Source organism: Flagellimonas myxillae, assembly GCF_023502235.1.
Classification (GTDB): Bacteria; Bacteroidota; Bacteroidia; order Flavobacteriales; family Flavobacteriaceae; genus Flagellimonas; species Flagellimonas myxillae.
The window spans coordinates 115,344-228,405 of sequence record NZ_JAMFLY010000004.1 but is presented as its reverse complement, the minus strand read 5'-3'; the positions used below and the strand labels follow the sequence as shown (position 1 = coordinate 228,405).

The window sequence follows — 113,062 nt, the reverse complement described above, 5'->3', positions numbered from 1 at the left end:
TTGTCATCAAGGATGGCTACGGTGACGTTGTGGGCCTCCCCGGCGTTCCCTGCAAAGGCAATGTTCCCTGTGGCCGAGGTCACGGTATAGTCACTGCCAGCGATTGCAGTTCCATCACTGATGTCAAAGTCCAGGTCAAAACCTCCCTGTACGTTTGCGTTCAGGCTGATGGTAAAGTCAGCGGTACCGGCGTCCTCGTCCACGTTGAAACCTGAAACCGATACACCGTTCCCGGCCCCACCTTCGTTATCGTTGATTGTTATCTCTCCAGAGTTGTCATTAATAGCGGGTGTATTGCTACCATTCGACAATTGGACGGTGAAAGCTTCTGTTGCTTCAATAATGTTGTCATCATTTATTGGAACTGAAATTGAAACCAATTCCCCATGCGTTCCATTAAAATTCAATGTGCCAGAGGTTAGGCTGTAATCCAAGGATTCTACAGCTGTTCCATCAGCAGTAGTATGATTTACTGTAAAACCACCAATTACTTCACCTACATGAAATACTTCCAAGGTGGCATTTCCAGCATCTTCATTTACCGCAATATCATTGATATATAAACCAATAGGGTCTCCATTTTCAGTAACAAAAATTTGTTGGGTATGATCAACGGAATTCCCTGTACAATCGGACGCAGTCCATGTTCTAACTATGGTATAGGTGGTACTTGTATTATCTCCAATATAAGTTTCAGAAAAACTTACACCAGCATTTGTATCACAATTGTCATTTGCAGTAAGTGTTTCTGCACTTGGAATCGCATTATAAGCGGCAACCGTATCCGAAGGAAGTGTTTCCACAAAGGTTGGAGCCGTGTTATCCTCCACGGTAATGGTCTGTACATGCTCGGCGGTATTCCCGGCACAGTCCTCTATGGACCATGTTCTGGTGATGATATAATCTGAAGGGCAGGAATCACCATCGGTAATCTGCTCATCAAAGGTCACGGAAACTGTTGCATCACAATTATCCGTAGCGGTCAATACGTCGGCTACCGGTACGCTGTCACAGGAAACTGTAGTATCTACCGGCAATGTCTCCACAAAGGTTGGAGCCGTGTTATCTTCTACAGTGATGGTTTGGGTAAAAGTTTCACTGGTTCTTCCACAAGCATCAGTAAACGTCCATGTATTGGTGTACGTTCCTTCTTCTGGGCAACTTGGGTTGGCAACAAAACTACCTGAAACCTTGTTCAAGGTGAAATTGCAAAACTCTGTTGCTGGCTCCAAGTTTTGGGCAGCATCTAGAGCATCTGAATCATCACAGGAAACCGTAGTGTCCAATGCGTTGTCCGCGGTGGACCAATTTACTTGATTGGGTTCGTTGATATCAACAACCGTAGGGTCAAAATTCCCGATTCCACAGCTATCCAAGGTTCCAGAACTTTGGGCAACTACGGGATTGGTATTGGTTACCCCACTAAAAGTAGCCGTAGCCTGCATAGCAAAGTTTGCTGAACAAGCTGTTTCCAAGAAATGGCATTGGTCCTTGACCTGAACATTGAAATCCAAAGTGTACATTGGATCTCCCACGTCAGTATTGCCGTTTGGAACAAAGAAACGCAGCTCTCTTGTAGACGTATTGAAATTGTAGGTCACCCCAGCCGGCAAAGACTCTGTATCTACAAAATCCACCTCTTGTGGAAGGGTGGTAAATATTTCCAAGTTCTGGATATCGTCGTTTCCGGAGTTTTCAACACTAAGTGTCATTTGAACGTTATCTCCAGGGTTAAAACCAGTACCCGAAGTTGAAGAGGTAAAGTTCAAAGCTCCAAGGCTGGGTTCATAAACCTCCACGCTCAATCCAAGTAAATAAAGACCATAACTTTCTTGATCGGAAGTAATTTTAAGCGTTGCGGACGTTTGGTTGTTGTCGATAAACTTGTTGCCCGTGTTCTGTAAATCAAAAACGGCAGCATCAAAACCTAAGGTGTTTGTACTTGCCGGATTTCTATTGGTAAAATCAGCGCCATCTATGGTGATTCGGCTGTTAAAGAAGTTATTGCTATCCCTAATAGGAGTGGAAATATTGGACCACGTACTGTTGGTGTCAAAGATTTGCAACTGGTCTCCTGAGATATCCCTGTCCCCCTCAAAAGAACCAAGAATGATATCTGCATTTACGTTTCCAGTTGGAACGGTTTGAAATCCATTAAAATCGAACTCAACCTCTCCTTCTGTTTTTGTGATATGTACGTAACCATCAAAAAGCGTAACGTTTTTTCCCGTCATGCTTGGATTTTCATACACGAAGACAATTTGCCATCCGCCGGAAGTACCTGTATGGGATCCAGAGTGTGAATATAAATCCCCTTCTGTAGCCTTTACGTTGGCCACCTGGAAATCTCCATAAGGGTTAGCCAAACCTTCTACATCCGATGTGATGTCCTTAACACAGATATAGGGATCGTTTACAAAGTGCTCGTCCCTACCTCTATAGATTACCTCATCGGCCGTTACCGTGGTATAGGAAGACTGCCCTGGTAACATCAGTTTCACCTGATTGTAGTTCCAAACAGGTTCAGAACCTCCGTTACCTGTATTGTCATCTACGGAATATTCCTTGTCCGCAGCTGCCCAATACAACAAGACCTTTTTGAAATTTAAACAGCTAAGGCTTGGTTCTGGATTTGAGAAATTGGCACTACTGGAATTAAAGGTGGAGTTGTCGGAATCGATATCCACAAACACGTTGTTGGAAAAATCGTGGTTACCATCTGTTCCGGTGTAGGCATTTGTCGCATGGCGTGAAAGCACATTATTTGCGATAATGGTAACATCACCTTTAATGGTTTCCGAATACCTTGGAGTAAAAGCCTTTTTAACTTGTCCTGTTAACGAAAAAGAGAACAACAATAAAAGAGAAACAATTACCGGGTTGAATGTAGAAGTAGTTTTGCTCTTCATAGGTTTAGATTTGAGGTGATCTGTAATTGGATCATCCAAACGTTATGAAAGCTTAACCTGCTAGGATTGGGTCACTAAAAATTTAATGGGAAATAAATCGCTGTAGGTTAAGGTTTTCATTGCTGGATTTGAATTATAGATTTGGGTTGATAATTCACTTCAAAGAAATGTAGGATAGGACGGATTTGAAAAGTTAGACGATATAGTAGTGGGTTAAATCGATGTATGACCCAATTTCCGATAAGGTGATAAAATCATAGATAACTGTCAGTCAATGACTTATATCAATGAAAATACCGTTAAACGTCATGGAATCCTCGATAAAATGCTGTTTAGGGGACTTTTCTTGAGCAGATGAAACGATTCTTTTCTTACAGGACTTTTCCGAAGATCTAGGGAATTTGGTTGATATAATTTGATTAATTTTGAAACTTTCAATAACTAAAGAATGAGTTCAAAAAAAGGAAAGGTAAACGAACAGATCCAGGAGAAATTATTGGACGAGCGTAAAGTGTTTTTATGGGGAATGGTGGATGATGATTCGGCAAAACACGTCATTGATCGCTTGTTGTACCTAGATTTGCAAAGCAACGACGAGATTCAATTGATTATCAATAGCCCCGGTGGTTATGTAACCTCTGGTTTTGCTATCTATGACACTATAAAACAAATTAAAAGTCCGGTTTCCACGGTATGCTCCGGTTTGGCGGCTTCCATGGGTTCCATTCTACTTTCGGTAGGGGAGAAGGGAAGACGTTTTATCCAGCCGCATGCCAGGGTTATGATCCATCAACCTAGCGGCGGTGCCCAAGGCCAAGCCTCTAATATTGAGATTCAAGCCAAGGAAATCATTAAAACCAAAGAATTGGGTGCCAAAATCCTTGCCGATAACTGTGGACAGGATTTCAATAAGGTTATGAAAGATTTTGATCGGGATTATTGGATGGATGCCGAAGAATCTGTGGAATACGGCATAGTAGACGGTATTTTGGAATAAAAGCCTTCTTAAAAGGGAAAAAGTCCTTCGCAATAAATTGTGAAGGACTTTTTATATATATGGACGCCGAAGCGGAATATTTAAACTATATACGTCAATTTTGGTGCCAAAAGTTTATCAGGCCCGAAAAAAAGGAAATACCCTTGCTATTCAGCATAGATGTTGACAGGAATTACAGCCTATTTTCCGTACTTTTATCAACTAACCTGAACGTGCCCACGGGCCTATGACACAGACTCCAAAAAATATTGCCATCATCGGTTCTGGATTGGTGGGTTCCCTGTTAGCAATTTATTTACGAAAAAAAGGACACCAGGTTACGGTTTTTGACCGTAGACCCGATATCCGCACAATAGAGTTTTCTGGGAGATCCATCAACCTGGCCATGAGCAATAGGGGATGGCGATCACTGCGAAAGGTGGGCTTGGAAGAAAGTATCAAGGAAATTGCGATTCCGATGGACAAACGGGCCATGCATGTGCAGGATAAGCCTGTTTATTATCAACCTTATGGGAAGGAAGGAGAAGCTATTTGGTCCATTTCAAGGGGAATTCTTAACCGAAAAATGATTGATCTGGCCGAAGAGGCCGGAACCCAATTTCGGTTTGATGAAAAAGTTTGGGATGTGGACCTCCCAGAAGCTAAGATATACACCGGAGAAACCGTTAAAAGTGCTTGGAAGGAGTACCAATTTGACTTGATATTTGGATGTGATGGAGCCTTTTCCCGGGTTCGGCACAAAATGCAACGCCGAAGTAGATTCGATTATTCCCAGAATTTTATTGATGTGGGATATAAGGAGCTTACCATCCCGCCCAATGCAGATGGTACCCATAAATTGGGTAAAAACTCATTTCATATTTGGCCCAGAGGCCAATTTATGCTGATTGCATTGCCCAATATGGATGGTAGTTTCACCTGTACATTGTTCTTGCCTTTTGAGGGCGAGGTTTCCTTTGAAAATATTACCACTGAGCAAGAAGCCAAGACTTTTTTCAAAACGTATTTTCCCAATGTCCGCAAGGAGATTGAGAATCTTACCCAAGATTTCTTCAAGAACCCAACGAGCGCCATGGTCACTATGAAATGCTACCCATGGACCTATTGGAACAAGGTGGCACTTGTAGGGGATTCGGCCCATGCCATTGTACCTTTTTATGGGCAGGGGATGAACGCCGGATTTGAGGACATTTACCAATTGGATGAGTTAATGGACCAGTATGGGGATGACTGGGACCGAATTTTTGAGGAGTACCAAAAATTGCGAAAACCCAATGCAGATGCCATTGCCGAGCTTAGCTACCGAAATTTTATCGAAATGAGCAGCAAAACGGCCGATCCCAAATTTCTGTTGCAAAAGAAGATTGAAAAGCATTTTGCAGCAAAGTATCCAGACAAATGGATTCCGGTTTATAGTAGGGTTACCTTTTCGGAAAGGCCGTATGCAGAAGCTTTGGCCATAGGGGACGAGCAGGAGATGATCATGAAAGAGGTAATGCAACTTCCCGAAATAGAGTCCAAGTGGGATTCTAAAGAAGTGGAGAACAAGATTTTAGAACTTCTTGAAAATAAAAAAGCCACCTAAAAGGTGGCTTACTTTATAATATTCTGAAAGCTTAGATTTTAGCAAAAAGCTCTTGCATCCTAGCTTGTTCTTCTTCCGCCAATAATGGATCTACCAAAATTCTTCCACTGTGTTCATCGGTAATGATTTTCTTTCTGGAAGCAATCTCTACCTGCACTTGTGGGGGAATTGTAAAGAAAGAACCTCCAGAGGCACCTCTTTCCACAGGAACCACTGCCAATCCGTTTTTTACATTGTGTCGGATTCGCTTGTAGGCCTGAACCAAACGCTCTTCTATTTTATCCTCGAATTCCTCGGATTTTTTCAAAAGCGCCTTTTCTTCTTTTTCGGTCTCGGCCAAAATCGCATCCAACTCACCTTTTTTGTGTTTTAGATGACCTTCCCTTTCGGATAGTTTTTCCTTGGTAGCGGCGACAACTTCTTTTTTCTGCTCAATTTGAGCCTTGAATTCCTTAATGTTCTTCTCTGCCAATTGGATTTCCAATTCCTGGAACTCTATTTCCTTGCTCAAGGAGCTGAATTCCCGGCTGTTTCGAACATTTTTTTGTTGTTCCGTATATTTTTTGATGAGGGTCTTGGATTCCTCAATCAGGTTTTTCTTGGCCGCAATCTCAAAATTCACGGTTTCAACGTCAGTCTTAAGCTTGTCCATTCTGGTCTTTAGCCCCAGTACCTCGTCTTCCAAGTCCTGTACTTCCAATGGAAGCTCGCCCCTAACATTGCGTATTTCATCAACCCTGGAATCGATAAGTTGAAGGTCATAAAGCGCTCTCAACTTTTCTTCCACGGTGTTTTCACTTTTTTTCGCCATAAATTATAAATACTTGATGGGATTTGTATTGCTCTCCGATAAAGAGATTGCAAAATTAGGAATTTTTTTGATAAGATAATCAACCAATAAATCTTTTGTAAACTGCTCAGTTTCAAAGTGCCCAATATCGGCTATGACCAGTTGCTTTTCGGCTTGGTAAAACTCGTGATATTTAATGTCGGAGGTAATAAATACGTCGGCTCCGGCCCTTTTTGCGGCACCAATGGCAAAAGCCCCGCTCCCTCCTAAAACTGCCACTTTTTTTACTTTATTACCGAGCAACTCGGAGTGTCGCACTACCGAAGCATACATTTTTTTCTTTACGGACATTAGAAAATCGGCTTCCTCCATCTCGTTTTCCAAAACGCCTACCATGCCCATGCCAATGTCTTGATTGACATTTTGAAGTGTTGTAATTTCATAAGCGACCTCCTCATACGGGTGGGAATCGAACAAGGTTTTTAAGATGTGTCTTTCCTTCTCGAACGAAAATATCATGTGGATTTGCTCTTCCTTTTCGAAATGGACCTTTCCTGTTTTTCCCAAAGTAGGGTTGGTTCCTTCTCCAGGTTTAAAGCTGCCCACACCTGCTGCGCTAAAGCTACAATCGCTGTAATTTCCAATTTCCCCGGCCCCGGCCTCAAATAAGGCTGATTTTAAAGTATCCACGGCTTCCAATGGGGCATAGGTGGTTAGTTTTTTGATGGTGCCTTGCTTGGGAATAAGGATTTTAGGGCTTTGGATGCCCAGCACCTCGCAGATTTTGGCATTGACTCCCATTTTGCTGTTGTCCAATGCAGTATGCATGCTGTAGATGGCAATATTGTTGGTGATTGCCTTGAGGACCACCCGCTCCACATAGGTACTTCCCGTTATTTTCTTTAATCCCTTAAATATGATGGGGTGGAAACTCACAATGAGGTTGCAATTTTTGGCAATGGCTTCATCCACCACGGTCTCCAGGGTGTCCAAAGTTACCAGCACGCCTTGGACTTTTTGGTTGGGATTTCCCACCAATAGTCCCACATTATCAAAATCCTCTGCATGCGAGAGGGGGGCAAGTTCCTCGAGAACGGTTGTGATTTCCTGTACGGTCATATGGTCCATGTTAACAGGCTAAAGATAAAATATTATATTTTCGCCCTATGCTTCAAATTCTTCGGAAAATAGCGTTTCCATTTTCCTTGATCTATGCCCTGGTCATCCATATTCGGAATTTTTTGTTCGATATTGGTGTTTTTAAGTCCAAATCCTATAATACCCCAACCATTTGCATTGGGAATTTAAGTGTTGGTGGTACGGGAAAAACGCCTATGATCGAATGTTTGGTTCGTATGTTGGAAGGTCATAAAGTTGCAGTGCTCAGTCGTGGGTATAGGCGTAAAACCAAAGGGTTCTTATTGGCTGACCAAACTTCCTCGGTTTCCGATTTGGGCGATGAACCCTTTCAAATCCATAAAAAATTCCCAAGTATCTATGTGGCAGTGGATGCCGATAGAAGAAATGGAATTGAACAGTTGGAGAAATTGGTCCACCCTGATGTCATTCTCTTGGATGATGCTTTCCAGCATCGGAAGGTGAAACCCACATTTTCCATTTTGTTGACATCGTATGGGAAGCTGTATTCCAAGGATTGGTACCTACCCACCGGAAATTTAAGGGATTCGAAAAGAGAAGCAAGACGGGCGAATTTGATTATTGTGACCAAATGCCCAATCATGCTTTCCCAGGCCGAAAAGTCCAAAACTATCCTTAGTTTGAAGCCAGCTGTGGGTCAAAAGGTGCTCTTTTCCAGTCTGGCCTATGCAAAACACTTCAAAAATACCGAAGGCAAGGAGGTTACTGCTTCAGAATTCAATGGGAAACAAATTGCTTTGGTCACGGGCATTGCCTCTCCAGCTCCATTGGTAAGCCATCTTAAGGATGAGAACTTCGAGTTTCAGCACTTACAATTTGGGGATCACCACGATTTTTCTCCAGAGGAAATCAACAGAATGAAGCAGTTTGATGTGGTGTTGACCACTGAAAAGGACTTTGTCCGGTTGCAAGGTAAATTGGAACAGTTGTACTACTTGGAGATAGCCCATGCCTTTGGGACGGAAGATCAGGCTTTATTGGAAAAAGCGGTGAAGGATCAGATTTAAACCAATCCCTCCATTTTTTTACGGAAAATATTCTCCCCAATTTTTTGGTAGAATACCTCAGGCTTAAAGGGTTTGGTGACCACATCGTTACATCCGGCTTCGTAGAAGCTATCCAAACTATCATCCAAAGAAATGGCTGTTAAGGCAATAATTGGAATATCCTGGTCAAATTTTCTAATCTGTCTGGTTGCCTCCTCACCACTGATACCCGGCATGTGAATGTCCATTAAAATGGCATTGTAGGTATTAGTCTTGGCCAGGTCAATCGCTTCGTTACCGTTATTGGCAATATCGCAGGTGATTTCCTTTTTGGTAAGCATCTTTTTGGTAATGACCTGGTTGATTTTGTTGTCCTCAACAATAAGCAGGTGCAGCCCTTTGAAATCAAACTCATCCGAATTGAGCTCAAAAGCAACGTCATCAATGGCGTTGGTATCACATTTAAGGTCCAGTTCAAAGAAAAAAGAGCTACCGTGACCTAGTTCACTTTCCAAATGAATCTTGCTGCCAAATAGACCCAAAAGACTTTTTACAATAGTCAAACCAAGGCCTGTACCACCATACTCCCTGTTTATTTGGATGGATCCTTGCTCAAAACTATCGAAGATGTTCTTTTGTTGGTCTTCGGAAATACCAATACCGTTGTCTTTGACTTCAAAGTAGAGCTTGACCTCGTCCTCTTCTTTGCGTAACATCTTGGCAATTACTTCAACCTTTCCTTCTTTGGTGAACTTGAGGGCATTACCCACCAAATTCATAAATATCTGGGATATTTTAATGGGGTCTCCCAGCAACTGAAGCGGGATGTTAGGATCGTAGTCCAGTACTAGGGTCGTATTGTTCTCGTTGGCATTTTGTTGTAGGGAGTCCACCACATCGGCCAGAACTTTTTGAAGTTTGAATTCAATATTGAGGGGCTCCAGCTTGTCGGCATCAATTTTATTGATCTGAAGAATATCGTTGATGAAGTTCAGCAGATAGTCCCCAGAAAACTTCAAGGATTTTAAATGTTCCTTTTGATGGTCGGCCGGATTTTCCTCTAATAACAGGTGGGTCAATCCCGTAACAGCGTATAATGGAGTTCTAAGTTCGTGTGTTACGGTTGACAAGAAATTGGTCTTGGCTTCCATGGCAGATACCGCAGAATCACGGGCAAGCTCCAATTCCCGGTTTTTTGTGTACAGCAGGTCGTTGGTCTTCAGCTTTATTTGATTGTTTCGGAATAGGGATACCGCCAACAGCGAGATAATGGTCAAAAATGCGGAGGTCAATATCAAGGTGATTTCCGAACGGCTTTTGGACTCACTCAGTTCTTCGTTTTTGGCAGTGAGCTTATTGATTTCGTTCATTTGGTGCTCGAACCGAATTTTGTCGGCGGTCTTCGTCTCCAGCTGTACTTTTTCGATATTGAAAATTGAATCCCGGATTTTTTCAAGCTCCTTTGTATATTTTAAGGCCTGGTCGTATTCGCCCGTTATTTCATAAATTTTGGAAAGACTTAGGTTGGAGGCCTTTACCTCTTTGAAAAAACCATGTTTTAGGGCGAGCTCAAGAGCAGCTTGTGAATGGATGATTCCTTCTTCAAGATCATTGAGCTCCATGCTTATTTTAGACAGCTGAAGGTTGGCCTTGGTAGCCAAATAGGCCCTTTCCTTGTCATCGGAGTTCACAATAAGGGCATGTAGATTTTTAATGGCATCTTCATACTTTTCGATATTGGTGAAGATGTAGGCCTCCAGCAATAGGATATTATTTCCTAGATTCCTGTTATTGCTGAGTTTTCTGGATTCTTCCAAGAGTTTGAGGGATTGGAAGTTGTTTCCCTCATCGAATCGGAGGGCTGCATCCAAATAGTTGTGGAAGGCCTGCCCATAGGAATAGGCTAGATCCTTTAGCAAAATACTTGCCCTGTCCCAATAAAATATTGTGGTTTCACGGTCACCTTCTTCCAAGAACAATCGTGCGTATTGGTGGTAAGTATCCAAGAGCAGCTTGGCGTCTTCATTGTTTTCCGCAATTTCTGCCGCCTGATCTAAGGTTTCCAAGGCTTTTTCCATCTTGTTTTGATGGCGGTAAACCATAAATTCATCAAAAATCTCCTGAACTTTGGCCGTGGAGCTAACATCACTTTGACCAAACGACACCTCAATGCAAAGGAACATGCATAAGGCAAAGCATCTTACAACGCCAAGATGTTTGTATAGAAGATTCGAGGTCAAACGTAACTTTTCTTTATATATAAAGCTATTAAATCAATTATTCTGGAGCAATATCCAGTTTCATTGTCGTACCATCCGATAATTTTCACCATTTTTCCAATAACGGAGGTCATCAAAGAATCAAACGTACAAGAATAATAACTATTGTTTATATCGATGGAAACAATGGGGTCTTCGGTGAAATGCAGTACGTTTTTTAGGTCGTTATTGGCGTAATACTTAAAAGTACTGTTTATTTCTTCAATTGAGGTATCTTTTTTGACATTGAAGGTTATATCGGTCAAAGAACCATTCGGTACAGGTACTCTTATACCACATCCCCCTATTACTTCGGATAAATCAGGAAAAATCCGGGTCAGCGCTTTTGCTGCTCCGGTAGTGGTTGGTATGATGGATTGACCAGCTGCCCGTGACCTCCGAAGATCGCGGTGTGGCCTGTCGTGCAAGCTTTGGTCGGATGTATAAGAATGCACGGTGGTAATATAGGCCTGTTCAATCCCACAAAGCTCTTTGACCACCTTGATCATTGGTGCAGCATTGTTAGTGGTGCACGATGCATTGGAGACAATCGTATCGTCTGGCCCAAGAATGTCCTCGTTGACCCCCAAAACCACCATTTTTATGCTCTCATCTGTGGGAGGAACGCATAAAATAACCTTCTTTGCGCCGTTTTTAACATGATAATCAAGGTCTAAGCGGGTCTTAAACTTCCCAGAGGCCTCTACAACAAGGTCAACATTATGGGCTGCCCAATTGATATGCTGCGGATGTCCATAGTTTAACACTACGGTACTTTGGCCATTGACACTGATGGAATTCCCGTTCGCAATAACCGCAGTCCCCAAGGTGCCATGTATACTGTCGTATTTTAAAAGATGGGCAAGAGTTTTGGCATCGGTAAGGTCGTTAATGGCCACCACATTGATATTGGGGTGGTTTTGGAGCAATCTAAAAAGTGTTCTCCCGATACGTCCAAAGCCGTTAATGCCAATGTTGATACTTTTCATTGTGGTAAAATATGTGGGGGTTGGTATTAATGGATATGTTTGTGGGCCTTGTACGAGGATCTTACCAAAGCACCACTCTCCACATGTCTAAAGCCCATTTTTAAACCAATTTCCTCATATTTTTTAAACTGTTCCGGTAATATAAACTCCTTAACGGGAAGGTGTTTCTTGGAGGGTTGAAGATATTGTCCAATGGTAACCACATCCACATCAACCTTGCGAAGATCTTCCATGGTCTGTATTACTTCCTCCTCCATTTCCCCAAGGCCTAGCATAATGCCCGATTTGGTCCTGTTAGCCCCATTTTTCTTGAGATAGTCCAATACGGCAAGACTTCTGTCGTACTTGGCCTGGATGCGTACCTCCCGGGTGAGCCTTTTTACGGTCTCCATATTATGGGAAATTACTTCAGGGGCCGCTTCAAGAATACGATCCAAATGGGTCTCGATACCTTGAAAATCGGGGATAAGGGTTTCCAGGGTGGTTTCCGCGTTCATTCTTCGGATGGCCTTGACGGTTTCAGCCCAGATAATGGACCCCATATCCTTAAGGTCGTCACGGTCCACTGATGTAACCACAGCATGTTTAATGTTCATGATCTTGATGGATCGAGCCACTTTTTCGGGCTCCGCCCAGTCCACACTCTCAGGTCGACCGGTCTTAACCCCACAAAAACCACAGGAACGGGTGCATATATTGCCCAGAATCATAAAGGTTGCCGTACCCTCGCCCCAGCATTCACCCATATTGGGACAACTTCCCGATGTGCAAATGGTGTGTAGGTCGTATTTGTCCACCAAACCCCTTAACTGGGTGTATTTTTTCCCGGTAGGAAGCTTTACCCTAAGCCATTTTGGCTTTCCTTTCGGAGGGAGAACGTTTTGTTCAGTGACTGTGCTCATACAAGAAATTTGAAGTGCAAAGATACGAAACTGGGTATGAAACCTATGCTTTGGATTGTTGGCTAATGCTTTTGGATAATCTCCGCCAAAAGTTTCTTTGCGCGCAGCAGTTTTACCTTAATATTATTGACAGGTTCGTTGAGTTCTTTGGCGATTTCCGCGTAACTCAATTCGTTAAAATAGCGCAGGTTAATGACTTTTTGATAGTGCGGCTTTAGCTTTTTTATGTCGCGAAGGAGGTTGGTCAGGTTTTGTTCGGTGATCAACTGGTCTTCCACGGAGGGGGATTCGTCAAGCACCTTTCTTACTTCGTCCCCATGGTTGTCCATTTCGTCCAAAAGGCTCCTTTTCCGCTTACGAATGAGGTCTACATGGAGGTTTTTGGAAATGGTGATGAGCCAGGTCTTGAATTCATAGGATTCGTCATAGGAATCAATTTTATCGAAGGCCTTGGAAAAAGTGCGAATGGTAATGTCCTCGGCATCGTTCTCATTCTTTGTGCGCGCCAACTGGAAGGCATACACTTCGTTCCAAAAGGAATCCAATAGCAGGCTAAAGGCCATTTGATTGCCGTTTTTGGCTTTTTGAATGTTCTCCTTGATGGATTGCTCCGTTTTGTTCAAAAAATCGAGATATTACCGAGGTGGTTAAATGCGCTATTGCAGCTCAGGAACGGAATCTTTTTTGCATTCCTGTTCGCTGGGAAGTTTACCACAATAACCACAGGCTTCACCTTCATTGTTCAAATACGGGTTTTGGCTTGCGCAGGTACCGGCGAATTTACCGTCCTTTTTGGACCAAATCTTTATGGCTATGCCTGCAAAGGCAAGCCCTAAGAGACCGATGGTCAGTAGTGCTAACTTCATATTCCAGCTTTTGTGCAAAGGTACAAAATACCCTGTTAAAGCGGTGGAAGGCTAGGCTATTTTAAACAAAATCTTAATAGTTGATGTTTGCCACTATATTCTTGACGGTTGGCGAAGTGTTCCCACCTTCAGGCTCAATAGTAATATAACCAATGGCATTATCTGCATAAGGAAGGGCCAAAAGCTTGTCCTTGTCCTCAAACTGTTTGATAACACCAAGGTTGACCAATTCCCCATTGACTTCGGCCCACATCTGGAAGCATTTGTTTTCCGGGAGTTCCGGTACGTTGCTCACATTGATATAGGACAGCTTTTTTACAGGATTGATATAAGCAATGGCCTTAAGTTCCTTGGCTTCCTTTTTTCCTTTTAAGGTATACCTTTTGGTAGCGGGGTTGTTCAGTACAATAAATTGGTTACGAACATCCTCCAATTGGTTTTTCATGTTTTCCTCCAGATATTTTATCTGATTGGTCACCAAGGTATTTTCCTTTTGTAGGTTTTGGTTTTGGTTCCAGAAGAAGTACGAAGCACCAGCTAGGATCAAAATGGCAACGCTGGCCGCAATCCCATAGCTGAAAAACCTTCGGCTTACCGCCTTTTCCTTTTTGGCACTGTGCAAAATGATTTCTTTTAGACCTTCAGGGGTATTTCGGGCATACATTTTAGCAAAGGCCTCTAAATTGTCTTGCAGATGATTATAGGTTTCCCGGACTTCCGGGTACATAGCAATATACCTTTCAGCTTGAAGGGCCTCTTCTTTAGAGATATCCCCAATAAGGTATTTTTCCAATATATCGGAATCCAGAAATCGTTGTACTTTTTCTTTCATAACCATAAATTTATTAGCAGGAGAAGTGCCATTGAGGTGCCGTAAATTTTGCCGAGCTCCCGCAAACCAATTTTTAATCTGGACTTGATGGTCCCTAACGGAATTTCAAGTTCGTCACTGGCTTCTTGCTGCGTCATGCCCTCAAAAAACAGGGCTTCCAGCACAATACGGTACTTATCCTCAATTTTGTCCAAGTTCTCTTGGACGTCCATAAATTCGGGCTTAATGCCACTTACTCCTAGGTTATATACGTCAGAAACGTCCATTTGGACTTCTTTGTCTGCTTTATTGTTGATACTTCTGAGTTTGTCGATGGCCGTGTTTCTGGTAATTCGAAACAACCATGTGAACAATTTGGCCTTGGAGGCATCATAAGAATCGGCTTTCTTCCAGATTTTCACAAAACTCTCCTGAAGTACGTCTTGGGCCAATTCTTCATCCTTTACCACCTTGTAGGCCACCCCGAACAGAGTATCCCCGTAATTATCGTACAAAAGTGATATGGCCTTATCGTCCTTCTCAGCGAGCAAGGAAACAATATGTCTTTCAATTAGTGTACTCATTCAGGGATTGTTGGCTAAATTTTTTGGGGGTAAAAATCTAAAATAAACTTTATCTCGTATATACGGTAACGCTAAGTTAGAAAATCGATTATTCGACGGCGAAAAAATATTAGAAAAGAATAAACCTCGTAGAGGATTTAAAATTTTGGTTAGTTTGGTTTGGTATAACCCCTGTTATTGATGCAATGCAGGGGTTATTTTATGATATTCACTTCCGGAGAAATGTTGATTTTGAACTTATTGGAAACTTCTGATTGGATTTTTTTCGCTAATTCCAAGATTTCCTGACCTGATGCGTTTCCGTGGTTGACCAATACCAAGGCCTGTTTTTCATGCACCCCAGCGTCCCCGAAACGGGCCCCCTTAAATCCGCATTGCTCAATGAGCCATCCTGCCGGAATCTTGTATTGATTCTTATCGACTTTGTAAAAAGGGGCTTCCGGATGCTTTTTTTGAAACTTTTCAAAAGTGTTCTTGGATATAACCGGGTTCTTGAAAAAGCTTCCGCTATTTCCCAGTTTCTTGGGGTCGGGCAGTTTACTTTGTCTGATTGAAATCACGGCATCGGAAATGTCTCTAATACTCGGGTACACCACCCCTTTTTGCTTCAGCTCCCCTTCAATAGCCCCATACCCGGTATTCAGTTGATGATCTTTTTTGGTCAACCGCAAGGTCACTGATGTAATAATGAATTTTCCCTTGCCTTCATTCTTAAAATAGGAGTCCCGATATCCAAATTTGCAGGCTTCGTGGTCAAAAGCAATAAGTTCCATGGTTGCCAATTCCATGGCCGCACAACTCACAAACACATCCTTCAACTCCACGCCATACGCCCCTATATTTTGTATTGGTGCGGTGCCCACGTTTCCTGGGATTAGGGAGAGGTTTTCCAAACCTCCGTAACCCTTGTCCAAGCTCCACAGGACCAGCTCGTGCCAGTTTTCACCAGCCATTACCTTTACCTGCACCTCATTCTCGGTTTCCTCAACCACCGAAATACCCTTTAAGTTGATGTGCATCACCAAGGCATCAACATCTTGGGTAAGCAGAATGTTGCTTCCACCGCTCAAAATAAATTTGTTGGGATACGCCTGTAACTCCAGAACCCGCTGTAACTGCGCAAGCCCATTGATTTCCACAAAGGAATGGGCCTTGACGTCTATGCCAAAGGTGTTATAATCTTTTAGGGATGTGTTTTCCTTAATTTCCACTACTCGTTATACGCTTGTAAAGCAGCACCCAAAATTCGGACCGCTTTTACCAATTCCTCCTTTTCAAGTACATAGGCTATCCTGATTTGGTTTTTTCCCAATCTGGGTGTTGCATAGAACCCAGCAGCAGGAGCGACCATAACGGTTGCCCCGTCCATTTCAAATTTTTCCAATAGCCATTGGGCAAAATCATCAGAATTGGAAATAGGGAGTTCAGCAACGCAATAAAATGCACCTTGTGGCACCGCCACCTTGACTCCTTCAATTTTTTGAAGCTCGGAAACCAATATATTTCTGCGTTCCACATATTCCGTGATTACGGCATCAAAGTAAGACTGTGGGGTTTCCAAGGCAGCTTCGCTGGCTATTTGCGCAAAAGTGGGTGGGGACAATCTCGCTTGGGCAAATTTTAAGGCGGTTTGAATCACCTCCTTGTTCTTGGACACCAAACATCCGATACGCGCACCACACATGCTATACCGCTTGGAAACAGAATCTACCATAATGGCATATTCCTCCAATCCTGGTTCCTGCAGAATGGAATAGTGTTCCCTGCCGTCATAGGCAAATTCCCGATATACCTCATCCGCAATTAAAAAGAGGTTGTGCTTCTTGGCAAGGCCGGCCAGTTGCTGGATTTCCGCTTTGCTGTACAGGTACCCCGTAGGATTTCCTGGATTGCAAATCAAGATTGCCTTGGTTTTTGGGCTGATCAACTTCTCAAAATCCGAGATCGGGGGCAGACCAAAGTTGTTTTCAATACTGGAGACAATGGGAACCACCTTTACTCCGGATGCCGTGGCAAAGCCATTGTAATTGGCGTAAAAGGGTTCAGGAATTATTATTTCATCCTCGCTGTCCATAATGGTGCCCATGGCAAAGGATAGGGCCTCGGAACCCCCGGTGGTAACAATAATATCTTGTGCCTCAACCTGTATCTGGTTCTTGGCATAGTAATCCGAAATCTTTTTGCGATAGGTCTCGGAACCCTCTGTCATGCTATAAGCCAAAACTTCAATGGCATGGTTACGTACAGCATCCAAGGCCACCGCAGGCGTTTTAATGTCCGGTTGTCCAATATTCAAATGGATGACATGTGTCCCCCTTTTTTTGGCTTCTTCGGCATAGGGAACCAATTTACGAATGGGGGAGGCGGGCATCAGCTTCCCTTTTTCAGAAATTCTTGGCATGCATTAAATTTTAGGCAAAAATGAGAAAACCAACACTGGCAAACAACTCATTGGAGCAATATTTAGGGGGTTATCGGAATGTTAAATTAAAACAAACGTCTACCATTAATTTGTATATTTAGTAAGCATAATCCGTTTTGACTAAGAAAATTGAAAAGAAACCTGCTAATTTTTGCGCTTTTTTTGATGCTGACACCATTTTTGGTTTCGGCACAGGGCTTTAAGTTGCCCAAGCATCAGAAGTTCGAGAGAGTTGGGTTTAAAATGATCAATAACCTTATTATAATCCCTGTGGAAATAAATGGGGCGGAATTGACCTTTGTGCTGGATTCCGGGGTCAGCAAACCCATTTTATTCAACCTGTCCGATCAAGACTCCATCCAAATCAATAATGTATCCGAAGTGACTATAAGGGGACTTGGGGATGGTGAGCCAATGAAGGCCTTGAGCTCTATGGGTAATACCTTTAAATTGGGCAAGGCCAAGAATTACAATCAAGATTTATACGTGGTGTTGGACAAGGAAATCAACTTTTCCACTTCCCTGGGAATTCCGGTCCATGGCATTTTAGGTTACGACCTTTTTCGGGATTTTGTGGTGGAAGTCAACTACGGAGCGGAAACCCTAAAACTGCATAACCCGGATTTGTACAAACCTTCCAGGGGCAACAGATCACAAACGCTCCCCATTACCATAGAACGGAAGAAAGCATATGTGGAAGGTACCGTATTGATGGAGGATGAGGACGATGTTCCGGTAAAACTGTTGGTGGATACAGGTAGTAGTGATGCATTATGGCTGTTTCACCAACCCGAAAAGGGCCTGAATATCCCAGAAAAAAATTACGAGGATTATCTCGGTAGAGGCCTTAGCGGCGACATTTTTGGAAAGCGGGCGAAGGTGAACGGTATCAAAATTGGAGATTTTGAGCTCAAAGATGCCAAAGCTGCCTTCCCCTATCGGGAGTCATTCGGATTTATTAAAAATCTAGGGGATCGAAATGGTAGTGTTGGCGGGGAGATTCTAAAGCGTTTCAACATCGTTTTTGATTACAGAAGAGGGCAGGTTACATTGAAAAAGAATGGCAACTTTAGGGCCCCATTTCAATACAATATGGCTGGAATTGCCTTGCAGCACAACGGATTACGTTATATAGCTGAGAGTATTGCGGATTTCAGGGGTGTGGTTCAAAACGACGAATCAAACTTTGGAAATGTCCAGATTTTGCTGGAAAACAAAACACGATTAAGTTTAGTGCCTGAGATTATTGTATCCGGTATTAGGGCCGGTAGCCCTGCTGCGGAAGCCGGACTTCAGGCTGGTGATGTGATCTTGGCCGTCAACGGAAAAAGAATACATCGATATAAACTTCAGGAAGTACTAAAAATGCTTAACGAGCGGGAAGGAAAACGGGTGCGCGTGCTCATTGAACGCTATAATCGAGACTTGCTCTTCTCCTTTGTACTGAAAAAGGTATTCGACTAAAATAAAAAAGCCCCGGTTCCGGGGCTTTTTCTTTGCTTTATATACTCTTTATTTCGCGCCTTCCGCCTTTACGGTGCCCTTAATTTTAAGCACCTTTGTAGGGGTGTCCGCGTTGGATGTTACTGTGATGGCCTTTCTAATGGGGCCGACCCTTTTAGTGTCGTATTTTACTTCAATTTGTCCTGTCTTACCAGGTAAGATAGGTGCCTCTGGCTTTTTTGGAATCGTGCACCCACAGCTCGATTTTACATTACTGATCACAAGGGGAGCAGTTCCCGTGTTGGTAAATTCAAAAACCCGAACACCGTCACTACCTTTTTCAATTTCACCATAGTCAATGGTCTCGTTCTTAAATTCAATCTTTGCTGTAGCATCCTGGGCATAAATTCCTAGGGAAAGAAGCCCTACAAACAACATGAGTACAGTTTTTTTCATCATTTCTAGTTTTGGGTGAATATCAAAAGTAGATGTTTTCACACCTGCTTCCAAAATTCTTTTGTTATGTAATAACGTTACTTATTTTTGTTTCGTATTTCAGGATTGGCTCTCAGCCGAAGAATTGCGTTAAATTAACATGGCGACTCTCCTTCAAAAATCCAATCCAGGTCCAAATAAGTCAAAAACTATACCGAAAAATGGAAATTCCATCAAAATATGAGCCCAATAGGGTAGAGGAGCACTGGTATGCCTACTGGATGAAGCATGACTATTTTAGTTCAAAACCAGATGAAAGGGAGCCCTTTACCATTGTAATTCCGCCACCAAATGTTACCGGGGTCTTGCACATGGGGCACATGCTAAACAACACCATACAAGATGTGTTGATCAGAAGAGCTAGATTATTGGGTAAAAATGCCTGCTGGGTACCCGGAATGGACCATGCTTCCATCGCAACGGAGGCCAAAGTGGTGGCCAAATTGAAAGATGAGGGCATTGACAAGGCCGATTTGACGCGGGAAGCGTTTTTGAACCACGCCTGGGATTGGACCAACGAATATGGGGGCGTTATCCTCCAGCAACTTAAAAAATTGGGCTGTTCCTGCGATTGGGATAGAACAAAATTCACGATGGATGACGATATGTCAGCCTCTGTGATCAAGGTTTTTGTGGATTTGTATGAAAAAGGCCTGATTTACCGCGGATATCGAATGGTAAATTGGGATCCACAAGCCAAAACAACCCTTTCGGATGAAGAGGTAATCTACGAAGAGCGTCAGGGGACACTGTATTACCTGGCCTACCAAATTGAAGGTTCTGATGAAAAAGTGACCATTGCAACAACCCGACCGGAGACGATTTTAGGAGATACGGCCATTTGTATCAACCCAAATGATGAACGATATGGCCATTTGAAGGGCAAAAAAGCCATTGTACCCATTTGCAACCGGGTAATTCCCATTATTGAGGACGAATACGTGGATATTGAGTTTGGTACAGGTTGTTTGAAAGTAACTCCTGCCCACGATGAAAACGACAAGAACCTTGGGGACAAGCACAAGTTGGAAGTTGTGGACATCTTTAACGAGGATGCAACCCTGAATTCCTATGGACTGCATTACCAAGGAAAGGACCGATTTGTGGTCCGAAAGGAGATTTCAAAGGAATTGGAAGAAAAAGGCTTCTTGGTAAAGACCGAGCAGCATACCAACAAAGTGGGCACCTCGGAGCGGACCAAAGCCGTAATCGAGCCGAGACTTTCCGATCAGTGGTTCCTAAAAATGGAAGGTTTGGCAAAACCTGCCCTCGAAGGGGTGCTGAAGACTAATGATATTAAGCTGTACCCCAAAAAATTTGAAAACACCTATCGCCACTGGATGGAAAATATTCGGGATTGGAACATTTCCCGTCAATTGTGGTGGGGCCAGCAAATTCCAGCCTATTACTTTGGGGATGGGAAGGATGATTTTGTGGTTGCAGAGACTAAGGAAGAAGCTCTCACAAAGGCCCAATCCAAAAATCCAAGCATCCAAGCATCCGATTTACGTCAAGATGCAGATGTTCTGGACACCTGGTTCTCCTCATGGTTGTGGCCCATCAGTGTTTTTGGGGGAATTTTGGAGCCCGATAACAAGGAAATTGGGTATTACTATCCCACCAGCGATTTGGTAACTGGACCCGATATCCTGTTCTTTTGGGTGGCCAGAATGATTATTTCTGGGTACGAGTACCAAGGTAAACGTCCTTTTGAAAATGTATACCTGACGGGCTTGGTAAGGGACAAACAGCGCAGAAAAATGTCCAAACAACTTGGAAATTCTCCGGATGCACTAAAGTTAATTGAGGATTTTGGTGCTGATGGGGTTCGTGTTGGACTTTTATTGAGCTCCGCTGCCGGGAACGACCTGATGTTCGACGAAGCACTTTGTCAACAAGGGAAAAACTTTGCGAATAAGATTTGGAACGCATTTCGTCTGGTAAAAGGATGGGAAATAGCGGATATTCCACAGCCGGAAGCTGCCAAAACGGGAATTAATTGGTATAGTGCCAAGCTTAACCAGACCGTAGCGGAAATCGAAGATCATTTTTCCAAGTACCGAATTTCAGATGCTCTGATGGCGATTTACAAACTGGTATGGGATGATTTCTGCTCTTGGTTGTTGGAAATTGTAAAACCCGCGTACCAGAGTCCAATTGATAGAACTACCTATAACGCAGTAATCCGTTTGTTCGAAGAAAATTTGAAGCTGCTGCACCCATTTATGCCATTTTTGACCGAAGAGGTTTGGCAGCATATTGCGGATCGTACTCCCGAACAAGCATTGATTGTATCACAATGGCCAACAATGGAAGAGGCCAACACTTCTTTGATATCAGGTTTTGATTTTGCTTCTGAAGTAATATCCGGAATAAGAACCATCCGAAAAGAAAAGAATATTCCTCAAAGAGAAGCCCTTGAACTTTTCGTTTTAAATAGCGAAAAAATAAGTGGCGCTATGGATGCCATTATCACAAAACTGGGTAACCTTACAAATATTGAAATGGTAGAAGCTCCTTTAGATGGCGCATTGAGCTTTAGGGTAAAAAGCAACGAGTATTTTATTCCTATGGGTGGTGCTATTGATATTGAGGCCGAAATCAAGAAAATTACCGAAGAGCTGAACTATACCCGAGGGTTTTTACAATCGGTACAAAAGAAGCTCAGCAATGAACGCTTTGTCAATAACGCTCCGGAAAAAGTGGTGGCCATGGAGAAAAAGAAAGCCGCCGATGCCGAAGCCAAGATTGAAACCTTGGAAAAGAGCTTAGCAAGTTTGGGGTAATTTCCTAAATCTGTTTTTGATTTTATTTGTTTGGAGCTTGGAGCTTGGAGCTTGGAGCTTGGAGCTTGGAGTTTGGAGCTTGGTTAGCAATGGAAAATTAAAAATGAAAAATTGAAAGTTGTTAACTGTCCATGCGAGTTTGGTGCTTCGTACTTAGATTTTGGATTTTGGATTTTGGATTTTGGAGCTTGGTGCTTGGAATTTGGGGCTTGGAATTTAAACCCTGCTACCTAGCGTCTTCTTCCACCCGAGTACTGCATTGCCTCACCCTTACCAAAACCATAACTAAAGCCAAAGGCTATAAAACGCCCACGTAAACGACGGCTATAAGATTCAAAATCCGCCTGGGCTATCTCACTCTCGCTGATTCGGGAAGCAAACACATCTCTGACACTTAAATTCAGGATGGCTTTGCCTTTCATCAATTTTTTGCGTAATCCCATGTTCATATAGGCATATCCATTTGTTTCACCTTGGAAAGTCCGGTAGCTGGATCGGTAATTTCCGGTTACCTCCATATCGATGTCTGCTGGAAATTTTACTTTGGACATTAACTTGGAGGTCCATCGGTCGGCATTGAAATCAAAAACAGTTGATTCAAAGGTGCCTTCTCTTGTAAACTGGAAATAATTGAAATCTGCATTCAAAGTCAGCCATTTTGCAGGACTGTATTTGGTATTGAATTCAATCCCAGTTGTCCTGTTGGTTCCAATATTTTCAGGTTTTCGGGTTGTTACATTGTTCTCAAATGTAGAAACACGCTCAATAACGTCGGTAGTATATCTATGGTAAATACCTAAATTCAATGCCGTTTTTCCAACAAAAAAGATACCTGTGAGTTCGTACGAATCCGTGAACTCTGGCATGAGGTTGGGATTCCCTTGGCGGATGTTAAAGTTGTTTCTAATGTTGAAAAACGGATTCAAATCCCAAAGCCGTGGTCTATAAATGCGCTTCGAATATCCTGCTTGTACCGAAACTTTCTCAGAGAATTTATAGGAAGAATGAGCACTTGGAAACAAATTGGTGTAATTCTGGGAATTATCTTCACCGGTGTTGGTCAACAAGGTATTCAAATTGGTTTGCTCTAATCGCACTCCAGCTTTCAATCCCCAAGTTTTGCCTTCAAAGGCTCCGGTTGCATAGGTACCTAAAACCTTTTGGTCAAATTCAAAATTGTTGGTTAATCCTGGGTCTATCACAAAATCCCCATTGATCCAATTTTGTACCTCATAATCGTTACTCACATCATTGATTACGTATTGTGCTCCTGTTTCCACGGTCCATTCGTCGGTAAACGGTTTGGTGTAATCCAATTTGAACGTAAAAACAGCTTCCTTGAAATCTGTTCGAGTTAACTGGGAATCATCATTGTTTGCTCCAGAAATAGTAGTGTCCGTAAACTCAGAAGATTGATCTTTCCCAAAGAAATTCCCCAATGCACTGAACAGTAAAGTATGGTCCTCATTACCCTCAAAATCCTTTTTGTATTGCAGTTCATATCTGAATTTGGGATTGGTGGCATCCGTGACCTCGGTTCGTTCCCATTCAGAAGTTACCGTTTGGTCGCCTTCCAAGGTCGCAAAATTGGTAGTGGAGGGCTGATCTTCTATTTCTAAGGCAAAATTCCCAGATAAGGTCAAAACACTGGTAGGGTCAAAATAATAGTCCGTGCCCAAAACAAAATTGTAGTAGGTTTCATTCCGGAATTCTTCACCTGCGGTAATCACAGAGGTATTGTTCACCAAATCGGTATTCCTGCTTTCCACTTCGTTGGGTCCTTCACGGTAGCCCGCACCCAATTGAGTGAACAAGTTGAATTTTTCAGTCCTGCGGTTTAGGCTAATCCCAACACTATGACTGTCAGGAGCACCGGTGTTTACGGAAACAGACCCGTTTAGACCTTTCCGTTGTTCCTTTTTGATAACGATATTGATAATCCCAGAAGTTCCTTCGGCATCGTACTTTGCGGAAGGATTGGTGATGACTTCCACACGATCGATCATATCTGCGGTAATGGTGCCTAAGGCATTGCTTTCGTCACTGGATATAATGGACGGCTTTCCATTGATAAGCACCTGAACTCCTTGACTTCCACGTAGACTGATTTGTCCCTCGATGTTCACATTCACACTGGGGACATTGTTTAATACTTCCAAGGCACTGGCTCCGGTACTGCTCAAGTCCTTACCCACGTTAAATACCCGTTTATCCAATTTAAATACGGTTTTCGAGACTTCTCCTTCTACGACTACTTCTTCCAGTTGCTGCGCGTCTTCCGATATTTCAATGGTGCCTAAATCAACCTTACCACCCACATCTTGTCGGGGTTTGAGCGTTCTCTTTTGATAACCTATAAAACTAATTTCGAGGTAATAGTTGGTAGCAGTAGTTTCCAATTCAAAGGAACCATCTTCCAAGGTGGTTGTTCCTGATATACCTTGTTGTGTATCGTTGTCGGCTATCATTACTGTAGCATAGGCCACCGGCTGTCCTGTGGTTTTATCTACGACCTTACCGGTGAACACAGTGCTTTTTTGCTGTGCCTCTATAGCGCAAATAGTAAAGGCGATACAAAGAATAGAAAGGAAAAACGATTTTTGGTTCATAACCGATGTGATACTTTTTAATTGACTACGACAAAGATGATATGGAATCTCATAATCCAAGCTGTAAATTCTGCGAACAACAGGCATTCTACCGCAATCGACATACTCTATCTGAATTTGGGTCGAAGTGCTGTTCACCGCATTCTTTTGGTTGTTGAAGGCATATTTTTTCTTTTGTTACCTTATGGCAGATAATTTTGGTCGCAAATAAAATTAAAGGTTTGATTCCACGCAAAGAGCTCATTTTTCAGATTGTCCTGCACTTGCTGGTCTTTTTGTTCTATTCCTACGATAGAAGACATCCGGAAATTGATATTTATGAGATAACATTTTTCATAAGCTATATACTTGCTGGCGTGGTGATTACCTACTATTTGATGCCTAAATTTTTGTACCAAAAAAAGCATTGGAAGTTTTTTGGAAGTGTCCTCCTCGTTATTGTAGGTGTAATTCTGTTGGAAGAATTGGTGCTGGAACAGATTTTTTTCCCGGGAACCAAGCGAGCCCAAGCTTTTCCAGGGGTTTACTATGCTTTGTTTGAGGTTGTGCCGGTTATCGCCATCTTATGCGGATTCAAATTTGGGTGGGATGCATTACAAAAACAAAAGCTTATAGACGAGTTACAAGGGGCCATGCAGGAGAGTGAACTGCAATTTCTCCGCTCGCAGATTAACCCACATTTTTTATTCAATAACCTAAACAACCTGTATTCATACGCCTTGGAAAGCTCTCCGAAAACCCCGGAGATTATATTGGAGTTGAGCGGGGTATTGCGTTATATGCTATATGAGTGCAAGGAAAAATATGTCCCTTTGAAAAAAGAATTGGAACAACTAGGTAATTTTATCAAGTTGTACCGGTTGCAAATCGAGGACAGGGGAAAGGTTCAGTTTAGAGTTGATCAAATCAAGTCTGGATTCAAGGTGGCTCCCTTGATTTTGATTGTTTTCATTGAAAATGCCTTCAAACATAGCCAGTCCGGGCAGTCCTCGAACATCGAAATTGATATAAACGTAAGTCAGAAAGGTAATCAGCTCCAATTTGAATGCAACAATAACTTTGAGCCGAATACAAATTTGGATTCCGTAGCGAACGGAATTGGCCTAAAGAATGTAAAAAAACGCTTGAATCTGCTCTATCCTGGGCGGCACAAGCTCCAAGTGAAAGAAGGTGATAATCAATTTTCGGTGGTGCTGACCATGGAATTGGAGAAAGCTTAGTACATGAAGTGCATTATCATTGAAGATCAACCACCGGCCCAGCGCATCCTGAGAAAATTTATCGAGGATGTGGATTCGTTGGAACTAAAAGGAGTCTTCTCTGATGCCTTGCAAGCCATGGAGTTCTTAAAATCGGAGCAAATCAACTTGCTGTTTTTGGATATCCATCTCCCAAAAATTTCAGGACTTGATTTTTTAAAGTCCTTGCCAAACCCGCCCCATGTTATACTTACAACGGCATTTTCCGAGTACGCCTTGGAAAGTTATGACCTCAATGTGGTGGACTACCTGCTAAAACCTTTTTCGTTCCAAAGATTTTTAAGAGCCATTGCCAAGGTACCCACGGACAAGGATACGAGATCAACTCTCGATGCCTCTGCATCAATGGAAATGTCAAAGAAGCACATCTATATTAAATCCGGTCACGAACATATCAAGATATATTTGGAGCAAATTCTGCATATAGATTCCGATTCCGATTATACCGAGGTAGTGACCATTGAAAAAAAATATCTGTCCAGCGAACCCCTCCGATATTGGTTGGAATCCCTTCCAAATGAAGTTTTTATACGAACCCATAAATCCCACATTGTCAATATTCATCAAATTGAAAAGTTACAGGGTAACCTGATTTATCTTGAAAATGGCAGTAAAATTCCTATTGGAAGAGCCTTTAAAGAAGATTTCCTGAGCCGGGTTCTAAAATAAGGTTTTGGGAACAGAGCGTTTTTTTGACAATGGTTTTTAAACAAATTGACTTTGTTGGGCATAAATCGCCCAACTTTCCACCCAAAATAAGTTAAAATCCTGCAAACCAGAGGTGCATTTTGGCAAATGGGATGGAACAAGTGTCATTTTTTTCATACATTCGAAATTCAATAGTGTTAACGTTAACATCCAAAATATAAATCACCATGAAAAACATCAATCGGCGGAAATTTATCCAGAAAACATCTTTGTCTGCAGCGGCGGTCTCCTTACTTCCAAGTGCATTAAAAGCGAATATTGAAAGACCTTCAAAATCTAGCTATATGGGCGACCATGCCGCTCCGAAATTGGAGCAGGTACGTGCAGCATTTATCGGAGTGGGCGCAAGAGGAGGTACCCATGTAAGGTCTTTTGCCGCATTGGAAGGAACAGAGGTGGTGGCCATTTGCGACCTATACGAGGACAACGTGAAGAAAAAGACATCATTGGTCAAGGAAGTTGCCGGTAAAAAAAGGCACAAAAACATTGCCCAATACTGGGGAGATGAGAACCAATGGAAGAAGATGCTTTCCGAGGTAAAGCCCGATGTTGTTTTTATAGCGACCAATTGGGTCAGCCATGCACCTATGGCCATTGAAGCCATGGAACAAGGGGCCCATGCCTTTGTTGAGGTTCCAATTGCGGTCACCTTGGATGAAATGTGGGACATTGTTGATGCTTCGGAACGTACCCAGAAGCATTGTATGATGATGGAAAATGTGAACTACGGTCGAGCTGAACTCATGTTTTTGAACATGTGCCGACAAGGTGCCATAGGAGAATTATTGCATGGAGAGGCTGCCTATATCCACGAGTTAAGGGGCCAAATGAATCAACAGGAAAGAGGAACTGGATCATGGAGAACACCTCATTATGCCAAAAGAAATGGAAACTTGTATCCTACTCATGGATTAGGTCCGGTTGCCCAATACATGAACCTAGGTAGAACCGATGACAATTTTGGAAGTCTGGTCTCTTTTTCCACCCCTGCATTGGGAAGGGCTTCTTATGCCAAAAAGAACTACCCGGCCGACCACAAATGGAACAAGCTTGATTTTCAGGGAGGGGATTTAAATACTTCCATCATCAAAACCGCTTTGGGAAGAACTTTGATGGTACAATGGGACGAAACCAGCCCCAGACCGTATAGTAGATTAAACCTGATTCAAGGCACCAAGGGAGCCTTGGCCGGATTTCCAACCCGTGTGGCCTTTGAAGGAGGCGTAGAGGGCATTACCAAGGACCACCATTCTTGGGTTCAGGGTGAAAAGCTTGCGGCCATTTACGAGAAATACGATCATCCCCTGTACAAAAGGTTGAATGAGAGTACAAAACACAGTGGCCATGGCGGTATGGACGGCATTATGATGTACCGTATTGTGGAATGCCTACAAAAAGGTCTTCCCCTAGATCAAAATGTTTACGAAGGCTGTTTTTGGAGCGCAGTAGCTCCTTTGAGTGAGCGTTCCGTTGCAAGTGGGGGAGCACCACAACCTTTCCCTGATTTTACAAGGGGAGGTTGGAAGAATACCGACCCCTTGGACATCGTTGGTTAATTCTCTGGATTCCGATTAAGATTGTAAAGGAAATCATAGGTTTCCTTCATATAGAAAATGCCTTTTCAACTAAGTTGGGAAGGCTTTTTTATTGAGGCAGTGTTTTTATATTATAATAAGCAATGGATACCAATGATTCAAATAATTGACGGCAATCGTTATCTTTAAGCTAAAGCTTTGCAAGGGTTATGGGTAAAGAAGGAAAACGTAACATTTCAGTGACAGGAGATATCTCCTTTAACGAGTTAAAAGTGTCGGAACCTAGGCCTTATGCGGCAGGGGTGCCCGCCGTGAAGGTGGCCTTGGAGCATATGAACAAGGAATCTGGACTGTTCCGGTCCATAAAGACTTTGTCCCGAATGAACCAAAAACAAGGATTTGACTGTCCTGGATGTGCTTGGCCGGACCCCGACAAACCCTCAAAGCTGGGGGAGTATTGTGAAAATGGTGTGAAAGCCATTGCCGAGGAAACCACTTTTGAAAGGGTAGATAGGGAATTTTTTCAGAAATATTCGGTGGAAGAGCTATCCACTTGGACCGATTATCAAATTGGGAAAAGCGGTAGGATTACCGAACCTTTTATTTTGAAACCAGGGGAGACCCATTATGAACCTATTTCATGGGATAAGGCATTTGAAACGATAGGTGAACATCTAAAGACCTTGCAAAGTCCGGATGAGGCCGTTTTTTACACCTCGGGTCGCTCCAGTAACGAAGCGGCCTTTCTCTATGGCCTGTTTGCGCGGGCTTTCGGTACGAACAATATGCCCGATTGTTCCAATATGTGCCATGAATCTAGCGGGGTCGCCCTTTCTGAAACCCTAGGGATTGGTAAAGGTTCGGTGGTATTGGAAGATTTTGAGGAGGCTGAGGTGGTCATGGTCATTGGGCAAAACCCAGGCACCAATCATCCCAGGATGCTTACAGCACTTCAGAAATGTAAGGCAAATGGAGGTAAGATCATTACGGTAAACCCACTTTCAGAAAGTGGTCTAAACAGATTCAAAAATCCGCAACAACTTAATGGAATTTTGGGAAAGGGAACCCAATTGACCGATGTATTTCTCCAAGTAAAAATTAACCAGGATGTTCCGCTCCTCAAGCTCATCATGAAACGGTTGTACAAAAGAGAGAAGGCGGGTGAAAAGGTATTTGATCATGACTTTATCGCTGAAAAAACCCTGGGGTTTCCATCTTTTATGGAGGACCTGGAGCAATATGACGAAGCAGATTTGCTACATCAATCTGGTGTAAACGCCTTTGATGTGGATTTGGCGGTCGAATTGTTGGCCAAAAGGTCCAAAATCATCATTTGTTGGGCCATGGGACTGACGCAACATAAAAATGGGGTGGACAACATCAAGGAATGCGTCAATTTACTACTGCTAAAAGGGAGTATTGGCAAAAAAGGCGCGGGAACTTGCCCGGTTAGGGGCCATAGCAATGTGCAGGGAGATAGGAGTGTGGGTATTATGCATCATGTTTCGAAACCATTGAACGAGGCATTAAAAAAAGAATTTGATTTTGACCCGCCTATGCACGAAGGTTTGGATACGGTACATGCTATTCAAGCCATGTATGAAGGAAAAGCCAAGGTATTTGTGGCCTTAGGTGGAAATTTTGTTTCCGCAGCTTCCGACACAGTGTATACGGCCGAGGCCTTGCAGCGCTGTAATTTAACGGTCTCGGTGAGCACCAAACTAAACCGCACACATTTGACCGCCGGGCAAACCGCTTTGATCCTGCCCACTTTGGGCCGTACAGAACAAGACGGTGGAAGATTTGTGACTGTGGAAAACAGCATGGGCAAAGTACACCAGAGTAAAGGCAGACTTAAACCTGCGAGCGACCAATTAAGAAGCGAGCCGGAAATTGTGGCGGCGATAGCAGATGCCTATTTTGGGGGTGAATCCACCATTGATTGGAACCGGTTGGGAAGTGATTACGATTTGGTCAGGGAGAAAATAACTTCGGTGCTCAAAGGATATCAGGATTATGCCAATAGATCGGAAGGCTCTGGATTTTATCTGCCCAACAATGCTCGGGAAGCCGATTTTTCCAAGTTACCGGGGGGCAGGGCACAATTTTCCATTTGCGGCCTTCCCGACATTCATTTAAAGCCTGATGAATTTCTTTTGATGACCGTAAGAAGCCATGATCAATTCAATACCACCATCTATGGCCTAAATGATAGGTATAGGGGCATCCATGGAGAACGGAGGGTAGTTTTTATGAATCCGAAGGATATGGAAAAAAACGGTTGGCAAGCCGAGCAAATTGTCGATTTGGTTAGCCGCTATAATGGCCAGGAACGAAGGGCCCAAAACTTCAAGCTAATACCCTATAATATTCCGTCCTCGAATCTATGTGCGTATTTTCCAGAAACCAATATCCTAGTGCCCATAGGGTTGTATGCAGATAAAAGCCAAACACCGGTAAGTAAATCCATCGTGGTTGCTGTGGAGCCGGTTTAGGGACATTTTTTGTTTGGTTTTTATATCTTTAAAGCTATGGAATCTTACGCTACGGCCTTGCTTTATGCCATCCCTTTTTTCGTGGGATTGGTGCTTTTCGAAGTGATTTATGGATATTATGTAAAGAACCAAAAACACAATGTCATGGATACCGTGAGCAGTTTAAGCTCCGGTTTGACCAATGTGGTAAAAGACTCCCTGCAATTGGGGGTTGCTTTGGTGACCTATCCCTTTTTGTTGGAACACTTGGCCCTCATGGAGATCAAGGCAACATGGCTGGTGTGGGTCATCGGTTTTTTGGCTTTGGATTTTGCCGGGTATTGGAATCATCGGCTCAGCCACAGTATCAATTTCTTTTGGAACCAACATGTGATCCACCATAGCAGCGAGGAATTTAATTTGGCCTGCGCCTTGCGACAGTCCATTTCCAATCTTTTGGTTTATTTCCCCCTTTTGATGATTCCTGCGGCACTTTTGGGAGTTCCGAACAAGGTTGTGGCCATATTGGCCCCTTTGCATCTATTCGCCCAGTTCTGGTACCATACCCAACATATTGGGAAAATGGGATGGTTGGAGTATGTGATCATTACCCCTTCCCAACACCGGGTACATCACGCTATTAATCCAGAATATATTGATAAGAACCTAGGGCAGATTTTTAGTTTTTGGGATCGCATGTTCGGAACGTTTCAAGAAGAACTGGATGATGTGCCGCCCCAATATGGTGTACTTAAACCAGCGAGCACATGGAACCCCATCCTAATCAATTTTCAGCATATTTGGAGATTGTTAAAGGATGCTTGGCGAACCCAAAGTTATTGGGACAAACTTCGGATTTGGTTTATGCCTACGGGTTGGCGTCCTTCCGATGTCAAAGAAAAGTACCCCGTGGAAATTATTGAAAACGTGTACAATTTTAGAAAGTACATGCCCAAATCCTCCACTGCCTTAAAAGGGTATTCCATTTTTCAATTGTTGTGCAATACGGGATTGATGTTGTTCATGTTCTATAATTTTTCCGAAATAGGGGTAAATGGACTACTGTTGTTTGGGGCTTTTGTTTTTATGGGGGTATACGGGTATACCTCTTTGATGGACAGGGATAGTTATGCAGTTTGGATCGAGGTATTTAGAAGTATTGCGGGTTTAGTCCTTATTTATTGGACTGGCGATTGGTTTGGAATCAATGACCATGTGTTTTTAGGGAGTTATCTGGTTGCATTTTATTTTTTAATCACTGTATTGGGGGGTGTCTATTTCACCTATTTTGAAAGACCAGCTCAGGACAAAGGGCAGTTGGCGCTTTAGCTAATTTTTTAATTAGGACCATCACTGCACAATGAAAGGCAATTTCCGAGCGTTTGTCAGAGATAACTTCATACCCAACCATGAATAGACAACAACAACTGACCTTTTGCAAAATTTGCACCCATCGGAAAAATGACTTTGAAAGAGGCATTGTTTGCGGATTGACAAACGAGCTAGCCGATTTTGAATTCGAATGTCCGTCTTACGAAAAGGATCCGAATCTGTCCGCCAGAAGCTTCGGAAGTATGCATTCACAAGGAACCCATTTGCATACTGCGAGCGGTACCAAGCGATTTATCAATTATCTGATTGACTATTTGTTTATTATTGGCTTGGGTGCCCTGGTAGGAGGTGTCTTGGGATTGGTCCTTAACCATTTTGCTCCAGATAAGCTTTATCTTTTGTTGGATGATAACAAAATGAAGGACTACGCTCTTGGTGCTATTCTTTTATTTGTATACTATGTATTTTTTGAAGGATTCACAGGAAGGACCATTGGTAAGTTCTTTACGAAAACCAAAGTGGTCATGGAGAATGGTGACAAACCCACCTTTACCGATATTGTAATCCGCAGTCTTTGCAGAATGATTCCGTTCGAAGCCTTTTCGTTTTTAGGTAAAGATGCCATTGGGTGGCACGATACCCTATCAAAAACCAGGGTCGTGGAAATGGAAGACTAGGATTTTGGGTCGTTTTTCTTGACTTCCTTTTCCACGAGTTCAATGTAGTTCTTCATCGCGTCATTCACGCTAATGTTTTGGGCTTGTATCAATGCATTGGCCTTAAAGGCATTGATCAAGGGAGTCTTGCTTCCGGGGTTACTGAAATTCTTATTCGCAATCTTGTAATAGGCATAGAGTTTTAGCAACAAGTCTGCCGGGAGTGGATGGGTATAGCTGTTGAGGAATGCTACGGCCTCTTCAAATTTTTTATGTAGCTCATCATCAGTCATCTTTTTGTCTTAACGAGGCAATGCAGGTTTTTGCACCGACAACCTTCTGATTCAATTTAACCGAAATATCACAATCCAAGGGCAACAAAAGGTCGACCCTGGAACCAAATTTAATAAATCCGGCATCCTGTCCTTGGGTAACTTGCTCCCCTTCCTCCGCATAGTTTACAATGCGGCGTGCAAGTGCCCCTGCAATCTGCCGGTAGCCTATTTCTCCGAATTTTGGGGTATGGAGCACTACTGTAGTCCGTTCGTTTTCCGTGCTCGATTTTGGGTGCCAGGCCACCAAATATTTTCCTGGATGGTATTTGGAATAGGTAACAGTACCGCTCGCAGCGTAGCGGGTAACGTGCACATTCACAGGTGACATAAAAATGGAGACCTGCTTGCGTTTTTCCTTAAAATATTCAGGTTCTTCCACCTCTTCAATGACCACAACTTTGCCATCTACAGGGGCCAATATTTCGTCGAAATTTGGGGTAACAGGTCTTTTCGGGTTTCTAAAGAATTGCAATACCAAAATCAAAAGGACCAATGCGACAATTTGAACAACAAACCGCAGCCATTCCGGGCTTACATAAAATTGGGCAACAAGTATCAAGGCCACAACAAGAAAAAATGTGGTAACAATTATTTTTTGGCCTTCTTTATGAAACATATGAAAATATATTAAGTGTCAAATATGCAAATGGTGCTGCAAAAACCAAGCTGTCCAGTCGGTCCCAGATACCTCCATGTCCGGGTAAAATGGCCCCACTGTCCTTTACCTGCGCCACGCGCTTGAATTTGGATTCCAATAAATCCCCCAAACTTCCTGCAATTACGATCACAGTGGCCAAGATCATCCACTGCATCAAGTCTAAACTTGTTTCGTATTTAGCTAGGAAGTAAGCTGCAACCAATGCAAAAATAAGACCTCCTAAAGAACCTTCCACAGTTTTTTTTGGAGAAACTGAAGGATAAAGCTTCGTTCGCCCAATACTTCGCCCTACCAGATAGGCAAAAGTATCATTTACCCATATCAAAATAAAAATACCCATGATCAAAAATTGGGAAAAACTATCCTGTTTATAGGGGATCATGGTTAAGAAGATACAGCCACCACCGAGATATAGAACAGCTATCAAAAATTTTTGAAGGGTATTGAAGGTTTGCGATTGTTTGGAAAAAAGAAATGCCAATAGCGCCAAATCCACCGTGATGGTCAGAAACATTAATGCGGTAATAAGCAATTTGTCCTCCACAAAGTAGATAAAGGCCCACCAAAGGGCCAAATAGGCCACATAAACGTAATAGTTTTTAAGATGTACAATCCGTTTAAACTCGTACAAACAGGCCAGGCCAAAAACCATAAAAAGAAAGTCAAAGGCATCGGAGCTCAAAAATACTGTTCCCATAAGGAGTACCACATAAATTACTCCTGTGATGGCCCGCCTTAGAATTTCTTTCATGTAATCAGTAGTCTTCTAGGAGCAAAAGATATACATTTTTTGAGGCACTTCCGTATGAAAGAAAATCATTTTTATTCTCAGGGGTAGGTTGGAAGTGTTTTAAAGTGGTTATGTTGTTGGGAATGTTCTTCTTATACTTTTCCTTGATAATTTTCAATGCCTCACTGATTGAATCCACCAATTGACTTGTTGTGGCAAACACGATGAGGTTGGAGGGAAGTTCATCAAGCTTCTTTTCCTTGATTTGATTGGAGCAAACCAAAATGGAACCGTTGTGGGCCACCAAATGCTCGCAAGTGGTAAAGAAAATGTCGCTTTCCTTCCTGTTTTGCGTAAAATCGATGTTTTCTGAAGCGAACCTACTTTCCAAACGGGGATCAAGGGTGTAGAAAAAATGCTGATGCCAGTTGTTTTCCGATATAATGTTGCGCAGGGCCTCGGACACCTCCAATTCGTCTTCGCAATAGATAAATTTGCCGCCGTTTTTCTTAAAGTAGATGGTAAATTTTTCGTCTACGGGAATTTTAAGGTCTGGCATGTGTTCCCCACGGGTTTCCAGGGTTTCCTTGGAAACCTTTTTGCCACCTCCAAAAAGTTTATCAAAAACTCCCATTTACGGTTTCAAAAATACAAGTGCTTGGGAACAAAAATCCCGACGGTCAAATAAACTATTCGGCCGTTTCCAACTCTTCCTCTTCTTTTTCGAAAGGTCTTTTTCCAAATATCTTTTCAAGGTCATCCTTAAAAATCACCTCTTTTTCCAAGAGTCTATCCGCCAACTCGGATAATTTATCCTTGTTGTCTTCCAAGAGTTTAATGGCTCTTGTGTATTGCTCTTCAATAATTTTGGATATCTCTTCGTCAATCTTTTGTGCGGTTTCCTCACTGTACGGTTTTGTGAACCCGTATTCATTTTGTCCTGAGGAATCGTAGTACGTTATATTGCCCAGTTGGTCGTTCAAACCATAAATGGTTACCATGGCCCGGGCCTGTTTGGTCACTTTCTCCAAATCGCTAAGGGCCCCAGTGGATATTTTGTTGAAGACCACTTTTTCGGCGGCCCTACCCCCCATGGTGGCACACATTTCGTCCAACATTTGCTCTGGACGCACGATCAGCCTCTCTTCGGGCAAATACCAAGCTGCTCCAAGGGATTGCCCTCTTGGGACAATGGTAACCTTAACCAGGGGAGCTGCATGTTCCAACATCCAACTTACCGTGGCATGTCCGGCCTCGTGGAAAGCGATGGTCTTTTTCTCTTCGGGGGTAATGATCTTATTTTTCTTCTCCAATCCGCCCACGATACGGTCAACAGCATCCAAGAAATCTTGTTTGTTCACTGCCTTTTTCTCTTTACGGGCCGCAATTAGGGCGGCTTCGTTGCAGACGTTGGCAATATCGGCCCCTGAAAATCCAGGGGTTTGTTTGGCCAAGAAGTCCAAATCCAAGGTTTCTGCAGTTTTTATGGGTCTTAGGTGCACCTCAAAAATTTCCTTGCGTTCCCTTAGATCGGGAAGGTCCACATAAATTTGACGGTCAAAGCGTCCCGCACGCATCAATGCTTTATCCAAAACATCGGCACGGTTGGTGGCCGCCAAAACGATTACATTGGTATTGGTTCCAAAACCATCCATCTCGGTTAAGAGCTGGTTCAAGGTGTTTTCTCGCTCATCATTGGAACCAGTAAAATTGTTTTTCCCCCTTGCGCGACCAATAGCGTCAATCTCATCTATAAAAATGATGGCAGGGGATTTATCCTTGGCCTGTTTGAAAAGATCGCGGACACGTGAGGCACCCACACCTACAAACATCTCCACAAAATCCGAACCGGAAAGTGAAAAGAAGGGAACCTTCGCCTCGCCGGCCACAGCTTTGGCCAACAAAGTCTTACCCGTTCCGGGAGGTCCAACCAATAAGGCACCTTTTGGAATTTTACCTCCCAACGAGGTGTATTTGTCCGGATTCTTAAGGAATTCCACAATTTCTTGCACCTCTTCCTTGGCCCCTTCAAGCCCTGCGACATCTTTAAAAGAAGTTCGGGTATCTGTTTTCTCATCGAATAGTTTGGCCTTGGACTTTCCAATGTTGAAAATTTGTCCACCAGCGCCACCTCCGGCCCCTCCAGACATTCTACGCATTAGGTAAATCCAGATACCAATGATCAATGCAAATGGAAGCAAGGAAAGCAACAACTCTCCCAGTACGTTGGATTCCGTGTCGAAATCCACTATAGTGTCAAGGTTGTTTTCCTTTTTGATACTTTTTATTTCGTCCTCAAAATTTTGAAGGTCACCATAATCCAAAATGTACTGTGGAATCTTTCCGGCAGTTATGTTGAAAGGCCTGTCCGCAACGTTGCGGTGTACATCCTTTTGTAAGGCTTCCTCGGTAAGGAAGACCTTAGCCTGTCTGGTATTGGTGATGATCAGAATTTCGGAAATGTCCCCATTTCTCAGGTATTCCTGCAATTCCGAGGTGGTGGTCTTTTCAGTACTGGAGAAGCTGTTGCCACCAAAGAACTGAAAACCAATGATCAGTGCAATGACCACACCATAGATCCACCAGGAACTAAAACGAGGTTTCTTAGGGGTATTCGGATTGTTTTCTTTTGCCATTTTTTTATGAATTGTAGCTGCTCTCCACCATGGTGACCTTGGCATCTCCCCAAAGTCCTTCTATGTCGTAGAATTCCCTAATATGTTTCTGAAATACATGTACCACAACGTTTACATAGTCCATAAGGACCCATTCTGCGTTTTCCGAACCCTCAACATGCCATGGTTTGTCTTGAATGGCTTTGCTGACGGTCTTTTGGATGGAAGAAACAATTGCGTTTACATGCGTGTTGGAAGTACCATTGCAGATAATAAAGTAGTCACAAACTGTATTTTCAATTTCCCTTAGATCCAGGAGGTTGGTATCTACTCCCTTTACTTCTTCAATTCCGTGTAAGATTAAGGCAATCAGTTCATCTGCACTAGCTTTCGTTTTCTGCATTCAAAAATTTTAGTTTCTACAAAGTTATATTTTTTTTGTTTTCTTAGCCCTAGATTTTAACATAACCTTGGACGTACCACAGTGGGAGAACATTCACAAATAATCAAACTTGATGCCACGGACTCCACAAATTTGTATTTAAAGTCGCTGGTCCAGTCCAGAAATGTGATCGATTTTACCTGCGTTCTTGCAGAAAAACAACTTAAAGGACGGGGACAAATGGGCACTTCATGGCAATCAGAATCCGGTAAAAACCTCACCTTTAGTGTATTGAAACGGTATAAAGGGATGGGAGTAGAGCACCAGTTCAACATCAATGTTTGTGTTTCCTTGGCCCTATACGATGTATTGCACCAACTAGACATTCCCAATGTAAAGGTAAAATGGCCCAACGACATTATGTCAGGTTCGGACAAAATTTGCGGAATTCTGATCGAGAATGTCATTAAAGGACAAAGTGTCCAGTATTCCATAATTGGGATTGGCCTCAATGTAAATCAAACCGTGTTCCAAGGCTTGGATAAAGTGGCTTCACTCAAAGCCATTTTGGGCAAGTCGATTGATTTGGTTGAACTGCTAGAAATGATTTTGTCGCGATTAAAACACCATCTGGATGGGATTGAGACCAAAACCGCCGATACCTTGTTTCCAATATACGAGTCCAAGCTGTTTCGAAAAGACAAACCATCCACCTTTACCGACGGCAATGGACATATGTTCATGGGGTTTGTACGGGGGGTATCCCGCCAAGGCCAGCTAATACTTGAATTGGAAGATCAGCAGTTTAGGGAATTTGGATTAAAAGAGGTCCGTTTATTGTACTGACCTAAATCCTATCCATATTGGTGGAAAGCGTTTCCATGAAGTTGGTAATGGGGCCTTTGATCATCATGGCCATCATGGCATTGAACTCACCTTCAAAACTAAGTCCAACTTCGCTTTCGGATTCCCCTAGGGCTTCAATTGCTCCTGTTAATGTAAAGGGAAGTTTATCGCTAGCAGCACCCAATACCACTTTTTCATGTGGAGTCTGCTCCTTTAAGCGCAACACGATTTCTGGCATTCCCTTTAGGGCAAATCGGAAGGTGATTTCATCCAATATCTCAAACTTGTCGATATTATCGGGCATTAAGGTCTCAAAGTTTTTTATATCGGTCAAAAATTCAAAAACTTCCTGGGCACTTTTGCCCATCTTTTTTTTAGGTACTTCTATGTGCATACATTGAGGTTATTTCCATTGCTGTGGATTGGATTTCCACTGCAATAAGGTTTGCATTTGTGATTCTTTAATGTAACTGATATCGGAGGCCTGCTCAATCAAGTGGTCATAGTCCGATAGCGTGTGCAGGGCCACTTTTTCTTCGGCAAAGTTAACATCAGCCAGCGAAAATCCGTAGGTGAAAACGGCGATCATTCCTTTGACGTCCGCACCATGGGAGCGTAATGCCCTTACCGCGTTTAGACTACTCTTTCCCGTACTTATCAGGTCTTCAATGACCACCACGGATTTGCCGGCACCCAAATGGCCTTCTATTTGGTTTTGTCTTCCGTGCGATTTTGGTTCTGGCCTCACATAAACAAAAGGGAGGTCCAAGGCATCTGCCACCAACATTCCGATACCAATGGCTCCGGTGGCCACCCCGGCAATCGCATCGGGCTTTCCGTAAAGTGCAGTAACTTGCTTGGCCATTTCCTGCCGCACAAAATTCCTGATTTCAGGATAGGAAAGCATTACTCTATTGTCACAGTAGATGGGAGATTTCCAACCAGAAGCCCACGTAAATGGATTTTCTGGTTCCAACTTTATTGCATTAATTTGCAGCAAAAGCTCGGCTGTTTTTTTGGCAGTATCCTTGTTTAAAACCATTGCGCAAATGTATAAAGTTTTTGTTAATGAGTCTCCTCTGATCTTAACAAATGAGCGTCAAGACAACACCAATGGAAATCTCTTTTCGCTGGATGGGGATTCCATTTTAATGGCCATAGATTCGTTGTCAAAGGGCAGGCTCAAGGAAGCATACATTTACCACCCTGATGAGGAGAAAATTTTGGACGTTTTTATGCACAAGATTCCCGTGGTGGTTGCTGGCGGAGGTTTTGTTACCAACCCCAAAGACAAAGTGCTTTTTATCTTTAGAAATGGAAAATGGGACCTGCCCAAAGGCAAGGTTGATAAAGGAGAATCCATTGAAAAAGCTGCAATCCGGGAGGTTGAGGAGGAAACTGGTGTCAAGGGTTTGATCATCGAAAAGTTCCTGCGAACCACATATCATGTTTTTAAAAGGAGCGGGGAATACCGACTAAAACAGGTGCATTGGTTTCGGATGAGCACAAGCTATTCCGGAAAATTGGTGGGGCAACAAGCTGAGGGCATTTTAAAGGTAAAGTGGAAAGGCCCCAAGAAAACCAAGAAAGCTTTGGAAAACTCGTACCACAATATCAAAATCTTGTTCGAGGACTGGTTTATTCCTTCGGAATAAGATCTTCGGCCTTACTTCCCTTTGCAATCCTATAGATAGGATATCTTAAAAAGGGTTTTTCTCGATATTTTGACCGCTGAAACACCCAATCCAATTGGGCATACCAATTCTGGGCAAACTCTTCATCCAATTCTTTTTTCGCCAAGAAATTAGTCCGGAGCACAGAATCTTTTTGTAATATCTCCAAAGCCAGGTCCTCAAAGACATAAGGAGAAAACCCTTCTTTTTGCTGAAGTACCGTATCGAAAAAATTCCAGTTGAAGAAGGAATCATCCGCTTGCGGTTCCAAGGTTTCAAGCAAATAGCGCACCCCCTCTTGATTTGTGGGGACCACTAGGTCACCGGACATCAATTGTACTTGTTCCAAGCGTTGTTCCACTATGGTGTTGTAGTGCGGATAATGACCTTCATAGGGGGATTGACGTGTTTCATAGCTTGAGATAGTATAGGTTTCCAGTTGTTCCGAGATATTCTCCCCCAATTCAAAATAATCTATCCCATTGGCCTCCAATCGCTCCAAGATACCTATCCAACTTTTGGGAATGATATACGCCGCTGGTACCGTAATGGTATCTACTGGAAAAAAATGATTGTGGTAGGTAGTTTCTTTGGTAAAGGGCTTGTCGCGTTGATACTGCAGCCTGGGATGACCGGTAATTTCACTTTGGGGTTGCGCTGCTTCGTATCCTTTGAACTGGAGTGCGGAACCCTTGTCCCTATCTACCTGCCAATTGAAATGGTATTTTTCAAGCTCAAGATTCTCATGGGCGGTTTCCTCACGCAATTTTTTAATGGTCTTGTACTCCTTTTCCACTATGGAGATCATACTTTCCATGAGCTCGTAAGTACCTTCCACGCGCTGTTCATAGGGTTTTAGCATGTGGGTTTCCACCATCATGCCCAAGGTGTTCCAAAGTGTGGTGTAGCCTGTGGAATATCGTGGATGGTCCATAAACTGGCTAAAGCCCAATTCAGGTGGGCGATTAAAAACGTTCACATAGGGAGTAATATCCCAATCTTTATCGGCCAAGGATTCCTCAAGTTGGGGACGGAGTACCTCTTCAAGATATTTTCCGAGTTTGCCACCAAGTTTGTTGTGTTGTGTGAAGAGATGGGTCAAGATATATTGGTAGTCTGCACCATTGCTCACGTGGTTGTCCACAAAAACGTCAGGTTTTACCAAATGGAAGATTTGCGCGAAGGTCTTGGCATTTTTGGTGTCCATTTTCACAAAATCCCGATTCAGGTCATAATTTCTGGCATTGCCTCTAAAACCGTAGTGCACTGGTCCGTTTTGATTTACCCTGGTAGTAGAGTTACGCTGCAACGCTCCACCAATATTGTATATGGGAATGGTTGCCAAAACCACATTTTTTGGGGATTCCATTTTACCGATTGCCAAATCCCTGAACAGCATCATGGTGGCATCAATTCCATCGCTTTCGCCAGGATGTATGCCATTATTAATCAATACGGTGGCCTTTTCGGCCCTCACATGTTCAAAATTGAAATCCCCATCAGGATTAAAGGTTACCAAGTGCAGTGGATACCCACTATCCGTTTCTCCAATGGTCTGTACATTGATTTCTGGAAAATCCTTGGCCAATCCAATATAAAATTCAATGGTTTCTTGATAGGTAGCGGTTTCCGTACCCTTGGACTTTTCATAGAAAGTTTCATAGGTAGGAACTTTGTCCTCCGTGGCGGTCTCACAGGACAGCAACAATGTCAAGGCAAATAAAAAAATTAAGGGCCTACAGTTGGATTTGGTCTGATTTAAAACATGCATGGTCTAACCCCATTACAGAACTCTAAAAGTACGGAATATTATGCTTATGAGGCCAAATGTACCCTTGTAAGGTCTGTAGCCTCTATTTTATAGAGTGGTTTGTTCTTAAAATTGAGGTAATGCCAGCACTTGAGCCTGAATTCGTTCCATCTTTTATAATCTATAGGGTCAATGGAGGAGGTAATCACGTTGATGATGATTCTCTCCTTGATATCCAAGGAAACCAGCTCGTCCAAAAACTCCCATCCGTCCATGATGGGCATGTTTATGTCCAAAAAAATAACCTCTGGACAGGGTAGATTTTGGTGGATTCGCTGTTTTAGGCCTTCTAGGGCAAGTCTTCCATTTTCAAAGTCAGTGATGTCCCTACATGTTGTGATGGTCTTCAACATTTTATTTATACCAAAAACAGTGATGGGGTCATCATCTATAATATAAATACTATTCAATTTTTTCATTAAAATATACGTTGAAGGTAGTGCCTTTATCCACTTCACTGTTTACGGAAATACTACCGTCCATGGCCTCAATTTGGTTTTTTATGATATAAAGTCCGAGTCCTCGGGCATCCTTGTTGTTGTGGAAGGTTTTGTACATCCCAAAAATCTTTTTCCCGTACCGTTCCAGATCTATTCCCAACCCATTGTCCGTAACGCTGAATAACAGATGCTTTTCTTGTTTTATCGCCCTAAGCTCAACTTTAGGAGTCCTATCCGGATGTCTGTATTTTACGGCATTGGTCACAAGATTTAGCAGAATACTTTCCAAGTAGGCAGGAACGCTTAACACCATAAGATCATCTGGAATAAAGTTTTCGAATTCCACTTGATTTTCTTCGAGAAAGGCTGAAAGGTTCTGCTGCATTTTGGTGATGTTTTCACCCAGGTTCAGGGATTTTTTATCCAAATTGACATTGGTGCTGATATCTACCACTTCGTTGAGGTTCTCCAACGTGTCCAGAAGATTGTCAGAAGCGTGGAACAACATCTTCATGATGCGTTGTTTTTCCTTTTCTTCGGTTTCCCTGATCAGAAAATCCAATAGCATCGAGAAGTTGGCTGTATGAGATCGGAGGTTGTGCGAAACGATATGGGCAAAATTGATAAGCTTTTTGTTTTGTATGGCCGTTACGTTGATCAAATTATGGAGTTGTTCCTCCTTTTGTTTGATATGGGTAATGTCCATGCTCATTCCTATGAGCCCATTGGACTTTCCGTTTAGGTCCAAAATTGGAATCTTGGAGGTCAGGAAATTGGTGGAGCTTCCATCCTTTCTAACATTAATGGTTTCCCTGGCCAACATAGGTTCCAAGGTACGCATCACTTCCAAATCCTCGTCTCTTGAGATTTGGGCCACCGCCTTATCATAGAGGTCAAAATCGGTTTTGCCCAAGAGGGTATCCGGGGTGGTACCCAAATATTCGCATTCGGCTTTATTGACCAAAATTTTTCTGGAGTCCTTGTCCTTTACAAATACATTGATGGGTAAATTGTCAATTAAGGTGGTGAGCAATTGTTCACTTTCCCTAATTTTTTTATCTGCCATCACCTGTTCGTGTATATCTTGGAAGGTGCCAAAGATTTTGATAATTTCCCCATTTTTGCGAATGGCCTTGCCCGCTGCGGCAACCCATCTTTCTTCACCCTTGTTGGTAATGATTATCAATTTTTCATGATATGAGGAGCCATTTTCCAATATTTTATGGAAAAGCATTGAAATTCGGTTTCTGCTATATCCTTGCTTGTAAAAATTTATGCCCTCACTAATTGTAGGCTTATAGTCGGGCTCTACTTGGTGTATTTTCTTGGTCTCTTCGCACCAATGGAGTTCCTCAGTGACCAAATCGTATTCCCAGCTTCCAATTTTAGCAATTTCAGCAGTGGCTTTTAAATGAGAGGTTGTTCGTTTTAATTCCTCTTCTTGTGCCACCAAATTAGTAATCTCTTTGGTTTGAATGATAAAGCCCAATTGATTTTCATCTTCGTCAAACCAGGGAGAACAACTGCTGTTGAACCATTGTTCCTTGCCATCCGCTAATTTTTTATGGCGGAGAGTCTTTTCCTGACTCTCAAACAAATTTTTCTTTAGCTGATTTTGGGTTATGTTCTCATGACCGCTATAATAGGTATGTATGGGTTTAGCCAACTTGGACTCGGTGTCAAAAATGGCATGCCACGAATCGGAAGCGCTGATCAATACCGTATCCATTCCCACTAAGGCCGTAGCCGTGGGAAGTTGCTTCAGTATATACTGATGGTGTAGGGTTTTGGTAGTTTTCAAAATTAGGGGGAAGATTTGGGGTTATTGATTTTATAAGAAATTTCCCACTAAAATATAAGTATTAACCTTCTCGAAAGAGTAATTGTTGTGAATCGATGAAAATATGTGGTTTCTTCGATGAATGGGATTAAAGGTAGGGTGGATGGAGCGTAAGTAGCGGCCTCTGGAAAGTTAGAAATCTTAATCACTAACCTTAACCGTATCGGGCACCAAGCCGGAAAAATCACCCCCATTCCGAATTACGTCCCGAACTATGGAAGAACTGATATACGATTTACCCGAAGAGGTTAGCAAGAATACTGTCTCAATCTCCGATAGTTGGCGGTTGGTATGGGCAATAGCCTTTTCAAATTCAAAATCGGCCGGGTTGCGAAGCCCTCTTAAGATAAAATCGGCATTCACCTTTTTGCAAAAATCCACCGTAAGCCCTTCATAAGTGACTACTTTGATTTTGGGCTCGTGTTTAAAGGCCTGTTCTATAAATTTGGTACGCTCTTCCAGGGAGAACATGTATTTTTTATCCGCATTGATTCCTATAGCGATCAACAACTCGTCAAAAAGGGTTATCCCCCTTTGGATGATGTCGTAATGCCCCAAGGTTAGGGGATCAAAAGAACCTGGAAATATAGCACGTCTCATGGCCTGTTGTTTGTTTAAAAATACAGATTTTCTAGCGTAACGCCTCCTCAACGGCACTGCTGAACAATTGTTCCAAACTTATACCGGCCACTTGGGCCTGTTGGGGCAAGATACTTTCTTTAGTAAGACCGGGTGTGGTGTTCACTTCCAAAAGGTGTGGCTCATCTCCTATAAAAATAAACTCGCTTCGTGTATAGCCTTTAAGCCCCAGGGTTTTGTAGATAAACGCCGCAAGTTCTGTCACCTTGGCTTGCTGCGTTTCCGAAATTCTAGCGGGGGTTATTTCCTGGGATTTTCCCATGTATTTGGCTTCATAGTCAAAGAAGTCATTTTCAGTTACAATTTCGGTAATGGGGAGCACCTTTACCGCATTCTGATAGGTAATGACCCCAACGGATACCTCTGTGCCGTCCAAAAACGATTCGATGATAATTTCATCGTCTTCCGCAAATGCTTTTGTAATCGCGGCTTGAAGCTCTTCCTGCCGGTGAACCTTACTGATTCCATAGCTGCTCCCGGCCCTATTGGCCTTAACAAAACAAGGTAGACCTACCTTTTCAACAATTTGGGCCCGATCAATGTTGTCTCCCTTGTTCAAAAAATAAGAAGTTGCACAGGGTACGCCGTATGGCTTTAGTGTACTCAATAAATCTCTTTTGTTAAAGGTAAGTGCAGCTTGATAATGATTGCAGGAAGTTTGCGGTATGCCCAATAACTCAAAATATGCCTGTAGGAGTCCATCTTCCCCGGGAGTGCCATGGATGGCATTGAATACACAGTCGAAATGGATTTTTATTCCTTTGGGTGCAATGCTAAAATCGGATTTATCCACCGGGAATTCCTGATCATTTTCTCCGATAAGCACCCACTTTTCCTTTGTGACAATAATGGGATATGCGTTGTATTTGGGGCCGTCCAAAAATTCATGGGCCACCTTGCCGCTTTTTATGGAGATTTCGTACTCGCTCGAGTAGCCACCCATTATTATGGCAATGTTTTTTTTCATCGGTTTGTCGAATATGGCAAGGCCAAAGTAAATAAAAATGACTGGCTTTCCTATATTTGTTCACACAAGGCTAGGTACATGAAACATTTTTTGAGCTTTTTAAAAAGCAAGGTATTTTTAATTCAATTGGCATTGGCCCTAGGGGTCGTGGTGCTATTGGTATTTTTAACCTTACAGTGGCTCAAGAGCTCTACCAATCACGGGGAGTTTGTGGAGGTCCCTGATTTTTCCAGAATGTCCGTTATGGAGATGCGGGATGCGGTAAAAAAAGCAGGGTTGCGGAGTCAGGTTTTGGATTCTTCCAATTACAATCCGGATTATCCAAGGTTTTCCATTTTGGAACAAAACCCGGCCGCAGGAATAAAAGTAAAGGCCAATCGGAAAATTTACTTCACGGTTAACCCTTCGGGGTATAAAAAAGTGACCGTACCCGATATCATCCAGGTTACCCAGCGCAATGCAAGAACCATGCTTCATGCCGTAGGTCTTGAGGTACAGCGGGTTACCTATAGGGATGAGCTTGGGTTGGATATGGTTTATGGGTTAAAACACAAAGGGAAGCATATTAAACCAGGTGATAAATTGCCCAAAACCTCCAAGATTGAATTGATCTGTGGGAACGGGAAGATTCCCGGAAGTGCCAGAATAAAGGCAGAATCCCAATAGATATGGATACTCCCGATAATCCTGAATTATCACAGGAAGAACTCTTTGAACATTACAAATTTGAGGCCTCCAAAGGACAGGAGCCACTGCGGGTGGACAAGTTTTTGATGAACTTTATTGAAAACGCTACCCGGAACAAAATCCAACAGGCCGCCAAGCAAGGCCATATATGGGTCAATGATGCCATTGTTAAGCAGAATTATAAGGTAAAGGCGGGAGATCAGGTAAAAGTGATGTTCGAGCATCCACCCTATGAGTTTTTGCTGACCCCGGAAGACATACCGTTGGACATCGTTTACGAGGATGACGAACTTTTGGTTGTGAACAAACCCGCAGGCATGGTGGTACATCCTGGACACGGAAATTATTCCGGGACCTTGATCAATGCCCTGGTTCACCATTTTGAACATCTGCCAAAAAACAGTTCCGAACGGCCTGGACTGGTACACCGGATTGATAAAGACACTTCCGGTCTCCTGGTTATTGCCAAGACGGAAACTGCGATGACCCATCTGGCCAAGCAGTTTTTTGATAAGAGCAGCGAAAGGGAATATTTGGCTTTGGTCTGGGGCAATGTTGCGGATGATGAAGGGATTGTCGAGGGTCATATAGCGAGGAATCCCAAAAATCGCCTTCAAATGATGGTTTTTCCTGAAGGTGATCAAGGCAAGCAAGCAGTAACGCACTACAAAGTCGTGGAACGCTTGGGTTATGTAACCCTTATTTCCTGCAGATTGGAAACGGGCAGGACCCATCAGATTCGGGTGCACATGAAATATATTGGACATACCCTGTTCAATGATGAGCGTTATGGAGGGGATAAAATTTTAAAGGGCACTACCTTCACCAAGTATAAGCAATTTGTGGAGAATGCATTCAAAATACTGCCCAGACAAGCCCTCCATGCCAAGACTTTGGGGTTCGAACACCCAGTTAGTGGGGAGTTTATGCGCTTCGATTCAGAAATGCCGGATGACATGGTCAATTGCATCGAAAAGTGGCGAAACTATGCCAAACACAGTGAATCATAAGCAATATCAATCTTAAGATTGATAACACCATTGGCTAAGGGGTTCCAAAAACCAATTTCATCCTTATTTTTACTAAAAATAACATTGGATGAAAATTGTAATCTCTCCGGCAAAGTCCCTCGATTTTGAAACGGCTTTGCCCACCTCAAAATATAGCCAGCCCCAATTTTTGGAACAATCGAAAAGATTGAACACCGTTTTGGTCAAGAAAAAGCCAAGAGCGCTTTCCAAACTAATGTCCATTTCGGATAATTTGGCACAACTCAATTGGCAGCGCAATCAGGATTTTTCAACTCCCTTTACTACCGCTAACGCCAGACCTGCCGTATTCTCATTCAACGGGGACGTTTACCAAGGATTGGATGCATTTACGATACCAGAATCCAAATTGGACCAGCTACAGGACACCCTGAGAATTCTTTCTGGCCTATATGGAATTTTGAAACCTCTAGACCTTATTCAACCCTATCGCTTGGAGATGGGAACGCAACTTAAGGTAGCAAGGAAAAAGAATCTTTACCAGTTCTGGCAAAAACAACTTACCGCACATTTAAACGAGGAACTGGAAGATGATGAGCTTTTTGTGAACTTGGCCAGTAACGAATATTTTGGCGCTATAGACCCCAAAACGCTGAAGGTACCTGTGATTACACCAATCTTTAAGGATTGGAAAAATGACAAACTTAAGGTCATCAGTTTTTTTGCGAAAAAAGCAAGGGGGTCCATGGTACGATATATCTTGGATACCGATGCCCGTACCCTGGAGGATATCAAGGGCTTTGATTATGACGGTTACATCTTTAGCGCTGAGCATACCTTAAAGGAAAGCGAACCCGTTTTTATCCGATAAACTGGGCCCAATAAATTTACGCCCAACATTTCCATTGCAAAATAGGGGTGTTAAGTTTGTGGGATAGGTGCCTTAAATTGTGATGTGCATAAAATATCGGCGCCTATTCGGCATTTATCACGATCTTAGCCTTTCGTAAAAAATAACCATTAGCACACCATTTGACCCATGCAGCATTCAAGACGTCTGGAAGAATTTAGAAAATCGGTCACCAACAAGTTCAATATCTACAACAGCTTGTTTTTGAGCTTACCCTATAGGGATATTGAAAATGTGGGCATGCTGATTCCGCTTTTGTTGGAACAATGTAATGAAGGTTTAAAAGCGGGGAAACAGCCCCAAGAAATTCTGGAAACCTTCTTTACCAATTTTATTGATATAAAGGATGAGCGGGCCCGATTGGATTTTATGTTCAAGATCATTCAATATGTGGAGCGTCAGGTCGTGCTCTACGATAGTGTAGAAGATTCCGCTTTTCCGAAACTACAGGAATATACCAATTCACTTTCCATAAACGATTATTTTGAATTGGTGAACCAGACCAAGAACTGGGATAAAATAGCCAAAAACCTATCGAGTTTTAGTGCTCGGTTTGTGCTAACAGCCCACCCGACCCAATTCTATACCCCAGCGGTGTTGGATATTATTGCCGACCTAAGGAAACTGATTGATGAGGACAGAGTAGATGATATCGACATGACCCTACAGCAATTGGGGCTGACCTCCTTGGTAAATTCCAAGAAGCCGACTCCTTTGGATGAGGCGAAAAACATCATATACATTTTACGTAACACCTATTACGATGCCATCGGTGAACTGTTCGAGTATATCAAGAGCAATATCAGGAATGAGGATTTTGCCAATTACAACATCATTAAGCTTGGATTTTGGCCTGGGGGTGACCGGGATGGAAATCCATTTGTAACAGCTGATATTACCAAAAAGGTGGCCGACGAGCTTCGACTCACCTTAATGAAATGCTACTACAACGAGTTAAAGGCACTTCGTAAAAAATTGACCTTTAAAAGTATTCAAGACGACCTGATGACCTTAAGCGGTCGCCTGTATGAGGCCATGTTCGATGCAAGTTCCCTGATCAGCTATTCGGAGATCATGAATCATTTGACCTCGATTCGTGCCAAATTGGAGACCAATCATCATGGACTGTACATAAAGCAGTTGGACAGGTTCATTAACAAAGTGCACATATTTAAGACGCATTTTGCCACCTTGGATATTCGTCAAGATCATAGCAAGCATTACCTAACGGTGGAAACCATTTTGAAACAGCAGGGAGTGATCAAGGAATCGTTGGACGAATTGAGTCAAAAGGAATTGGTCAGTTGGCTATTGGAGAAAGATGTTAAGTTGGACCCCTCGGCCTACGAAGAGGACATTGTAAGGGATACCATTGCCAACATTAAGCAACTCAAAGGGATTCAGGATAAGAATGGTGAAGAAGGTTGTAACCGATATATCATCAGTAATTCTGAGGATATTTTTTCCGTATTCTTTGTATTTGGATTGTTCAGATGGTGCGGTTGGAAGCCCGAGGAAATCAGTTTTGACATCATACCACTTTTTGAGACCATGAAAGGTATGGATGCTTCTGAAGGAGTGATGCAGACCTTTTTCGATACCCCGATTTACAGGGAACATTTGGAGCGGAGAAACAACAAGCACACCATTATGTTGGGCTTCTCGGATGGAACCAAGGATGGGGGATACCTTAAAGCGAACTGGTCCATTTTAAGAACCAAGGAAACATTGAGCAAAGTCTGTAAAAAGAATGGAATCAAAGCCATTTTCTTTGATGGGAGGGGTGGTCCTCCAGCTAGGGGAGGGGGCAAGACCCACCGATTCTATGCCGCCCAGACCAACGATGTGGCCAATCACGAGATCCAAATGACCATACAAGGTCAGACCATAACAAGTACCTATGGTACCAAAGAGCAGTTTATGCACAACGCGGAACAGCTGCTTACCGCGGGGTTGAGCAATGATCTATATGGCAAGGAGCATGTGATTTCGGCACAACAACGAAAACTCATAGAAACCTTGGCCGAAGCAAGCTTTGACAAATACACAGCTCTTAAACAGCACGAGAAATTTATCCCGTATCTGGAACACAGGAGTACGTTGAAGTACTATACCAAGGCTAATATTGGTAGTCGCCCTGGAAAAAGGGGGAGCAAGAAGCAGTTGACCCTTTCCGACCTTAGGGCCATTTCGTTTGTGGGTTCTTGGAGCCAGTTGAAACAAAACGTACCCGGGTATTTTGGGATTGGTACCGCCATCCAAAAAATGAAGGACGAAGGAAAATTGGGCGAGGTAAAAAAACTGTACAAACAAGTGCCATTCTTTAGAGCATTGATGCACAACAGTATGATGTCCTTGGCCAAGACCAATTTTGATTTGACCAGCTATTTAAAGGAAGATGCTGAGTTTGGGGAATTCTGGAAAGTTTTGCACGACGAATTCCAGCTCTCAAAGAAAATGCTGCTACAAATTGCCGGACAAAAGATTTTAATGGAGAACGAGGAAGTATCCCGGGAATCCGTAAAAATCAGGGAGCAGATTGTGCTGCCATTATTGGTCATCCAGCAAAACGCCCTGTACCATATAACCCAGGAAACCGAATTTAAGGAGCTGTACGAGAAAATCGTGACCCGATCCCTTTATGGGAACATTAATGCCAGTAGGAATTCGGCATAATTCTGGGAGTCAGGGACTTCCCTTTTTTGGAAAGCGAAAAATAAAAAGTATCCATGGTTTTTACCTGATACTTTTTATTTTTAAGCAATGTACTACTACGCCGTAATTGCCCTTCAAGGATTTTGTGTCTATCATTGCTACACCAACAGGAACAACTACTATTGGATATTTGCCATTATATTTCTCCCAGTAGTGGGCTGCCTCCTGTATCTTTTTATGAACGTTTTTAGAAAAAGGGATATCGAAAAAGTGCAGGAAACTTTGGTCACTGCGATCAACCCCTCCAAAAAAATCCAGGATTTGGAAAAGAAGCTGAAGTTCTCCGAGACTTTCGAGAATCGGGTGGCCCTAGCCGATGCCTATTTGGCCGAGGGCTTGTACCTCGAGGCCATAAGTCGTTATGAGTCGTCCCTTAAGGACGTATTTTCCACGGATTTTTATGTGATTTCTAAACTTTTGGAAGCCTATTATTATTCCTCGAACACAGATGAGGTGTTGAACTGTGCTGAAAAAATTAAGGGAAATACCAAATTCAGGAAATCCAAGGCCTCCTTTTTGTATGCCCTTACGCTTGAGAAAAATGGAAAAGTGGAAGAGGCAGAGGAAATTCTGAGAACATTCGACGCGCCTTATTCCAATTTTATGGAACGACTGGAATTGGGAATATTCTTGTTGCGTCAAGATAAACGCGATGCATGCAAGGAGTTATTTGAGGAAATGCTGATGGAGTCTGAAAATATGTCCAAGCAAAATTTCAGGCAAAACCGTGAATTCATCAAACGGGTTAAGGAAGAACTGCAAGCAATTAACTGATGTTTCTCCATTCCCATCCATACGAACCCTTCCTTTTTCAGGAGGCCACCAAACTTATTGTTGGCACCTTACCACCACCGCGGTTCACTACGGGAGACTTAAAGGATGACGATGTGGATTTTTGCTACGGAAGCCGTAATGGTATGTTATGGCCCATTTTGGATGAGATTTTTGGACTGAAGCTGAAGTTTGAGACTACCAAGGAGGCGGTACAACAGCGCAAGCAATTTTTGTTGGAACAGAAGATTGGAGTATGCGATATTGTGGAAAGCGCAGAACGGGATAAAGTGGATGCCTCCGACCTGGGAATGCAAAATGTAAAACTCCGGAATTTGGTGCGTTTTCTCCAGAAATATCCAAATTTGAAAACGGTGTTGTTTATGGGCGGCAACAGTAAAAATGGACCCGAGTACTTTTTTAGAAGGCAATTAAAGGAACAGGGATTGCAATTGGAAGTGGTTTCCAACGAAGTTCCCAGAATCCATGAGTTGGCATTGCCAATGGATTCAAATGAAGGGGGAAAGACAAGAAGCGTACGAACCGTTTCGTTTACCGCACCCTCCGGAGCGGCCAATAGGGCAGTAGGAAGTCTGCAGGCGTACAAGGACATGAAGGCCAAAAACCCCAAGTTTACCACCTTTGATTTTAGGGTGATGCAGTACCGGCCTTTTTTTATGGATTATAGCTGAAATCTAACTCCAACCGAAAAATCAATCCGGGCACTTCCCCAAGGTCTTTCGTTGTCTGATAGTTCCACTGTTTCGACGCCCGATGCACTTTCCATTTCAACTTTTTTAAGACGTCCCCCAGTAATTCCCACTTGGGCCCCAACAAAAAAGTCCTCCGAAATTTCATAGTCGTAACCCACATCCACACTGGAACCCAGGGTATTCCCGGTAAACATAAAAGGGTCCACACGTAGTTGATCGTCCCTATAGGACAAATAACCAAATGCCGAGTTGATAAATACAGCATTGTTGCTTTTCTTGCCCATAATCCTTGTTGCCAAAACCAAACCTACAAACGAAGTTGTTATGTCATTTTCCAATGTCCCATTGATTTCCATGCCATCGATGTCGGTAAAGTTGATGTTATCCATGGAATTTTTGGATTTAAACAGGTTGTATTTTATTCCAATTCCAAAGGTTCTATCAAAAAAATAGATAGCGCTTGTTTCGATATGGTATCCCGAACGCAATTTGTTATTGTAATCCCTAAGAAAAGTTGGAATGGAAGGGCTTATTCTAGCCGGGTCATAGCTATACCCGCCATTAATTGCCAACCTAAATCCAGAGGCTGGGATATAGCCCGGAAGACTGTCTTTTGGAATTCTGATTTTGGGATTAAAATCTTTTTGGAAGGATTTTACTTCACTCATTGGGAGCATTGAGCTTTGGTAACGTCCTTTGTTTTTAAACACAAAATAGATTTCTTCCTTTTTTTGCTTGATAATCAAGGCTTGGATGGTGTCGTTGTCCTGGGTTACTATGATATCTTGGGACAGAACGGCCTGGCAGAAAAAAAGCGTTGCCAGGGCAAGGTAAAATTTGTTCATTGAAGGTCGATTTAGTTGGCTAATTTCAATATGGTTGCATCGATTCTATGGCAGGTGCTCCAAAAGTTCGGCTTTTTGTGCATGGTAATTTTAATCGCGTCACCTCCCGCTTTCCTGGCTTCCAATTTCGCTTTGTCCACAACTACTTCGTAGTTGCACTTTACGGTGAAGCCGGTATCCCGGAGGGCCAACACTCCTAAAACCTCTGCATCTTCCGGTTGTTTTTCATCCAATTCGAATACGGTGACTTCCTTATCGCACTCCAAGGTTTTATAGTCCTTGACCAATGCCGTTGTAATTTTGGGATTGCAGGAAGTAATCAGGAAGAAGGAGACAAGAAGTATCAGAAATTCTTTGTTAAACACAGATTCGGGAATAAATTTAGTTATCAACGCCAATTTTTAAGATTGATTGTGGAAGGATTCGTTTATTCAACAGATGAGCTCAAAATAGCATACAATGCCTCGATACCATAAGCCAGCTGCCCGATTTTCAAATTTTCGTTGGGGCTATGTTGATTATTATCTGGATTCACCATGGGCACAAGAAAAGCAGGAATCTTTAGCTCATTGATAAAAGGTGCAATGGGTACAGTTCCTCCCATGATCCGCCATCGAACAACATCCTTTCCAAAGGTGTTTTGAAGGGTTTCCACCAAAAAGTTCCCATAGGGGTTATCCAAATCTGTACGGAATGCATCTGTAACACTGCCCTCGATAACCGTAACGATTTTATCGTGAGACCTACGCTCCAGCTTGGATGGGATGTGGTCCAAAACATGATACCCCTGATCGGAGATATAGCGTTTTACCAAATTCTTTAGACGGGTGCCGTCACTTTCGGGAACAAGTCGTAAATCGAGTTCGGCAGTGGCACTTGCGGGAACAATGGTCCTGCTTTGGGGACCAACCCAACCGGAACCAAGACCACGTATATTCAAACTGGGATATTGCAGGGACTCTTGGTAGAAACTCCCCACTTTTTCAGATGTTTTAAACTGGAGCTTGTTAGCAATGTCCTCATCGCTATCAGGAACACTTTTAAGCACCTCAAGGATGTTTTCATCCAATTCAATACCATCATAATACCCCGGAATGGTAACCCGGCCATCCGCATCTTTCATGCCTGATAATAGCTGGGCCAATTGGAACCCAGGATTGGGGGCATAGTTGCCATAATGTCCGCTGTGTTGTGGTTTTATGGGGCCATAAGTGGTCAAGGTCATGGTAATGATACCGCGACACCCGTATACCACTGTGGGCCTTTCCGAGGCGTGTATAGGGCCATCGGCAATCAAAAGAAAATCGGCCTCCAATAATTCCCGGTATTGTTTTACTGCTTTGGGTAGCGGTTTGCTACTTTTTTCTTCTTCCCCATCCAAAATAACCTTTAGGTTAAAAGGGATATCCTTGCCATCCTTTTTCAATAGATCTATGGCATTTAAGAACATCACAATAGGACCCTTGTCATCCGAAGTCGAGCGTCCAAACAATCGCCAATCATAGTTGATGTCATCTTCCATGGCATCAAAAGATACTGTCTCAAAACCTCCTCCTACTGGCTTTTTCAATACGGTTTGGTAAGGATTTGGTTGATCCCATTTGGAAGGATCGACAGACTGCCCATCAAAATGCATATAGATCAAAAGGGTCGGTTTGGCATCCTCCATGGGGGTGGCGGCAAAGAAAAGCGGCAAGTTATCCGTATCCAGAACCGCAGTATTGAAACCTCGATCACCAAACTTTCTTTTGAGCCAAAGAATGTTGTTGTCGATATCGTCAGGGTTAAGGGCGTCATTGGGAATGGCAATGAATTCCCGGAGTTCCTCTATGGCGTGTGCCACTTGGGATTTAATGGCCGAAGCGTTTTGGGAATAGCCGGATATAGAAAGGACCAGTGCACAATAACAAACCAGTTTTCTCATAACTCGATTGGGTTAAATTGAAAATCGAAGTTAGCGAATTCCCCTTACAAACCCATCTATTTTTTTAGGCCCATTTTGATCCAAATGTTTAATAAATGCCGACCCTATGATGGCGCCTTTGGCCCTTTGGGTGGCTTGATCAAACGTAGCCTTGTTACTTATCCCGAAGCCCACAATTTGTGGATTTTTGAGTTTCATTGCAGCGATGCGTTCAAAATAGGATTGTTGCGCTTCGCCAAAACCTTCCTTGGCACCCGTAGTGCTTGCCGAGCTTACCATATAGATAAAACCATCCGACGCATCGTCTATCAGGCGGATACGCTCCTCACTGGTCTGGGGGGTAATGAGAAAGACATTGATAAGGCCATATTTTTTAAAGATGGCTTCATAATCTTCTAGATAGACATCCAAGGGTAAATCGGGTAAAATCAACCCGTCGATTCCTATTTCCTGACATTTCTTGCAAAAGGCCTCTACGCCGTACTGGTATACCGGATTGAAGTACCCCATTATAATCAAGGGAATGGAAACCGTTTTACGGATGTCCTTGAGCTGGTTAAAAAGCAGTTCGGTCGTCATACCATTGTGGAGTGCTTGGGTAGAACTGGCCTGAATGGTCGGCCCATCAGCCAAAGGATCACTGAACGGAAGACCAATTTCAATGAGATCCACTCCGTTTTTTTCAAGGTCCTGGATTATTTGCACCGTATCGCCGAGATTAGGATATCCCGCAGTAAAATATATAGATAGAAGTTTTTGGTCTTCTTGAAGTTTGGATTGTATTCTGTTCATTCAATATGGTATTGAGTTATTAGTCCTGGGTATAGCGTAAAATGTTGAATGCCCATTACACTTTACTATAATTTAAAATAGTCGATATAATTCTGAAGGTCTTTGTCTCCACGACCGGAAAGGTTCATGACCACAACATCCTCCGGGTTAAATTTTCGTTGTTCCAAAATGGCCAAACCATGGGATGATTCAATGGCCGGGATAATGCCTTCCAATTGGCACAATGTTAGCCCGGCGGTCATGGCCTCGTCATCGGTGATGGAGATAAACTCGCCTCTTCCCGATCGGAACAAATGCGCATGCAGAGGTCCCACACCTGGATAATCCAATCCAGCTGAAATGGAATAGGGTTCGGTGATTTGCCCATCTGGAGTCTGCATCAACAAGGTTTTGCTGCCATGTATTATGCCCACTTTGCCCAAGGCCGATGTAGCAGCACTTTCACCGGAATGAATTCCTTTCCCGGCGGCCTCCACAGCAATAATTCCTACCTCGGGAGTATCCAAAAAATGATAATAGGCGCCAGCGGCATTGCTTCCTCCTCCAACACAGGCCACCACGTAATCTGGATTTTCGCGACCTTCTTTCTCTAATAGTTGGGATTTGATTTCCTCTGAAATCACAGATTGGAAACGCGCGACCATATCCGGATATGGGTGTGGCCCAACCACAGAGCCGATAATGTAATGTGTATCCACAGGATTGTTGATCCAATCCCTTATGGCTTCATTCGTGGCGTCCTTTAGGGTTCTACTTCCGGATAAGGCAGGCCGGACTTCTGCGCCCAACATCTTCATCCGGGCAACGTTGGGAGCTTGACGGGCGATATCAATTTCCCCCATATAGACCACGCAATCAATACCCATTAAGGCACAAACGGTAGCCGTAGCCACCCCGTGTTGACCCGCTCCTGTCTCGGCAATTATCCGGTTTTTGCCCAACTTCTTGGCCATCAAAATTTGCCCAATGGTGTTGTTCACCTTGTGGGCACCGGTATGGTTGAGGTCTTCCCGTTTTAGATAGATTTTGGTCTGATATTTTTCAGACATCCGCTCTGCGAAATACAAGGGGGTGGGCCTTCCAACATAGTCCTTTAAAAGTTGGTTGAACTCTTCCTGAAAGGAAGGTTCCGCCATAATCTGCAAATAATTCTGTCGAAGTTCCTCGGTGTTGGGATATAGCATCTCTGGGATGAAAGCTCCCCCGAACTCTCCGTAATATCCTTTTTCGTTGACGTGATAGCTCATTCTTGGTTATCAGTATTAGATTGACGATTGTCAGTTAGTAGTCTTTGAAATTCTTTCAGTTGTTCAATGTTTTTCAAGCCCGGTTTTGATTCAAACCTACTGTTCACATCGATTGCATGGCAATACTTGGAAGCGGGACTGTTCAAAAAATCCTTCAATTTATCCAAGGACCCCAAGCCAATACCCCCACTCAAAAAGAAGGGTTTGTTGGAAGGGTAATCTTTTAGGATGCTCCAATCGAAGGTATATCCATTCCCGCCAGGCAATTTTCCTTTGGTGTCAAAAAGGAAGTAATCGCAAGTCCCTTCATAGGGTTTCAATTCGGAAAAGTTAAAGGTGTCCTTGATGGAGAAGACTTTTATGATGTCAAACTGAACTTGTTTCCGGTTCCTATCATGAGATTCCGAAACAAGTTCGGAATGACGGAGTGCTTTGCAAAACTCCGCACTTTCCTGCCCGTGAAGCTGCGCGCCGTCCAAATTATGGGTTTCGATTTGCCGTAACACCTCCTCCAAGGGTGCATCGACAAAAACCCCGATTTTTTTCACCGAGTCAGGGATTTTGGGAATTTCCTCATCAAAATAGCGGGTAGAAGGTTCCCAAAAAATAAAACCCAAATAATCGGGCTGCAATTGGGCCACCTCCTGAATGTTGTGTTTTTGACCGCAAACCTTAAGTTTCATGGCAATTTTTTAGTTATTCCGAAATGACTTCATTTTTTTAATCCATTTATAAATTGGGCAGCATGTTCCCCAGGGTTATCGGTCTTCATGAAATTCTCCCCGATCAGGAATCCTTGATACCCATATTGCCTTAAATCTTTAATGGCCTCGATGGAACTGATACCACTTTCCGAAACTTTTACAAAGTCATCTGGAATTAGTTCAGACAAAGATTTGCTCGTGTCCAGACTCACCTCAAATGTTTTTAGGTTACGGTTGTTTACGCCGAGCATGTCCAAACTGGGCATAATGGATTTGTGCAGCTCCGCTTCGTTGTGAACCTCCAGTAGCACATCAAGGTTTAAACTTTTGGCCTTTTCCGAAAGGGTTTTTATTTCTTCCCGGCCCAAAATGGCGGCAATTAATAAAATCACATCTGCGCCATGCGCCCTTGATTCCAGCAATTGATATTCATCTATGATGAATTCTTTTCTTAAAATGGGAATGTTCACCGATGCCCTTGCCAAAAGTAAATCGTCCAAAGAACCTCCAAAGTACTTCCCGTCTGTGAGTACTGACATTCCTGAAACCCCTGCACTTTCGTAACCTAAGGCCACATCTTGCACGTTCAAACCCTGGTTGATGACCGATTTGGATGGAGATCGCCTTTTGTGCTCCGCAATAACGCCGGTCCTACTCGTTTTTAGGGCGCTTGCCAGTGATACCGTTTCCCTTTGGGTCAGAATGGATTGTTCCAACTGGGAAATGGGGATGAGCGATTTTCTTAAATCGACCTCCTTGCGTTTATCGGCTACTATTTTGTCCAGTATGTTCATTAGTAATCAGTAATCAGTAATCAGTAATCAGTAATCAGTGATCAGTGATCAGTGATCAGTAATCAGTGATCAGTAATCGGTGATCAGTAATCAGTGATCAGAAATCAGTGTATTGTTTTCCTAATTTTTACTTAGTTCCTGCAGCTTCTTTAAGGCTTGCATTCCTTTTCCGCTTAAAAGGGACTCTTTGGCTTTTTCAAACCCTTCTTTGGGGCTGATTTGTTCCACGGTGGCAATGGCCACACCAGCGTTGGCACATACTACATTGTTCTGGGCCTCTGTGCCTTTTCCTCCCAACACGCTTAAAAATATCTGGGCGGACTCGGCAACATCATCGCCTCCCGTAATCTCTTCTTGAGCAATTTTTGCAACCCCAAAATCTGCTGGTGACAATATCCCTTCAGATTCATTGGAAATGGTTTTGGTAGCCCCTGTCAGAGAAATTTCATCATAGCCGTCCAGGGCATGTAGCACGGTAAAGTTTTTATCGGTATTCTGATAGAGATAACCATACATCCGGGCCAATTCCAGGTTAAACACCCCGACCATTTGGTTCTTTGGAAAAGCCGGATTTACCATGGGACCCAACATATTGAAAAAGGTCTTTACTGCCAATTCCCTACGGATGGGTGCCACGTTTTTCATCGCGGGATGGAATAGCGGGGCGTGCAGCACGCAAATACCTGATTCATCAATGGACTTGCGTAAAAAACCTGCTTCATTGCTGAATTTTATGCCCAAAAACTCCATAACATTGCTACTCCCACACTTGGAGGAAACCCCATAATTTCCATGTTTGGTTACCTTTATCCCGGCTCCAGCCGTAACGAATGAAGCCAAAGTGGAAATATTGAAGGTATCCTTACCGTCCCCACCTGTACCGCAGAGATCTATGGGATTGTATTCTGAAAGGTCCACCGCTACACAGAGTTCCAATAGGGCATCCCGGAAGCCTTCAAGCTCTTCAATGGTGATGCTTCGCATCATGTACACCGTTAAAAAAGCAGCAATTTGGGAAGTGTTGTAATCTCCCTTGGCAATGTTTACCAAAATCTGCTTGGCCTCTTCCTTCGGAAGGATATCGTGGTTTATTAGTCGATTTAAAGCTTCTTTCATTTTTTCTTTTTTTATCCCTGTTTGCGCAGTAATCTTTGTCAATTCTCATGGATTCCCGTTTGTCCGGGAATGACCTTAAACTAGCCGTTAAGCCAATTTTTTAGCATTTGCTTTCCTTCCGGGGTCAATACAGATTCAGGATGAAATTGTACCGCTATAACGTCATAGGACTTATGCCGAAGAGACATAATCTGTCCGTTTTCATCCATCGATGTGGCCTCCAAGTCCTCGGGTAAATCGGGATGAACTACCCAGGAATGGTACCGGCCCACTTGGATTTTGTCGGGCATATCTTTAAACAATACTCCTGGCTGAGTGACCGTAATTGTAGTGGCAATGCCATGGTAAACTTGATCTAAATTGACCAAACTACCGCCAAATACCTCTCCAATGGCCTGCTGCCCCAAACATACCCCTAAAATACGCTTGGTAGGGGCGTAGGTTTTTATGATTTCTTTTAAGAGCCCTGCTTCGTCTGGGATGCCCGGGCCTGGTGAAAGCACAATTTCATCGAAGGGAGTAACTTCTTCCAGTGTGAGCTGGTCATTACGTTTTACGGTTACATCGCAATCCAAATCCTCCAGATAGTGAACCAGGTTATAGGTAAAACTATCGTAGTTATCGATCATTAAAATCTTTCTTCCCATTTTAAATGGTTTCAGCAATTTCCAGTGCCTTGTTCAGGGCACCCAATTTGTTGTACGTTTCCTGCAATTCGGCCGAGGGGTCGGAAGCCGCTACCAACCCAGCTCCCGCCTGGTAGTGCAATTGATGGTTTTTACTCAGAAAGGTCCGGATCATAATGGCATGGTTAAAATTGCCCTTGAAATCCATAAAACCAATGGCGCCTCCGTAGTAGGCCCTGCTTGTTTTCTCATATTTTTCTATGAGTTGCATGGCCATGTGCTTTGGGGCGCCGCTTAGGGTACCGGCCGGAAAGGTATCGGCCACAACCTTCATGGTTGGACTCGCTTCTTTCTTAACCCCGGTTACTTTGGACACCAAGTGGATAACATGCGAGAAATACTGGACTTCCCGATAGGTTTCCACACTTACTGTATTTCCATTTCGGCTTAAGTCGTTACGGGCGAGGTCCACCAACATTACATGCTCGCTATTTTCCTTTTCGTCCTGGGCCAATTTTTTTGCCAATTCGGCATCTTGCTCATCGTTACCAGTTCTCTTATAGGTGCCGGCAATGGGATGGATTTCAGCTTTGCCATCCTTTACGATAAGCTGGGCTTCGGGCGAGCTGCCAAAGATTTTAAAGTCCCCAAAATCAAAATAAAAGAGATAGGGTGAAGGATTGATGGACCGCAATGCCCGGTACACATTGAACTCATCCCCTTTAAAACCCTGGGAAAACCTACGGGACAGCACCAATTGAAAAACATCACCGCGCTGGCAGTGTTTTTTGGCCAATGCCACATGATCCATGTATTCCTCATCCTTCAGGTTGGAGATGGGTTCCCCTTCCTTTGAAAAGTTGTAGGAAGCAAAGTTGCGCACATTGAACAATTGGGCTATTTCTTCCACATTACTTTCCGATTCGTAACAATGGGAAAAAATATAAGCCTCGTTTTTAAAGTGGTTTATCGCGATAATATTTTGGTAAACGGCGTAGAAAATATCAGGGATTTGGATGGAATCCGCTTTGGAGGATATCTCAATGTCCTCGAAATAGCGAACCGCATCGTAAGACATATAACCAAATAGTCCGTTGTTAATGAATTTAAATCCATTGGAGGCCACGGAGAACCGTCCACCAAAATTATGGATCACATCGGTGACATCGGTGTCGGGCCCAATCGGTGTTTCCTCCTTGGTGCCATCAGGAAAACGTTGTGTGATCACCTCGTCCTGAACCTTGATGTAGGCTATGGGATTGCAACAGATATAGGAGAAACTATTGTCGTTGGCGTGGTAATCGCTACTTTCCAACAAAATGCTATTGGGAAACTTATCCCGGATCTTAAGATACACACTAACCGGGGTGATTGTGTCCGCCAGAATCTGTTTATAATGTGTTTCGAGTTTATAGGTCATTTTTACCGTTATAAATTAAAAAAGGCCTGTCGTGATGACAAGCCTCTATATAGTTACAATGGGGACTAGCTCACGACGTTCTTCGTAAGTTGATCCACCACCAAGTATTTACTGTTCTTAATTTCATTGTATCAAAGATAGAAATGAAATTGTAACTTCCAAATATTGTTTTGTGAAAATAAAAATCCCGTTTAAGCATGACTTAAACGGGATTTTCAAACACTAAACTAGCTTTGATTACATCTGCAAATCAACCACTAAGTCAAATTCGTCATAAATCAATTTGTCTTTTGCGGTACCAATAATACCCGACCCATACTTTACGTCGTATTTGGTACGGTCAACTTTCAAGGTTGCAGTTGCTTTGGCATCGTACACGGAAACATCAAAGGTTATCGCTGCCGTGATTCCCTTGATCGTTAAATCACCAGTAACCTCGTAAGAGTTTTTCCCTGTTGCCTCAACCTTGGTAAAAACCAAAGTGGCAGTTGGGTTGGTGGCGGTACTAAAAAAATCGTCGGACTTAAGGTGGCCCTCCAATTTTCCTTTGTACTCCCCTTGCATATCGGTGTTGTTTATAGTGGACATGTCCACCACAAATTCACCACCTACCAATTTGTCACCGTCAAATTCCAAAGCCCCAGATTTAAGGTCTATGGTACCTGTATGGGAACCGCCTACTTTGTAAGCTTTCCAAGTAACGGTACTTTCACTGGTCTTTACTTCCTTTTTTTCTCCATCGATGGGACCGGCGACTGCGGTTAGTCCAAAAACGGCCGTTAAGGCCAAACTTAAAATTGTCTTTTTCATGATCGTGTTTAAATTTCTGATTTAAATAATTAGGGTTTATAAATAGGTAAATAATTCTTCTTTGGATTTTCTCACTTTTGCCAAATGTTGGGTTTCGTCCTCTTCAGATCTATAACCCAGAGCCAAAACCACCGAGGCATTCAGATCCTGTTCATCAAGATCTAGGATTTTGTTGTAGGCCTTGGAATCAAAACCTTCAATGGGACAGGAATCCACTTGGAGCTCAGCCGCTGCCTGCAGCATGTTGCCCAAGGCCAAATAAACCTGCTTGATAGCCCATAGGTTTTTATCCTCCAGCGATAAGTTCAACAACTTGGATTTCATGAATTCGCTATATCCCTTAAGCTGATCTTCAGGGATATTTCTTGTGTCGCTCACATTTTGCATATATCCGTCCAACAGTTCTTCCCCAAAATCGGTGACATTGGCAAAGACAATCAGATGGGACGCGTCCGTAATCTGTGATTGGTTCCAGGAAACAGGTCGCAGTTTGGCTTTTACCCCAGGATCTGTGATAACGAAAATATGATACGGCTGCAGGCCATAGGAGGAAGCACTTAGACGGGTGGCCTCCAAGATAAGGTCCATATCGTCTTCCGAAACTCTTTGGGAAGCATCAAACTTTTTGGTGGCATACCTCCAAGTTCTGTTTTTAAGTACACTGTTCATGTCAAAATTTATCTAAAAGCGCGTTTAGTTGTTCGAGTTCTTGATGGGAAAACCCTTGAAGTAGCCTTTCCTCGGTTCGGGAAACGGCCAAGTCAATTTTTTCCAATTCCTTTTTGCCATTGTCCGTGATCATGATCTCGACTTTGCGTCTGTTCTCCGGACACACCCAACGTTCTGCAAAGCCTTTTAAAATAAGCTTATCCACTAAACGGGTGGTGTTGCTCATTTTAGTGACCATGCGTTCGTTAATGGTGGAAAGATTGGCAGGTTTTCCTTTTTGACCCCGCAAAATGCGAAGGACATTGAATTGTTGCTCCGAGATTTCGAAGGGTTTAAGGGCCAGGGAAAATTCCTCACGAATCTTATTAAAAACCAAAGCATAATGAATCATGGTTCTTTGTTCGATGGGGAGTTTTTTCTCTGTTTTAATAATTTCCTCTACGTTCATGTAACGACAACAATTGTATAGACAAATGTAAAGGGATTAATTTTTCAAATTGTATTTTTATCCAATAAATTTTTGTTAAAAATAAAGGCCGCCCTTTGGCTTTGGTTAATTTTGAAACTGTAAAATGCAGCAAATGAAATACTTATTGCTCTCTGTGGGATTTTTGTTGATCTTTACCGCTTGTGGAAACAAGGCGAAGGAAGACAAGACAGCCGAAGTTGTTGATACGGCATATACCCAACCCGTTGAGACCACTGCGGATCAAGTAAAATTCCCTGTATACGATTTTGAGGGGCTACAACCTTTGCTCAATCAAGAAGATGGCAAGACCTATATAATCAATTTTTGGGCTACTTGGTGCAAACCTTGCCTAGAGGAAATGCCCTATTTTGAGGAGGTGAACGCCGAGAGAAAGTCGGAAGGGGTAGAGGTAATATTGGTAAGCCTGGACATGCGCTCCATGTGGAAAACCAGATTGGAACCATATGTGGAAAAGAAGCAACTGAAATCGAAGGTGGTCATTTTGGATGACCCCGACCAGAATGCATGGATTCCCAAGATAGACGCAAATTGGGATGGTGCTATTCCGGCAACGGTTATCTACAACCAAAATAACCGTAAATTCTATGGTCATGGGTTCACATTGGATGAGCTCAATGAAGCAGTGGATGTATTCGTAAATTAACAATAATGAATGTGCTCAAGCTTTTGGGAATTGTATCCATGGTATTTTACCTTGGGTTTTCAGGTACCCCCGTGCCGGTTACCGAAGGATATGACATTGGCGACGTTGCAACTGATTTTTCCTTAATAAATATTGATGGGAACAAAGTCTCACTATCAGACTTTATGGAGGCCAAGGGCTTTCTGTTGATTTTTACCTGTAATACCTGTCCTTACGCGGTAAAATATGAGGATAGGATCATTGCCTTGGATAAAAAGTATAAGTCCAAGGGAGTTCCCGTAATTGCCATTAATCCAAATAATCCCGACAAACAACCCGGGGACAGTTTTGCAAAGATGAAGAGCAGGGCTGCAGCAAAGGGATTTACATTTCCTTACTTGTTGGATGAAGGGCAAAAGGTGTATCCGGAATATGGTGCCACCCGCACGCCGCATGTATATCTTCTGGAAAAAACTCCCGAAGGGAACATTGTACGGTATATCGGAGCCATTGACGACAACTACCAAAACGAATCCTTGGTGAAGGAAAAGTTTGTGGAAAATGCGGTGGATGCAATGTTGGCTGGAAATGATATTGGAGTGACCAAGACAAGGGCCATTGGATGCCGTATAAAAGTTTGATCAAAAGAATTAAAAGATTTAGATCCGGGGTTATGCTCCGGATTTTTATTTTTGCAGAGCTTAAACTCTTAAAGATGTCAGATTTATCACAAGAAGAATGGGAAGAGCAATTGGAAAATGATTCCAATGCCTTTATTTTGGATGTAAGAACCCCAGAAGAAGTGGAGGAGGGATATATCCCTGGAGCCACCAATATCGATATATACCTAGGGCAGGAATTTATGGATGAAATAGGAAAATTGGATACCTCCAAGAACTATTATGTCTACTGCCGCTCCGGAAATCGAAGTGCCCAGGCCTGTGCCTTGATGAACAGTATTGGCATAAAAAACACCTTTAACTTGGAAGGTGGTTTTATGAATTGGGAGGGCGAGGTCGCCGAATAACTCATGCGGATTGCATCTATCATAAACGGACTAGAGGCCAATGGAGGGGTTTTTAGGGAGACCCTAACAGGCTTTCCTTCGGATATGTTGTTATGGAAATCAGACCCCAAAGGCTGGTGCCTCTTGGAAATTATCTGCCACCTGGTAGATGAGGAAAAATTTGATTTCCGTATGCGGGTAAAGCATGCCTTGGAAACTCCTACGGAGCCCTTGATACCCTTTGACCCTATTGGGTTGATGACAAAACACAAGTATTTGGAACAGGATTTTGACCGATCACTCCAGGAATTCTTGGAAGAGCGGAAGCAATCCATTGCCTGGCTCCAAAGTTTGGACAGCCCAAATTGGGACAGCGCGTTGGACCATCCTAGTTTGGGGAGGATCACGGCCGCTTCTTTTTTGTACAATTGGTTGGCCCACGACTATCACCATATTAGGCAAATCAACAATCTTAAACACGCTTATTTAAAGCTAAACTCAGGAGATTCCCTTACCTACGCGGGAAAATGGTGATCATTTCTTATCTTTAATCGCATGAAGGAAGACCTACTCCATTTTATATGGAGGTGCGACAAGCTTCAAGGACGACCTCTTACCACAACAACCTCCCAAAACATTGTGATCAAAAATCCAGGCACTCCCAATAGGTATGCCGGGCCTGATTTTTTCAATGCTTCGGTTGAGGTGGGTGGTCAGCTTTGGGCTGGCAACGTGGAAATGCACCTCAAATCTTCGGACTGGTATGCACATCACCATGAAACCGATGCCAACTACGATAATGTAATCCTCCATGTGGTTTGGGAGGATGATATCTCAATTTTTAGAAAGGACGGTACGCTCATCCCAACATTGGAACTAAAAAACCATGTGGCACCGACCCTTTTAAAGAAATATCAGGAACTTTTTAGACACTTTAATCCAGCGTTCATCAATTGTGAAAGGGATTTTTCCAGTTTTGATGCCTTTATGGTGGACAATTTCATGGAGCGACTATACCTTGAACGATTGGAACAGAAATCCAAATTGATTTTTATGCTCCTACAAGAGACCAACAATGACTGGGAAGCTGTGCTGTTTGCTTTTTTGACCAAAAGCTTTGGCACCAAGGTCAATGGGGATTTCTTTTTGCAACGAGCCCTGCAATTGCCGTTTTCCATCATTAGGAAGGAAAGCAAGGATGCTACCGCCTTGGAAAGTTTGTTTTTTGGATTTTTCGGTTTGTTGGACGCCAAGGATTGCAGTGACGCGTACTTTGAACAGTTAAGGTTGGAGTTTCAATACCTGGGCAGAAAATACGAACTCGACCCTTGTTTGGGCAAGCCCGATTTTTTTGGTTTGAGGCCTGCCAATTTCCCGACAATTCGGTTGTCCCAGCTTGCCAATTTATACGCAAATCGGCAAAATTTGTTCGCTGTTTTAATGGAAACCGATTCTTTGGAAAGACTGTACAAAGTGCTACAAACCTCCTCCAGTGTATATTGGCATGACCATTTTACTTTTGGTAGGACTTCCAGAAAAAGAGTCAAGAAATTGTCCCGGGATTTTATGGATTTATTGGTCATCAATACTTTGGTTCCCATAAAATTTTGCTATGCCAAACATTTGGGGAGGGACTGGAGTGGGAACCTGATTACTTTGGTGTCGGAAGTCAAAGGCGAATCCAACTCCATCATCAAGAACTTTGAAACTTTGGGTTCCAAAACCAAGAATGCGCTGGAAAGTCAAGCCAAAATTCAACTGTACAGGGAGTATTGCTCCAAAAATAAATGTTTGCAATGTACCTTGGGTTCCAATTTATTGAACAGAAATACATAATTTTAGCCAGGTATCTGTACGGCGCAAAGATCCGCTAGATACGGATAATCGTTATGGGCTTGTTTTATAATACACTTTACTTTTTCCAAAAACGCGGATTTGAGGTTTGCCGTCGGATAGCCGAGCGGTTGGGCATCAGGGCGCGGGTGGTTAGAACCACTTTTATTTATCTCACGTTTGTAACCCTGGGGTTTGGATTTGCGCTATACCTTTTTATTGCGTTTTGGTTAAAGATCAAAGACTTGGTGTACACAAAGCGAACCTCCGTTTTTGACCTATAAATATGATAAGATTGCTCCGTTCCAAAATCGTATGGGCCCTTAGTTTAATGGTGCTTGTTCTATTGTTTGGGGTGGTGGGCTACAAATTGCTCGCGGACTTTTCGTGGGTGGAGGCCATTTATATGACTATCATTACGGTGACTACGGTGGGCTTCTCCGAGGTGAGGCCGTTAGACCCCAATGCAAAGATTTTTACCGTATTTTTAATCGTAACCAGTGTTTTCATTTTTGGTTTTGCCATCTCGGTGATCACAGAATATCTGTTGGGCAGAAATTCGCTTCAAATATTAAAGAGGAAAAAAGTGAAAAAAAGAATAGACAGTTTGTCAAACCATGTGGTGGTATGTGGTTTTGGAAGGAATGGCATGCAGGCCGCAGAAAGGTTAAAGGCCTATAAAAAACCCTTTGTGGTGATAGAACGGGACAAGGAAGTTATAGAGCGGCACGAAGAGGACATTCTATTTGTAGAAGGCGATGCCAATGAAGATGAAGTTTTGCTTCAAGCTGGAATTGAGCGCGCCCAATATTTGATTTCCGCGGTTCCTGACGATGCCGAGAACCTATTTATTGTACTTACCGCCAGGCAGCTCAACAAAAATCTCTTTATCATCAGTAGGGCTTCGCAGGTTACCACCCAGACCAAATTGCAGTTTGCCGGAGCGAATAAGGTAATCATGCCCGACAAAATTGGAGGTGATCACATGGCCTCCTTGGTGGTCATGCCCGATTTGATCACATTTATGGATAAACTTTCCATGGAAGGGGAGCACACCACCAATCTTGAAGAAGTGGAAATTGAGGACTTTACCAACCAAATGGACTGTAGTTCGTTACGTGATTTGGACCTGAGAAGAAAGACCGGATGCACTATAATTGGTTATATAGAACCCGATGGCAACTACATCATTAATCCAGAGGCAGATCTTCAATTACAACCTAAAGGAAAAGTGATTGTTTTGGGAAGACCAGAGCAGATCAGGAAACTCAACGAAATGTTTCAAATAGGGTAGTTTTATAACTTTTAAATTTGATTCCGTTGAATTTTTTTAGGATATTGCCCGCTATACATTAAACTAAAACACCAAACTTTCTCATTATGAAGTATAGACTTCCCACGCTAATTTTGATGATACTTCCTTTTTTATCAACCGCCCAGGAAAAAGGATTGGATGAAAGGGTAAATGACGCTTTTATGCCATTTGCCACATGGTGGGAAGGGTTTGTTCTGACTTCGATTCCCATTGGTGAATACAACATGCCCATAGTTTTGATCCTGTTGATTTTTGGTGCAACTTTTTTTACCATAGCATTCAAATTTCCCAACATCACCAAATTTCCGTTGGCCATTAATACGGTAAGGGGCAAATACGATGAGTTGGATCATCACAGTGTGGAAAAAACCGAACTTAATGTTGTTGATGGAGACCTTCCAGGTACCATTAAGGACGAAGGCAAGGATGGGGAGGTAAGTCACTTCCAAGCTTTGGCAACGGCAGTGTCAGGTACCGTAGGTCTTGGAAATATTGCAGGGGTCGCGGTTGCGATTGCCATAGGTGGGCCAGGTGCAACTTTTTGGATGATCGTTTGTGGACTGATAGGAATGTCGACCAAGTTTGTGGAATGTACGCTTGGGGTAAAGTACAGGGATGTTGGAGAGGACGGGACCGTATATGGAGGACCAATGTATTACCTATCCAAAGGACTTAAAGAAAGAGGATTTACAGGCCTTGGAAAAGTGTTGGCCGTAATATTCGCCATTCTATGTGTTGGAGCTTCCTTTGGTGGAGGTAATGCCTTTCAATCCAACCAAGCGGCGGTTCAATTGTCCACCATGCTAAATCTACAAGGTGGTGCCACAGGATTCGTAATTGGAGTGGTCTTGGCCATTTTGGTGGGTATAGTGATCATTGGTGGAATAAAGAAAATTGCCAGTGTAACGGAAAAGATAGTTCCCTTTATGGCCGGAGTATATGTATTGGCTTCCCTAGTAATTATTTTTGCCAATATCGAATACATTGGTGATGCTTTTGGGATGATTTTCGCCGGAGCGTTTAGCCCAGCAGCTGGATTAGGAGGTGTGGTCGGTGTTATCATCGTTGGATTCCAAAGAGCTGCGTTTTCCAATGAAGCAGGGGCAGGGTCGGCGGCCATCGCCCACTCGGCGGTAAAAACCAAATACCCAGCAAGTGAAGGTGTCGTTGCCCTTTTGGAACCTTTTATAGATACTGTGGTAATCTGTACCATGACCGCCTTGGTGATTATTTTCTTTAATATGGACGCAGGAGCATTCGATTATGGAAATGCAGTGAACAGTACTGTTTTGATTACAGAGACCGGAGAATATGTTGGTGGGGTTGATTTGACCTCTATGGCCTACGACTCGGTTATTCCAGGCTTCAGATATGTGCTGACCATTGCCATCATACTTTTTGCATTCTCGACCATGATTTCTTGGTCTTACTATGGATTGCAATCATGGAAGTACCTTTTCGGAAGAGGTAAAAAAGCAGATACTGCTTATAAAGTACTTTTCTTGATTTTTGTGGTTGTCGGTGCAGCCGCAACATTGGATGCAGTAATCAAGTTTTCCGATGCCATGATTCTTGCCTTGGTATTCCCGAATATGATCGGTTTGTTGTTCTTGTTCCCACGGGTTAGGGAAGAAATGGACAAATACGTTACGGACATCAAGAATTTTGTCAAGAGCAAGTAGTCTATTACTTTGAAAAAATTTAATTCCCACTTCAGATTCACTAAACAGGAACGAAGTGGGATTTTCTTTTTGTTGGGGCTGATCGTGCTGCTCCAAGGCGCTTATTATCTTCTTAAGGTATATCCGAATGACGACCCTCCAAATATTAAGGTCGATTATCTCGCTGAAGCCACTTTGGATAGTTTGAAGAGCCAAATGCCTGAGGAGACTGTTAAACTGTATCCTTTCAATCCCAACTTTATTTCAGATTATAAAGGTTATACCTTAGGAATATCGGTGGAAGAATTGGATCGTTTGTTTGCCTTTAGGCAACAGGGAAAGTTCGTTAATTCCGCATCGCAGTTCCAAGAGGTGACAAAGATCTCGGATTCCCTTCTGGAAAAGATTTCACCGTACTTTAAGTTTCCGGCATGGAAAAATAGGAATTGGGACTCGAAGGGAAGAAAACCAAGCCCAAATAAAAAATTTGAGGTAAGGGATTTGAATACAGCTACTGCCGCTGAACTAAAATCCATTCGCGGAATTGGAGATAAGCTTTCGGCCAGGATCATAAAATTTCGGGATAGATTGGGTGGATTTTTAATCGATGGACAACTGTACGATGTATATGGACTGGACCCCGGGGTTGTAGAACGCACCTTAACGCAATACAAGGTTTTGAGTCCGCCCCAGGTCAAGAAAATTAACGTAAATCGGGCAACAGCCGATTCGCTAGCGCGTTTAGTCTATATTAATTGGGATTTGGCACAAGAGATTGTGGCCCATCGGGAGGTACACGGACAATTTGGAACATGGGACGAATTGACGATGGTGAAGGGATTTCCAAAAGAAAGGATTGATAGAATTAAGCTATATTTGAGGTTAAAAAATTGAGTAGATGATTACGGATACGTTGTCCACAATGAACTTTGATTATTCGGAAACCCAACAGATGGTGGCCGAATCTGCGCGTGATTTTGCCCAACAATTTATTCAACCCCATGTATTGGAATGGGATGAGAACCAGACTTTTCCCATTGAGGTTTTTAAGAAAGCAGGAGAGCTTGGATTTATGGGAGTGTTGGTCCCAGAAGAGTTGGGTGGTTCAGGATTGGGCTATCATGAATACGTTGCCATATTGGAGGAAATCTCCAAAGTGGACCCGGCAATAGGGTTATCGGTGGCCGCACATAATTCTTTATGTACCAACCACATTCTTTCCTTCGGCAATGAGGAGCAAAAGCAACGTTGGATTCCCAAACTGGCCACGGCAGAGTGGTTGGGGGCTTGGGGTTTGACCGAGCACAATACAGGCTCTGATGCAGGTGGGATGAACACAACTGCCGTAAAAGACGGGGATCATTGGATCCTCAATGGAGCGAAAAATTTTATCACCCACGGGAAGAGTGGAGATATCGCTGTTGTGATTGCTCGTACGGGTGAAAAAGGAGATAGCCATGGAATGACGGCATTCGCCATTGAAAAAGGCACTCCTGGTTTTAGTAGTGGAAAAAAAGAAAACAAACTGGGCATGCGTGCCAGTGAAACCGCGGAACTAATATTTTCCGATTGTAGGATTCCCGATGAAAACCGGTTGGGAGAAATCGGTGATGGGTTTATCCAGTCGATGAAGGTGTTGGATGGAGGTCGAATTTCCATCGGTGCTTTGTCTTTGGGAGTTGCAAAAGGAGCTTACGAAGCAGCCCTAAAATATTCCAAGGAACGGGTGCAGTTTGGAAAACCCATTAGTCAGTTTCAGGGTATTTCCTTTAAGTTGGCTGAGGCCGCCACAGAGATTGAGGCTGCCGAATTGTTACTGCACAAGGCCTCTTTTCTTAAAAATGAGGGGAGACCAATGACCAAATTGGGTGCCATGTGTAAAATGTTTGCTTCGGAAATTTGTGTAAAAATCGCTAATGATGCGGTTCAAATCCATGGTGGCTACGGGTACACTAAAGATTTTCCAGTGGAGAAATTCTACAGGGACGCCAAGTTGTGCACTATTGGGGAAGGTACCACCGAAATTCAAAAAGTGGTAATTTCAAGAAATATCTTGAAGTAATTTTGTCCAGTTAGAATATTTGCCCGTATATTTGCACGCCCAATAACGATTGGGTCAATACTAAAAGAAGGGAGGTTGTAGCCTATGTTAATTATACCAGTAAAAGAAGGAGAAAACATCGATAGAGCTTTAAAGCGTTTCAAGCGAAAGTTTGACAAGACAGGGACCATGCGTCAATTGCGAAAAAGACAGCAGTTTACCAAGCCTTCTGTAAAGCGCAGAGCTGAAATTCAAAAAGCTCAATATATACAAGGACTTAGGGACCAAGAGGAAATCTAAGATCCATTCCAAAGTAATTACAAAATCCTGCTGCATTTCGAATGTGGCGGGATTTTTTGTTTTCTAGATTTAGGTAAATTTGAATCATGTCCGTTGAAGCATTCATATCCTATCTTCAGTTCGAAAAAAACTATTCGAAACATACGATTACGGCATATCGAAAGGACATTTTGCATTTTACTGATTTTGCTTCCAAGGAATTTGACCTTGATTCCATAGATACTATTGGTTATACAATTATTAGGAGTTGGATCGTAAGTTTGGTAGACCAGGGCATCTCTAACCGAAGTATCAACAGAAAAATATCCTCTTTGCGTGCATACTACGGATTTCTCCAAAAGACGGAACAGATTACAGTGTCCCCGCTAGCTAAGCATAAAGCCCTGAAGACCCAGAAAAAGGTGGAAGTTCCCTTTTCAGAGCAGGAGATGACCAAAATTATTCAGGAGATTCCTTATAATGATGATTTTGAGGGTGCAAGGGACAAGCTCATCATTGAATTGTTGTACACTACGGGCATACGGCGCGCAGAACTAGTCAATATAAAAATTCAGGACCTTGACCTATCCAAAGGTGTCTTTAAGGTTTTGGGCAAACGGAACAAGGAGCGGATACTGCCTATTTTACCATCCACCTCACAGATGCTAGCAGATTATTTGGATTACCGTGCCGCTTTGGAAAATATACAAGATCAAGAACATCTGTTTTTGACCAGAGGTGGACTTAAAATTTATGAAACACTTGTTTATCGCACCATAAATAAGTATTTTAGTTTAGTATCCCCTAAGGTTAAAAAGAGTCCACATATACTTAGACATACTTTTGCAACGCACTTGCTCAATAGGGGAGCTGACTTGAATTCCGTTAAGGAATTGTTGGGGCATAGTAGTTTGGCATCTACGCAAGTGTATACACACAATAGTATCGCCGAACTCAAGAAAGTTCACCTGAACGCCCATCCCAGAAACAAGAAATGATAATTTCTTGTAAAGTTTAACCATGCTACCACCATGTAGCCCTAAAAACAACATCTTTATGAAAGTAAATGCGCAATCGGTAAATTTTGTTGCGGATGCAAAGCTCATTGAATTTATTCAAAGGCGGATGGACAAATTGGAAACTTTTTATGACAAGGTCATAGGTTCCGATGTTTATTTGAAGGTTGAAAATACCAGTGCGAAAGAAAATAAGATAGTGGAGATCAAGTTGTTGGTACCAAGAGATCAGTTGATGGTGAAAAAACAATGCAAGTCCTTTGAAGAAGCCGTGGATTCGGCCTGTAATTCGTTGGAAAGGCAATTAGTTAAAAAGAAGGAAAAAATGAGGGCAAAAGCCTGATGAAAATTTTTAAAAAATTATTTTGAATAAACAAATAAATATATACATTTGCAGTCCGTTAGAAATAGCGGACTTTTTTTATGGAAAAAAGGCTGTAAAAGGCCGATATAGCTCAGCTGGCTAGAGCAGCTGATTTGTAATCAGCAGGTCGTGGGTTCGAGTCCCTCTATCGGCTCGTAAGATACTGAAAATAAGGCGGGGAGATACTCAAGCGGCCAACGAGGACAGACTGTAAATCTGTTGGTTTTCACCTTCGCAGGTTCGAATCCTGCTCTCCCCACTAAGTGTTGTTTCGAGAACAACCAAAGTGGAAAGGTTTTTTGAAATATTGAATACCATTGGATGTAAAATCCATAAACGCGGGAGTAGCTCAGTTGGTAGAGCGTCAGCCTTCCAAGCTGAATGTCGCCGGTTCGAACCCGGTCTCCCGCTCAAAAAGGATAAAGTGATTGGCCTTTTGGTAGGGTGAGAAGTTTATCCTGAGCGAAGACGAGGGAAACCCGGTCTCCCGCTCTAAATTGACATTTTTGTCTTTCCTGCGAAGGCAGGAGTCTCTTCCTTTAAAAAGGATTTTGAAGGAGTTGATTCAACACTTTACGCCGGTGTAGCTCAGGGGTAGAGCGTTTCCTTGGTAAGGAAGAGGTCACGGGTTCAAATCCCGTCATTGGCTCAAAACGATTTGTACACACTAATATAAACTAAGATTAAAATTATTTAAAAATGGCAAAGGAAACTTTTGATCGTTCCAAACCGCACTTAAATATTGGTACTATTGGACACGTGGATCATGGTAAAACCACATTGACTGCTGCTATTACTACTGTATTGGCTAATGCAGGTTTGTCAGAGCTTAGAAGCTTTGATTCTATTGATAATGCGCCTGAGGAAAAAGAAAGGGGTATTACAATTAACACTTCTCACGTAGAGTATCAAACTCAGAACCGTCACTACGCTCACGTTGACTGTCCAGGTCACGCGGATTACGTAAAGAACATGGTTACTGGTGCTGCTCAAATGGACGGTGCTATCTTGGTTGTTGCTGCAACTGATGGACCTATGCCACAAACTCGTGAGCACATCCTTCTTGGACGTCAGGTTGGTATTCCAAGAATTGTTGTTTTCTTGAACAAAGTTGACATGGTTGACGATGAGGAGCTTTTGGAACTTGTTGAGATGGAAGTAAGGGAATTGCTTTCTTTCTATGAGTATGATGGTGACAACGGACCTGTAATTTCCGGTTCTGCCCTTGGAGCACTTAACGGTGAGCAAAAATGGGTTGATACTGTTATGGAATTGATGGCTGCTGTTGATGAGTGGATCGAGCTTCCAAAAAGAGATGTTGATAAAGACTTCTTGATGCCTGTAGAAGATGTATTCACCATTACTGGTCGTGGTACTGTTGCTACTGGTCGTATCGAAACTGGTGTCGCCAATACTGGTGATGCAGTTGATATCATTGGTATGGGTGCTGAGAAATTGGCTTCTACCATTACTGGTGTTGAGATGTTCCGTAAGATTTTGGATAGAGGTGAAGCTGGTGATAACGTAGGTATCCTTTTGAGAGGTATTGAAAAATCCGATATCAAAAGAGGTATGGTAATCTGTAAGCCAGGTTCCGTTAAGCCACACGCTAAATTCAAAGCAGAGGTTTATATCCTTAAGAAAGAAGAAGGTGGTCGTCACACTCCATTCCACAACAACTACCGTCCACAGTTCTATGTTAGAACTACTGACGTAACAGGAAACATTGGTCTTCCTGATGGAGTTGAAATGGTAATGCCTGGTGATAACTTGACTATCAATGTTGATTTGATTCAACCAATCGCATTGAGTGTAGGTCTTCGTTTCGCTATCCGTGAGGGTGGTAGAACGGTAGGTGCCGGTCAGGTTACTGAGATCCTAGATTAAATCATTTTACAATAAAATATTGCACTAAAGGGTGTTCCGTTTTATGCGGAATACCTTTCAGTGTAAATATAAACGGGTGTAGCTCAGTTGGTAGAGCACTGGTCTCCAAAACCAGGTGTCGGGAGTTCGAGTCTCTCCTCCCGTGCAAAGTAGAATAGACGAAAAGTATACTGGGACGAGAAGTTTATCCTGAGTTTAGTCGAAGGAAGTCTCTCCTCCCGTGCAAAGTGGAAAAGACAAAAAAGTATGCGAGACGAGAGCATTAACCAATGGGAAATCTCTCCGAAGCCTGTGCTGAGTACAGTCGAAGCATGCTGAGAAAATACAAGAATTATGTTGACTTACATAAAGGAATCTTTTGAGGAATTAAAAAGCAATGTCACTTGGTTGGACAGGGAAAGAGCTTCTAACCTTATGGTGGTTGTGGCAGTATTTTCCATCCTATTTGCCTTGGCAACCTGGGGTGTTGATTCCCTTTTCAGCAAGTTGATTCGATTGTATTTTGATAACGTAATAGGATAATTGGGTATGTCTGAGGTTCTGGAGAAAAAGTGGTATGTAGTAAGGGCAGTCAGTGGTCAAGAGAACAAGATCAAGGGCTATATCGAAAGTGAGGTAGAGCGCAACGGTTTTGGCGATTACCTTGAAGAGGTCCTTGTTCCTACCGAAAAAGTTGTTCAGATCCGTAACGGAAAGAAAATCAACAAAGAGCGTGTTTACTTTCCGGGATATATCATGATCAAGGCCAATTTGGGAGGTGAGATGGTGCACATTATCCGTTCCATCACCAATGTAATTGGCTTTTTAGGGGAAACCAAAGGTGGTGACCCTGTGCCTTTGAGAAAATCGGAGGTGAACCGAATGCTAGGAAAAGTGGATGAGCTTGCCGTAAATACGGACAATGTTGCCATTCCATTTGTGTTGGGTGAAACGGTCAAGGTTATTGATGGTCCTTTCAACGGTTTCAACGGAACTGTTGAGAAAATCAATGAAGAAAAGCGTAAGCTGGAGGTTATGGTGAAAATTTTCGGTAGAAAAACACCATTGGAACTGAGCTATATGCAAGTAGAGAAAGTATAGATTCAAGATTAAAAGAATCAAGATGCAAGACCAGAATTTGTCTTGTCTCTTGTCTCCAAAAATCTTGTCTCTCAAAATAGAATAATAGAGCTGTTACATATATAAAGTTGTGTTGCTTCCAATTGACACACTTTCATTTTAATTAAAAACAATGGCAAAAGAAGTAGATAAGGTAGTTAAATTACAAGTTAGGGGAGGTGCTGCGAATCCATCGCCACCGGTTGGACCCGCCTTAGGTGCTGCTGGTGTTAACATTATGGAGTTCTGTAAGCAGTTTAATGCGCGTACACAGGACAAGCCAGGTAAAGTATTACCTGTTGTTATCACCGTTTACAAAGACAAATCTTTCGAGTTTGTTGTAAAAACACCACCCGCGGCAGTTCAATTGTTGGAAGCAGCTAAGATTAAAAAAGGATCTGGCGAACCTAACAGGGTTAAATCTGGTTCTGTATCATGGGATCAAGTAAAAGCGATCGCTGAAGACAAAATGGTCGATTTGAATGCTTTTACCGTAGAATCTGCAATGAGTATGGTTGCGGGTACTGCACGTTCCATGGGACTTAAAGTGGCCGGTAAGAGACCTTTTTAAAATCTTAAAGCAATTTATAATGGCAAGATTGACTAAAAAGCAAAAGGAAGCCCATTCCAAGATCGATAAGAATAAGCTTTATTCTTTGGAAGAGGCATCAGCTTTAGTAAAAGAAATAACCAACGTAAAATTTGACGCTTCCATAGACCTTGCGGTTCGTTTGGGTGTAGACCCACGAAAAGCAAACCAAATGGTGCGTGGCGTGGTTACCCTTCCCCACGGAACAGGTAAGGACGTTAAGGTTTTGGCGTTGGTGACCCCAGATAAGGAAGCAGAAGCCAAAGAGGCTGGTGCTGACTTTGTTGGGTTAGATGAATATTTGGATAAAATCAAAGGCGGTTGGACAGATGTTGATGTGATCATCACCATGCCAAGCGTTATGGGTAAACTTGGACCCCTTGGTAGAGTTTTGGGACCTAGAGGTTTAATGCCCAATCCAAAGACTGGCACAGTAACTATGGACGTGGCCAAGGCTGTTTCCGATGTGAAGGCTGGTAAGATTGACTTTAAAGTGGACAAGACTGGAATTGTACACGCAGCAATAGGAAAAGCTTCTTTTTCTGCGGACAAAATTGCAGGTAACACCAAGGAATTGTTAGATACTTTGGTAAAAATGAAGCCTGCAGCGGCAAAAGGTGTTTATATGAAGAGCATCTACTTGTCCAGTACCATGAGTCCAAGTGTTCAATTAGACCCAAAAGCAGTTTCCTAACTGGTAGTTCAATATTTTAATTATGACAAGAGAAGAAAAAGCAATCGTAATAGAAGACTTGACTGCACAGTTGGCTGATAACGCTAATATTTACTTGGCGGATATATCAGGTTTGGATGCTACAACAACTTCTAATTTAAGAAGAGCTTGTTTTAAAGCAAACATTAAACTTGCAGTCGTAAAGAACACCTTGCTTGCAAAAGCAATGGAAGCTTCTGACAAGGAGTTTGGAGAACTTCCCGAAGTATTGAAAGGGAATACCTCCATGATGTTTTCCGAAACCGGAAACGCACCTGCGAAACTTATCAAGAACTTTAGAAAAAAATCAGATAGACCCGTATTGAAGGGTGCTTTCATTGAGGAGGCAGTTTATATCGGGGATGAAAACCTTGAGGCACTTGTTAATATCAAGTCCAAAGAGGAAGTTATTGGGGATATCATCGGATTGTTGCAATCACCGGCCAAGAATGTTATTTCTGGTCTTAAATCAGGTGGTGGTAAACTGGCCGGTATCCTTAAGACTTTGTCTGAAAAAGAATAATTCGCGCACAATTAACTAAGTATATTTTAAAAATTTTATTTAAACGATAGAAAAATGGCAGATTTAAAAGATTTTGCAGAACAGTTGGTTAACCTAACAGTAAAAGAGGTAAACGAGTTGGCCGACATATTAAAAGAAGAATACGGTATTGAGCCTGCTGCTGCTGCAGTAGCTGTTGCTGGTGGTGCTGCCGCTGGTGGTGGTGAAGGTGAAGCTGCTGAGGAAAAAACAGAATTTGATGTTATCCTTAAAGCTGCCGGTGCTTCCAAATTGGCTGTTGTTAAACTTGTAAAAGAGTTGACCGGTCTTGGATTAAAAGATGCTAAGGACATCGTTGACAGCGCACCTAAAGCTGTTAAGGAGGGAATTGCCAAAGATGAGGCAGAAGGTATCAAAAAATCATTAGAAGAAGCTGGAGCAGAAGTTGAGCTTAAATAATAGCTTTTACCATACAAGTTTGGTTAAGGTCTTTCCATTTTAATGGTTAGGCCTTAGCCTCTTTTAATAAGGAGTGTATAAAGCCGTACACCGACCCGCATAGTATTCACGATCAAAACTTGTCCATTGATGTTCACAAACAATACTGAAAGAGTAAATTTCGCATCCGCTAAGAACATACCGGAATACCCGGATTTCTTGGACATTCAGATTAAATCCTTTCAAGACTTTTTCCAGCTTGAAACTAAATCTGACGAAAGAGGAAATGAAGGTCTCTACAATACCTTCATGGAAAATTTTCCAATTACTGACACTAGAAACCAGTTTGTACTCGAATTTCTAGACTACTTTATAGATCCACCAAGATATTCCATCCAAGAATGTATAGAGCGTGGTCTTACCTATAGCGTTCCTTTAAAGGCACGTCTAAAATTATACTGTACCGATCCAGAACATGAGGATTTTGAGACCATCGTACAGGATGTGTACTTGGGTACCATTCCGTACATGACCCCAAGTGGGACCTTCGTGATCAATGGAGCGGAAAGAGTTGTTGTTTCCCAGTTGCACCGTTCTCCCGGTGTGTTCTTTGGGCAATCTTTCCACGCCAACGGTACAAAGCTATATTCAGCCAGGGTAATCCCATTCAAAGGGTCTTGGATTGAATTTGCAACAGATATCAATGGGGTGATGTACGCCTATATTGATAGAAAGAAAAAATTACCCGTAACCACACTTTTCCGAGCTATCGGATTTGAAAGGGATAAGGACATTTTGGAAATCTTTGACCTTTCCGAAGAAGTAAAGGTTACCAAAACCGGATTAAAGAAGGTTTTGGGTAGAAAACTTGCTGCTAGGGTATTGAACACTTGGCACGAGGATTTCGTGGATGAAGATACCGGTGAAGTAGTTTCCATTGAGCGTAATGAGATTATCCTAGATCGTGATACCGTTCTTGAAAAAGAACATGTGGATGAGATCATCGACGCCGATGTGAAAACCATCCTACTTCACAAAGAGAACAATGCGCAGTCTGACTATGCCATTATTCACAACACCTTGCAAAAGGATCCTACCAACTCCGAAAAAGAGGCGGTAGAACATATCTACAGACAATTGCGTAATGCCGAGCCGCCAGATGAGGAAACTGCGCGTGGTATTATCGATAAATTGTTCTTCTCCGATCAGCGTTACAACCTAGGTGAGGTTGGTCGTTACCGAATGAACAAAAAATTGGGTCTTGATATTGGAATGGACAAGCAAGTCTTGACCAAGGAAGATATCATTACCATCATCAAGTACTTGATCGAGTTGATCAACTCCAAAGCGGAGATTGATGATATCGATCACTTGTCCAACCGTCGTGTTAGGACCGTAGGGGAGCAGTTGTCTTCACAATTCGGTGTTGGATTGGCGCGTATGGCACGTACCATTCGTGAGCGTATGAACGTGCGTGACAACGAGGTATTTACCCCAATTGATTTGATCAATGCGAAGACCTTGTCTTCCGTTATCAACTCGTTCTTTGGTACCAACCAGCTTTCCCAGTTTATGGATCAAACGAATCCATTGGCTGAGATTACGCACAAAAGAAGATTGTCCGCCCTTGGACCAGGGGGTCTTTCCCGTGAAAGAGCCGGTTTCGAGGTACGTGACGTTCACTATACCCACTACGGAAGACTTTGTCCAATTGAAACTCCTGAAGGACCGAACATTGGTTTGATTTCTTCCCTTTCCGTATTCGCCAAGGTAAACCCAATGGGCTTCTTGGAAACTCCATACCGCAAGGTTGCCAATGGCGTAGTGGATACAAAGGAGTATGTGTACCTAAGTGCTGAGGAAGAAGAAGGAATGAAGATTTCCCAGGCAAACATTCCAATGGATGCCAAAGGAAAGATTGAGGACGATAAAGTAATTGCCCGTGAAGAAGGTGATTTCCCAGTAGTTGATCCTTCAGAGGTTAACTATACGGATGTTGCACCAAACCAGATTGCTTCCATTTCGGCATCCTTGATTCCATTCTTGGAGCATGATGATGCGAACCGTGCCTTGATGGGATCAAACATGATGCGTCAGGCTGTTCCGTTGTTAAGACCTCAATCCCCGATTGTAGGTACTGGTTTGGAAAGACAGGTAGCAACCGATTCCAGGGTATTGATCAATGCAGAAGGTGATGGGGTTGTGGAATATGTGGATGCTCAGCAGATCACTATCAAATACACCAGAACAGACGAAGAGCGCTTGGTAAGCTTCGAGGAAGATTCCAAGACCTACGATTTGGTGAAATTTAGAAAAACCAACCAAGGTACCAGTATCAACCTTAAACCTATTGTTAGAAAAGGCGATAAGGTGAAAAAAGGTCAGGTACTTTGTGAAGGATACGCTACCGAAAAAGGTGAATTGGCCTTGGGTAGAAACATGAAAGTAGCCTTCATGCCGTGGAAAGGATACAACTTTGAGGATGCGATCGTAATCTCTGAAAAAGTGGTGCGTGAAGATATCTTTACCTCCATCCATATTGACGAGTACGCCCTTGAAGTTAGGGATACCAAATTGGGTGCTGAGGAATTGACCAACGATATTCCAAACGTATCTGAAGAAGCGACCAAGGATTTGGACGAGTACGGTATGATCCGTATTGGTGCTGAAGTTAAGCCTGGTGATATCCTAATTGGTAAGATTACTCCAAAAGGAGAATCCGATCCAACTCCGGAAGAGAAATTGTTACGTGCCATCTTTGGTGATAAAGCGGGTGATGTAAAAGATGCTTCCTTGAAAGCTTCTCCTTCTTTGAGAGGGGTGGTGATCGACAAGAAGTTGTTCTCCCGTTCCATCAAGGATAAGCGTAAGCGTTCCGAGGACAAAGAGGCTATTTCCAGATTGGAAATGGACTACGAAGTGAAATTCCAGCAGTTGAAAGATGTTTTGATCGAAAAACTCTTTGGATTGATCAATGGTAAGACTTCACAAGGAGTGATCAACGATTTGGGTGAAGAAGTACTTCCAAAAGGAAAGAAATACACCATCAAAATGTTGAACGCTGTTGACGATTTTGCACACTTGGTTGGCGGTAGCTGGACAACAGATGATAAAACCAATGCTTTGGTGGCCGATTTGTTGCACAACTACAAGATCAAGCTGAACGATATTCAAGGTAACCTAAGAAGGGACAAGTTTACCATCTCAGTTGGGGATGAGCTTCCTGCAGGTATCATGAAGTTGGCCAAGGTGTATATTGCCAAAAAGCGTAAGCTTAAAGTTGGTGATAAAATGGCCGGTCGTCACGGTAACAAAGGTATTGTTGCCCGTATCGTTCGTCAAGAAGATATGCCTTTCTTGGAAGATGGAACTCCTGTGGACATTGTATTGAATCCACTTGGGGTACCTTCAAGGATGAACATTGGACAGATCTACGAAACCGTATTGGGTTGGGCAGGTCTTAAATTGGGCAGAAAATATGGAACCCCAATTTTTGATGGTGCTACTTTGGAACAGATCAATGAGCTTACCGATGAGGCAGGCGTACCAAGATTTGGACATACCCACTTGTATGATGGTGGAACAGGGAAACGTTTCGACCAAGCAGCAACTGTGGGTGTAATCTACATGTTGAAACTAGGACACATGGTAGACGATAAGATGCACGCCAGATCTATTGGACCATACTCCTTGATCACGCAACAGCCGTTGGGTGGTAAGGCACAGTTTGGTGGTCAGCGTTTTGGTGAGATGGAGGTTTGGGCATTGGAGGCCTATGGAGCTTCATCGACCTTACGTGAAATCCTGACCGTGAAGTCGGACGACGTTATCGGAAGGGCCAAGACCTATGAGTCCATTGTAAAAGGTGAGACCATGCCAGAACCTGGATTGCCAGAATCTTTCAATGTATTGATGCACGAGCTTAAAGGATTGGGCTTGGATATCCGTTTGGAAGAGTAGTTAAGTTTATAAAGCATTTTTAATCATATCATCTCCATAGTATTATGGCTAGAATAAAAGATAATAACGCACCAAAAAGGTTTGACAAAATTTCCATCGGATTGGCCTCTCCGGAGTCTATCTTGGCCGAGTCCCGTGGCGAGGTGTTAAAGCCTGAAACCATTAACTACAGAACGCACAAGCCCGAGCGTGACGGATTGTTCTGTGAGCGTATCTTCGGTCCTGTGAAGGATTATGAGTGTGCCTGTGGTAAGTACAAGCGTATCCGTTACCGTGGTATTGTTTGTGATCGTTGTGGTGTGGAGGTTACGGAGAAAAAAGTACGTAGAGACCGTGTGGGGCACATCAACTTGGTGGTTCCTGTAGCGCACATCTGGTATTTCCGTTCCCTTCCAAACAAAATAGGTTACCTCTTGGGATTGCCTTCCAAGAAATTGGATATGATCATCTATTACGAAAGGTATGTGGTGATCCAACCAGGTTTGGCCAAAGGTCCAGAAGGTGAGGAAATCAACAAAATGGATTTCTTGACCGAAGAGGAGTACTTGAACATCTTGGAAGAGCTACCGGCTGAAAACCAATATTTGGAAGATTCCGATCCAAATAAGTTCGTAGCCAAAATGGGTGCGGAATGTTTAATCGATTTGTTGTCTCGTATCGATTTGGAGGAATTGTCCTATCAATTGAGACACAAGGCAAACACGGAGACTTCCAAGCAGCGTAAGACTGAGGCCCTTAAGAGACTTCAAGTTGTTGAGGCCTTGCGTGAATCTCAAGATAATCGTGAAAACAGACCGGAGTGGATGATCATGAAGGTGGTTCCTGTAATTCCACCAGAATTACGCCCATTGGTACCATTGGATGGTGGACGTTTTGCCACTTCCGATTTGAACGATTTGTACCGTAGGGTTATCATCCGTAACAACCGTTTGAAGCGTTTGATGGAAATCAAGGCACCAGAGGTGATCTTGAGGAACGAAAAGCGTATGCTTCAAGAAGCTGTGGATTCCTTGTTCGATAATACAAGAAAAGCCTCCGCGGTAAAAACAGAATCAAACAGACCCTTAAAATCCCTTTCGGATTCCTTGAAAGGAAAACAAGGTCGTTTCCGTCAGAACTTGCTCGGTAAACGTGTGGATTACTCTGCCCGTTCCGTAATTGTTGTTGGACCGGAAATGAAATTGTACGAATGTGGTCTGCCAAAAGATATGGCTGCTGAGCTGTACAAACCTTTTGTTATCAGAAAACTGATTGAAAGAGGAATAGTAAAGACGGTAAAATCAGCCAAGAAAATCATAGACAAGAAAGAGCCTGTGGTTTGGGATATCCTGGAAAATGTTCTTAAAGGACATCCAGTACTATTAAACCGGGCCCCCACGCTTCACAGATTGGGTATCCAAGCCTTCCAACCTAAGTTGATAGAAGGTAAGGCGATTCGTTTGCACCCATTGGCTTGTACCGCATTTAACGCGGATTTCGATGGGGATCAGATGGCAGTTCACTTGCCTTTGGGTCCAGAGGCAATATTGGAAGCGCAATTGTTGATGTTGGCCTCCCAAAACATCTTGAACCCTGCGAATGGTTCTCCGATTACGGTACCATCCCAGGATATGGTTTTGGGTCTGTATTATATGACCAAGGAGAAGAAATCAACTAAAAAAGAACCTGTTAAAGGTGAAGGCTTGACCTTTTATTCCGCAGAAGAAGTTGAAATTGCCTTCAACGAAGGAAAAGTAGAACTGAATGCCGGCATCAAGGTTAGGGCCAAGGACTTTAACGAAGAAGGTGAGCTTGTTAACCAAATTATAGAGACTACTTGTGGGCGTGTATTGTTCAACAGCGTGGTACCAGAGCAAGCAGGATATATTAACACGGTATTGAACAAGAAATCCCTAAGGAATATTATCGGGGATATTCTTGCCGTGACCGATGTTCCTACAACTGCTGAGTTCTTGGATAAGATCAAGACCATGGGATACGAATTCGCCTTTAAAGGAGGTTTGTCCTTCAGTTTGGGTGATATCATTATTCCACCGGAGAAACACGATATGATCAACGATGCCAACGAGCAGGTTGATGGTATTATGATGAACTATAACATGGGTCTGATCACCAATAACGAGCGTTACAACCAGGTTATTGATGTTTGGACATCTACCAATGCCATGTTGACGGAATTGGCCATGAAGCGAATTCGTGAAGACAAGCAAGGATTCAACTCTGTGTATATGATGTTGGATTCTGGGGCAAGGGGTTCCAAAGAGCAGATTCGCCAGTTGACCGGTATGCGTGGTTTGATGGCCAAGCCGAAAAAATCGACAGCCGGTGGTGGTGAGATTATCGAAAACCCGATTCTTTCCAACTTTAAGGAGGGACTTTCGATTTTGGAATACTTTATCTCTACCCACGGTGCGCGTAAAGGTCTAGCGGATACCGCATTGAAAACTGCGGATGCTGGTTACCTGACCCGTCGTTTGGTGGATGTGTCCCAGGATGTGATCATCAATATCGATGACTGTGGTACTCTTAGAGGAATTGAGGTACAGGCATTGAAGAAAAATGAAGAAGTAGTGGAAACCTTGGGAGAAAGAATCCTAGGAAGGGTTTCCTTACACGATGTATACAACCCATTGAACGAGGAGTTGTTGTTGGCAGCAGGCCAGCAAATCTCTGAGGCCGATGTGAAAAAGGTAAATGCGGCACCTATCGAGAAGATAGAAGTGCGTTCTGCATTGACCTGTGAGGCTCCAAAAGGTATATGTGCCAAGTGTTACGGTCGAAACCTAGCTACCAATAAAATGGTACAGCGTGGTGAGGCCGTTGGTGTGGTTGCAGCACAGTCCATTGGTGAACCTGGAACACAGTTGACCTTGCGTACCTTCCACGTGGGTGGTATTGCAGGTAACATTTCCGAGGATAACAAATTGGAAGCCAAGTTTGAAGGTGTTGCGGAAATCGAGGATTTGAGAACTGTGGTTGGTGAGAACAGCGAAGGCGAAAAAGCCAATATCGTAATCTCCAGAACTTCAGAGATCAAGGTTGTTGATTCCAATACCGGAATTACTTTGAGTACCAACAACATTCCTTACGGTTCCCAATTGTTTGTGAAGAATGGTGCCAAGATCAAGCCAGGTACGGTGATTTGTCAATGGGATCCATATAACGGGGTTATTGTTTCCGAATTCACAGGGCAGATTGCCTACGAGAATATAGAACAAGGGGTTACCTATCAAGTGGAAATCGACGAACAGACCGGTTTCCAGGAAAAGGTAATTTCTGAATCTAGAAATAAGAAGTTGATCCCAACCTTGTTGATCAAGGACGGAAAAGGTGAGACCTTGCGTTCGTACAACTTGCCAGTAGGTTCCCACTTGATGGTAGACGATGGTGAGAAGATCAAGGAAGGTAAGATTTTGGTTAAGATTCCTCGAAAGTCTGCTAAAGCAGGGGATATTACAGGTGGTCTTCCAAGGGTAACCGAGCTTTTCGAAGCGCGTAACCCTTCTAACCCAGCTGTAGTTTCTGAGATTGATGGTGTGGTTTCCTTCGGAAAGATCAAGCGTGGTAACCGTGAGATTATTATCGAAGCGAAGTCAGGTGAGATCAAGAAATACTTGGTGAAACTGTCCAACCAGATTTTGGTCCAGGAGAACGATTACGTTCGCGCTGGAATGCCATTATCCGATGGTTCTATTACTCCAGAAGATATCTTGGCGATCAAAGGTCCATCTGCGGTACAGCAATACTTGGTGAACGAAGTTCAGGAAGTATACCGTCTCCAAGGTGTAAAGATCAACGATAAGCACTTTGAGGTTGTGGTACGTCAGATGATGCGTAAAGTTCGTATCGAGGATTCTGGAGACACTACCTTCTTGGAGAACCAGTTGGTTCACAAGGATGACTTTATCCGTGAGAATGATGAGATTTTCGGTCAGAAAGTGGTTGAAGATGCAGGAGATTCTGAGAACTTGAAGCCAGGACAGATTATTTCTGCACGTGCATTGAGGGATGAAAACTCCATCTTGCGTAGAGAAGATAAGACTTTGGTAAGTGCCAGGGATGCGGTTGCTGCAACAGCTACCCCAATACTACAAGGTATTACAAGAGCTTCCTTGCAGACCAAGTCCTTTATCTCTGCAGCTTCCTTCCAGGAAACTACCAAGGTATTGAACGAGGCTGCGGTAAGTGGTAAAGTGGATACTTTGGAAGGATTGAAGGAAAATGTCATTGTTGGACATAAGATTCCTGCCGGCACCGGTATGCGGGATTACGATAGCATCATTGTTGGCTCGAAAGAGGAATATGATGAGATCATGGCCCGAAAAGAGGAATTCAAATTCTAATACACAAACCCTGACAGCAATGTCAGGGTTTTCTTTTTACCCTGAATTTAGTTCGGGGTCTCATAATGAAAATGTTAAATTTGAGATTCTTGATGGACACCGAGCGGAGTCGAAGTGTCCATCAAGAATGACGACTAAAAATCAGTAGAAGTTCAAAAAAGCATAAAATGGCTGAAAACGACAAGAACCAAAAGCAAATCAATATAGAATTGGATGAAAAAACAGCAGAGGGGATATATTCCAATCTCGCTATTATTAACCATTCTGTTTCAGAATTTGTTGTGGACTTTATCAGCATGATGCCCGGCGCACCCAAGGCCAAGGTCAAGAGCAGGATAGTGTTGACACCGCAACATGCCAAAAAATTCCTGAAGGCACTTAATGATAATGTGGCCCGGTTTGAAAAGGCCCATGGCACGATCAAGGATTACGAACAACCTCCCATTCCGTTGAACTTCGGACCTACGGGAGAAGCCTAAAAAAAAGCCTGACATTAATGTCAGGTTTTTTTTATCTATATGTTTGGCGGTTCAACTCAACCAGCCTTTTTGAATCCCATTTTTAGCAAACCAAATCTGGAAAATTCCGATTACGACTACAATTATTGGCATGGTGTAGGCCTCGCTACCAAAAGCCTCCGGAGCATTTTGGATGAACAACCAATTGATGAATTGGGCAACCGCTGCTACCAAGGACACAACGAATAGAGGTTTTGCCCATTTTTTTCTCAATAACAGCCCGATGGCGGCAATGGTTCCGCCAAATACGGCTATGGCAAATGCCGCAGTGGCCCATGCCGGAAAGGCTTCAAATAATTCTCGCTGTGCCTGGGTCATGGCTTCCAACATTTCAACTTGGTTAAACTTGGTATTTAGATAACTATAAACACCAGAAAGGTTCCATAATAAAAGGAGGACGCTTACCACCCAGAACCAAATTGGTGGCTTGTTTGAATTAGTCATAAGAGTTGTTTTTTGTGGTTACAGCCAATAAAGTACAAAAAATCTTAAAAAGTGCTTTTTGCAACTCCTTGAAAATCGGACTAATAGACTTTCAGTTCCCCTAGGTAGTAGCTTCCGAAGTAAAGCGAAGTTTAACAGTTGGGTATTTCTGCTGCGTCATTTGAAGGGAAAAGGCCGAATCTGCCAAAAACACCAGTTGACCTCTTTTATCTTGGGCCAGAAACTTCTGTTTTACCCTTTTAAACTCCTTAAATTCATCATTGTTTGGGTCTTCAGCATCCACCCAACAGGCCTTGTGGACGGGGAAATTTTCGTAGGTGCATTTGGCGCCGTATTCGTGCTCCAACCTGTATTGTATAACCTCGTACTGTAGCGCTCCAACCGTACCAATAACTTTTCTGCCATTCAATTCCAAAGTGAACAATTGGGCAACTCCCTCGTCCATCAACTGGTCAATGCCCTTATACAACTGTTTGGCTTTCATCGGGTCTGCGTTGTTGATGTATCTAAAGTGCTCCGGTGAAAAACTCGGAATTCCCTTATAGTTTAGGTTTTCACCATTGGTCAGGGTGTCCCCAATCTTAAAGTTCCCAGTATCGTGTAAACCTACAATGTCGCCTGGATAGGAGATGTCCACTATTTCCTTTTTCTCGGCAAAAAAGGCATTGGGGCTGGAGAATTTTAATTTTTTGTTATGGCGAACATGCAAATAGGGTTTGTTCCGTTCAAAGGTTCCCGATACAATTTTTATAAAGGCCAGCCTGTCCCGGTGTTTGGGGTCCATGTTTGCATGGATTTTGAACACAAACCCAGAAAAATCCGTTTCATTGGATTCCACCAAGCGCTCTTCGGCCATTTTGGCCCGTGGGGCTGGTGCAATGTCCACAAAACAATCCAACAATTCCCGAACCCCAAAGTTGTTAAGAGCAGAGCCAAAGAATACAGGTTGTTGGGTTCCATTCAGATAGGCCTCCATGTCAAATTCGGGGTAAACCCCGGACACCAACTCTAGATTATCACGAAGCTCCGAAGCGGCCGCCTCTCCGATAATTTTCTCCAATTCTGGACTGTCTATATCGGTAAAAGCAATCGTCTCCTCAATATTTTGCTTGCTGTTACCGCTGAATAGGTTAATATTTTTCTCGTAGATGTTGTAGATACCTTTAAAATCGTATCCCATTCCTATGGGAAAACTGAGCGGGGTTACCGATAGACCCAACTTTTGCTCCACTTCGTCCAAAAGGTCAAATGCGTCCTTCCCCTCACGGTCCAATTTGTTAATGAACACGATCATGGGAATATTGCGCATACGGCAGACTTCCACGAGTTTTTCAGTTTGTTCCTCAACCCCTTTGGCTACATCAATTACAACAATTACGCTATCTACAGCAGTAAGTGTTCTAAAGGTGTCTTCCGCAAAATCTTTGTGGCCCGGGGTGTCCAAAATGTTGATTTTCTTATCCTTGTAGATAAAGGCCAGCACAGAGGTGGCGACGGAGATTCCCCTTTGTCGCTCTATTTCCATAAAATCGCTCGTGGCCGACTTTTTGATTTTGTTGTTCTTTACGGCCCCGGCCTCTTGGATGGCACCCCCAAAAAGAAGCAATTTTTCGGTCAGGGTGGTTTTACCCGCATCGGGGTGGGATATAATTCCAAAAGTCCTTCGTTTTGCTATTTCCTTTTCAAATTCCATCTACAAAAATTTCGGCAAAAATAGGGGTTTTATCCCTTTTTGATCTTAATAATTCCAATAGCTTGGATTGTTGATATAATAAGGAGAAAAAAACTAGAAAAATCCTGTGAAAAAGCTAAAAGTGGAGTAATTTTCCCACACTAAATGTTCACGTTTTTTGAAAGGTCAAAAACTTTTTCAAAGAACTGTTCGTATAAATATATGTGGTAGCTAATGACGAGGAATATACCTTTTGTCGATTAAAATAGGTGATGCATCTTAAATGCATTAACTATGCGCACAAAATGTGGTTGGATGGGTTTCGACCAAAGCACCACAAATAATAGATAAGAAAAGCCCCATTTTCTTACTAGTTCGAGAACACTAATGCCATGGTGATAAGTTGACCAAAACTGTCATTATGGAAAATTTTACTTTCTTAAATCTTAAGAAAAAGGTTTTATACGGTCTTTTTTCAATAATAGCCCTTACCTGCTATTTTTCACTTACATCTTTTGATGGTATTTCATCAATTGCCGACGTTGAAATGGTTCTGCCTCCTGATTCGGACGGTGATGGTATTCGCGACGATAAGGATTTTGATGATGATAATGACGGTATAATCGATACCGTTGAGGACAAGAATTTGGATGGGGATAATAAATGCTGGACCAATCCTACGGATACAGATGGGGACGGAATCCCCGATTATTTGGATTTGGATTCAGATAACGATGGTATCATTGATAACATTGAAGCGCAAACTTCCGGGGGATATATTCCTCCTTCTTGTGAAGATAAAGACAAAAATGGTTTGGATGATGCTTACGAGGAAACACCTGGAAGTTGTGGTGGACTTCTACCTGTGGATACTGACGGGGACGGAATTCCAGATTTAAAGGATATAGATTCCGATAACGATGGAATTTTGGACAATGTGGAGGCTCAAACCGTTCAAGGATTTATTGCCCTCTCTGGAGAGGATGACAATGAAAATGGTCTGGATGATGCATATGAAGAACTTGGTGATGGTAAATGCAATTATAATGGAAAGGAAAGCCATTATAAAGGCGAGGACAAAGTAGAATTATGCCATAAAGAAGATAAGAGTCATAGCAATCCGAGAAATGGATATCACACTATTAGTGTAGCTCCAGCTGCAGTCCAAGCACATCTGGACCATGGGGACACCTTGGGTGCCTGCGAAGAAACCTGTGGCTTTACCGGGGGATTGGACCCCATAGATTCGGATGATGATGGCAATGATGATTTTAGAGATATAGATTCGGATAATGATGGTTTGCCTGATAATGTTGAAGGACAAACTACCGCTGGATATATCCCGCCTTCAGGTATGGATGATGACAAGGATGGATTGGACAATGCCTATGAAGGAAGTGGGGACGAAGGAATTACCCCTGTAAATACAGATGGTACAGATAATCCCGACTACCTTGACGATGACACGGACAACGACCTTGTACCGGACAACAACGAGGGGAACGACTTCAACTTCGACGGAGTTCCGGACCAAGCCTACACGGGCACGGATACGGACAACGACGGACTGGACGACGGCTACGAGGGCAGCGATGTGGACGATGGCTACGATGTGAACGACGAGATCGACGACCCTGCCAACGACCTTCCGGACACCGATGGCACTGAGGACGTGAACTACCGGGACCTTGACGACGACGGTGACGGGATCGACACCCCGGACGAGGACGCCGATGGTGACGGCGACCCGACCAACGACGATACAGACGATGATGGTACCCCGGACTACCTGGACCCCGACAGCCCCGGTGACGACACCGACGGTGACGGCGTACCGGACAGTGTGGACCTTGATGACGACAACGACGGGATCCTGGATACGACCGAGGACCCGAACATAGATGGAGACGACGACCCGCTTACCGATCCCTTGGACAGCGACGGCGACGGACGTCCCGACCACTTGGACATCGACAGCGACAACGACGGCATCCCGGACAATGTGGAGGCCCAGCCGACGGCCACCTACATTGCACCCAACGATGACGACGAGGCGACCTATGAGGCGAACCAAGGTGTGAACAGCGCCTATATCGGCGGACTTACACCAGAGAACACGGACAACGACCAGCTTCCCGACTATCTGGACAGCGACACGGACAACGACCTTGTACCGGACAACAACGAGGGGAACGACTTCAACTTCGACGGAGTTCCGGACCAAGCCTACACGGGCACGGATACGGACAACGACGGACTGGACGACGGCTACGAGGGCAGCGATGTGGACGATGGCTACGATGTGAACGACGAGATCGACGACCCTGCCAACGACCTTCCGGACACCGATGGCACTGAGGACGTGAACTACCGGGACCTTGACGACGACGGTGACGGGATCGACACCCCGGACGAGGACGCCGATGGTGACGGCGACCCGACCAACGACGATACAGACGATGATGGTACCCCGGACTACCTGGACCCCGACAGCCCCGGTGACGACACCGACGGTGACGGCGTACCGGACAGTGTGGACCTTGATGACGACAACGACGGGATCCTGGATACGACCGAGGACCCGAACATAGATGGAGACGACGACCCGCTTACCGATCCCTTGGACAGCGACGGCGACGGACGTCCCGACCACTTGGACATCGACAGCGACAACGACGGCATCCCGGACAATGTGGAGGCCCAGCCGACGGCCACCTACATTGCACCCAACGATGACGACGAGGCGACCTATGAGGCGAACCAAGGTGTGAACAGCGCCTATATCGGCGGACTTACACCAGAGAACACGGACAACGACCAGCTTCCCGACTATCTGGACAGCGACACGGACAACGACCTTGTACCGGACAACAACGAGGGGAACGACTTCAACTTCGACGGAGTTCCGGACCAGGCCTTCACGGGCACGGACACGGACAACGACGGACTGGACGACGGCTACGAGGGCAGCGATGTTGACGATGGCTACGATGTGAACGACGAGATCGACGACCCTGCCAACGACCTTCCGGACACCGATGGCACTGAGGACGTGAACTACCGGGACCTTGACGACGACGGTGACGGGATCGACACCCCGGACGAGGACGCCGATGGTGATGGCGACCCGACCAACGACGATACAGACGATGACGGTTCCCCGGACTATCTCGATCCAGATATGCCTATCGGCATTGATGCGGTGGATGATAATTTTAGTGCGGATATTTCTGGAGGGCAGATTCCAGACAGTAATGTGCTTTCCAATGATACCTTGGATGGCGAACCTGTAGACCCATCAGATATTATTTTGACATCAACTCCCACGGACGAATTGACCATTAATGAAGATGGAACGATTACAGTGACTACCGGAATAGCTGAAGGGACCTATACTATCGACTATACGATCTGTGAAGTGGCCGATGAGGATAACTGTGACACAGGAACAGTCACAGTAGAGGTAGGCCCCGATCCACGAAATGTCATTGATGCAGTTGATGACAATTTTAGCGCGGATACCTCTGGAGGGCAGATTCCGGATAGCAATGTACTTACCAATGATACCTTGGATGGCGAACCTGTGAATCTAAACAATATTGTTTTGATCTCCACGCCCACGGACGAGTTGACCATCAATGCGGATGGAACGATATTGGTGACCCCTGGGACTCCCGAAGGGACATATACCATAGACTATACAATCTGTGAAGAGGCTGATGAGGAAAATTGTGATACTGCAACGGTGACCATAGTGGTTGGACCTTTCATGGGGAACGTTATCGATGCGGTTGACGATGCCTTTAATGCAGATACCTCAGGAGGACAGATTCCGGATAGTAATGTGGTTTCCAATGATACCTTGGATGGTGAACCTGTAGACCCATCAGATATTATTTTGACATCTACTCCTACGGACGAATTGACCATTAATGAAGATGGAAGTATCACGGTTGCTCCAGATACCCCAGAGGGAACGTATACCATCGACTATACCATTTGTGAGGCAGCGGATACGGACAATTGTGACACCGGAACGGTGACCGTGGAAGTAGGACCCGCGATGGGGAACGAGCTTATCGCCGTGGACGATTCATACAATGCTGACACCATGGGAGGGGATATTCCAGATAGCAACGTACTGGCTAACGACACCTTAAATGGAGAAGAGGTTACCCTATCGGATGTAATTCTCACTTCAACGCCAACGGACGAGCTGACCATCAACGAGGATGGAAGCATCACCGTTGCACCAAATACCCCGGAGGGCACGTATACCATCGACTACACAATCTGTGAAATGGCGGATGTGGAGAACTGCGACACCGGAACGGTGACCGTGGAAGTAGGACCCGGTATGGGGAACGAGCTTATCGCAGTAGACGATTCATACAATGCTGACACCATGGGAGGGGATATTCCAGATAGCAACGTACTGGCAAACGACACTTTAAATGGAGAAGAGGTTACCCTATCGGATGTAATTCTCACTTCAACGCCAACGGACGAGCTGACCATCAACGAGGATGGAAGCATCACCGTTGCACCAGATACCCCGGAGGGCACGTATACCATCGACTACACAATCTGTGAAATGGCGGATGTGGAGAACTGCGACACCGGAACGGTGACCGTGGAAGTTGGCCCTGGCATGGTGAATCTAATTGATGCTGTGGATGATTCCTACGGTTCCAATAGTGCCGGTGGATTGATTGCAAACAGCAATGTGCTTGACAACGATACCCTGAATGGGGAGTCGATTACCCTATCGGATGTGATTCTTAGCTCCACACCCACAGGAGACTTGACCATCAACGAGGACGGAAGCGTGACTGTTACGCCCAATACCCCAGATGGCGTCTATACCATCGAGTATACTATCTGTGAGGCCACTAATCCAGAGAATTGCGACACGGCGGTGGTAACGGTTTCCATAGAGAATATTGAGGTAAACCAAATGCTGACACCCAACGGAGATCTTAAAAATGACTTCTTGTTTATCCGAGGCGTAAGAAATATTAGGTCGAGCACGCTTCGCATCTTTAACCGATGGGGAGTAGCGGTTTACGAAGGAAAGAACTATGATAATATCAATAATGTATTTGATGGCCGATCTCGCGGTCGATCAACCTTGAGCGTAAACGATTATCTTCCGGCGGGGGTATATTTTTATATCTTTGACTACGAAACGGAAGAAGGAAGTTTTACCGACTCCGAATACATTTACATAAGCAGGTAACATATTGAAACAGAATGATTAAAAAGCACTTTTTAATTCCGTTTTTACTTATTGGAATCACAATTCAAAGCCTTGTTGCCCAACAAGATGCCCAGTACACCCAGTACATGTTCAATACGCTCACCGTTAACCCGGCTTATGCAGGTTCGCGGGGCCAACTGAGCTTTGCCGGATTGTACCGCTCCCAATGGATTGGGTTGGATGGTGCCCCGGAAACCTTCACTATCAATCTACATTCCCCCATAAGAAATAGTAGATTGGGTTATGGGATATCGTTGGTCAATGACAATATTGGGGACGGAGTGGTTCAAGAAACGTATTTGGATGCAGTTTTATCCTATACCATTGATGTCGCCCTTAATGCCAAGCTGTCCTTCGGACTAAAGGCTGGAGGGAATATGTTGAGCTTGGATTTCAATGGCCTTAGGAACTTTGATCAAGAGGTGGTGCAACAGGATAATATTGACAATCAGTTCAATCCAAATTTTGGACTTGGAATTTATTATCACACCGATAAGTTTTATGCCGGCGTTTCAGCACCAAACCTTCTGGAGACCGAGTACTTTGACAATAATTCGAACGATGCCAACTCCGTTAACTTTTTGTCCACAGAGCGTATTAATTTCTATTTGATTACGGGCTATGTGTTTGATCTAAATTCCGATTTACAATTTAAACCGGCCTTGTTGACCAAGGCTGTAGGGGGAGCACCCCTGCAAGTGGATATATCGGCCAACTTTTTATATGCCGATAAATTTTACTTCGGAGGAGCCTATAGGTTGGATGCTGCCGTGAGTGCCTTGGCAGGTTTTCAAATTACCGATCAGATTATGGTGGGATTGGCCTATGACCGGGAAACCACGGAATTGGGAGGTACCCAATTCAATGATGGATCCTTCGAACTGTTTTTGCGGTTGGAATTGCTAAAAGCATTCCAAAGAACGGTATCACCAAGATTCTTTTAAAGCGTAAGTTATGTTGAAAAGAATACTGATTTTCCTTTTTGTTTTCCTAGGGTATGCTGTGCAAACTTGGGCGCAGGAACCTGCGAAGGTGAACGAGAAACAAGGTGCGAAGGCAAAAGCCAAGGCAGACGAACGCTACAACGAATATTCCTTTAGTCCGGCCATTGACATCTATAAAAAAGTATTGGATAAAGGCTATGTCTCCCAAGATCTACTGAAGCGCCTGGGTAATGCCTATTATTTCAACGCAAAGTATGAGGAAGCCGCAAATGTCTATAAGCGATTGGCGGAGGCTTTTCCAGATGAAACGGAAGCCGATTATTTTTTTCGATACGCACAGAGTTTAAAATCCCTTGGGGATTATGACGGCGCCGCCACGATAATGGCAAAGTTTAAGGAAATGACCGCCCAGGGTGAGCTACCGTCAGATGAGGACTATTTGGCAAAAATTGAGGAAAACTCAGGAAGGTTCACCGTAAAACCCTTTGATTATAACAGTAAATACTCAGATTTCGCAGCTGCATTCTATGAGCAGGGTCTGATATTTTCTTCCGATCGGGATACGGGAAATTTGGCGAGATATAGGCACACATGGAATTCCAAAGACTTTTTGGACCTATACAAGGTGAATGCGGATAGTCTGTCCCAAGATAGGGTAGTGAAGCTTAAGGGCGATGTGAATACGAGATTGCATGAATCCACTTCGGTGGTGACCAAGGACGGAACGACCATGTACTTTACCAGAAACAACTTTTTGGATGGGAAAAAGTACAAGGATCAACAGGGCATCATCCGCCTAAAGATATATAGCGCCACCCTGATTGATGGGGAATGGACCAATATTATCGAACTGCCATTCAATAGCGATTCCTATTCGGTGGCCCATCCTGTGTTGAGCCCCGATGGTAAAAAGCTCTATTTTGTTTCGGATATGCCGGGTTCTGTTGGGGAATCGGACATTTTTGTCACAGAGATAATCGGGGATGGAACCTACGGTCCCATTATCAACCTAGGCAAGAACATCAATACTAGGGCCCGTGAAACTTTTCCTTATATCACCAAAGAGGGCGTACTCTATTTTTCCTCGGATGGGCACCCTGGTCTTGGCGGATTGGATGTTTTTGCAACCAAAATCACCTTTGGAAAATTTGACGAACCTGTAGTAAATGTCGGGAAACCCATTAATGGAAACCAGGATGATTTCGCGTTCATATTGGACAATGAGACCAAGATTGGTTATTTCTCCTCCAACAGGGAAGGAGGTCTGGGTGAGGATGACATTTATGAATTTACCGAAAATGAGCCATTGGTATTGGACTGTATCCAAGAAGTTACCGGTACGGTGCGGGATAGGATATCCAATGAAGTTTTGGCCGGTGCCACGGTAATGATCATTGACGAAGAGAACAGGGAGGTGTCTTCCACTTTAACCGATTCCAATGGAAACTATGTGTTGAGCTTGGATTGTTCCAAGGGGAATTTTGTTCGGGCTTCAAGAGATGGATATGTTCCCGCAGAGGAATATTTGAACAGATCTTACGGAAAACCAAGAATTGTTGATTTCTATCTCGAAAGGGATGTCGTAACAGGTGGCTTTGGCGATGATTTGGCAAAACTACTTCAGTTGAGTACCATTTATTTCGATTTGAACAAGTATAACATCCGACCCGATGCCGAAATTGAGATTCAAAAGGTCATCGTGGCCATGGAGAAATACCCCAGCTTAAAAATCAAGGTCAATTCCCATACCGACAGTAGGGGGAACGATGCCTATAACCTATGGTTATCCCAGAAAAGAGCAGAATCCACCGTCAATTATATGATTTCCAAAGGAATAGCGGCAGATAGATTGCAAGGGGAAGGCTTTGGTGAAAAACGCTTGGTGAACGATTGTATCAATGGAGTTCGCTGTAGCAGTGACGAACATCAGCTAAACCGTAGGTCTGAGTTCATAATCTTCGAATAACGCAAAAATATTACATTTTTGAATCGATAAAGGGCTCTTTTCAAGAGCTCTTTTTTTATGGAGATAGGCTAAAATTTGGAAACCATACACCGAATTTAATGGTGTTCACTTTATCGATAAGCCCTTTCACAACAATTATTTAGAGGTGCTTACAACTACGGTTACATTTGGTAAAAGTATATTCCACTAACTATATGCTTGCCAACGTAATACGTATAAAAAGAACATTTTCGCTGTTAGTTGTACTATCAGTATTTGGCTGGTCTACAATTTCGGCCCAGGATACTTATCGTGACAATTTTAGCTCTACCTCCTATTCCAACAACGATGGAACCCAAAATTTTGATAACAATTGGGACGAAACAGGAGATGACGATAGCCCAAGCTCGGGTCGAATAGAAATTGTTGGCAATGAGCTTGAATTTAACAACATCGACAGTAGGACCATTTTTCGGGATTTGGACCTCTCTGGCGCTTCCAGTGTGACCCTAGACTTGGATTACGATGCAAACTCTCGTGGAAATGAGTCACTTTTGGTCCAGTTGTGGAATGACAATACCTCTTCCTATCAAACCGTAGCAACCATAAATAGTACCAATACCGGATCGGTTTCCCATAATTTGACCGCTGATCAAATATCTTCCAATTCTTCCATCCGATTCGTCGGTGGGGATTCCAACTGGGGCGGGAGCGAAACCATTTATATAGACAATGTGCTTTTTACAGCGACATTTAGTCCAACCATGATTGTAAACGATATTACATTTGATGAGGGGACAGGAAATGCCGTTTTTACCGTTACGCATACCGGAGCAAATGCCTCTGGCGCCTTTACGGTTAACTTCCAAACGGTAAATGGGACTGCTACTTCGGGAAGTGATTATACCTTCACCAGTGGTATTCTTAATTTTAATGGTACCAGCGGAGATACAGATAACATATCCGTTCCCATTACCGATGATGGCACTTTGGAAAGTACAGAAACCTTTACCATTCAATTCACAGCTTCGTCAGATGGTTCTGTGGATTTTTCAGATACAGCAACCGGAAACATTACGGATAATGATGGTTTGATTATAACCGATGGAGTTACCGATAATAGCTGTAGTGAAACCTTTCTGGATACTGGAGGTCAATCTGCAGCTTATTCCAACAATGAAGACATTACCTATACCATTTGCCCTGATACAGGCGGTAGTTTTGTGCGAATCAATTTTACCAGCTTTGATGTGGAAAATGGATATGACTTTTTGTATGTATATGAAGGAACTACAACCGGTGGAACATTGATTGGTCAATATCATAATGGAAATACACCCCCAAGCACAATTACCTCAACAGATGGTTCTGGTTGTCTTACCTTCCGGTTTACTTCGGATTTTAGTGTGACCAACAATGGATGGGAAGCTACAGTTTCTTGTTATGTACCAGGCCCTACCATGACCATTTCGGATATTTCTGTGGACGAAGATGCAGGAAATGCGGTGTTTACCGTGACCCATACAGGAGCCAGTGCTTCAGGTGCGTTTACGGTGAATTACCAAACGGTTGATGGTACTGCCACGGCCGGTAGCGATTATACAAGCACGACCGGCACTTTAAATTTTAATGGAACAGTCGGGGATACCGATACCATAACAGTTCCTATTACGGACGATGCCGTTATTGAATCAGATGAGACTTTTACCATACAATTTACAAGCTCTTCTGACGGTACTGTGGACTATTCGGATACAGCAACTGGAACCATAAATGCGCAGATTTCTTCGGATGCACCCTTGGTCCTTTATGAAGAATTCCATGGGAACGTGGATTATGTTGTTACTGGAAACACGCTAAGAACTGCACATAACAACACAGACGCTTGTGCAGTAACCAATTCCAGCTCCGGTACACTGATTGCACCTATTCCGGGCACAGGAACCATTAGAAAGGCTTATTTATACTGGGCACACTCCAGTTCCACAATGGACGCTGACGTTACCTTTGAAGGGCAATCGGTTACCGCCGACTTGGCTTACAACGCATATTCCGCTACCTATTGGAGTTATTTAAGTGATGTAACATCAATTGTGACAGGGGTTAGCGATCCTTCTACGAACACCTACGATTTTGCCGATTTGACGATAGACAACACATCCAGCTGTGGGAGTGAAGGAGTTTTGGGCGGTTGGGCCTTGATGGTTTTTTATGATGATCCTACCTTGCCTGCATCCAGTATCAACTTATACCAAGGTTTTCAAAGACTTAGAAATTCCAGTGATTCCTTTACTTTGGATTCGTTTTATGCCATTGCCGGTTCTGGTGCCAAAGCCACCTTCTTATCTTGGGAAGGGGACGACACGCTTTCTGGTGCCTCGGAAACACTTTCAATTACTAACCAAGCGACTACTACATTTACCTTGAGTGGAGATGGTGGTCAAACCGGAAATAACGCATACAACGGTACCATTTATGATGATACTCAAGCACCTGTCTACAATGATGCTACCACCTACGGTGTTGATTTGGACACCTATGGGATTTCTTCTTACATATCCCCTGGCGATTCCCAGGTAACCGCCAATGTTTCTGTAGCCAATGATGCGGTGTTTTTTAACGCCGTATTGATTCGCGTACAATCCAACCTGATCAACGGAACCGTGTTTGAGGATGTGAACTATCCAGGAGGTTCGGGAAGGGATATGGCCACGGCTTCTGGAGCAGGAGTGGAAAATGCCACTTTGGAACTATATGACTCCTCCAATGTCTATATCGAAAGTGTGACGAGTGATAACAATGGCGACTATACTTTTGGTGGTATGGCCGATGGCGATTATACCGTGAGAGTGGTCAATTCCACGGTGCGTTCCACAAGGGGTGGAGGCGTGGGATGTACGTCTTGTGTTCCAGTCCAGACCTATAGAAATTACAACACGTCCGGGTCTTTTGTGGATGTGACCGATGAGGTAGGGGGAGCAGATCCTTCTGCGGAGGATGTCGGAACCGGAACCCTGACAGGTGCCCAGACAAGTTCACCAGTTACAATAGCAAGTGGTGGTATTGTGGGTCTAGATTTTGGATTCAACTTTAATACCATTGTGAATACCAATGAGGACGGACAAGGTTCCTTGGAACAATTTATCGTGAATGCGAACAACTTGGATGAGACGGGCTTGGATATTGGGGCAAATGCAATATTTGACCCAGCTGCCGGGGATGACACTTCAATCTTTATGATTCCATCAAGCGCGGACCCTTTGGGAAGAACCACGGACGCCAATTATTCAAGTGGATATTTTGATATTAGCATCAGCAATGGGAATCCATTAACAGCCATTACAGCCAACAACACCATCATTGATGGACGTACCCAAACAGCCTATTCAGGAGATACTAACTCTGGTACTGTAGGGTCTGGTGGCAGTGCGGTCGGAACTTCCGCTATTGCACTTCCTTCCTTTACAAGACCGGAAATACAGGTGCATCGAGATCAAGGAGATGTTTTTGATGTTCAGGCAAACGCTACCCTTAGAAATCTAGCTGTGTATGCCAGCAACAATGCCGCAATTCAGCTAAACAGCGGTACTGTTAGTGTTTTGGCTAATTTGTTAGGGGTTAATGCTCAAGGTTCCAATGCTGGAAATGTGGACTTTGGTGTCGAAATTCTGGGTGGTAACTTGACCATTGACGGAAATTACATTGCCACCAATACCGATGCTGGAATTTTGGTAAATGGTGGTACTTCAAGTCTGATTCAGAACAATCATATCACGAGCAACGGGGATCAACCCTGTGATGATAATATAGAACTGCAAAGTGGAAGCAGTATCACAATTCAACAAAATCTAATTGAGAATGCGGCTGCCGGGGGCGTGGATGCCTCTGCCATAACTGGTGGTTTGACCCTCACGGAAAATTCCATTACGACCTCTGGTCAGGATGGTGGAAACTGTTCCGGAAACGTTGAGAATATGGGTGTAATTATTGCTGGGGACAATTCCCAATTGTCCAATAATCTAATATATAGCAACGGAGGGGCCGGTGTGGTAGTTATCGGTGGTACCGGTAACTTGATCAGTCAGAACTCCATTTATGCCAATGGAACCGCTTCAGCTTCTTTGGGTATTGATTTGGACGCCTCTGCCACAGTAGGGGATGGGGTAACCATCAATGACTCGGGGGATGGAGATTCCGGACCAAACAATCTGCTGAACTTTCCGATAATTGAATCTGCTTATTTATCTGGCTCCAACCTTATTGTAAAAGGTTGGTCACGTCCAGGAACCACACTGGAGTTTTTCTTGACGGATGTAAGTGAGGGAACCGCTACCAGTGGGGATAACCAATTGGGTTTAACAGTGGATTATGGTGAAGGACAGACCTTTTTGGGAAGTGATGTTGAAGGAAGTGGTTCAGACAGCGATAGTGGTACATCTTCCTTTTCCGATGCGGACGGGAATGCCGATAATACCAATGCTTTCCAATTTTCAATTCCGCTTTCAGTGTCCCCAAGTGGAGGTGACTTGCTCACGGCAACAGCAACTTTGGGGAACTCCACATCAGAGTTTTCCCCGATGTCCATTTTGAGCATTCCAACGGTGATTACCAACCGTGGAATTACCTACCGGGTAAATCGGGATTAACCCCTTTTCCAGGATCAATTTTACGAATTTTCTTACTTGATTTTTGGGCTCGACCTATCATTTTGTCATGTGCTTAAACCTTTTGCAGTACTGGATTTATCGACCAATGACCATGCTTTTTTTGCCTCAATTTAAAGGGGTGACCTCAAGATTTAAACCCTATACAGTCGGATTTCAAGCGTACACAACAAATATTTTCCCCCCCTAGAGGTAAGGGTAATTTTGTAAAGTGTAGAAATACTCAACTAAAAGAACAATTGATTTAAAAGCTTAAATAAGCTCTAAAGATTACAAAAACTCAACCCAGACGCGATGTCTACTAAGCATAACCCCATGAAAAAGAGCATCTTAGTCATTTTCCTGCTGCTTTGCACAGGATTTGCCTTTTCGCAAACAACAGTAACCCTTCAAGATCAATGCAACTGTGAAGTCCTGAGTGGAACAGATGTGTCCGCAGCAGGAGCTACCACTCCATCAGGTGTGGATACTGGCGATATTTATGTCAACACAGGAACTGGAACTATTTATTTTTGGGATGGGGATTCCTGGGAATTGACATCTACGGATGATCAGCAGCTTACTGGGTTTACTTTAGATGGAGCTACAAATGAGTTGACATTGACTTTGGAAAATGGGGGAAGTGTAAATGTCGATTTAAGTAGTTTAAGCGATTCACTTACCGATACAAATACCACAATTGCCTCTTTTGGGATTGATGGTACAAATACAAATCTTGTTATTACAGATTCCGATGCGAATACATTTGCTGTTGCTCTAGCAGATATTGCTGCATTGATTGATACGGACACGGATGATCAAACTTTGAGCCTTTCGGGAACGGATTTAACCATCTCAGATGGGAATACGATTGATATAGGTTCTGTTGATACCGATGACCAAACGTTGAGCTTGTCAGGTACCGACCTTTCTATCGCTGACGGAAACACGGTAGATATTTCCGGAGTAAACACTGATGCGCAGACATTATCATTGAGTGGAACTGACCTATCCATTAGTGGAGGAAACACTGTTGATATCAGCTCAATTGACACGGATACGGACGACCAGACTTTGAGCCTGTCCGGCACTGACCTGACCATTGCAGATGGAAATACCATTGATATCAGCAGCATTGATACCGATACAGATGACCAGACATTAAGTTTGAGCGGAAATACGCTTTCCATTGCAGATGGGAACTCGGTCGATTTGAGTGGATATGTGGACACAGACGACCAGACTCTGAGTCTGTCCGGCACTGACCTGACCATTGCAGATGGAAATACCATTGACATCAGCAGCATTGATACAGATACTGATGACCAAATGTTGAGCTTGTCAGGTACAGATTTGACCATTTCTGATGGCAACACCATCGATATCAGCACCATTGATACAGATACAGACGACCAGACCTTAAGCTTGAGTGGAAATACGCTTTCCATTGCAGATGGGAACTCGGTCGATTTGAGTGGATATGTAGATACGGACGACCAAACGTTGAGCTTGTCAGGAACCGACTTGACCATCGCAGATGGAAACACCGTAGACATCAGCTCAATTGATACGGACACAGATGACCAGACTTTAAGTCTAACAGGAACAGACCTAACTATCGCTGACGGGAATACGGTAGATATTTCTGGGGTTAACACCGATGCACAGACTTTGTCCTTAAGCGGGACAGATCTATCCATTAGTGGAGGAAACACAGTTGATATCAGTTCAATTGATACGGACACGGATGACCAGACTTTAAGCCTATCAGGAACAGACCTTACTATCGTTGACGGAAACACCATCGATATCAGCAGCATTGATACAGATACAGACGACCAGACCTTGAGCTTGAGCGGAAACACGCTTTCCATTGCAGATGGGAACTCGGTCGATTTGAGCGGATATGTGGACACGGACGACCAAACATTGAGCCTATCCGGCACGGACTTGACGATTGCAGATGGAAACACTGTGGACATTAGTTCTGTTGATACTGATGACCAAACGTTGAGCTTATCAGGTACGGATCTTTCTATAGCTGACGGAAATACGGTAGATATTTCTGGGGTAAACACCGATGCACAGACGTTGTCTTTAAGTGGAACAGATTTATCAATCAGTGGAGGTAATACCGTTGATATCAGTTCAATTGATACGGACACAGATGATCAGACATTGAGTTTGTCAGGTACTGATTTGACCATCGCTGACGGAAACACTATCGATATAAGCAGTATCGATACGGATACAGATGACCAGACCTTGAGCTTGAGCGGAAACACGCTTTCCATTGCAGATGGGAACTCGGTCGATTTGAGTGGATATGTGGACACGGACGACCAAACATTGAGTCTTTCTGGTACAGATTTGACCATCGCCGATGGAAACACCGTTGACATTAGCAGCATTGATACAGATACTGATGATCAAACGTTGAGTTTGTCAGGTACAGACTTGACCATAGCCGATGGTAATACCATAGACATTTCCGGTGTAAATACCGATGCACAAACTTTGTCCTTAAGCGGGACAGATTTGTCAATTAGTGGAGGAAACACCGTTGATATCAGTTCAATTGATACGGACACAGATGATCAGACTTTAAGTCTATCAGGCACGGACCTTACTATCGCTGACGGAAACACCATCGATATCAGTAGCATTGATACAGACACAGATGACCAAACCTTGAGCTTGTCCGGAACGGATTTGACCATTGCTGACGGAAACACAGTTGATATAAGCGGTATTGACACCGATACAGACGACCAGGCAATTGACGATCTTTCCATGGTTGCAGGTGAGTTGAACATTTCCTTGCAGGATGATGGTGTTGCCCCTTCTACAGTTGACATTATCAGTAGCAACGCCAACAATGATATTTCTGCTGGGACGGATGGAGGACTTTACCTGAATGTGGCTTCTGTAAGTATTTCAGAAACCATCACGACATTAACAGACAATCTCGATGGCACTTATACGTACACGAGTGAAAATGGCACACCAACTACATTCACTGGAACGGATACACAAACCTTGTCCTTAAGTGGGACAGATTTGTCCATTAGTGGAGGAAACACGGTGGATATCAGCTCAATTGACACGGACACCGATGACCAAACATTAAGTCTATCAGGAACAGACCTTACTATCGCTGACGGAAACACCATCGATATCAGTGGCATTGACACCGATACCGATGACCAAACCTTGAGCTTGAGCGGAAATACGCTTTCCATTGCAGATGGTAACTCCGTTGATTTAAGCGGATATGTGGATACGGACGACCAAACGCTTAGCTTGTCGGGAACCGATTTGACTATCGCCGATGGAAACACCGTTGATATCAGTTCAATTGATACGGACACGGATGATCAGACTTTAAGCTTATCAGGAACAGACCTTACTATCGCTGACGGAAACACGGTAGATATTTCCGGTGTAAATACCGATGCACAGACTTTATCCTTAAGTGGGACAGATTTATCAATCAGTGGAGGTAATACTGTTGATATCAGCAGTATAGATACGGATACTGATGATCAGACCTTGAGCTTGAGTGGAAACACGCTTTCCATTGCAGATGGTAACTCCGTTGATTTAAGCGGATATGTGGATACCGATGACCAAACTTTGAGTCTTTCAGGCACAGATTTGACCATCGCTGACGGCAATACAGTGGATATCGGTAGTATTGATACTGACGACCAAACATTGAGTCTTTCAGGAACAGATTTAACCATCGCAGATGGCAACACCATCGATATCAGCAGCATTGACACGGATACAGATGACCAGACATTGAGCTTGAGCGGAAACACGCTTTCCATTGCAGATGGCAACTCTGTTGATTTAAGCGGATACGTAGATACGGACGACCAGACATTGAGCCTTTCTGGAACTGATTTGACCATTGCTGACGGTAACACAGTGGATATAGGGAGCATTGATACTGACGACCAAACATTGAGTCTTTCTGGAACAGATTTGACCATCGCCGACGGAAACACAATAGACATCAGCAGTATCGATACCGATACGGATGACCAGACTTTGAGCTTGTCCGGGACCGACTTGACCATAGCCGATGGTAATACCATAGACATTTCCGGTGTAAATACCGATGCACAGACATTGTCATTGAGCGGTACAGACCTATCCATTAGTGGAGGAAACACCGTTGATATCAGCTCAATTGATACGGACACAGATGATCAGACATTGAGTTTGTCAGGTACTGACTTGACCATTGCTGACGGAAACACAATAGACATTAGCATTATCGATACGGATACGGATGACCAAACCTTAAGTTTGAGTGGAAACACCCTTTCCATCGCAGATGGTAACTCGGTCGATTTGAGCGGATATGTTGACACGGACGACCAGACATTGAGCTTGTCCGGAACTGACTTGACCATTGCTGACGGTAACACAGTAGATATCGGTAGCATTGATACTGACGACCAAACATTGAGCCTTTCTGGAACTGATTTGACAATTGCAGACGGTAACACAGTGGACATTAGTTCTGTTGATACCGATGACCAGACCTTAAGTCTTTCAGGAACAGATTTGACCATTGCTGATGGTAACACCGTTGACATCAGTAGTGTTGACACAGACACTGATGACCAGGCAATAGATGGCCTATCCATGGTGGCAGGTGAATTGAACATTTCGTTGCAAGATGATGGTGTAGCTCCATCAACCGTAGATCTAATAAGTGGCAATGCCAACAACGATATTTCTTTTGGGACAGATGGCGGACTTTACCTGAATGTGGCATCGGTCAGTATTTCTGAAACCATAACAACGCTAACAGACAACTTGGATGGAACCTATACCTATACAAGTGAAAATGGAACACCGACAACATTCACAGGGACAGATACACAGACATTGACCTTAAGTGGGACAGACCTTTCCATTAGTGGAGGTAACACAGTTGACATCAGTAGCATCGACACAGATACCGATGACCAGACTTTGAGCCTTTCTGGAACCGATTTGACCATCGCTGACGGAAACACTATCGATATAAGTAGCATCGATACGGATACCGATGACCAGACTTTGAGTTTGAGTGGAAACACCCTTTCCATAGCAGATGGGAACTCTGTTGATTTAAGCGGATATGTGGACACCGATGACCAAACTTTGAGCCTTTCTGGAACCGATTTGACCATCGCTGACGGAAATACCATTGACATTAGCAGTATAGATACAGACACGGATGATCAGACATTAAGTTTGAGCGGAAACACGCTTTCTATCGCTGACGGTAACTCCGTTGATTTAAGTGGATATGTGGATACGGACGACCAAACATTGAGTCTTTCTGGCACAGATTTGACCATCGCGGATGGAAATACCATTGATATTTCTGGAGTAAACACTGATGCACAGACCCTGTCATTGAGCGGAACAGACCTTTCCATTAGCGGAGGTAACACTGTTGACATCAGTAGCATCGACACAGATACCGATGACCAGACATTGAGCCTGTCAGGAACCGACTTGACCATAGCTGACGGAAATACCATTGACATTAGCAGCATTGACACCGATACCGATGACCAGACCTTGAGCTTGACTGGAAATACCCTTTCCATAGCAGATGGTAACTCCGTTGATTTGAGCGGATATGTAGATACGGACGACCAGATTTTGAGCTTGTCAGGAACTGACTTGACCATTGCTGATGGAAATACAGTGGACATTAGTTCTGTTGATACCGATGACCAGACCTTGAGTCTGTCAGGAACCGATTTGACCATCGCGGATGGAAATACCATTGATATTTCTGGTGTAAACACTGATGCACAGACCCTGTCTTTGAGCGGAACAGACCTTTCCATTAGCGGAGGTAACACTGTTGACATCAGTAGCATCGACACAGATACCGATGACCAGACCTTAAGCTTGAGTGGAAATACCCTTTCCATAGCAGATGGGAACTCCGTTGATTTAAGTGGATATGTGGATACGGACGACCAGACCTTGAGTTTGTCAGGAACCGACTTGACCATCGCGGATGGAAACACTGTTGACATCAGCAGCATCGATACGGATACAGATGATCAGACCTTAAGTTTGAGCGGAAACACACTTTCCATCGCTGACGGTAACTCAGTTGATTTGAGTGGATACGTGGACACCGATGACCAAACCTTGAGCCTGTCCGGAACCGATTTGACCATTGCTGATGGAAATACAGTGGACATTAGTTCTGTTGATACCGATGACCAGACCTTGAGCCTATCAGGAACAGACCTTACTATCGCTGACGGAAACACCATCGATATCAGCAGCATTGATACAGATACAGACGACCAGACTTTAAGTTTGAGCGGAAATACCCTTTCCATTGCCGATGGTAACTCTGTTGATTTGAGCGGATATGTGGACACCGATGACCAAACGTTGAGCCTATCCGGAACGGACTTGACCATTGCTGACGGAAACACTGTTGACATTAGCAGCATCGATACAGATACGGACGACCAGACTTTGAGCCTGTCCGGGACCGATTTGACCATTGCGGATGGAAACACGGTTGATATCAGTTCAATTGATACGGACACTGATGATCAGACCTTGAGTTTGTCAGGAACCGATTTGACCATTGCTGACGGAAACACTGTTGACATCAGTAGTATTGACACCGATACCGATGACCAGACCTTAAGTTTGAGCGGAAACACCCTTTCCATCGCAGATGGTAACTCCGTAGATTTAAGCGGATATGTGGATACGGACGATCAGACCTTGAGCCTGTCCGGAACAGACTTGACTATTGCCGACGGAAACACTGTTGACATCAGTAGTATTGACACAGATACGGATGATCAGACTTTGAGCCTGTCAGGAACAGATTTGACCATCGCAGATGGTAATACAATAGATATCAGTAGCATTGACACAGATACGGATGACCAGACCTTAAGTTTGAGCGGAAACACCCTTTCCATCGCAGATGGTAACTCCGTTGATTTGAGCGGGTATGTGGACACCGATGACCAAACTTTGAGCTTATCTGGTACAGATTTGACCATTGCAGATGGAAACACTGTTGACATTAGTTCTGTTGATACCGATGACCAGACCTTGAGCCTATCAGGAACAGACTTGACTATTGCCGACGGAAACACTGTCGACATTAGCAGCATCGACACAGATACTGATGACCAGACCCTGAGTTTGAGCGGAAACACACTTTCCATCGCTGATGGTAACTCCGTTGATTTGAGCGGATATGTGGACACCGATGACCAAACGTTGAGCCTGTCCGGAACCGATTTGACCATCGCCGATGGAAACACAGTGGACATTAGTTCTGTTGATACCGATGACCAGACCTTGAGTCTGTCTGGAACCGATTTGACCATCGCAGATGGAAACACAATAGATATCAGCAGCATCGACACAGACACCGATGACCAGACCTTAAGCTTGAGTGGAAACACCCTTTCCATTGCTGATGGTAACTCCGTAGATTTAAGCGGATATGTGGACACCGATGACCAAACTTTGAGCTTATCTGGAACTGATTTGACCATTGCTGACGGTAACACAGTAGATATCGGTAGCATTGATACTGACGACCAAACATTGAGCCTATCCGGAACAGACTTGACCATCGCCGATGGTAACACCGTTGACATCAGTAGTATTGACACCGATACCGATGACCAAACTTTGAGTCTATCTGGGACAGACCTGACCATTGCCGATGGTAACACCATTGATATTTCAGGAGTAAACACTGATGCACAGACTTTGTCCTTGAGTGGAACGGATTTGTCCATTACTGGAGGAAACACTGTTGACATCAGTAGTATTGACACAGATACGGATGATCAGACTTTGAGCTTGTCAGGTACAGACTTGACCATAGCGGATGGAAACACCATAGATATTAGTAGCATTGACACCGATACCGATGACCAAACTTTGAGCCTTTCAGGAACAGATTTGACCATTGCCGATGGTAACACCATTGATATTTCAGGAGTGAACACAGACGGTCAGACCTTGGGATTGAGTGGAACCAATCTCTCCATTAGCGGAGGAAATACCATCGATATCAGTAGCATTGATACGGATACTGATGATCAAACGCTTAGTTTATCCGGTACAAATTTGACCATAGCGGATGGAAACACCATCGATATTAGTAGTATTGATACTGACACCGACGACCAAACCTTGAGCTTGTCAGGAACGGACTTGACCATCGCCGATGGAAACACGGTTGACATCAGCAGCATCAACACGGATGATCAGGATGCAGGTGAGGTAAATCTAGTTACTCCGGTGGATATGGACGAAGCTGGGGAGGTTTCCCCAACCAACGAAACCACCGTAGAAGCTGCAATACAAGCCATTGCTCCGATCACATCCAAGGCAGCTCGTATATTCTATCCACCTTCCATAGCAGTTCCAGCTTCTTCAGTTGGGCCAGGAACTCCGATAGATTTACACGCACAGTATGTTGCCCAGTATGGCAGCCCAGCGGTAAAAAGCCCTTCGGCACCAAATGCCATACCAACCTATGCCGCGGGTGAATTGCACTATTACATAACGTATTACGATACCAGCGTTTTTTCTGGAGTATCGGTTAGTGACGCAGGTGTAATGTCATTCACGGTAGATGCCGTCCCAACCGGATATAATTCATTGATCAATGTTGTATTTGTTGTAAAATAATTCATAAAGACTAAAAGAGATTTTGAGATCATTGGCCCCACATAAGTCTTTATTACTAACCTTACTGGTCGTGTTGCTGGGAACTCAGCTGTCACGAGCCCAATTTCTGTTGCAAGCACCAAATAGTGGTGATGAGACCAATTTTCAATGGTACGAGGCATCCGATTTGGGGACGGTTTTGGGCACCGATTTCTTTTATGAGGCTACCCAACCTGGGGTATACTTTGCGACCTATGATGGAACGCTTTGTGGTTCGAATGCGACAGGATACTTTATTTTAACAGATTGTGCCGCCCCTGATAATCAGGTGACGCTAAACATTTCAGCGAGTATTCCTGTGGGCTCCACGGTTAGCTGGAATCCTCCCTTGGCAGGAGACCAAACCCAACCCACGGTTACTAGTACCCAAACGGTGGAAAGATATACCGCAACCATTACCAAAGCCGGAAATTCAAGTGAGCTTCCACGATTTACCGTGGTTTGTATGAGTCAAGCTGGAAACCTTGTGGATGACCTCGCTTCAGTAGATGAAGATAGTTCGGTTGTGATCGATATTTTTGCCAACGATACCGATTTGCCTACCGATGGTATACTGACCGCAAGTGACCCAGCCAATGGTAGTGTATCCATCAATGATAACGGAACAGCCAATGATCCAACAGACGACATTGTTACTTATGTTCCAGATGCCGACTTTAACGGGACCGATACCTTTGATTATACCTTGTGTAATCTTTTCGGCGCATGCAGCACTGCAACTGTCACGATTGATGTACTGCCCATTGTGGACGCGTTGGATGATTCTGTGGCTACTGATCAAGATGTAGCAGTGGACATTATGATGTTGGCGAATGACAACGATTTACCTTCTGTAGGAACTATAACAACCACAAGCCCAACCAATGGGGTCATTGTATTAAATGACAGCGGAACCCCTGCTGATCCATCCGATGATTTTATTACCTATACCCCAAATCCTGGTTATTTAGGTACAGATTCCTTGGATTATACCATTTGTGATGGTGCTGCCAACTGTAGTACGGCAACCATAACCATTATGGTTAATGTTCCGGTTATTGACCTGGATGCGGACGATGATGGAATTGTGGATGTTTTTGAAGATCTAAATACCGATGGGGACAATGATCCGGACACCGATCCAACCGACACGGATGGGGATGGTATTCCTGATTACCTCGATATAGACAGTGATAATGACGGAATCCCAGACAATGTAGAGGCCCAAGAAACATTTGGTTACATAGCTCCAAGTCTAACCGATGCCAATGATAATGGTTTGGACGATGCTTACGAAACTGGCGGTAATGTCGGCTTGATCCCTGTGGACACAGAGGGAGACGGAATTCCAGATTATGTCGACGATGATAGTGATGATGATAATGTACCGGATAGCATTGAAGGGAATGATAGGGACCAAGATGGCGCAGCAGATACTACCTTTATCGGGTCGGATAAGGATGATGATGGTCTTGACGATGCATTTGAAGGAGGAACAGCCATTGATGTTGATGTCAATGATGAAA

90 protein-coding genes and 5 tRNA genes (1 of these 95 running past the window's edge) are annotated in these 113,062 nt (G+C 43.5%); 53 read left to right on the top strand and 42 right to left on the bottom strand.

All coding sequences use genetic code 11. The annotated features are described in order from the left end of the window. Positions 1-2,909: Calx-beta domain-containing protein (locus M3P07_RS16265; protein WP_284042186.1), on the bottom strand; the 2,909-nt coding region annotated here is incomplete at its 3' end. A 448-nt stretch (positions 2,910-3,357) separates the two neighbouring features. On the opposite strand from M3P07_RS16265, the gene M3P07_RS16260 reads away from it, so the two are divergent. Beyond that, positions 3,358-3,906, top strand: coding sequence for a ClpP family protease (locus M3P07_RS16260; protein WP_249970979.1), 549 nt, complete (start codon positions 3,358-3,360; stop codon positions 3,904-3,906). 226 nt (positions 3,907-4,132) lie between these two features. Continuing rightward, positions 4,133-5,491 (top strand): FAD-dependent oxidoreductase, encoded by a 1,359-nt coding sequence (locus tag M3P07_RS16255; RefSeq protein WP_249970978.1) that lies wholly within the window; start codon positions 4,133-4,135, stop codon positions 5,489-5,491. Positions 5,492-5,522: 31 nt separating this feature from the next. Here M3P07_RS16255 and M3P07_RS16250 read toward each other — a convergent pair whose 3' ends face one another. Further along, positions 5,523-6,302: a zinc ribbon domain-containing protein gene (locus tag M3P07_RS16250; RefSeq protein ID WP_249970977.1), complete on the bottom strand. Its 780-nt coding sequence runs from the start codon at positions 6,300-6,302 to the stop codon at positions 5,523-5,525. 3 nt (positions 6,303-6,305) lie between these two features. Next, complete coding sequence (locus M3P07_RS16245; RefSeq protein ID WP_249970976.1) at positions 6,306-7,400, bottom strand: Nif3-like dinuclear metal center hexameric protein; 1,095 nt, start codon at positions 7,398-7,400, stop codon at positions 6,306-6,308. Positions 7,401-7,447: 47 nt separating this feature from the next. Here M3P07_RS16245 and lpxK point away from each other — a divergent pair, with 47 nt between their 5' ends. Beyond that, on the top strand, positions 7,448-8,446 hold the full coding sequence (gene lpxK / locus M3P07_RS16240; protein ID WP_249970975.1) for a tetraacyldisaccharide 4'-kinase: 999 nt from the start codon (positions 7,448-7,450) through the stop codon (positions 8,444-8,446). Here the strand turns inward: lpxK and M3P07_RS16235 are convergent. The 9 genes from M3P07_RS16235 to M3P07_RS16195 form a co-directional block, all read right to left on the bottom strand. After that, positions 8,443-10,608 carry a tetratricopeptide repeat-containing hybrid sensor histidine kinase/response regulator gene (locus tag M3P07_RS16235; RefSeq protein ID WP_249970974.1) on the bottom strand — a complete coding sequence of 722 codons (2,166 nt, stop codon included), beginning with the start codon at positions 10,606-10,608 and terminating at the stop codon, positions 8,443-8,445. The genes lpxK and M3P07_RS16235 overlap by 4 nt on opposite strands. Positions 10,609-10,661: 53 nt before the next feature. Continuing rightward, a complete protein-coding gene (gene gap / locus M3P07_RS16230; protein ID WP_249970973.1) occupies positions 10,662-11,672 on the bottom strand; it encodes a type I glyceraldehyde-3-phosphate dehydrogenase in 1,011 nt (336 codons plus the stop codon). Positions 11,673-11,698: 26 nt separating this feature from the next. Then, positions 11,699-12,574 carry a lipoyl synthase gene (gene lipA / locus M3P07_RS16225; RefSeq protein ID WP_249970972.1) on the bottom strand — a complete coding sequence of 292 codons (876 nt, stop codon included), beginning with the start codon at positions 12,572-12,574 and terminating at the stop codon, positions 11,699-11,701. Between the two features lie 62 nt (positions 12,575-12,636). After that, complete coding sequence (locus M3P07_RS16220; protein WP_249970971.1) at positions 12,637-13,197, bottom strand: RNA polymerase sigma factor; 561 nt, start codon at positions 13,195-13,197, stop codon at positions 12,637-12,639. 33 nt (positions 13,198-13,230) lie between these two features. After that, positions 13,231-13,440, bottom strand: coding sequence for a membrane or secreted protein (locus tag M3P07_RS16215; RefSeq protein WP_249970970.1), 210 nt, complete (start codon positions 13,438-13,440; stop codon positions 13,231-13,233). Positions 13,441-13,513: 73 nt separating this feature from the next. Continuing rightward, on the bottom strand, positions 13,514-14,272 hold the full coding sequence (locus M3P07_RS16210) for an anti-sigma factor domain-containing protein (protein ID WP_249970969.1): 759 nt from the start codon (positions 14,270-14,272) through the stop codon (positions 13,514-13,516). Next, positions 14,269-14,835, bottom strand: a complete 567-nt coding sequence (locus M3P07_RS16205) for an RNA polymerase sigma factor (RefSeq protein WP_249970968.1) — start codon at positions 14,833-14,835, stop codon at positions 14,269-14,271. The genes M3P07_RS16210 and M3P07_RS16205 overlap by 4 nt, the downstream gene beginning before the upstream one ends. A gap of 194 nt (positions 14,836-15,029) precedes the next feature. Then, entirely contained in the window at positions 15,030-16,046 is a 1,017-nt protein-coding gene (gene murB / locus M3P07_RS16200) for a UDP-N-acetylmuramate dehydrogenase (protein ID WP_249970967.1), read from the bottom strand. Further along, on the bottom strand, positions 16,046-17,236 hold the full coding sequence (locus M3P07_RS16195; protein WP_249970966.1) for a pyridoxal phosphate-dependent aminotransferase: 1,191 nt from the start codon (positions 17,234-17,236) through the stop codon (positions 16,046-16,048). The genes murB and M3P07_RS16195 overlap by 1 nt, the downstream gene beginning before the upstream one ends. Before the next feature lie 186 nt (positions 17,237-17,422). On the opposite strand from M3P07_RS16195, the gene M3P07_RS16190 reads away from it, so the two are divergent. Then, positions 17,423-18,721 carry an aspartyl protease family protein gene (locus M3P07_RS16190; RefSeq protein ID WP_249970965.1) on the top strand — a complete coding sequence of 433 codons (1,299 nt, stop codon included), beginning with the start codon at positions 17,423-17,425 and terminating at the stop codon, positions 18,719-18,721. 48 nt (positions 18,722-18,769) lie between these two features. Here the strand turns inward: M3P07_RS16190 and M3P07_RS16185 are convergent, their stop codons facing one another. Further along, positions 18,770-19,159 (bottom strand): DUF1573 domain-containing protein, encoded by a 390-nt coding sequence (locus tag M3P07_RS16185; RefSeq protein ID WP_249970964.1) that lies wholly within the window; start codon positions 19,157-19,159, stop codon positions 18,770-18,772. A gap of 197 nt (positions 19,160-19,356) precedes the next feature. Between M3P07_RS16185 and M3P07_RS16180 the strand changes: the two genes are divergently transcribed. Beyond that, the gene (locus M3P07_RS16180) at positions 19,357-21,981 is read left to right on the top strand and encodes a valine--tRNA ligase (RefSeq protein ID WP_249970963.1); all 2,625 of its coding nucleotides are present in this window, start codon (positions 19,357-19,359) and stop codon (positions 21,979-21,981) included. Between the two features lie 230 nt (positions 21,982-22,211). On the opposite strand, the gene M3P07_RS16175 is transcribed toward M3P07_RS16180, so the two are convergent. Then, positions 22,212-24,728, bottom strand: a complete 2,517-nt coding sequence (locus M3P07_RS16175; protein ID WP_249970962.1) for a TonB-dependent receptor — start codon at positions 24,726-24,728, stop codon at positions 22,212-22,214. A gap of 83 nt (positions 24,729-24,811) precedes the next feature. Here M3P07_RS16175 and M3P07_RS16170 point away from each other — a divergent pair, with 83 nt between their 5' ends. From M3P07_RS16170 to M3P07_RS16145, 6 genes are all read left to right on the top strand, one after another. Continuing rightward, positions 24,812-25,810, top strand: coding sequence for a sensor histidine kinase (locus M3P07_RS16170; RefSeq protein WP_249970961.1), 999 nt, complete (start codon positions 24,812-24,814; stop codon positions 25,808-25,810). Between the two features lie 3 nt (positions 25,811-25,813). Beyond that, positions 25,814-26,518 carry a LytR/AlgR family response regulator transcription factor gene (locus M3P07_RS16165; RefSeq protein ID WP_249970960.1) on the top strand — a complete coding sequence of 235 codons (705 nt, stop codon included), beginning with the start codon at positions 25,814-25,816 and terminating at the stop codon, positions 26,516-26,518. A gap of 206 nt (positions 26,519-26,724) precedes the next feature. Further along, the gene (locus M3P07_RS16160) at positions 26,725-28,113 is read left to right on the top strand and encodes a Gfo/Idh/MocA family protein (RefSeq protein ID WP_249970959.1); all 1,389 of its coding nucleotides are present in this window, start codon (positions 26,725-26,727) and stop codon (positions 28,111-28,113) included. A 188-nt stretch (positions 28,114-28,301) separates the two neighbouring features. Further along, a complete protein-coding gene (locus M3P07_RS16155; protein ID WP_249970958.1) occupies positions 28,302-30,587 on the top strand; it encodes an FdhF/YdeP family oxidoreductase in 2,286 nt (761 codons plus the stop codon). Between the two features lie 36 nt (positions 30,588-30,623). Beyond that, a complete protein-coding gene (locus tag M3P07_RS16150; RefSeq protein ID WP_249970957.1) occupies positions 30,624-31,895 on the top strand; it encodes a sterol desaturase family protein in 1,272 nt (423 codons plus the stop codon). An 80-nt stretch (positions 31,896-31,975) separates the two neighbouring features. Then, entirely contained in the window at positions 31,976-32,575 is a 600-nt protein-coding gene (locus M3P07_RS16145; RefSeq protein ID WP_249970956.1) for an RDD family protein, read from the top strand. On the opposite strand, the gene M3P07_RS16140 is transcribed toward M3P07_RS16145, so the two are convergent. Genes M3P07_RS16140 through rsfS form a run of 6 tightly spaced genes read right to left on the bottom strand, consistent with a single transcriptional unit; the run spans position 32,572 to position 37,295 of the window. Next, a complete protein-coding gene (locus M3P07_RS16140; RefSeq protein WP_249970955.1) occupies positions 32,572-32,847 on the bottom strand; it encodes an acyl-CoA-binding protein in 276 nt (91 codons plus the stop codon). The genes M3P07_RS16145 and M3P07_RS16140 overlap by 4 nt on opposite strands. Further along, positions 32,840-33,505 carry a phosphatidylserine decarboxylase family protein gene (locus tag M3P07_RS16135; protein ID WP_249970954.1) on the bottom strand — a complete coding sequence of 222 codons (666 nt, stop codon included), beginning with the start codon at positions 33,503-33,505 and terminating at the stop codon, positions 32,840-32,842. The genes M3P07_RS16140 and M3P07_RS16135 overlap by 8 nt, the downstream gene beginning before the upstream one ends. Further along, on the bottom strand, positions 33,495-34,298 hold the full coding sequence (locus tag M3P07_RS16130; protein ID WP_249970953.1) for a phosphatidate cytidylyltransferase: 804 nt from the start codon (positions 34,296-34,298) through the stop codon (positions 33,495-33,497). The genes M3P07_RS16135 and M3P07_RS16130 overlap by 11 nt, the downstream gene beginning before the upstream one ends. Before the next feature lie 4 nt (positions 34,299-34,302). Next, positions 34,303-34,911 carry an LUD domain-containing protein gene (locus tag M3P07_RS16125; RefSeq protein WP_249970952.1) on the bottom strand — a complete coding sequence of 203 codons (609 nt, stop codon included), beginning with the start codon at positions 34,909-34,911 and terminating at the stop codon, positions 34,303-34,305. Positions 34,912-34,966: 55 nt separating this feature from the next. Beyond that, positions 34,967-36,913: an ATP-dependent zinc metalloprotease FtsH gene (gene ftsH, locus M3P07_RS16120; RefSeq protein WP_249970951.1), complete on the bottom strand. Its 1,947-nt coding sequence runs from the start codon at positions 36,911-36,913 to the stop codon at positions 34,967-34,969. A gap of 4 nt (positions 36,914-36,917) precedes the next feature. Further along, positions 36,918-37,295, bottom strand: coding sequence for a ribosome silencing factor (gene rsfS / locus M3P07_RS16115; protein ID WP_249970950.1), 378 nt, complete (start codon positions 37,293-37,295; stop codon positions 36,918-36,920). An 81-nt stretch (positions 37,296-37,376) separates the two neighbouring features. Here rsfS and M3P07_RS16110 point away from each other — a divergent pair, with 81 nt between their 5' ends. Next, positions 37,377-38,120, top strand: coding sequence for a biotin--[acetyl-CoA-carboxylase] ligase (locus M3P07_RS16110; protein ID WP_249970949.1), 744 nt, complete (start codon positions 37,377-37,379; stop codon positions 38,118-38,120). Between the two features lies 1 nt (position 38,121). Here M3P07_RS16110 and M3P07_RS16105 read toward each other — a convergent pair whose 3' ends face one another. Both M3P07_RS16105 and pyrE read right to left on the bottom strand, forming a co-directional pair. Beyond that, positions 38,122-38,514: an SRPBCC family protein gene (locus M3P07_RS16105; protein ID WP_249970948.1), complete on the bottom strand. Its 393-nt coding sequence runs from the start codon at positions 38,512-38,514 to the stop codon at positions 38,122-38,124. 9 nt (positions 38,515-38,523) lie between these two features. Then, a complete protein-coding gene (gene pyrE / locus M3P07_RS16100) occupies positions 38,524-39,162 on the bottom strand; it encodes an orotate phosphoribosyltransferase (protein ID WP_249970947.1) in 639 nt (212 codons plus the stop codon). A 7-nt stretch (positions 39,163-39,169) separates the two neighbouring features. On the opposite strand from pyrE, the gene M3P07_RS16095 reads away from it, so the two are divergent. Next, complete coding sequence (locus M3P07_RS16095; RefSeq protein WP_249970946.1) at positions 39,170-39,775, top strand: NUDIX hydrolase; 606 nt, start codon at positions 39,170-39,172, stop codon at positions 39,773-39,775. Here the strand turns inward: M3P07_RS16095 and M3P07_RS16090 are convergent. The 5 genes from M3P07_RS16090 to M3P07_RS16070 all read right to left on the bottom strand — a co-directional run bounded on the left by M3P07_RS16090 (position 39,759) and on the right by M3P07_RS16070 (position 45,489). Then, entirely contained in the window at positions 39,759-41,564 is a 1,806-nt protein-coding gene (locus M3P07_RS16090; protein WP_249970945.1) for a M14 family metallopeptidase, read from the bottom strand. The two genes, M3P07_RS16095 and M3P07_RS16090, sit on opposite strands and share 17 nt — an antisense overlap. A 44-nt stretch (positions 41,565-41,608) precedes the next feature. Next, positions 41,609-42,022, bottom strand: coding sequence for a response regulator (locus tag M3P07_RS16085; protein ID WP_249970944.1), 414 nt, complete (start codon positions 42,020-42,022; stop codon positions 41,609-41,611). Continuing rightward, on the bottom strand, positions 42,006-43,844 hold the full coding sequence (locus M3P07_RS16080; protein ID WP_249970943.1) for a PAS domain-containing sensor histidine kinase: 1,839 nt from the start codon (positions 43,842-43,844) through the stop codon (positions 42,006-42,008). The genes M3P07_RS16085 and M3P07_RS16080 overlap by 17 nt, the downstream gene beginning before the upstream one ends. Positions 43,845-44,024: 180 nt before the next feature. Beyond that, complete coding sequence (gene coaD, locus M3P07_RS16075) at positions 44,025-44,483, bottom strand: pantetheine-phosphate adenylyltransferase (RefSeq protein WP_249970942.1); 459 nt, start codon at positions 44,481-44,483, stop codon at positions 44,025-44,027. 31 nt (positions 44,484-44,514) lie between these two features. Continuing rightward, positions 44,515-45,489: a D-alanine--D-alanine ligase gene (locus M3P07_RS16070; RefSeq protein WP_249970941.1), complete on the bottom strand. Its 975-nt coding sequence runs from the start codon at positions 45,487-45,489 to the stop codon at positions 44,515-44,517. 78 nt (positions 45,490-45,567) lie between these two features. Here M3P07_RS16070 and M3P07_RS16065 point away from each other — a divergent pair, with 78 nt between their 5' ends. From M3P07_RS16065 to M3P07_RS16040, 6 genes are all read left to right on the top strand, one after another. Next, entirely contained in the window at positions 45,568-46,155 is a 588-nt protein-coding gene (locus M3P07_RS16065) for a PASTA domain-containing protein (protein ID WP_249970940.1), read from the top strand. Between the two features lie 2 nt (positions 46,156-46,157). Then, entirely contained in the window at positions 46,158-47,186 is a 1,029-nt protein-coding gene (locus tag M3P07_RS16060; protein ID WP_249970939.1) for an RluA family pseudouridine synthase, read from the top strand. Positions 47,187-47,274: 88 nt separating this feature from the next. Next, a complete protein-coding gene (gene yaaA, locus M3P07_RS16055) occupies positions 47,275-48,036 on the top strand; it encodes a peroxide stress protein YaaA (protein ID WP_249970938.1) in 762 nt (253 codons plus the stop codon). Positions 48,037-48,204: 168 nt separating this feature from the next. Further along, on the top strand, positions 48,205-50,751 hold the full coding sequence (locus M3P07_RS16050) for a phosphoenolpyruvate carboxylase (protein WP_249970937.1): 2,547 nt from the start codon (positions 48,205-48,207) through the stop codon (positions 50,749-50,751). Between the two features lie 87 nt (positions 50,752-50,838). Further along, entirely contained in the window at positions 50,839-51,564 is a 726-nt protein-coding gene (locus M3P07_RS16045; RefSeq protein WP_249970936.1) for a PLDc N-terminal domain-containing protein, read from the top strand. Beyond that, positions 51,564-52,253, top strand: a complete 690-nt coding sequence (locus M3P07_RS16040) for a uracil-DNA glycosylase family protein (protein ID WP_249970935.1) — start codon at positions 51,564-51,566, stop codon at positions 52,251-52,253. Before M3P07_RS16045 ends, M3P07_RS16040 begins: the two co-directional genes overlap by 1 nt. On the opposite strand, the gene M3P07_RS16035 is transcribed toward M3P07_RS16040, so the two are convergent. From M3P07_RS16035 to M3P07_RS15975, 13 genes are all read right to left on the bottom strand, one after another. Beyond that, on the bottom strand, positions 52,244-53,119 hold the full coding sequence (locus M3P07_RS16035) for a hypothetical protein (RefSeq protein ID WP_249970934.1): 876 nt from the start codon (positions 53,117-53,119) through the stop codon (positions 52,244-52,246). The genes M3P07_RS16040 and M3P07_RS16035 overlap by 10 nt on opposite strands. Before the next feature lie 11 nt (positions 53,120-53,130). Continuing rightward, the gene (locus tag M3P07_RS16030) at positions 53,131-53,517 is read right to left on the bottom strand and encodes a hypothetical protein (protein ID WP_249970933.1); all 387 of its coding nucleotides are present in this window, start codon (positions 53,515-53,517) and stop codon (positions 53,131-53,133) included. A gap of 29 nt (positions 53,518-53,546) precedes the next feature. Continuing rightward, positions 53,547-55,043, bottom strand: a complete 1,497-nt coding sequence (locus M3P07_RS16025) for a M20/M25/M40 family metallo-hydrolase (protein ID WP_249970932.1) — start codon at positions 55,041-55,043, stop codon at positions 53,547-53,549. A 30-nt stretch (positions 55,044-55,073) separates the two neighbouring features. Next, positions 55,074-55,835, bottom strand: coding sequence for a tryptophan synthase subunit alpha (gene trpA, locus M3P07_RS16020; RefSeq protein ID WP_249970931.1), 762 nt, complete (start codon positions 55,833-55,835; stop codon positions 55,074-55,076). Between the two features lie 65 nt (positions 55,836-55,900). Beyond that, positions 55,901-57,082 carry a tryptophan synthase subunit beta gene (gene trpB / locus M3P07_RS16015; protein WP_249970930.1) on the bottom strand — a complete coding sequence of 394 codons (1,182 nt, stop codon included), beginning with the start codon at positions 57,080-57,082 and terminating at the stop codon, positions 55,901-55,903. Then, on the bottom strand, positions 57,079-57,765 hold the full coding sequence (locus M3P07_RS16010; protein ID WP_249970929.1) for a phosphoribosylanthranilate isomerase: 687 nt from the start codon (positions 57,763-57,765) through the stop codon (positions 57,079-57,081). Before M3P07_RS16010 ends, trpB begins: the two co-directional genes overlap by 4 nt. A gap of 29 nt (positions 57,766-57,794) precedes the next feature. Further along, entirely contained in the window at positions 57,795-58,580 is a 786-nt protein-coding gene (trpC, locus tag M3P07_RS16005) for an indole-3-glycerol phosphate synthase TrpC (protein ID WP_249970928.1), read from the bottom strand. Between the two features lie 120 nt (positions 58,581-58,700). Beyond that, positions 58,701-59,696: an anthranilate phosphoribosyltransferase gene (trpD, locus tag M3P07_RS16000; RefSeq protein WP_249970927.1), complete on the bottom strand. Its 996-nt coding sequence runs from the start codon at positions 59,694-59,696 to the stop codon at positions 58,701-58,703. Positions 59,697-59,776: 80 nt separating this feature from the next. Next, entirely contained in the window at positions 59,777-60,343 is a 567-nt protein-coding gene (locus tag M3P07_RS15995; RefSeq protein WP_249970926.1) for an anthranilate synthase component II, read from the bottom strand. A 1-nt stretch (position 60,344) separates the two neighbouring features. Continuing rightward, positions 60,345-61,742, bottom strand: coding sequence for an anthranilate synthase component I family protein (locus tag M3P07_RS15990; protein WP_249970925.1), 1,398 nt, complete (start codon positions 61,740-61,742; stop codon positions 60,345-60,347). A gap of 237 nt (positions 61,743-61,979) precedes the next feature. After that, positions 61,980-62,552 carry a YceI family protein gene (locus M3P07_RS15985; protein ID WP_249970924.1) on the bottom strand — a complete coding sequence of 191 codons (573 nt, stop codon included), beginning with the start codon at positions 62,550-62,552 and terminating at the stop codon, positions 61,980-61,982. A 36-nt stretch (positions 62,553-62,588) separates the two neighbouring features. Next, on the bottom strand, positions 62,589-63,221 hold the full coding sequence (locus M3P07_RS15980; RefSeq protein ID WP_249970923.1) for an NAD(P)H-dependent oxidoreductase: 633 nt from the start codon (positions 63,219-63,221) through the stop codon (positions 62,589-62,591). A gap of 1 nt (position 63,222) precedes the next feature. After that, entirely contained in the window at positions 63,223-63,669 is a 447-nt protein-coding gene (locus M3P07_RS15975) for a MarR family winged helix-turn-helix transcriptional regulator (protein ID WP_249970922.1), read from the bottom strand. A 133-nt stretch (positions 63,670-63,802) separates the two neighbouring features. On the opposite strand from M3P07_RS15975, the gene M3P07_RS15970 reads away from it, so the two are divergent. From M3P07_RS15970 to M3P07_RS15835, 28 genes are all read left to right on the top strand, one after another. Then, positions 63,803-64,354, top strand: coding sequence for a TlpA disulfide reductase family protein (locus M3P07_RS15970; RefSeq protein WP_249970921.1), 552 nt, complete (start codon positions 63,803-63,805; stop codon positions 64,352-64,354). A gap of 38 nt (positions 64,355-64,392) precedes the next feature. Further along, positions 64,393-64,974, top strand: a complete 582-nt coding sequence (locus tag M3P07_RS15965) for a thioredoxin family protein (RefSeq protein ID WP_249970984.1) — start codon at positions 64,393-64,395, stop codon at positions 64,972-64,974. A 74-nt stretch (positions 64,975-65,048) separates the two neighbouring features. After that, positions 65,049-65,360 (top strand): rhodanese-like domain-containing protein, encoded by a 312-nt coding sequence (locus M3P07_RS15960; protein ID WP_249970920.1) that lies wholly within the window; start codon positions 65,049-65,051, stop codon positions 65,358-65,360. 3 nt (positions 65,361-65,363) lie between these two features. After that, entirely contained in the window at positions 65,364-65,873 is a 510-nt protein-coding gene (locus tag M3P07_RS15955; RefSeq protein ID WP_249970919.1) for a DinB family protein, read from the top strand. Between the two features lie 21 nt (positions 65,874-65,894). Beyond that, positions 65,895-67,175 carry a DUF2851 family protein gene (locus tag M3P07_RS15950; RefSeq protein WP_249970918.1) on the top strand — a complete coding sequence of 427 codons (1,281 nt, stop codon included), beginning with the start codon at positions 65,895-65,897 and terminating at the stop codon, positions 67,173-67,175. Between the two features lie 53 nt (positions 67,176-67,228). Next, positions 67,229-67,456: a PspC domain-containing protein gene (locus tag M3P07_RS15945; protein ID WP_138839391.1), complete on the top strand. Its 228-nt coding sequence runs from the start codon at positions 67,229-67,231 to the stop codon at positions 67,454-67,456. Between the two features lie 2 nt (positions 67,457-67,458). Then, positions 67,459-68,466 carry a potassium channel family protein gene (locus M3P07_RS15940; protein ID WP_249970917.1) on the top strand — a complete coding sequence of 336 codons (1,008 nt, stop codon included), beginning with the start codon at positions 67,459-67,461 and terminating at the stop codon, positions 68,464-68,466. Between the two features lie 86 nt (positions 68,467-68,552). Next, positions 68,553-70,169 carry an alanine/glycine:cation symporter family protein gene (locus M3P07_RS15935; RefSeq protein ID WP_249970916.1) on the top strand — a complete coding sequence of 539 codons (1,617 nt, stop codon included), beginning with the start codon at positions 68,553-68,555 and terminating at the stop codon, positions 70,167-70,169. 9 nt (positions 70,170-70,178) lie between these two features. Then, entirely contained in the window at positions 70,179-71,042 is an 864-nt protein-coding gene (locus M3P07_RS15930) for a ComEA family DNA-binding protein (RefSeq protein WP_249970915.1), read from the top strand. A gap of 28 nt (positions 71,043-71,070) precedes the next feature. Then, on the top strand, positions 71,071-72,210 hold the full coding sequence (locus M3P07_RS15925) for an acyl-CoA dehydrogenase family protein (RefSeq protein WP_249970983.1): 1,140 nt from the start codon (positions 71,071-71,073) through the stop codon (positions 72,208-72,210). An 84-nt stretch (positions 72,211-72,294) separates the two neighbouring features. Then, positions 72,295-72,489, top strand: a complete 195-nt coding sequence (rpsU, locus tag M3P07_RS15920) for a 30S ribosomal protein S21 (RefSeq protein ID WP_073181465.1) — start codon at positions 72,295-72,297, stop codon at positions 72,487-72,489. Positions 72,490-72,575: 86 nt separating this feature from the next. Further along, positions 72,576-73,466: a tyrosine-type recombinase/integrase gene (locus tag M3P07_RS15915; protein WP_249970914.1), complete on the top strand. Its 891-nt coding sequence runs from the start codon at positions 72,576-72,578 to the stop codon at positions 73,464-73,466. 58 nt (positions 73,467-73,524) lie between these two features. Then, the gene (gene hpf, locus M3P07_RS15910; RefSeq protein WP_249970913.1) at positions 73,525-73,827 is read left to right on the top strand and encodes a ribosome hibernation-promoting factor, HPF/YfiA family; all 303 of its coding nucleotides are present in this window, start codon (positions 73,525-73,527) and stop codon (positions 73,825-73,827) included. Positions 73,828-73,928: 101 nt separating this feature from the next. Beyond that, positions 73,929-74,002 (top strand) — tRNA-Thr (locus tag M3P07_RS15905). A 22-nt stretch (positions 74,003-74,024) separates the two neighbouring features. Next, a tRNA-Tyr gene (locus tag M3P07_RS15900) sits at positions 74,025-74,107 on the top strand. Positions 74,108-74,186: 79 nt separating this feature from the next. Continuing rightward, positions 74,187-74,259 (top strand) — tRNA-Gly (locus M3P07_RS15895). Between the two features lie 166 nt (positions 74,260-74,425). Beyond that, a tRNA-Thr gene (locus M3P07_RS15890) sits at positions 74,426-74,497 on the top strand. Between the two features lie 50 nt (positions 74,498-74,547). Further along, entirely contained in the window at positions 74,548-75,735 is a 1,188-nt protein-coding gene (gene tuf, locus M3P07_RS15885; RefSeq protein ID WP_073181471.1) for an elongation factor Tu, read from the top strand. A 72-nt stretch (positions 75,736-75,807) separates the two neighbouring features. Next, positions 75,808-75,880, top strand: a tRNA-Trp gene (locus M3P07_RS15880). A 188-nt stretch (positions 75,881-76,068) separates the two neighbouring features. Beyond that, positions 76,069-76,257, top strand: a complete 189-nt coding sequence (secE, locus tag M3P07_RS15875; RefSeq protein WP_249970912.1) for a preprotein translocase subunit SecE — start codon at positions 76,069-76,071, stop codon at positions 76,255-76,257. Positions 76,258-76,263: 6 nt separating this feature from the next. Then, positions 76,264-76,815, top strand: coding sequence for a transcription termination/antitermination protein NusG (gene nusG, locus M3P07_RS15870; RefSeq protein WP_249970911.1), 552 nt, complete (start codon positions 76,264-76,266; stop codon positions 76,813-76,815). Between the two features lie 151 nt (positions 76,816-76,966). Then, the gene (gene rplK, locus M3P07_RS15865) at positions 76,967-77,404 is read left to right on the top strand and encodes a 50S ribosomal protein L11 (RefSeq protein ID WP_073181477.1); all 438 of its coding nucleotides are present in this window, start codon (positions 76,967-76,969) and stop codon (positions 77,402-77,404) included. Positions 77,405-77,423: 19 nt separating this feature from the next. Then, a complete protein-coding gene (rplA, locus tag M3P07_RS15860) occupies positions 77,424-78,116 on the top strand; it encodes a 50S ribosomal protein L1 (protein WP_249970910.1) in 693 nt (230 codons plus the stop codon). Positions 78,117-78,138: 22 nt separating this feature from the next. Beyond that, positions 78,139-78,657 carry a 50S ribosomal protein L10 gene (gene rplJ, locus M3P07_RS15855; protein ID WP_249970909.1) on the top strand — a complete coding sequence of 173 codons (519 nt, stop codon included), beginning with the start codon at positions 78,139-78,141 and terminating at the stop codon, positions 78,655-78,657. A 54-nt stretch (positions 78,658-78,711) separates the two neighbouring features. Next, complete coding sequence (gene rplL / locus M3P07_RS15850; protein WP_249970908.1) at positions 78,712-79,095, top strand: 50S ribosomal protein L7/L12; 384 nt, start codon at positions 78,712-78,714, stop codon at positions 79,093-79,095. Positions 79,096-79,224: 129 nt separating this feature from the next. Then, the gene (gene rpoB / locus M3P07_RS15845; protein WP_249970907.1) at positions 79,225-83,034 is read left to right on the top strand and encodes a DNA-directed RNA polymerase subunit beta; all 3,810 of its coding nucleotides are present in this window, start codon (positions 79,225-79,227) and stop codon (positions 83,032-83,034) included. Positions 83,035-83,078: 44 nt separating this feature from the next. Beyond that, complete coding sequence (gene rpoC, locus M3P07_RS15840) at positions 83,079-87,377, top strand: DNA-directed RNA polymerase subunit beta' (protein ID WP_249970906.1); 4,299 nt, start codon at positions 83,079-83,081, stop codon at positions 87,375-87,377. Between the two features lie 167 nt (positions 87,378-87,544). After that, on the top strand, positions 87,545-87,856 hold the full coding sequence (locus M3P07_RS15835; RefSeq protein WP_249970905.1) for a DUF3467 domain-containing protein: 312 nt from the start codon (positions 87,545-87,547) through the stop codon (positions 87,854-87,856). 51 nt (positions 87,857-87,907) lie between these two features. Here M3P07_RS15835 and M3P07_RS15830 read toward each other — a convergent pair whose 3' ends face one another. Together M3P07_RS15830 and M3P07_RS15825 are read right to left on the bottom strand one after the other, a co-directional pair. Beyond that, complete coding sequence (locus tag M3P07_RS15830; RefSeq protein ID WP_249970904.1) at positions 87,908-88,339, bottom strand: hypothetical protein; 432 nt, start codon at positions 88,337-88,339, stop codon at positions 87,908-87,910. A gap of 100 nt (positions 88,340-88,439) precedes the next feature. Continuing rightward, a complete protein-coding gene (locus M3P07_RS15825; RefSeq protein ID WP_249970903.1) occupies positions 88,440-90,032 on the bottom strand; it encodes a peptide chain release factor 3 in 1,593 nt (530 codons plus the stop codon). Positions 90,033-90,432: 400 nt separating this feature from the next. Between M3P07_RS15825 and M3P07_RS15820 the strand changes: the two genes are divergently transcribed. The 6 genes from M3P07_RS15820 to M3P07_RS15795 form a co-directional block, all read left to right on the top strand. Continuing rightward, entirely contained in the window at positions 90,433-95,250 is a 4,818-nt protein-coding gene (locus tag M3P07_RS15820; protein WP_249970902.1) for a T9SS type B sorting domain-containing protein, read from the top strand. Positions 95,251-95,264: 14 nt separating this feature from the next. Continuing rightward, entirely contained in the window at positions 95,265-96,215 is a 951-nt protein-coding gene (locus M3P07_RS15815) for a PorP/SprF family type IX secretion system membrane protein (RefSeq protein ID WP_249970901.1), read from the top strand. A gap of 10 nt (positions 96,216-96,225) precedes the next feature. Next, positions 96,226-98,181 carry an OmpA family protein gene (locus M3P07_RS15810; RefSeq protein ID WP_249970900.1) on the top strand — a complete coding sequence of 652 codons (1,956 nt, stop codon included), beginning with the start codon at positions 96,226-96,228 and terminating at the stop codon, positions 98,179-98,181. Positions 98,182-98,375: 194 nt separating this feature from the next. Then, positions 98,376-102,806 carry a beta strand repeat-containing protein gene (locus tag M3P07_RS15805; protein WP_249970899.1) on the top strand — a complete coding sequence of 1,477 codons (4,431 nt, stop codon included), beginning with the start codon at positions 98,376-98,378 and terminating at the stop codon, positions 102,804-102,806. A gap of 333 nt (positions 102,807-103,139) precedes the next feature. Further along, complete coding sequence (locus M3P07_RS15800; RefSeq protein WP_249970898.1) at positions 103,140-111,518, top strand: beta strand repeat-containing protein; 8,379 nt, start codon at positions 103,140-103,142, stop codon at positions 111,516-111,518. A 76-nt stretch (positions 111,519-111,594) separates the two neighbouring features. Continuing rightward, positions 111,595-113,062, top strand: partial view of a T9SS type B sorting domain-containing protein gene (locus M3P07_RS15795; protein WP_470299696.1) — the 5' portion only. It continues 500 nt past the right edge of the window; the window shows 1,468 of its 1,968 coding nt (coding positions 1-1,468); it begins with the start codon at positions 111,595-111,597; the stop codon falls past the right edge of the window.

Coding starts and splice junctions, on each gene's coding strand:
- M3P07_RS16260 (WP_249970979.1), top strand. CDS start 3,358: ATGAGTTCAAAAAAAGGAAAGGTAAACGAACAGATCCAGGAGAAATTA.
- M3P07_RS16255 (WP_249970978.1), top strand. CDS start 4,133: ATGACACAGACTCCAAAAAATATTGCCATCATCGGTTCTGGATTGGTG.
- M3P07_RS16250 (WP_249970977.1), bottom strand. CDS start 6,302: ATGGCGAAAAAAAGTGAAAACACCGTGGAAGAAAAGTTGAGAGCGCTT.
- M3P07_RS16245 (WP_249970976.1), bottom strand. CDS start 7,400: ATGACCGTACAGGAAATCACAACCGTTCTCGAGGAACTTGCCCCCCTC.
- lpxK (WP_249970975.1), top strand. CDS start 7,448: ATGCTTCAAATTCTTCGGAAAATAGCGTTTCCATTTTCCTTGATCTAT.
- M3P07_RS16235 (WP_249970974.1), bottom strand. CDS start 10,608: ATGTTCCTTTGCATTGAGGTGTCGTTTGGTCAAAGTGATGTTAGCTCC.
- gap (WP_249970973.1), bottom strand. CDS start 11,672: ATGAAAAGTATCAACATTGGCATTAACGGCTTTGGACGTATCGGGAGA.
- lipA (WP_249970972.1), bottom strand. CDS start 12,574: ATGAGCACAGTCACTGAACAAAACGTTCTCCCTCCGAAAGGAAAGCCA.
- M3P07_RS16215 (WP_249970970.1), bottom strand. CDS start 13,440: ATGAAGTTAGCACTACTGACCATCGGTCTCTTAGGGCTTGCCTTTGCA.
- M3P07_RS16210 (WP_249970969.1), bottom strand. CDS start 14,272: ATGAAAGAAAAAGTACAACGATTTCTGGATTCCGATATATTGGAAAAA.
- M3P07_RS16205 (WP_249970968.1), bottom strand. CDS start 14,835: ATGAGTACACTAATTGAAAGACATATTGTTTCCTTGCTCGCTGAGAAG.
- M3P07_RS16195 (WP_249970966.1), bottom strand. CDS start 17,236: ATGCCAAGAATTTCTGAAAAAGGGAAGCTGATGCCCGCCTCCCCCATT.
- M3P07_RS16190 (WP_249970965.1), top strand. CDS start 17,423: ATGCTGACACCATTTTTGGTTTCGGCACAGGGCTTTAAGTTGCCCAAG.
- M3P07_RS16185 (WP_249970964.1), bottom strand. CDS start 19,159: ATGATGAAAAAAACTGTACTCATGTTGTTTGTAGGGCTTCTTTCCCTA.
- M3P07_RS16180 (WP_249970963.1), top strand. CDS start 19,357: ATGGAAATTCCATCAAAATATGAGCCCAATAGGGTAGAGGAGCACTGG.
- M3P07_RS16165 (WP_249970960.1), top strand. CDS start 25,814: ATGAAGTGCATTATCATTGAAGATCAACCACCGGCCCAGCGCATCCTG.
- M3P07_RS16160 (WP_249970959.1), top strand. CDS start 26,725: ATGAAAAACATCAATCGGCGGAAATTTATCCAGAAAACATCTTTGTCT.
- M3P07_RS16155 (WP_249970958.1), top strand. CDS start 28,302: ATGGGTAAAGAAGGAAAACGTAACATTTCAGTGACAGGAGATATCTCC.
- M3P07_RS16150 (WP_249970957.1), top strand. CDS start 30,624: ATGGAATCTTACGCTACGGCCTTGCTTTATGCCATCCCTTTTTTCGTG.
- M3P07_RS16145 (WP_249970956.1), top strand. CDS start 31,976: ATGAATAGACAACAACAACTGACCTTTTGCAAAATTTGCACCCATCGG.
- M3P07_RS16140 (WP_249970955.1), bottom strand. CDS start 32,847: ATGACTGATGATGAGCTACATAAAAAATTTGAAGAGGCCGTAGCATTC.
- M3P07_RS16135 (WP_249970954.1), bottom strand. CDS start 33,505: ATGTTTCATAAAGAAGGCCAAAAAATAATTGTTACCACATTTTTTCTT.
- M3P07_RS16130 (WP_249970953.1), bottom strand. CDS start 34,298: ATGAAAGAAATTCTAAGGCGGGCCATCACAGGAGTAATTTATGTGGTA.
- M3P07_RS16125 (WP_249970952.1), bottom strand. CDS start 34,911: ATGGGAGTTTTTGATAAACTTTTTGGAGGTGGCAAAAAGGTTTCCAAG.
- ftsH (WP_249970951.1), bottom strand. CDS start 36,913: ATGGCAAAAGAAAACAATCCGAATACCCCTAAGAAACCTCGTTTTAGT.
- rsfS (WP_249970950.1), bottom strand. CDS start 37,295: ATGCAGAAAACGAAAGCTAGTGCAGATGAACTGATTGCCTTAATCTTA.
- M3P07_RS16105 (WP_249970948.1), bottom strand. CDS start 38,514: ATGCACATAGAAGTACCTAAAAAAAAGATGGGCAAAAGTGCCCAGGAA.
- pyrE (WP_249970947.1), bottom strand. CDS start 39,162: ATGGTTTTAAACAAGGATACTGCCAAAAAAACAGCCGAGCTTTTGCTG.
- M3P07_RS16095 (WP_249970946.1), top strand. CDS start 39,170: ATGTATAAAGTTTTTGTTAATGAGTCTCCTCTGATCTTAACAAATGAG.
- M3P07_RS16090 (WP_249970945.1), bottom strand. CDS start 41,564: ATGCATGTTTTAAATCAGACCAAATCCAACTGTAGGCCCTTAATTTTT.
- M3P07_RS16085 (WP_249970944.1), bottom strand. CDS start 42,022: ATGAAAAAATTGAATAGTATTTATATTATAGATGATGACCCCATCACT.
- coaD (WP_249970942.1), bottom strand. CDS start 44,483: ATGAGACGTGCTATATTTCCAGGTTCTTTTGATCCCCTAACCTTGGGG.
- M3P07_RS16070 (WP_249970941.1), bottom strand. CDS start 45,489: ATGAAAAAAAACATTGCCATAATAATGGGTGGCTACTCGAGCGAGTAC.
- M3P07_RS16065 (WP_249970940.1), top strand. CDS start 45,568: ATGAAACATTTTTTGAGCTTTTTAAAAAGCAAGGTATTTTTAATTCAA.
- M3P07_RS16060 (WP_249970939.1), top strand. CDS start 46,158: ATGGATACTCCCGATAATCCTGAATTATCACAGGAAGAACTCTTTGAA.
- yaaA (WP_249970938.1), top strand. CDS start 47,275: ATGAAAATTGTAATCTCTCCGGCAAAGTCCCTCGATTTTGAAACGGCT.
- M3P07_RS16050 (WP_249970937.1), top strand. CDS start 48,205: ATGCAGCATTCAAGACGTCTGGAAGAATTTAGAAAATCGGTCACCAAC.
- M3P07_RS16045 (WP_249970936.1), top strand. CDS start 50,839: ATGTACTACTACGCCGTAATTGCCCTTCAAGGATTTTGTGTCTATCAT.
- M3P07_RS16040 (WP_249970935.1), top strand. CDS start 51,564: ATGTTTCTCCATTCCCATCCATACGAACCCTTCCTTTTTCAGGAGGCC.
- M3P07_RS16035 (WP_249970934.1), bottom strand. CDS start 53,119: ATGAACAAATTTTACCTTGCCCTGGCAACGCTTTTTTTCTGCCAGGCC.
- M3P07_RS16025 (WP_249970932.1), bottom strand. CDS start 55,043: ATGAGAAAACTGGTTTGTTATTGTGCACTGGTCCTTTCTATATCCGGC.
- trpA (WP_249970931.1), bottom strand. CDS start 55,835: ATGAACAGAATACAATCCAAACTTCAAGAAGACCAAAAACTTCTATCT.
- trpB (WP_249970930.1), bottom strand. CDS start 57,082: ATGAGCTATCACGTCAACGAAAAAGGATATTACGGAGAGTTCGGGGGA.
- M3P07_RS16010 (WP_249970929.1), bottom strand. CDS start 57,765: ATGAAACTTAAGGTTTGCGGTCAAAAACACAACATTCAGGAGGTGGCC.
- trpC (WP_249970928.1), bottom strand. CDS start 58,580: ATGAACATACTGGACAAAATAGTAGCCGATAAACGCAAGGAGGTCGAT.
- trpD (WP_249970927.1), bottom strand. CDS start 59,696: ATGAAAGAAGCTTTAAATCGACTAATAAACCACGATATCCTTCCGAAG.
- M3P07_RS15995 (WP_249970926.1), bottom strand. CDS start 60,343: ATGGGAAGAAAGATTTTAATGATCGATAACTACGATAGTTTTACCTAT.
- M3P07_RS15990 (WP_249970925.1), bottom strand. CDS start 61,742: ATGACCTATAAACTCGAAACACATTATAAACAGATTCTGGCGGACACA.
- M3P07_RS15985 (WP_249970924.1), bottom strand. CDS start 62,552: ATGAAAAAGACAATTTTAAGTTTGGCCTTAACGGCCGTTTTTGGACTA.
- M3P07_RS15980 (WP_249970923.1), bottom strand. CDS start 63,221: ATGAACAGTGTACTTAAAAACAGAACTTGGAGGTATGCCACCAAAAAG.
- M3P07_RS15975 (WP_249970922.1), bottom strand. CDS start 63,669: ATGAACGTAGAGGAAATTATTAAAACAGAGAAAAAACTCCCCATCGAA.
- M3P07_RS15970 (WP_249970921.1), top strand. CDS start 63,803: ATGAAATACTTATTGCTCTCTGTGGGATTTTTGTTGATCTTTACCGCT.
- M3P07_RS15965 (WP_249970984.1), top strand. CDS start 64,393: ATGGTATTTTACCTTGGGTTTTCAGGTACCCCCGTGCCGGTTACCGAA.
- M3P07_RS15960 (WP_249970920.1), top strand. CDS start 65,049: ATGTCAGATTTATCACAAGAAGAATGGGAAGAGCAATTGGAAAATGAT.
- M3P07_RS15955 (WP_249970919.1), top strand. CDS start 65,364: ATGCGGATTGCATCTATCATAAACGGACTAGAGGCCAATGGAGGGGTT.
- M3P07_RS15950 (WP_249970918.1), top strand. CDS start 65,895: ATGAAGGAAGACCTACTCCATTTTATATGGAGGTGCGACAAGCTTCAA.
- M3P07_RS15945 (WP_138839391.1), top strand. CDS start 67,229: ATGGGCTTGTTTTATAATACACTTTACTTTTTCCAAAAACGCGGATTT.
- M3P07_RS15940 (WP_249970917.1), top strand. CDS start 67,459: ATGATAAGATTGCTCCGTTCCAAAATCGTATGGGCCCTTAGTTTAATG.
- M3P07_RS15935 (WP_249970916.1), top strand. CDS start 68,553: ATGAAGTATAGACTTCCCACGCTAATTTTGATGATACTTCCTTTTTTA.
- M3P07_RS15925 (WP_249970983.1), top strand. CDS start 71,071: ATGAACTTTGATTATTCGGAAACCCAACAGATGGTGGCCGAATCTGCG.
- rpsU (WP_073181465.1), top strand. CDS start 72,295: ATGTTAATTATACCAGTAAAAGAAGGAGAAAACATCGATAGAGCTTTA.
- M3P07_RS15915 (WP_249970914.1), top strand. CDS start 72,576: ATGTCCGTTGAAGCATTCATATCCTATCTTCAGTTCGAAAAAAACTAT.
- hpf (WP_249970913.1), top strand. CDS start 73,525: ATGAAAGTAAATGCGCAATCGGTAAATTTTGTTGCGGATGCAAAGCTC.
- tuf (WP_073181471.1), top strand. CDS start 74,548: ATGGCAAAGGAAACTTTTGATCGTTCCAAACCGCACTTAAATATTGGT.
- secE (WP_249970912.1), top strand. CDS start 76,069: ATGTTGACTTACATAAAGGAATCTTTTGAGGAATTAAAAAGCAATGTC.
- nusG (WP_249970911.1), top strand. CDS start 76,264: ATGTCTGAGGTTCTGGAGAAAAAGTGGTATGTAGTAAGGGCAGTCAGT.
- rplK (WP_073181477.1), top strand. CDS start 76,967: ATGGCAAAAGAAGTAGATAAGGTAGTTAAATTACAAGTTAGGGGAGGT.
- rplA (WP_249970910.1), top strand. CDS start 77,424: ATGGCAAGATTGACTAAAAAGCAAAAGGAAGCCCATTCCAAGATCGAT.
- rplJ (WP_249970909.1), top strand. CDS start 78,139: ATGACAAGAGAAGAAAAAGCAATCGTAATAGAAGACTTGACTGCACAG.
- rplL (WP_249970908.1), top strand. CDS start 78,712: ATGGCAGATTTAAAAGATTTTGCAGAACAGTTGGTTAACCTAACAGTA.
- rpoB (WP_249970907.1), top strand. CDS start 79,225: ATGTTCACAAACAATACTGAAAGAGTAAATTTCGCATCCGCTAAGAAC.
- rpoC (WP_249970906.1), top strand. CDS start 83,079: ATGGCTAGAATAAAAGATAATAACGCACCAAAAAGGTTTGACAAAATT.
- M3P07_RS15835 (WP_249970905.1), top strand. CDS start 87,545: ATGGCTGAAAACGACAAGAACCAAAAGCAAATCAATATAGAATTGGAT.
- M3P07_RS15830 (WP_249970904.1), bottom strand. CDS start 88,339: ATGACTAATTCAAACAAGCCACCAATTTGGTTCTGGGTGGTAAGCGTC.
- M3P07_RS15825 (WP_249970903.1), bottom strand. CDS start 90,032: ATGGAATTTGAAAAGGAAATAGCAAAACGAAGGACTTTTGGAATTATA.
- M3P07_RS15820 (WP_249970902.1), top strand. CDS start 90,433: ATGGAAAATTTTACTTTCTTAAATCTTAAGAAAAAGGTTTTATACGGT.
- M3P07_RS15815 (WP_249970901.1), top strand. CDS start 95,265: ATGATTAAAAAGCACTTTTTAATTCCGTTTTTACTTATTGGAATCACA.
- M3P07_RS15810 (WP_249970900.1), top strand. CDS start 96,226: ATGTTGAAAAGAATACTGATTTTCCTTTTTGTTTTCCTAGGGTATGCT.
- M3P07_RS15805 (WP_249970899.1), top strand. CDS start 98,376: ATGCTTGCCAACGTAATACGTATAAAAAGAACATTTTCGCTGTTAGTT.
- M3P07_RS15800 (WP_249970898.1), top strand. CDS start 103,140: ATGAAAAAGAGCATCTTAGTCATTTTCCTGCTGCTTTGCACAGGATTT.